This is a genomic window from Agrobacterium sp. CFBP2214 (assembly GCF_030209895.1).
GTDB classification, from domain to species: Bacteria; Pseudomonadota; Alphaproteobacteria; order Rhizobiales; family Rhizobiaceae; genus Agrobacterium; species Agrobacterium radiobacter.
Window position 1 is genome coordinate 902428 of record NZ_JARVRC010000001.1, and the last position, 113258, is coordinate 1015685.

The following is a 113258-nucleotide window of genomic DNA, read 5'->3' on the forward strand; positions in this document are numbered from 1 at the left end:
AAATGCAGCGGAATGGGCGTGGCCGATTCAGCAACCGTCACCGGAACGCCGTGGTTCTTCATCAGAAGCCCCAGCTGCTCTTTCAGGTAATGGCGGAAAAGCTCCGGCCGGGTGATCGTCGTCGTATAGACGCCGGGGGCGGTGACATGGCCGTAGGAGAGACGCGAATCGACATGGCCGAAGGTGGCGGTCTCCAGGCTGACCTGCGGATAGCAGGCGCGGTAACGGCCGGTGATCGGCGCGCCCTTGGCAAGGTCGGTGAAGGAGTTGATGAGGAACGCCGTATTGCGTTCGTAAAGCGCGGTCAAAGCCGCCACAGCTTCTTTCGGGTCCGTGAATGTCTGCGGCGCGAAAGGCTCGGGGCTGATGAAGGTGAAGGGCGGAATCGTTCGTTTTGCTATTGTCATGGCCCATTATAAGAGGCCAAATTCGACAGGCAAGCGACAGAAATACGAAGAAACTGAAAAGAAACGGAAAAAGCGGCTGGAGCAATATCGGGGGCGGCGGAAACTCAGCCGAGCGCGCCGCGCTGAAGGCTCATCAGGAGCACGAAACCGGCGCCCTTGGAGGCGGGGCGGGGATCGGCCTTGTAAACCGCAAGTCCGGCCACCGGACCAAGAAAGATCGAGGCCATCAGCACCAGTCTCAGTGCGGAAAACAGGCCGTTGGAAAAACTAGTCGTCATCGGCCGGTCCTCAAAGTACGACGGGGCAATTGGCGGCGGGCGACGGGCTGTGCTGGCAGGCAATTGCCGCGCCTGCATTCACCCGCTGGAAACTGCGGTTCGGATTAACGACGAGCGAGGCGAAGGACATGGCGAAGATCGCCATGAGAAACGCGAAGATTGCCAGTCGGCTGATCAGCTTTGCCATGTCCATTCCCCTTTATTGGAGTTGATGGACAGAGTTTTGCCACACTCGGACTGAACGGACCCTGAGACCCCGGTTCATATGGTGTTCAGGGATGTTAACGGGTGGTGACATGGTGGATCGGCGTGGCAATGGCGCTGGGCATCTCGCGGACCACCCGCTTTTCGATCAGGACAGAGGGGCCTCCGCGCGTGCCGCAAGATCGGTCAGCAGGGTCTCGAATGCCTGAGGCTGGGTCACATCGACAACCGGTACATGGTGTTCCTGCGCGGATGCCAGCATGTCGGTGTTTTCCCGCAGCGAACGCTCGATGAAAGCGTCCATGATCCGCCGCCTGTCGGCTGTCGCATCTTCATATTGCGCGTGAGAACGCATTCTCTCGAGAAGAAAATCATTGCCGGCATGGAGAAAGACACCGGCGACGGTGCTGCCGAGCAGGGGCGATATCAATTCCGGCCGCAGGGCCGCGCCCTCGAAGATTGCGGGAGCGCCGGTGCCCGACCTGCTGTCGATCATCACGCGGATCAATGGCCAGATATTCTGATGATGTATCTTCAGAAACCAGTGGATCGTTTCCGCCGAGAGCTGTGAGTAATATTCCTCCACCGGAGTCGGAATGCCCGGCCATGGCCTTCCCGGATGGCGGGCGAGACTGTCGGTCGATATTGCCTCGCAGCGTAGTCTTTCGCTCAGCAGGCCGGCAAGGGTGCTTTTGCCGACATGGGAGGTGCCCGCGATCAGGATTGTCGAAAGGGTGGGGCGCATGCGTTGCTCTCGTAGGGATATATGGCTTCCATGCGGCGTCTGTCCGCAATTTCGGGCGCGATCCTTGGGCAGCGCACCGCGCCGTCAGGCGCGGGACCGCGGGCGGGAGGACAGAAAGCCCACCCGCCGCCTTGTCGATTACAACCGTGTCCAGGTCTGTGATTTGCACAGAACCTTCAGCACGCAGCCCTTCATGCTCAGCGAGTTGCCGGAAACGGTGCCGGAGCCGCTATAGGTCTTGTCATTGGCGGGATCGGTGATTTCGCCGGAATAGCTGTTTCCCTTGCCGGCAAGCTTGCCGATCTGTTTTCCGGCGTGTTTGCCGGTCTTCAGCGTTACGCAGAAGGCGCCGCCGCAGGGGCCGATAACGGCGGTTTCGCCGCTGGCCGTCTTCCAATTGCCTTCGATCGCCTCGCCGGCAAAGGCAAGGTTGCCGCTCAGCATGAGGGCGGCGGCAATCGTCATCATACGCTTCATGAAATTCCTCCCGAAATTCGCGCAGGCTTTCCTGGGCCGGACAGGCCCGAAGAGGCGATGCGCAGATCAAACCCATTTGGCATGCGAATGCACCATTTCTGGCCCAAAGCCGCCCTGCGGCGCAACGATTGCTCCTCACACCGCAATATCCTTTGCCCGTTTCATCCTCATGACGGGCAGCGCGGATAGTATTTGACGTTCACGTAAAAGGAAACAGAAATTTGTGGCCGCGGCGCGGCATTTGCAGCAGCGGGAGGAGCGAAAAAGGGAGAATTCGAAAACCGCTGTTTTGATCGTGGTGAAGGAAGAGTTTAAATCCATTTCTAAAGTTTTCGTAAAATTCGCCGCAAAGTCCTTAATTTCCGCGGCTCGTGATATTTAACAAAAACCCAATTTTACCAATCGTTTGCAGTTTGTTTGCGGCCCATTAATCATGCCTTTTAAGCGACCGTTGAAAGCCCCGTGGCATAGTGAACTCATCAAAAGCGCAGGGAAAACCTGCCGGACGAAAGGACAAAAAAGCCGCAAAAGACGGCGGGTCCGGACGGTAGCCTCGACAAGAAGGCGAATGGTGAAACAGGTAGAAAGACAGGGATTAAAACAATGGCACGCTTTGACATCAGCGATATCGAAATGGCTGCCGGTGGCGAAACCCGCGCCGACACTCTTTGCAATCTCGGCCTGGTCTATGCGACCGGCCGGGGCTGCAAGGTGGACCTGATCGCAGCGCATAAATGGCTCAACATCGCCGCGATCCGCGGATCGGAAAGAGCCGCTTCGCTCCGCGCTGATCTCGCCCGCAACATGACGAAATCGGAACTCGCCGAAGCACTGCGCGCCGCCCGCGACTGGATGACGATGCACTGATTGACCCAAGCCATTATTGAGATTTCCGGTCCGGTTCCCTCCAGTCCCGACGACCGGTCAAAACGAAAGTAAACCCGAAGGGGAACGCGGCGAGGGCTTTGAAAAGGGCTTTTGCGCTGACACATCAAACCGCGACCGGCAGGAACAAGGCCGGCGCGGTTTTCTTATGTCTGGTGAGCTCTCGTTGCCGGAAAATGATTCCTGGGCAGGGGTTTGCGGGAGGATGTTGAATCGATGCGCGCAATGTGCGGACTTTCCAGCCCTCATTCCTGTGACGAGCACAGGAATGAGGGTGGGTTGGGAACTTACCCGATCGCCTTGAGAACCTTCGGCAGCGCCTGTTCGAAAAGATCAAGCTTGTCATCCGGCCCCACGCTCACGCGGATGCAGCGGTTGAGAGGCGCAACACCCGGCATGCGGATGAACACACCATGCTCCATCAACCCATCGACGATGGCGCGGGCGTAAGCACCATCGCGGTGGCAATCGATGGTGACGAAATTGGTGGCGGAGGGGAGCGGTGAAAGGCCGTTCTCGCGGGCGATTACCGAAATCCGCTCGCGGGCTGCGGAGATTTTGCCAACGACTTCATGCAGATAGGCCTGGTCCTTCAGGGCCGCCAAGGCGCCGGCGACCGAAATGCGCGCCATGCCGAAATGGTTGCGGATCTTGTCGAAGGCTTCGACGTTGCCGAGCGTGCCGATGGCGTAACCCACGCGCGCGCCGGCGAGTCCATAGGCTTTCGAGAAGGTGCGCATGCGCAGGATGTTCGGCTGGCCGATCAGCGCATCGATGGCCGGAACGGCGCTCGCGGGCGCGGTCTCGCAATAGGCTTCGTCCAGAATGAGCAGGCAGGTTTCCGGCAATGCGCGGGCAAAGGCAACCACCTCGCTCGCTTCCCACCAGCTTCCCATCGGATTATCAGGGTTGGCGAAATAGACCAGCGGCGCATTTTCCCTGTTAACGAGGTCGAGAAGACCGTCGAGGTCTTCGTGATCGTCGACATAGGGCGTGGTGACGAGTCTCCCGCCAAAACCGTTTACATGGTAATTGAAAGTGGGATAGCCGCCAAACGAGGTGACGACGGGCGTGCCCGGCTCGACGATCAGCCTGGCGATCTCGCCCAGCAAGCCATCAACCCCGCTGCCGATGGCAATATTGCCGCGTGCAACGCCGTGGTGAATGGCAAGCGCTTCCTTCAACTCGAAATTTTCCGGATCGCTATACATCCAGGTTTCCGCTGCCGCATCGCGCATGGCCAGCAGCACGGAAGGGGCGGGACCGAAGCCGCTTTCGTTTGCGCCGATTCGCGCCTCCACCTTCAAACCGCGGTTCCGCTCGATGGCCTCGGGGCCGACGAAGGGAACGGTGGAGGGAAGCGAGACGGCAAGTGGTGTAAGGCGTGAAAAAGCGGACATTGGCTGAAAGTTCCGGTACCTGTGTTTAAAACCCGGCTCACAATAGGTGCAAAAAAACCGGACGCAAGGCGCGGCCGGTTGCGGCATGGCTGTTTTGGAACAGAATTTTTCGTCGCGAAGAAGGGATGGAAAAACCATCGGCCTGTCGTGACAAGGTCAGACGCTGGTCTCGAAGCTCAGGCGCCGCACATGGTGCAGGAATTCCGCATCGATCAGCATGTTGAAGCCGATCGTGGCCTTTTCTTCCTCGCGGCGGATCAGCGTGCAGCCGATCTCGTCGCGGATGCCCAGAATTTCCAGATAGAAATTGGCCGGCATTTCCAGATCGGGGCTGACATCCAGCTCGGCGCCGTAGAGGGAAATGGTCCGCACCAGGCAGCGCATGGTGTCCTTGGCGCTGAGATGATGCCCGATGAAGGTGATCTTGCCGGGCCGGTCGATCTGAAATTTCTCGTACATCTCGTCCTGTGGGACGTTCTGACTGATATCCATATGTAAAGCCATGACAACCTCCCGGATTGCCTCTTTCGTGCCGATTTTAACGCCGCTTCCTTGCCAGGGCATGAAGGAAATGCGCGCAATTATCTCTAGTCTGTGTCGATCTCGACCAATCTTCCGTCGGGGAAGCCGATGTTTCCACTATGGAAATGCGTTCGGTCCCATCAGGTTGCAGTCGTGCCGCAGCCTGTGCTGATAATGCGTCATGCTTGCACCGGGCTGGCGTTGCTGCGCGGTTGACTGGGGCCGTACTTGGCGTTACGCCTGATCCGGTAATATGGCTTCGCGAGGGTCGGCAGGATCGGCGCTTCGTGGTTGTTCTGGGAGTGAACTGTGACGGGAAGGCTGGTAATCGTCGGGGCGGGGCAGGCCGCTTTCGCGCTGGCGTCGAAGCTTCGGGCGCTGAAGGATGAGCGCCCCATCACCATCATCGGTTCCGAGGATGCCTATCCTTACCAGCGTCCGCCGCTATCCAAAAAATACCTTCTCGGTGAGATGAGTTTCGACCGGCTGATGTTCCGCCCGGAGGAATGGTACGCCGAAAACAATGTCGATATTCGGCTTTCCACCTGGGTGGAGGAGATAGACCGAGCTGAAAAAACCGTGCGCATGCAGGATGGCAGCACGCTTTCTTATGACAGGCTGGTCCTGGCAACCGGCGCCGCACCCCGCCTGCTGCCCGCCAGCATCGGCGGTGATCTCGAAGGCGTCCTGACCGTTCGCGACAAGCGCGACGCCAACCGGCTGATGGAGGAGATGAAGCCCGGCCGCAGGCTGCTGGTGATCGGCGGCGGTTATATCGGCCTTGAAGCAGCCGCTGTCGCCCGCAAGCTCGGCCTTGAGGTGACGCTTATCGAGATGGCCGACCGCATTCTGCAGCGCGTGGCGGCGAAAGAAACCGCCGATATCATGCGCGGCATCCATCAGGCCCATGGCGTTTCCATCCGCGAAAAGACCGGCCTCGTGCGCCTTGTCGGCATGGAAGGCCGGGTGGCCGCTGCCGAACTCTCCGACGGCTCTATGCTTGATGTCGATTTCGTCATCGTCGGCATCGGCGTGACGCCGAATGACCGCCTTGCCCGCGAATCGGGCCTCGATGTCGGCAATGGCATCGTGGTGGACGACCATACCCGCACATCCGACAGCGCCATTCATGCGGTGGGCGATTGCGCGCTGCTGCCGTGGCGAGGCCAGCATGTGCGTCTCGAATCGGTACAGAATGCGGTCGATCAGGCGGAGGCGACCGCTGCCGTGCTCACCGGGGCTGAAACCGCCTATGATCCGAAACCGTGGTTCTGGTCGGATCAATATGACGCCAAGCTACAGATTGCCGGCTTCAACCTGGGTTACGACGAGACGGTGCTCCGGCCCGGTGCGCGCGAAGGCAGCTGGTCCGTCTGGTATTTCCGCGATGGACGATTCGTCGCCGTCGATGCCGTCAATGACGCCAAGGCCTATGTTGCCGGCAAGAAACTGCTCGATACCGGCGCGGAGCCGGATCGCGCCATCCTGGCGGACTTCTCCGCCGATCTGAAATTACTGCTTTCCTGAGGATATCATGCCTGCTCCCGAAAACCGTTTCAAAACCGCCATCCATGCCGGCAAGCCGCAGATCGGCCTCTGGCTCGATATGGGCGAGGCCATCACGGCGGAAATCGCCGGTACGGCGGGGTTCGACTGGCTGGTGATCGACGGCGAGCATGGGCCGAACGATCTGCGCAGCATCATCGACCAGCTGCGTGCCCTTGCCACATCGTCCGCGGAACCCGTCGTGCGCGTGCCGGTCGGCGAAAGCTGGATGATCAAGCAGCTTCTGGATGCGGGTGCGCGCACGCTTCTCGTGCCGATGGTTGATTCGGCCGCCCAGGCCACGGATCTGGTCAGCGCCATGCATTATCCGCCACGCGGCATTCGCGGCATGGGCGCGGCCGTTGCCCGCGCTTCCGCCTTCAACACGATAACCGACTATGCCGACAGCGCCTCCGATAGCGTCTGCCTGCTGGTGCAGGCCGAAACGCGCGCGGCGATCAACGATCTCGATAATATTCTCGCGGTTGAGGGCGTGGACGGCGTCTTCATCGGCCCGGCGGATCTGGCCGCGGATATGGGTTATCTCGGCCGCATAGACGAGCCGGAAGTGCAGGCGGTGATTGAGGCGACCATCGTCAAGATCGTCAAGGCGGGCAAGGCTGCCGGCATCCTCACCTTTAACGAAACCTATAATCGCCGTTATCTCGAACTCGGCGCGTCCTTCGTCGCCGTCGGGGCGGATGTCACGGAATTCGCCAACACCCTGCGTGCGCTGTCGGCCCGTTACAAGGGCGGAGCAGCGCCTGCGCCATCGCGGTCGGGATATTAACTCAGTCGTCGTTGCTGGCGTTCAGCTTTTCCGGCGGAATACCTTCTTCGCCGGAGGCGAGATAACCGCTATTGATAAGGGCGGCGCGAATGATGCGCTGGATGGCCTCATCCCTGTCTATGCCGTGATCCCTCGCAAAATCCGACAAAGCCATTTCAAGATCGTCGCTGAACCGCATATCCGCCCCCATTCATTACATTTCAAACCCATACGAAAAGGCAAGGCAGGGTTGACCCGCCTTGCCTGAATTTTAATTCCATGCAGCGATCAGCGCCAGCGATAAAGGCTGCTGTTCGACGAGTTGTGCTGTGTGCTTGTGCCGACGGCATAACCGATGGCAAAACCGAGTGCGCCAACGATCGTCAGCAGGGAGGTTGCCGTACCGGGATTTTCCTTGACGGCTTCCACGACATTCTGGCCCTGGGCGCGTACATTATGCGCGGCCTTGCGGACGCGTCCGCGCGCCTCATCCAGAAACTCGGATGCATCCTCGCTCACCCCTTCCGCGCGGGCGGATACGGATTTGGAGAGGGATGCGATCTGCGAACGCAACTCCGCAATCTGGTTTTCGATCGTGTCTTCGACAACATTCAGTTTGGTCTGAGCCATTAGAACACCTCTTTTGTTACCGAAGGCAGAACGTACGGTCGGTCAAGAAGTTCCCGAATTGCCCGCAAAGTTTCGCGGGGGCGATGTTCAGCCAACAGGTTTTTGTGCTTCTTGGCGAAAAAGCCTTGCAATCATTTTTTTTACGCAATAATCAGGCCGCACCGGAGAGGTGGCCGAGTGGTCGAAGGCGCTCCCCTGCTAAGGGAGTATACGTCAAAAGCGTATCGTGGGTTCGAATCCCATCCTCTCCGCCACTTCGGCACAGACCGGAAACTTCAGCCCTACATATCCCTCAACTCCAAATCATAGCCGACCCGCGCTTCGTGCGTCGGTGCGCGACAGCCATGTCGACCTCGCACCATGAAGCCGCAGACGTCCGCGCTCTTCAGGTTTCGATTATGGAAGAAACGAGCGAATCAAGAGACTTGGCGGTGTCGACTTCAATTATCGTGCCGGCAGTATCGTAACCAGCGCTGAGCAAGCGCGTCGAATCGTTGCGCGAGGAATCGGTGGCAAACGGCATGGTTTTCTATCCTTTCTCCATGAGCGCCGTGGCGGCATGTCAGGTTAAGGGGTATGAGGAAGCAAAAGTTTCCATCATTCTTGCCCGGCAAGGCAAGGCTTCGCCGAAAAGGCCGGTAGTTTAGAAAGACCTTGTTAACCTCGCCAACTAACGGATTTTCAAGCAATTTCTTAACGCATGGTAAAGCTGCTTGCCAGCCGGGTGCGCACTGTGTGTTGTTTCCGCAACAAACCGAAATGAAGCATATACGTAAATGCTATTTATCGGATGTTGGCGATTGCAAGCGGCGAAACCTTTTGTATTTTCACCACCAGAAGCGAGGCGGTGGATCGTTTGGCTTCTAAGAACACGGGAATGGGGCAGGGAATGCTGTCCTTCAGCGAAAGTACCCAGACCCACTTAAAAACTTTGACTGGAGGTCAACCATGAACATCAAGAGCCTTCTCATCGGCTCCGCTGCGGCTCTCGCAGCAGTATCCGGCGCTCACGCTGCCGACGCTATCGTCGCTGCTGAGCCTGAGCCCCTGGAATACGTTCGCGTTTGCGACGCTTTCGGCACCGGCTTCTTCTACATCCCCGGCACCGAAACCTGCCTGAAGTTCGGCGGTTACGTCCGTTTCCAGACCAACTTTGGCCGTGACCGTTCTGGCACGTCTGACTGGGATTCGTTCACGCGCGCCCAGTTCGAAGTTGACACCCGCACCGACACCGAGCTCGGCGCTCTGCGTGGCTTCATCGGCTTCCGCGGTAACGCTGACACCGGCGCCGCTGACGACTCGGGCGTTTTCGTTGACCAGGCTTTCATCGAACTCGGCGGCCTGAAGGTCGGTAAGTTCTACAGCTGGTGGGACGATGGCCTCTCTGGCGAAACCGACGAACTGTCCACGAACGCTCTGTTCAACTCGGTACGTTACACCTACGACACCGGTTCTTTCTGGGCTGGCGTTTCGGCTGACGAACTCGAAGGCATCGACGTTCAGGGCTTCAACGAATCCGACAACAACGTTGGTATCGCTCTCGGCGTTGGCGCCAAGCTCGGCGCTGCTTCCCTGCAGCTTATCGGCGGCTACGACATCGACCGCGAAAACGGCGCTGTTCGCCTGATCGCAACGGCTGACGTTGGTCCGGGTACGCTCGGCCTGGCCGGTGTTTGGGCTTCTGGTGCGAACGCTTACTACTCTGAATCCGAATGGGCTGTTGCTGCCGAGTACGCCATCAAGGCTACCGACAAGCTGACGATCACCCCCGGCGCTCAGTACTACGGCTCCTACGGCCTCGTTTCCTGGGATGACTTCTCTGACGACGACGCTTGGACCGCTGGCGTAACGCTCGACTACAAGATCACGCAGGGCCTCTCCACGAAGATCGCTGTTAACTACTTCGACATCGACAACGGTGATGACGGCGTACAGGGCTTCGTTCGCCTTCAGCGTACGTTCTAATCTGATCTGACTTTGTCAGTGACGGAAGCCTCGGCAGCAATGCCGGGGCTTTTTTGCGTTATGGCGATCTTAGAGTGTGGATGATCAATTGATGATATCGTTTCGACCACACTTATGCGCGTTGCCGAATAGGGTTCATCGTGATCCAGATTCGCCGAATCACCTTGTGCTCGTCACAGATAGCAACGCCAGATCAATCGGAATTGCGGGCGGCCAGATTGCAAGATGAACGATTCTGCGACGTGGCAGATCAACTTTTGGACAATTTCCTGCGTCCCGATTATGGCCAGGCTCTCTAATGGCATTTCACTTGCTTTTGGATGAATGTTGGGTTCATCAGCTAAGCATCTGAAATAAATTGGAAATTTACTATTCGGTAATGAATCTGGTGGGGTAGGTTAGAATTGTAGCTATTTCGCAACAATGAAAAACTAAGGACACCTTACTGTCTTCCTTTCGTCATGATTACGATTGCCGATCCGTCCGGTTTTGGCTCTAATCAGCTTCATAAGCGGCACGCATTTCTGAGTGCTTTCCCACCCGCTGCTTAGAAGATTAAGCGTTTGACTGGAGGTCAACCATGAACATCAAGAGCCTTCTCATCGGCTCCGCTGCAGCTCTCGCAGCAGTATCCGGCGCACAGGCCGCTGACGCTATCGTCGCTGCCGAGCCCGAGCCCCTGGAATACGTTCGCGTCTGCGACGCTTTCGGCACCGGCTTCTTCTACATCCCCGGCACCGAGACCTGCCTGAAGTTTGGCGGTTACATCCGTTTCCAGACCAATTTCGGCCGTAACCAGTCTGGCACGTCCGACTGGGATTCGTTCACCCGCGCTCAGTTCGAAGTTGACACCCGCACCGACACCGAGCTCGGCGCTCTGCGTGGCTTCATCGGCTTCCGCGGCAATGCTGACAACGGTTCTGCTTCTTCTTCGAGCGTTTTCGTTGACCAGGCCTTCATCGAACTCGGCGGCCTGAAGGTCGGTAAGTTCTACAGCTGGTGGGATGACGATCTGAACGGTGAAACCGACATTCTGTCGACCAACACCCTGTTCAACTCGATCAAGTACACCTATGACGCTGGTTCTTTCCAGGCTGCGCTCTCGGTTGACGAACTGGAAGGCCAGTACGGCCAGTTCCAGTACGGCGCTGACAACAACGTCGGTATCGGCGGCATGATCGGCGGCAAGTTCGGCGCTGTTACGGCTAACCTGATCGCCAGCTACGACTTCGACGCAGAAAACGTTGCTATCCGCGGCATGCTGTTCGCAGATATCGGTCCGGGCACCTTCGGTCTTGCTGGTGTATGGGCTTCTGGCGACAACGCTTACTACGCAAAGTCTGAATGGGCTGTTGCCGTTGAGTACGCGATCAAGGCAACCGATCGCCTGACGCTTACCCCCGGCTTCGAATACCTCGGTACGCTGGACGTCAACCCTGCTGACGGCGACTTCGTTGGCGACCGTGACGCTTGGACTGCTGGTCTGACGGTTGACTACAAGATCACCGAGGGTCTGGCCACCAAGATCACCGCCAACTACTACGACGAAGATGGTCGTGACGACGAAGTCACCGGCTTCGTTCGCCTTCAGCGCACGTTCTAATCTGATCTGACATTGTCAGTGATGGAAACCCCGGCAGAAATGCCGGGGTTTTTCGTTTGATGGCTTCCGGCGCTGAGAGGCGTTATTCAAACACGGAAAACAAAAAAGCACCGGGCGAACCGATGCTTGAATGTTTTAGAACGATCAGCGATTGGCGGAAGAATGCTGCCTTATCCCGCACGCCCATGGCGCAGATCATCGACAATATCGGCCTGTTGCCCCAGCCGCGTCTTATAAACCTGATAATTCTCCATCACCCGCTGCACGTAATTGCGCGTTTCGGGGAAGGGGATGCGTTCGATCCAGTCGACCACCTCGTCGATCGGCTTGCCGCGCGGATCGCCATATCGGGAGATCCATTCCGGCACGCGTTTCGGTCCGGCATTATAGGCGATGAAGGTGAGGATGTAGGATCCACCGAAGCTGTCGATCTGTTCACCGAGATAATGCGCGCCGAGCGTGGCGTTGTAGCCCGCATCGCTGGTCAGCATCGCCTGCGTGTAGGGCAGGCCGTGGCGGCCGGCCACGCCCTTGGCGGTTCCGGGCAGCAGCTGCAGCAGGCCGCGGGCATTGGCGGCGGAGACGGCGGCGGGATTGAAAGCGCTTTCCTGCCGGGCAATCGCATAGGCGAGCGCCTTGCCGGAGCCGGCAATATTGGCGCTGGCGGGAATGACGCCGAGCGGATAGGCGAGCGCCGCCGCATCGATGCCCCGGCTGAAGGCCGTCTTGCCGATCTGCAGCGAAACCTGATGATTGCCGTTGCCCTCCGCCCTTGCCGCCAGAATGGCAAGCTCGCCGGGACTGTCGAGCTGTTCCGCAAGCGACCGGTAAAGGCTGTCGGCGCGCCAGCCGTAACCGGCGGCTTCCAGCCGGTCGATGGCGCGCACGGCTTCGCGGCCGGCGAAACGTTCCCGGTCGCTGGTTCTGGGGCTCGGATAGGTGACGTTTAATGTTTTTGCGCCGATTCGCGCTGCGGCGAGCTGGCCGTAAAACGTGCCGGGATGAGCGGCTGCCTTGGTGAAGAAGTCGCGGGCATCGCCCGGCCCGCCGGCTTCCGCCGCCCGACCTAGCCAATAATAGGCGCGCGACGCCGAGAGCGGCCGGTTGGAGGTCTGAAGCAGCGTGTTGAAGTGACGCGAAGCCGTCGCCGGGTCGCGCAGCGCCCTCAGCGCGTACCAGCCGGCATGGAATTCCGCATCGGCGGTATCGACCGCCGAGGTGGCAGAATGATTGGCGACAATGCGATAGGCCTCGGCGAAATCACCGAGATCGGCGACACCGCGGGCGATGATGCGGCGCTCATTCCACCATTCGCCGGGATTAACAAGCTTGGCCGCTTCCTTCGGCGCCTGTCGCAGAAGGGCCGCTGCTTCGGGATATTCCTGCTGGTTGCGCAGGTTTTCCACCCGCGCGAAGAGATAAGCAGGGTCGCTGCGCCAGGAGGCGTCGACCTTGCCGAGGAGCGCGCTTGCGGTTGCGGATCGCTGCAGCACGGCTGCCCAGGCGTTGTAAAGCGACTGCGCCTTGCCGAGATCACCAAAACGCTTCGCCTGGCTGATGCGGCTGCGATACATCAGATAATCCATGCGCGCCTTGTGGTCGGCGGGCGTCAGATAGGCGGGGAACTCGGCAAGCACACGGTCTTCCATGTCCTTGTCCATGCCTTCGCTGACCCAGAGCTGGCGAATGAGACTTTGGGATTCGGCAGCTTTACCGGAGGAGGCGAGCGCCTTGGCGAACACCACGGTGCCTTCGGCGGTTTCCGGACGGCTATTGCCGAAGGCGGCAAGCACCTGGGGTGCGGGCGGATCTTCGCGGTAAAGCGCTTTTTCGGAATTGGCGCGCAGCGTCGCCGCACCCGGCCAACCGGAGAGCTCGCGCTGGGCAGCGGCAATTTCGGCGGAAGCGACGTCCTTCTGGCCGGAAACGGCAATAGCCCAGGTGAGGATATGGCGGTCAAGGCTGCCGGTCGGCATGGTGTTGCGCAGCGCAATCGCGCGGGCCGCATCACGGCTCGAAAGCGCGTCGAGACCTGCCTTCAACTGGCTTGTGTCATCGGGGCGGTTGAGGCGCGGTATGGCGCCGGTGATCTCGGGCGAGGCCGGCATGAAGGCCGGAACAGCAGGTGCATTCGGCTTGACATAGGGAAGCGGCGCCGCACCTTCCGGCAGCGGCCCGGCCAGTGCGTTCCAAACGGTTGCGGCAAGGCCCGCCGCCATCAATCCCCAGACTGTCTTTTTCATGCCGCTCTTCATCGTGTAACGGATTTGTCGACTTTCTTGTAATATCGCTTCATTGCAGCGGGATTGCCGAAAACGGTCTGATGTCCCGCACCGGAATCTTGGGATTTCAGCCTTAATGAAATCTTAATAACCGCCCCGCAATTCAATCAACCTTTATTCACCGGCCCGCGAGCGGCGTCTCTTTTCGGTGCCGGCCTTTTGTGCTTGCCGATCACGGTCCGGAGACTGTCACACTTCCGACAATTTCGGACAAAATACGCTGCCTTAGCGCTTGTCGGCGCCAAGGGCTGGCTCTAATGTGTGCCGGTTTTAACCATCGAATGCGGCCGAAGCATGAACCGGCTCGGCGCCAGGAGCTTTGCATGTTCAAGGGATCAATTCCCGCCCTCATTACCCCGTTCACGGACAATGGCGCCGTGGACGAACAGGCGTTTGCCGCCCATGTGGAATGGCAGATCGCTGAAGGCAGCAACGGACTTGTGCCCGTGGGCACAACGGGGGAATCTCCAACCCTCTCCCACGACGAGCACAAACGTGTCGTCGAGCTGTGCATCGAGGTAGCGGCGAAACGGGTTCCGGTCATTGCGGGCGCTGGCTCCAACAATACCGATGAGGCGATCGAGCTTGCGCTGCACGCGCAGGAAGCCGGTGCGGATGCGCTGCTGGTGGTGACGCCCTATTACAACAAACCGACCCAGAAGGGCCTGTTCGCCCATTTTTCCGCCGTGGCAGAAGCGGTGAAGCTGCCGATCGTCATCTACAATATCCCGCCGCGCTCGGTGGTGGATATGTCGCCGGAAACCATGGGCGCCTTGGTCAAGGCGCATAAGAACATCGTCGGTGTGAAGGATGCGACGGGCAAGATCGATCGCGTTTCCGAACAGCGTATTTCCTGCGGCAAGGATTTTATCCAGCTTTCGGGTGAGGATGGTACGGCGCTCGGTTTCAACGCCCATGGCGGCGTCGGCTGCATTTCTGTCTCCGCCAATGTCGCGCCGCGCCTCTGTTCGGAATTCCAGGCGGCGATGCTCGCGGGTGATTACGCCAAGGCGCTGGAATATCAGGATCGCCTGATGCCGCTGCACAAGGCCATCTTCATGGAGCCCGGCGTCTGCGGCACCAAATATGCGCTGTCGAAGACCCGCGGCGGCAATCGCCGGGTCCGTTCGCCCTTGATGAGCACGCTGGAACCGGCAACGGAAGCGGCCATCGATGCGGCGCTGAAGCATGCCGGCCTGATGAACTGAGACACGCCTGAAAACCTAAAAGGCGCGCCATGGACCGCTTCGAAACAGAAGCCGTTCGGCGCGCCTTTTCTTTTTGCGACGACAACATTAAATAGAGGTTCGAAAACCGCTCTCGGCGGTAAGCCGAAGGCGCAATAAGAAAAACAAGGGATTGAAATATCATGGCCCCCAAAGGCAGCCAGCGCGTGGTGAACAAGATCGTTGCGGAAAACCGCAAGGCCCGTTTCAACTACGAAATCATCGATACCTATGAAGCAGGGCTCGTGCTGACCGGCACCGAGGTCAAGTCGCTGCGCGAAGGCAAGGCGAATATCGCCGAATCCTACGCGTCGGACGAGGGCGATGAAATCTGGCTCATCAATTCCCACCTGCCGGAATATCTGCAGGCCAACCGCTTCAACCACGAGCCGCGCCGCCGTCGCAAGCTGCTTTTGAGCAAGCGCGAGATCAACCGCCTGCGCGCCGGTATCAACCGCGAAGGCATGACGCTGGTACCCTTGAAGGTCTATTTCAACGAAAAAGGCCGCGCGAAGCTGGAACTGGCGCTCGCCAAGGGCAAGAAGCTGCACGACAAGCGCGAGACCGAGAAGGAACGCGACTGGAACCGGCAGAAGTCGCGCTTGCTGAAGGGTGGCAACGCCTGAGCGGCAATAAATTTTGCCGGGCAGGGGCTTGCTGCCTTTCACCGCTTGTTCCTCCGTCATGCCGGACTTGATCCGGCATCCAGTCACGGCGCGTCTGCGCCGTGGAAAGAGTTCTTTCAGCCCAAGGACTTGGACTGGCTGGATCCCGGCTTAAGGCCGGTATGACGGGAGTGTGTTGCGCGCGCCGGGCCCCGTTACGCCGCCTTGTAAGTCCGCTCCACATGAGCTTTCGTTGCCGAGACGCTGAACCGGCTGACGAGCGCCGCCAGATTGGCGCTGACATCGCTCAGATTGTGCGTGGCCGCATTGGTTTCTTCCACCATGGCCGCATTCTTCTGGGTCAGATTATCCATGCTGTTGATAGCGGCGCTGATTTCCTGAATGCCGACGGATTGCTCCTGCGCCGCCTTGGTCAGCGAGGCAATGTGTTCCTGAATATGATCCACCTTGTTGCCGATCGTATTCAAGGATTCGCCTGTCTTGTTGACCAGCGAGACGCCTTGCATCACATCCGCGGAGGATTTGGAGATCAGGGTCTTGATTTCCTTTGCGGCGTTGGCTGAACGCTGCGCCAGTTCGCGCACTTCCTGAGCAACGACGGCGAAACCCTTGCCCGCTTCGCCGGCGCGCGCGGCTTCCACGCCGGCATTCAGCGCCAGAAGATTGGTCTGGAACGAAATCTCGTCAATGACAGAGATGATCTGGGTGATCTTCTGCGATGAGTCCTCGATGGCCCCCATCGCCTTCACCGCTTCCGTCACCACATCGCGCGAGCGCGCGGCTTCAACGGCCGAGCTTTCGACGATGGCCTTGGCCTCTTCGGAACGCTGCGCCGACAATTTGGAAATGGTGGTGATTTCCTCAACAGCGGCGGCGGTTTCCTCAAGGGCCGCGGCCTGCTGCTCCGTCCGGCGGGCCATGTCGTCGGTCGCTGACGTCAGTTCGCGCGTATTGCCGGAAATCTTGTTCGCTTCCTCGACGATCTGCGCAAATGCGCCGGAGAGATTGCCGACGGCGGCGTTGAAATTGGCGATCAGCCCCTGGAATTGCAGCGCGGTCTTTTCACCGATGCTGGAGGTGAGGTCGCCATTGGCCAGCCTGTCGAGGGCGCTGTTGAGCAGTGCGAGAACATGCTCCTGCTCCTTCTTCATCTGCGCCTGTTCGGCCTCCACCTTGTGCCGCTCGGCGGCAAGCACGTCGAGATAGACGGAGATCGAATAATCCATGTCGAGAAGCGCGGCCTTGATGGTGGCGGACAAGGCGTCCTTCACCTTCCTGGCCTTCTTTTCCATGAAGAGGCCCTTCAACTCGGACTCGACCAGAGCCTTTACGATGCCATCGAGCATCAGCGCATAACCGCCGATGTACCATCGCGGCTCCAGCCCGAGCCTTGCATGGGTGCGGCCGATGGCGGTCACGGCATCGGTATAATCCGCGTTGAATGTGCCCGAGGCGATCCTTGCCCAGTGTTTGAGCTGCATGGCCTTGGCGTGCTGTACATGCGCGTCGTTCGCGAAGAACTTCGCGGTCTCCGGCACCGAGCGGACCTTCGCATAAAAACGATCGAGAGAGGCGTCGAGAGAGCCGGTGATGACGCCCTTCATGTCTGAAAGATTTTGCCGCTCACCGTGGCCGAGCCCCAGAAAATTCAGTCTTTCATCGAGTTGTCGGTCGGTTTTTTCTTGGCCATGCATGTCTAGTCATCCTGATCTGGCGCCCAATTCACGTCTCTGGCGCCGTTGCGTGATTTAGACACGTCTAAAATTAACCAAGATATAATTTCGACTGGCTGAATTTGATGTTTGTTAATTCTAAAAGGAATTTTGTCCTGCTGGAGACGCTTGAAACAAAAACGCGCCCGTCTTTTGGACGGACGCGTTTTTGCAATATCAGCGGTACAAAAACCGAATCAGACGGTCTCTGGACCTTCGGCGTGACGAACGGGGCGCTCGTTCGGGTCGCGCCCGATTTCGGCCTTCAGCGTCATCAGATCGATGAAGTGATCGGCCTGGCGGCGCAGATCGTCGGCGATCATGGCGGGCTGGGTGGCCATGGTGGAAACCACGGAAACCTTGCGGCCCTTGCGCTGCAGCGCATCCACCAGCGTGGTGAAATCGCCGTCGCCGGAAAACAGCACCAGGTGATCGACGGTCTCGGACTGCTCCATGGCGTCGACTGCCAGTTCGATGTCCATATTGCCCTTGATCTTGCGGCGGCCGAGTGCGTCGGTGAATTCCTTGGCGGGCTTGGTGACGACCTTGTAGCCGTTATAATCCAGCCAGTCGATCAGCGGGCGGATCGAGGAATATTCCTGATCTTCGATAAGAGCGGTGTAATAATAGGCGCGCAGCAGATAGCCACGCTTCTGAAACGCCTTCAGAAGCTTGCGATAGTCAATATCGAACCCCAGGCTTTTCGATGCTGCATAAAGATTGGCTCCGTCTATGAAGAGCGCAATTTTCTCCCGTGGATCGAACATTCCATCCCATTCCTTTTTTTTGGAAAGGCCATTATCTGGCTTTTATTTCCGGTCGCTAACGCAAAAAATCATGTCGTATCAACGAATTTTGCGCATCGCCGTTGCGTTTTAAGTAAGCTACCTTCCCCCGTATTCCAAGACAATTCTTCTAGACATTTTGTTCATCAGACGCCAAACATGGCGGATAAGTTGCCAAAAGACGCCAAATACAGGAAAAACTTGAATTCCGCGGCCAATGGCTGTATCGGAAGCTGGAAAGCTTCGTCACGAGAAATCTTGAGTGTTTTTCGCAAGGCGCGAGGCGCAGATTCAATAGGTTAGGGCACAGCCGGTGCATCGCTAATATCGCACCGCGCTCTGATCCACGACATTACGACCCACAAAGGACAGGCAATGGCCCGCGTCACAGTAGAAGATTGCATTGATAAAGTAGACAACCGTTTCGAGCTGGTGCTTCTCGCTAGCCACCGTGCGCGCCAGATTTCGCAGGGCTCTTCCATCACGGTTGACCGCGATAACGACAAGAACCCTGTCGTTGCGCTGCGCGAAATCGCTGATGAGACGCTGTCTCCCGACGATCTCAAGGAAGACCTCATCCATTCGCTGCAGAAGCATGTGGAAGTGGACGAGCCCGAGCCCGATCCGGTCACGCTCGCCGCCTCCGCTATTGCTGATGGCGAAGACGACGACCAGCCGGAAACCGTCACTTTCGACCAGATGTCGGAAGAAGAACTGCTGGCCGGTATCGAAGGCCTTGTGCCGCCGGAAAAAAATGACGATTATTGATCTGACTTTATGACGCCTTTGGCAGGCGGTGGTTACCGTCTGTCAATAGTTGCCGTCATAATCTGATCCCTATTGATGCAGCATTGTGCGCCGACCCCAAGGTTGGCGCGCTTTCTTTTTGTGGAATATCGCATGATGCGGCAATACGAACTCGTTGAGCGAGTTCAAAAATACAAACCGGATGCGAATGAGGCCCTGCTGAACAAGGCCTATGTTTACGCCATGCAGAAACACGGCCAGCAGAAGCGGGCCAATGGCGACCCCTATATCTCGCATCCGCTGGAAGTTGCCGCGATCCTCACAGAAATGCATCTCGACGAATCGACCATCGCGGTGGCGCTGCTGCACGATACGATCGAGGACACCACCGCCACCCGCGCGGAAATCGACGAGCTATTCGGCGAAGATATCGGCCGGCTTGTGGAAGGCCTCACCAAGCTCAAGAAGCTCGACCTCGTTACCCGCAAGGCGAAACAGGCCGAAAACCTTCGCAAGCTGCTGCTCGCCATTTCCGACGACGTGCGCGTTCTCTTGGTCAAGCTCGCCGACCGCCTGCACAATATGCGCACCATGGAATACATGCCGGCCGACAAGCGCAGCCGCATTTCCGAAGAGACCATGGAAATCTATGCGCCGCTCGCCGGCCGCATGGGCATGCAGGACATGCGCGACGAGCTGGAGGACCTGTCCTTCCGTTATCTCAACCCGGAAGCCTATGAGACGGTGACCAACCGCCTGCAGGAACTGGAAACGCGCAATGAAGGCCTGATCAAGAAGATCGAGGACGAATTGCGCGAGCTTCTCGTGGCGAACGGCCTGATCGGGGCCAACGTAAAAGGGCGGCAGAAAAAGCCCCATTCGGTTTTCCGCAAGATGCAGGCGAAGTCGCTTTCCTTCGAGCAGCTTTCGGATGTTTACGGTTTCCGCATTCTGGTTGACGATATTCCCGCCTGCTACCGGGCGCTGGGCATCGTGCACACCCGCTGGCGCGTGGTGCCGGGTCGCTTCAAGGATTACATCTCCACGCCGAAGCAGAACGACTATCGCTCCATTCACACCACCATCGTCGGACCCTCGCGCCAGCGTATCGAGCTGCAGATCCGCACCAAGCGCATGCACGAGATCGCCGAATTTGGCATTGCCGCGCATGCGCTCTATAAGGACGGGGAAAACGGGGAGGGCGACCTGCTCTCCCGGGAAAGCAACGCCTATTCCTGGCTGCGTCACACCATCGAATCGCTGGCCGAGGGCGACAGCCCGGAAGAATTCCTCGAACATACCAAACTGGAACTGTTCCAGGATCAGGTGTTCTGCTTCACGCCCAAGGGCAAGCTGATTGCGTTGCCGCGCGGTGCGACCCCCATCGATTTCGCCTATGCGGTGCACACCAATATCGGCGACACGACGGTTGGCGCCAAGATCAACGGGCGGATCATGCCGCTCGTGACCCGGCTCAACAATGGCGACGAAGTGGAGATCATCCGCTCGGGCGTGCAGGTGCCGCCTGCCGCATGGGAAGAGGTGGTGGTGACGGGCAAGGCCCGCTCGGCCATTCGTCGCGCCACCCGCATGGCGATCCGCAAGCAATATTCCGGCCTCGGCTATCGCATTCTGGAACGCACCTTCGAGCGCGCCGGCAAGGCCTTCTCGCGTGAAGCACTGAAGCCCGTTCTTCATCGTCTGGCGCAGAAGGATGTGGAAGACGCGATCGCCGCCGTCGGGCGCGGTGAGGTCTCCTCGCTCGATGTGCTGCGTGCGGTCTATCCGGATTATCAGGACGAGCGCGTCACGGTGAAGATGACCGGTGACGATGGTTGGTTCAACATGCGCAGCGCTTCCGGCATGGTCTTCAAGATCCCCGGCAAGTCGCGCTCCGCTCTGGAGGACGATGGCGCGGCCGAAATGCTGGATGGGCCGGACCCGCTGCCCATCCGCGGCCTTTCCGGCAATGTCGACGTGCATTTCGGTGCCGCCGGCGCGGTTCCTGGTGACCGCATCGTCGGCATCATGGAAAAAGGCAAGGGCATTACCATATATCCCATTCAGGCGCCGGCGCTGCAGCGTTTCGACGATGAGCCGGAGCGCTGGATCGATGTCCGCTGGGATCTCGATGAGGCGAACAAGTCGCGCTTCATGGCGCGGGTGATGATCAATGCGCTGAACGAGCCGGGCACGCTCGCCTCCGTGGCGCAATCGATCGCCACGCTTGATGTCAATATCCGAGGGCTCAACATGGTCCGCATCGGCACGGATTTTTCCGAGCTGGCGCTGGATGTCGAAGTCTGGGATCTCAGGCAGTTGAACCAGCTTCTGTCGCAGCTCAAGGATCTCGACTGCGTCTCGACCGTGACGCGTGCCTTCGATTGAGGCATTTTTGATCCTTTGAAGATACCGGAAGGCCGTTGTTATGCACTCAACGCATGGCAGCGGCCTTTTCCTGTCTCTGGTCGTGAAGGTGGTTTGCGACTATTTTCTCCTCAGAAATTGAAGAGAAGGAAACGCGGCGTGCCGGTGGATAAACACCGATGAGAAACGCCAGTTCCAAACCGAAAGGACCGAAAATCATGTTTACTCCGCTTCGCAAGATCGCCCGCGCCGTCCGTGGCAAGACCACCCAGGAACGCGAATTTGAATATCTCAGCGGTTCGGTATCGAATGTCGATCTCGAATTCCGCCAGCGCGAAATCGACCGCGGCCTGTTCCGCCGGTAATGCGCTCAGCGCATGGCAGCCAATCGCCATGCGTATGGGATAAGCAGGTGCAGCCGTTATCGGCCAGCGCGTTGCTCCATGTCGCAAAACTATGTGAATGCGCGCTTCAAGCGGGCGTCCACCGCTGTCCGGTCTAAATGATAGGACACGCTGCCTTTGCAATGAAGTTGACGGCGAGAGGGTGCGTATTTCCTCGACGTCATCCTTGGGCTTGTCCCAAGGATCTAATCACGTTGAATTAAATCAATCGGTTGCAGATCCTCGGGACAAGCCCGAGGATGACGTCGGAGTATCCGGCAAGGTTCGTATTCATCTGGTGACGCCGCGCAGACGCGCGTCGGCTGGTTCCGGCTTAGGGCCGGAATGACGGAAGCGGAGAATACGCCTGCAAAAGAAATCCTCCCGTCGTCTATGATGCTCTTGGCTCCGCCGGGGTGATGAAATAGACTGCCCCCATGCCGTTTCGCCGCCGTGAACCCGTTGGTTTTTCAGAGAAGATTCGTGACCTGTTCTGGCCGCGAACGGGTTTTTCCCGTTCGCTGCGCTATATGAAGCTGCGCCTGCTCAGGCTTTCCGCCTCTCCGCATTCCGTTGCCGCCGGTGTCGCCATCGGTGTGGGCGTGGCGTGGACGCCGTTTCTCGGCGTTCACATCATCATCGCCATGGCGCTTGGTTTCCTCTTGCGCGTCAATCTCGTGGCGGCAGCACTAGGCACCACCTTCGCCAATCCGCTGACATTTCCGTTCATCTGGGCATCCACCTGGGAGCTGGGACACTTCATTCTCGGCCGGCAGAAGACGGAAAGTGCCGCGCATGTGGATTTCGTGGCGCTGTTCAGCCATCTTGAATTCCGGCAGATATGGACGCCGGTGCTGGAGCCCATGACCATCGGCGCGCTTCTTCCGGCCGGCATCAGCGCAATCATCGCCTATATCGCCGTTTATGGCCTCATCAGCGGTTTCCAGCGCCGCAAGATGGAAAATCTCGCGCATCGCGCCGCCAACAAGAATGCTTCTCTGGAGATGCTGAAATGATCATTGGATTGGGTAGCGACCTGATCGACATCCGCCGCGTTGAAAAGTCGATCGAACGTTTCGGCGAGCGCTTCACCCATCGCTGTTTCACCGATATCGAGCGCGCCAAATCCGATGGCCGCAAGAACCGCGCCGCTTCCTATGCCAAACGTTTCGCCGCCAAGGAAGCCTGTTCCAAGGCGCTGGGAACCGGCCTTGCGAACGGCGTCTTCTGGAAGGATATGGGTGTCGTCAATCTGCCGGGCGGCAAGCCGACCATGGTGCTGACCAATGGGGCAGGGGAGAGGCTGGCGGCCATGCTGCCCGCCGGCCACCGCGCCAATATTCACCTGACGATCACGGACGATTTTCCTTATGCTCAGGCATTTGTGATCATAGAAGCGCTTCCCGTGATCGATTGAGGCCCCGGCCTTGCCGCATTGGCGCTCTATTTGCGGGCGTGTGACAGAAGCGCTTCCCTTCGGGCTGGAAAGGTTCTAGAGAAGTCGCAGAAATATGAAAGCCTTGCTGGCAGTGTGAAACCGCTCCACCGCCGCAGGCTCTACAAACAACGGCCCGGAAGCCTTCGCGAAGCCGAAGAAGCCGGGAAACAATCAGGCAGGTCTTTAAGTGTCGGAAAAAGCTGAAAAGAAGCAGAACGCCCTCTGGGAGAACGTCAAGGTCATCATTCAGGCGCTGCTGCTGGCCATGGTCATCCGCACCGTGCTTTTTCAGCCCTTCACGATCCCATCGGGCTCGATGATGCCGACGCTTCTGGTTGGCGACTATCTTTTCGTCAATAAGTTCTCCTACGGCTATTCGAAATATTCGCTGCCTTTTTCGCCGAACCTGTTTTCGGGCCGCATTCTCGAATTCAGCAAGCCGAAGCGCGGCGACGTCGTGGTCTTCCGCCTGCCGCCCAATCCTGAAGTCGATTATATCAAGCGTCTCGTCGGCCTGCCGGGTGATCGCATCCAGGTGACGAACGGCGTGCTGTTCATCAACGGTCAGCCGATTCCGAAGCAGCCCGACGGCACCTTCACGTCAGATTATCGCGCCGATCCGGGCGCCAATGTGCCTGTTTTCCGCGAAACGCTTGATAATGGCGTCACCTACGACACGCTGGACCAGTCGCCCGATTCGCGCGGCGACAACACCCGTGAATTCGTGGTGCCTGAAGGCCATTATTTCATGATGGGCGACAACAGAGACAATTCGCTCGACAGCCGCTTCGATGTCGGTTTCGTGCCTGAAGAAAACCTGATCGGCCGCGCCAGCGTCATCTTCTTCTCGCTGGGCAACGACACGCCGTTCAGCCGCATTTGGGAATGGCCGGCCAACATGCGTTGGGACCGCCTGTTCAAGGTTGTGGGATGAGTAAGACCAAGCCGCTTTCCGCGGACGAAATTTCCCGTCTGGAAGCGTTGATCGGATATGAATTCAAGGAAAAGGCCCGGCTCGACCGGGCCTTGACCCATGCCAGCGCCCGCTCCGCCGCGGCAGGCAATTACGAGCGGCTGGAATTTCTAGGGGACCGCGTTCTCGGCCTCTGCGTGGCGGAATTGCTGTTCTCCATTTTCCGTAACGCCACCGAAGGTGAACTCTCCGTCCGTCTCAACCAGCTCGTCAGCGCCGAATCCTGCGCCGCGATCGGCGACGAGATGGGGCTGCACAATTTCATCCGTACCGGATCCGACGTGAAGAAGCTGACCGGCAAGGCGATGTTGAATGTGCGTGCCGATGTGGTCGAAAGCCTGATCGCCACCATCTATCTGGATGGCGGGCTGGAAGCATCGCGCAAGTTCATTCTGAAATATTGGCAGGGCCGCGCAACGAGCGTGGATGCCGGACGGCGAGACGCCAAGACCGAATTGCAGGAATGGGCGCATGCCAGATTTGCGACCACGCCCTCTTACAGGATTGACGATCGCTCCGGACCGGATCACGATCCCCGCTTTACGGTGACTGTCGAAATTCCCGGCGTAAAGCCGGAAACCGGTGTCGAGCGCTCCAAGCGCGCGGCCGAGCAGGTGGCGGCAACCAGATTGCTGGAACGCGAAGGCGTCTGGCAGAAGGGCTCCACCCAGAACTGAGCGCCCGCCATAGGGTGCTAAATCGAGCGCATGGCGGACCGATAAGGCCGCATGTTGAATACCTCTGACCTTGATGGATATCATGACCGATCACGAAAACCCCGCCATTGAAGGCGAAGACAACAACCTTCCGACCCGTTCCGGTTTCGTGGCCCTTATCGGCCCGACCAATGCCGGCAAGTCGACGCTGGTCAACAGGCTGGTGGGCGCCAAGGTCTCGATCGTCAGCCACAAGGTTCAGACGACGCGCGCCGTGATGCGCGGCATCGCCATTCACAAGAATGCGCAGATCGTTTTCATGGACACGCCCGGCATCTTCAAGCCGCGCCGTCGGCTCGACCGCGCCATGGTCACCTCCGCCTGGGGCGGCGCGAAGGATGCCGATCTCATCCTGCTGCTGATCGACAGCGAACGTGGTCTTAAAGGCGACGCCGAGGCCATTCTCGAAGGCCTGAAGGATGTTCCGCAGAAGAAGATCCTCTGCCTCAACAAGATCGACCAGGTGAAGCGCGAAGACCTGCTTAAGCTTGCCGCCGCCGCCAATGAGACGGTGGCCTTCGACCGCACCTTCATGATTTCGGCCACCAACGGTTCGGGTTGCGAAGACCTGATGGATTATCTGGTGGAGGCTCTGCCGGAAGGTCCGTGGTATTATCCGGAAGACCAGATTTCCGATCTGCCGATGCGCCAGCTCGCTGCCGAAATCACCCGCGAGAAGCTGTTCCTGCGCCTGCATCAGGAGCTTCCCTATGCCTCGCATGTCGAGACGGAAAAGTGGGAAGAACGCAAGGACGGCTCGGTACGCATCGAGCAGGTGATCTATGTCGAGCGCGACAGCCAGAAGAAGATTGCGCTCGGCAAGAACGGCGACGCGATCAAGGCCATTTCCACCGCCTCGCGCAAGGAGCTGTCGGAAATCCTCGAACAGCCGGTGCATCTCTTCCTGTTCGTCAAGGTGCGCGAGAACTGGGGTGATGACCCCGAGCGTTTCCGCGAAATGGGACTGGAATTCCCCCGAAACTGAAGCACATCCGCTTCACCCCCTCATTCCTGTGGCAAGCACAGGAATGAGGGCGCTGGGGGATGGAACGACGTACAAATAGCGAACTGAATATCTTCACCCACCATCGGGAACCGAATACGTTCGGGCGGGTTGTTCCAAAACAATTGGGCGCAACCTTTTTTCGATGACGGATATTCATGTCGCCAAAAAAACCGAACGGAATTTCCACCACCCCGTGCCAGCAATGTCCCCTGCGCGACCTGCCGCATTTCCGCGACTTTTCCTCCTCCGAGCTAGATTTCGTCTCGCGTTTCAAGACGGGGGAACTTGCGGTGGAAGGCGGCTCCGTCATCCTGATGGAAGGCTCGCATAGCGCCCATCTTTACACCGTTTTGCAGGGCTGGGCTTTCCGTTACAAGACGCTGGAAGACGGCAGGCGGCAGATACTGAACTATGTCATGCCCGGCGATCTCGTCGGCCTGCAGGGCACGGTGATGGGGGAAATGCAGCATTCGGTGGAGGCGCTGTCGCCGGTCACCCTATGCGTCTTCGAGCGCTCGCGCCTCAATAATCTCTTCACCGACCATCCGACGCTTGCCTATGACCTGACCTGGATCGCTGCGAGTGAGGAACGCATGCTCGACAGCCATCTCCTCAGCATCGGCCGGCGCACGGCGCTGGAGCGCGCCGCCTATCTGATTGTTTTCCTCTACAGCAAGGCAAAGGCGGTCCATCTCATACAGGGGGAAACGCCGATCCCGGTCACCCAGCAGCATGTGGCGGATACACTTGGCCTGTCCATTGTCCACACCAACAAGACCTTGAGAAAGCTGGTCGATCGCGGTCTCATTCGCTGGACCGACAAGGGTTGTCTGGTGCTTGATGATGCCGGGTTGAGCCATGTGGCCAGCTGGGAAAGCGAAGAGAAGCGGCAAAGACCCTTCATCTGATCTTCTTTCGACATGTCTTTTTTAAATGACGGTGGAGCCGTAATTTGCGACTCCTGTCGTGATATCTCACTGGAGAATCATGTCGGAAACCGCAGCTTCGAGCCTTGCGGCCATCTTTTTAGGAAGAAGAAAACATATGGTGCCACAACGGGTTATCATCGTTGAGGATGAATATCTGGTGGCGCTTGATGTCGAAGCGGTTCTCCAGTCCATGGGGGTGGAAACCGTCGTCATCGCCACGACGCTGGCGCAGGCGAGACAGGCCGTTGAAGAGGACGGCGCCGATTGTGTGCTTCTCGATGTCAGCCTTACCGACGGCAAGAGCTATGATTTTGCGCGCGGGCTGCGCGATGGGGGAATTCCCTTCGGTTTCGTCAGCGGCTATGGCGATACGACGGGCTTTCCGGATGATCTCATGCATGCGCCATTGCTGGGCAAGCCCTTCGGGGAAAACGAAATTATCGATTTCGTCCTCAACCTCGTCGGCACGGTCGACAATGCCGTAAAAGAATAACGTTTCGCCGCCAGATCGGGTATGATCGGCCTTGAATCGAAATTCGGACGCGTTTCATGCAGTGGCAGGAAGAGGCAATCATTCTCGGCGTAAAACGCCATGGCGAGACGAGTGTCATCGCCGAGGTGATGACCCCTTCGCGTGGCCGCCATCTGGGGCTGGTCCGTTCCGGCCGTTCCCGCAGCATGCAGCCGGTGCTACAGGCCGGAAACCGGGTGGATGTCATCTGGCGCGCGCGCCTTCACGATCATCTCGGCGAGTTTCGCATCGAGCCGCTGCAATTGCGCGCCGCACAACTGATGGAGACGGCGACCGCGGTTTATGGCGTACAGGCCATGGGTGCTCTTCTCAGGCTTCTGCCGGAGCGTGATCCGCACCCGCATCTCTATCAGGCGCTCGATATCATTCTCGACAATCTCCACGACCCCGTCGATGCCGGGGAATTGTTCGTGCGCTTTGAACTGGCAGTGCTGAACGATCTCGGTTTCGGGCTTGATCTTACCGAATGCGCGGCGACGGGGCTGCGCACCGACCTCATCTATGTATCGCCGAAAACGGGCAGGGCGGTTTGCCGCACGGCAGGCGCGCCCTATGCGGAGCGCATGCTGTCGCTTCCGGCTTTCTTGAGCGAAGGCCAGTCGAAGGCCGCCGATCCTGACAGCCTTGCGGCGGCTTTCCGCCTCACCGCCCATTTCCTCAACCGGCATGTCTACGATCCGCGTGGGCTCAACGAAAACGCCGCCCGCGACGGTTTCGTGCAGGCGGCGCTGAAGGCGCTGGAAGGCCGGGCGACTGAGGGGAAGGCGATGCCGCCCGCGCTCGATAAGGCTGTCTGACTAGGCCATTGCAGGCCTCGGGGCCGGTCGCTCCTGAATGGGCCAATGCACGACGGCCGCAAAAATCCCCATGCCGACGCCCAGCCACCAGACGAGATCATAGGAACCGAGCCGGTCGTAAAGGAAGCCGCCGAGCCAGACGCCGAGGAACGAGCCGATCTGGTGCGACAGGAACACGACGCCGCCGAGCATGCCGAGATGGCGTGTGCCGAACATGATCGCCACCAGCGCATTGGTCGGCGGCACGGTGGAAAGCCAGAGGATGCCCATGACGGCGGCGAAGATGATGACCGAAAGCGGCGATTGCGGCAGAAGCAGGAAAGCTGTGACAGCGACAGAGCGGGCGATATAGATATAGGCGAGCAGATAGGGTTTCGAATAACGCTGGGCAATGACACCGGCGGCAAGCGACCCGATGATGTTGAAGAAGCCGATCAGCGCCATGGCGATGACGGCGTAGCGCGGTTCGATGCCGATATCGCCGAGATAGGCCGGGAAATGCGCGGTGATAAAGGCCACCTGAAAACCGCAGACAAAAAAGCCGGTGGTCAAAAGCAGGTAGCTTTTATGGCCGAGCGCCTCCTTCAGCGCTTCGCCTGCCGTCTGTTGGAACTGCGCCTGCGACTGGCTGCCGGAAGAGGAATTGCCGCGCATGAAGAAGGCGAGCAGCGGCACGAGCATCATCATCGCGGCAAGCCAGACGAGGCTGTCCGACCAGCCATAGGTGGAAATCAGCCCCTGACTGATCGGCGCAAACAGGAACATGCCGGCCGAACCCGCCGCCGTGCCGATACCGAAGGCGAGCGAACGCTGCTGCGGCGTGACATGGCGCGCAAAGGCCGAAAGGATGACGCTGAAGGAACCGGCGGCAATGCCGAGCCCGACAAGCACGCCGCCGCCAAAATGCAGCCAGAAGGGCGAGGTGCCGAAGGACATGCAGATGAGGCCGGCGGCATAAAGAAAGCCGGAGAGAACGAGCACGCGGCCCGTGCCGAATTTATCGGCGATGGCGCCGAAGAAGGGCTGGCCGAGACCCCAGAAGAGGTTCTGCAGCGCCATGGCGAGACCGAAGGTGGAACGGTCCCAGCCGGTATCGGCAAGCATCGGCAGCTGGAAGAAGCCCATGGCCGAACGCGGCCCGAAGGTCATGACGGCAATCAGTGACCCGGCGGCGATAATCAGCCAGGGCATTGTCTGGCGTGTGGCTTGCAACATGAATATTCCCCCATCGCGGCGCTTCGTCCCAAAAAAGAGGGACATGGCTTGCCGCGGATTCCGCTATGATGGGATGAATATTATCTTTTGTCAGCCAGTCCCACTAGCGACTTTTCTTGACGGCCACTATTCATGCGATTGATGGAATACGGCCGGAGAGAAGACGATGAAACAGAATATCTACGACGATCCCGGGTTTTTTGAGCGCTACAGCGCCATGCCGCGCTCCGTGGAGGGTCTGCGCCAGGCCGGCGAGTGGCATGAGCTGCGTGCCATGCTTCCGCCCCTGAAAGACAGGAGCCTTCTTGATCTCGGTTGTGGTTTCGGCTGGCATTGCCGTTTTGCCGCAGAGCAGGGCGCGCGCCATGTCGTTGGCGTTGATCTCTCGGAAAACATGCTGCACCGCGCCGCCGAGATAAATGGCGGGCCCGGTATCGAATACCGCCGCGCCGCCATCGAAGACATCGATTTTCCGCAGGAGAGTTTCGATGTGGTGCTGAGTTCTCTCGCCCTGCATTACGTCCGCGATCTCGACGTGGCATTCGCGAAGATTTTCACCGTGCTGAAATCCGGCGGCGATTTCATCTTTTCCATCGAACACCCCGTTTTCACGGCGCTGGAAAAACAGGACTGGTTTTATGGCGAGGATGGCGAAATCCTGCACTGGCCGCTCGATAATTATCAAAGTCAGGGCGTGCGCCACTCCAACTGGATGGCGGACGATGTGGTCAAATATCACCGCACGGTGTCAGGCCTTCTCAATGGTCTCCTGGCTGCCGGATTTGTTTTGACGCGGCTGGCGGAGCCGAGGCCTGATCCGGCCTTGATGGCCGAGCGGCCTGAACTGAAGCACGAAGATCGCCGCCCGATTTTCCTGATCGTCGGGGCGCACAAACCGTGATGCGGTGACGCTCCGTCCTTTCCTCATCCTGTGACAGGCGCAGGAATGATGGAGAGAGGGCGCGCCAGCCTATGAAAACTTTGCGCTGTGGGCTGTGGGTTGGGTTTGACCCGAACCAGCAACTTACCGCCGTTTGATCGTCCAGCCTTCCGGCCGTTCCTCGACCACCTTTGCCACATCGCCGACGGACAGCTTGCCCTGGCTGCGCGGCGTCACATTCCAGCCGAAGAGCGGGCCGGGCACGCGCCGGTCGCCGGACATGCGGATGCGGCCCATGGCTTTCATGGGGGAGGGCACATCACGCGAGCCGGTGGTCTGATCCTGCGTGGTCATGATGCAGCGGGCGCAGGGCTTGACGAGATCGAAGCGAATGCCGCCAATCTCGATGGCCGCCCAGCGGTCCTCAGCCCATGGCTCATCCGTGTCAAGCACGATATTGGGCCGGAACCGCTCCATGCCAACAGCGTCTTCGCCATTGGCGCGCATATTGTCGTTCAGCGCGGCAAGCGAGGCCGTGGTGGTGACGAGGATCTGGTAGCCGTCCGCAAAGGTGACGGGCGTTTCGTTGCCCGTCCATTCGAGGCTCGCAATACGTTTCGAGGTATCATCAAAAAAGGCGAGCTTTACCTCGCGCCCCAGCCATGCCGAGAGCGTGCCATTGGTCTCGTCATCGGCGATATTGGCGCTGACGATCGATTTCCACACCGCCACATCCATGCGCTGCCCGGATGGCCGTGCGAAAATCTCATCTTCCCTGTCGCGCGCCAGCACCATGCCGCCATCCTCATGCCGGGCCAGCACCGTGGCGATGGCAGGCAATTCGCGCTGGGTGATGAAATGGCCCGAGGGATCGGTGAGCATGGCGCGGCGGTCACCCGGCAGGCCTTCGGCCGAAACGGCGCTTTCGGAGAGGGGAATGCCGCGCGCGCTCTTCAGCGGATAGATGTTGAGTTCGGTCACACGCATCTCGGGTCTCCTTAGATCTCGTCGAGAAACAGGTCCAGCACCTGTTTCAGCCGCTCGTGGCGGGCTTTGGCCATCTGCCGGCCTGTCTCGGTGCGAAAACCGTCGGCCAGCTTGAACAGCTTGGTTTCGAAATGGTCGATGGCAAAGGCGCGGTCGTCAAGCGGCCGGTCCTTCGCCAGCGGGTCGACTGGATCGTAAAGTGCCGAGCCCATGCGCCCGGCAATATAAAAGCAGCGCGCCGCCCCCACCATGCCGATGGCGTCCAGCCGGTCGGCATCCTGAAGGATTTTTGCCTCCAGCGTCTGCGGTTCGATATTGGCGGAAAAGCTGTGTGTGGTGATGGCATGGGCGGCGGCGTCAACATCCGCCTGTTTCCAGCCGAGCCCCATCAGAATGCCGGATGCCTTTTCCGCCGCAAGCCGCGAGGCCTGCGCGCGCAGCGGTGAGTTCTTCTCCACCGCCACACAATCATGCAACAGCACGCTGGCGGCCAGCACGGTGCCATCGCCGCCTTCGCCCACATGGATGCGCATGGCGTTGCGGAAGACGCGGTGAATATGGGCAAGATCATGCGAGCCGTCACCCGCATCGGCGGCGTGCGGTATCAGCTCCTGCGCAAGCGCGGCATAGGGCGCGAAAGCCTCGGCCGCGATCATGCCTGCGGCTTCCGGGTGAGGATTTTCTGGTAGAACAGGCCGATGCCGATGAGCACCGCGCCGAGCCCGATGAAGGACAGCGCCCTCAGCACGCCTTCGAGATTGCTCATGTCGATCAGGAACGCCTTGGCAACCGAGATCAGCACGAAGGCGGCCGATGCCAGACGCAGGCTGCGGGCATTAAAGCGCGAGCCAAGCACGAGCAGCAACACGCCGATCAGCAGCCAGACCACCGAATAGCTGTAGGTCTCGCCCTGCAGGAAACCCTTCCAGTCGGCAATATTTTCGCCCTGCCAGAAGCGGCGGACCGAAAGTGTGGCCCAGGCAAAACCGAGCGCTGCGCCCGCCACCGCCAGCATGCTGACATAGGGCGGGGGACGTTTTCCCCGCGCGTAATAGGCAAGGCCGCCATAGGCGAGCGCCGGCAGGAGGTAACCGATCAGCAGCAGGTTGAGGAACGGGATGCGGCCGGTATTTTCGCCGGTGAAATAGGGGTTGAGCGTGAAGAAATGCATCGTCAGCACGTTGATGACCGCAATCACGCCGGCAATCATCGAGCCGTAGCGGAAGATGGGGCTGGGGCTCTTCAGATCGAGCGTCATCAACACGCCCGAGAAGCCAATGGTCAGCAGCGTATAGATCGACTGTTCGCCAAGCGTCGGCACACTGTCATCCAGCGTGCCGCCATTCATTGCGTGGCGGATGAGGATGGCGACGGCGAGAAGCCCCATGACGCTGGCAATCGCCTGCAGGAAGTTCTTCGCCCTGACCCCCGGCCAGTCGCGCAGCAGCCATGCCGAGACGACGGCCAGCAGTGCGGGAATGCCGTAACCCGGAAGAAGCGCGTTGAAGACCGGCGTGAGCCCAAGATTTTGCGGCCCGACAATGGTGGGTTCCCAGGCGATGCGGCCGAGAACGGCAACGCTTGCCACGGCCATCACCCAGGGCAGAACCTCCCAGTTGCGGTAACGGCTTGCCAGCACATAGATGAAACCGATGACCGAAAGCAGAACGGTTGTCACCAGCCCTTCCGTCAGCGTGTGCAGGCTGAGCGCGAAGGCGGCGAATGATCCGAGCACGAGAATGTTGAGCGGCTTGCGATAGGCCTCATTGTTCTGCCGGTGCAGCCATTCGGCACCTGCAATCAACACGAAGCCGAGGCCGAGGCCATAGGCGGCGTGCAGCCAGTCGCGGCCGAGATTGCCGTATTCGACAAAGCTTGCGGTGGCGAGCCAGACCGGGAATAGCGCGGCGATACCAGCCCAGAGCTGGGCGAAATCCGCGTCGTCAGCACCCTTGCGTTTCAGGAAGGAGAAGGCGGACAGCACGAAGACGGCCCCGAGGCCGAGCGCCATGGCGATTTCCGCCGCATAGCCAACCGATACGGGCGGAAGCGACACGGCAGTGTCATTGATAACGCCGATGAGGTCGAGACCCTGACGTGACATCAGCGATACCGCAGCCTGCGCGCCAAGTGCTGCGATAATAGCGGGCCATACCGCATAGTGGCGGGCGGCGCCAAGGGCTGCAAGGGCGGCGATGAGCGCTGAAACGATCAGGGCCGGTTGAGTATCGACTCCGCCATCGGCAAAAAGGAAGCCGATTGCCGGCAGGATCACGGCCATCGAGACGGTGAGATTGAGGGCGAGTGACGGGCGTAGCAGAAGCCGCATGGCGCGGACGGCGCGTCGCTCGGGCGCTGCGGTTTCGGCAGTTTGGGCGGGCGGCGTGTCGAATGCCTTGCCGGGCCAGAGGAATATTGTTCCCGCCAGCATGACGAGCAGGGCAAGTGTTGGTGGTTCGGCGCTGATCGTTTCGGAAAAGCCGATATAGCCGAGCGCCCAGAGGCCAAGCCCGGCACTGGCGAGAGAGGGAACCACGGTCCAGCCCTGCCTGCGCGCCGCTGCCGCCGTTGCCAGCCAGGAGACGGTGAGGAAGACGAAGAGCGCCCAGATATTCGGCGTTTCGGTGGAAATCAGCGCGGGTGTCAGCATCGAACCGAGAAGGCCGAGACCGGCCAGCGCCTGCCCGTGCAGCAGCGAAAGCCCGATGGTGGCGAAAGCGACGAGGCCAAGCAGGCCAAAAGCCGCGCCGGGACCGATATAGTCGTAAATGCCATAGGCTGCATAAACCACGCCGAACAGCGTCAATGCGCCCGCCGCCGTCAGCACGCCCGGTATCATGGCGTTGGAATAGGTGGTGGCGATGCCCGGCACCGCCTTGCGGCGGATCGCTTCGCCGGCAAGCCCGAGAACAAGACCGAAAATGGCGGCGAGCGAAAGCCGCACGGCCGGGCTGAGCAGGCCCGATTCGATCGAATATTTAACGAGGAAAATGCCGCCGAGCGCCAGCGCCAGTCCACCGGCCCAGACCGCCCAGCGCGCGCCGAGCAGACTTTCGAAGCTCTCCTTCGTTGCCGGGGTGGATACGGCCTCGGCGGCAGGCGCAGGTTGGGCCTCCTCGCGCGCCAGCTCTTCCGATGCTGCCATGGCGGCGGCGTCTTCGGGCTCGGATGCGTATTCAGCCTGGAAGGCTGTGTCTTCCGCGGGGGGCGTGCTTGGCTCTTCCGCCTCGAAATCCGGTTTTACCGTGGATTCCGTGCTTTCCGTTTGCACTGCCGCAGCCGACGTCACGCCCGCAGCCATCAGCCGCTTGAGGCTGTGCACCTCCCGTTCGAGCGACTTGATTCGGCTTGAATTGCGGATGCTCGCGACCAGCGTGTAGATGAAGGCCGCGACGAGGGCGAGGATAAACAGCGGGATTTCCAAACGGACTCTCCAATTACGAAGCTGTTTTTAAAGCCCTTTTGGTGAATTTATGCAAGGCCCGGTTGATGAATGGTGTGGGTGGCGCGGGGGTAAGCATATGCCATTTGTTTCTTCTCCCCGACGGGGAGAAGAAATGGGTGGCCTCCGCTCGATCCGATGTACCGCTCGAATCAGGAGGCACCCGCCAGCCACCGCCGCGCCGCTTCGATATCGGTAAGCCCAAGCTCGTGCCCGTCCTCAACCGTTTCCATCTCGGCCTTTGCACCGCTCGCCGTGAGCTTTCCCTGCAGCTCGCTCGCCTTGTCGAGATATTTGTCGCGTTGTCCCGCCACGAGCAGGAAATTGTGGCCGGAAAGATCGGTTTGCGGCCATGTTTCGAGAACCGGCATCGGGCGATAGAGCAGGGCGTCGCCTGCAAGTTCGGGATAGAGCGCGGCAAAGGCAGCGTAGAAGTTCGCGCCATTGGAATGGCCGATAAACCGCAGTTTCGAGCGATCAAGACCATAGGCGCGGATTGCTCCCTCCACGAAGGCGGCAAAGGCTTCTGTTTCCGTGACAATATCCTGCTGGTCAAAGCTGAAATCGGGGAAACGGCGGAACCAGCGGGCGATTTCTTCTTCCGTGCTACGGCCGCGCACGCCCAGAAGGGTGGCGCCCGGTGCTGCCCGGTGCGCCAGCGGCATCAGGCTCGTTTCACTGCCGCCGGAACCGTGCAGCAGGATGATGGTGCTGCCATCAGCTTCCTCGGGCGTGTAGAAACGGTGCACGAAGGGCAGGTCGCGATAGATGATGCGTTCTTCGCCCGGCATCGAGAATTGCGGCAGGGCGACACGCACATCCGCCTCGTCCTTCATGAAGAGCGGTGGGATGAACAGTTTTTCGCCGAGCGAGTTCAGCGGTTCGTCCACCATCATGCCCGGCCCATCGGTCGCCATTTCGATCAGCACGCCGCCCGGTTCGCGGACGTAGAGCGAGTGGAAATATTTCCGGTCATGGGCGTTGGTGGTGCTGGAATTCAGCGATTTCAACCCGGTTAGAACCGTGTTCAGCTCATCCATATCCTTTGCGCGGAAGGCGATATGATCAACGGTGCCAGTGCCCGGCGCGCTGGACCAGAAGCCGGTGGCGTCGCGCACGTCGATAATGTCGCCGCTGTCGGAAATGAGCCGGCGGATCGCGCCCGCCTGGCTTTCCTGCCGGTAGCCGAAATGTTTCTCCAGAAACGCTACGGTTTCTTCCGGCACTTCACTCAGCACCGTCGCGCCATAGATTCGGCGAATGGCGTCTTCTGCGGAAATATCGTCGGTCACATGTGGCGTGGCATCGGCAAAGGCGCGGGTGCCGACCAGCTTGACGATCAGGCCGTCAGGATCTTTCAGCCGGATAACCGGAGCGCCGAATTCGTCAGTCGGGCCTTCCGCGCGGATGCCGAATCTCAGCGCCCGCGTCAGCCAGAAGCCGATCGCAGCGGGATCGATCGCCACGGAAATTTCCAGCGTCTGGCCGTACCCGACACGGCCCTGGCCGCCATCTTCCCAGACGAGAAATGTCAGAAGCGAGCCGGGTGAGGCGATGTCGTCGCCATAAAGCAGGTGAAGCTGCATGGCGTCTTCGAAGCCGGCCGTGCGCTTGGCCAGCCTCAAGCCCAGAAAGCCGGCGTAAAAATCCACATTCGCCTGCACCTTCCGGGTGATCATGGTGATGTGGTGTATGCCCAGTGCAGAATTCATCTTGCCGTCCCGCCGTTTCGCCTGCTGTTCCTGGCCCTATTTGTCGCACGCTGCCCCTGATCCGCAACCCCGGCAAATGAGAACGCTGTGTTCTCTGGGTGAACGATACTGCTTTCGCTTCGTTGCATTCGCGATGGGCAGATTGCCGGCTTTTTGCCTGTCTTGTGATTGTTTGTGCATATAAAATAAGCATACAAAATAACGGCTATTTTGTATGCAATTTTATCTTGCCTTGAGGGTTGGAATTGGGTCTTATGCAACCAATCCAACAAAACCATCAGGGGGAACAGATGATTTTAACGCGCAGGTTGTTGAGCCGGGCTCTGGCCATTACCGCCATCGGTGTAACCGCCGGCTTTTCGTTGCCGGCTGTGGAGGCGCGGGCCGAAACACCGGTGAAATTCACGCTCGACTGGAAGTTCGAAGGCCCCGCCGCGGGTTTCCTGCTGGCGCTCGACAAGGGTTACTTCAAGGCTGAGGGCCTGGATGTCACCATCGACAGCGGCAATGGTTCGGTGGAAGCCATTCCGCGCGTGGCGACGGGCGCCTATCAGATGGGTTTCGGCGATATCAATTCGGTGATGAAGTTCCTCGACGAAGATCCGAGCCAGAAGATCAAGGCCGTATATATGGTCTATGAGCGCCCGACTTTCGCCGTGGTCGGCCGCAAGTCGCTGGGTGTCACCGGTGATCCGAAGTCGCTGGAAGGCAAGAAGCTCGGCGCGCCGCCGCCGGATGGCGCTTTCGCGCAATGGCCGGCCTTCAAGCAGGTGGCGGGTCTCGACGACAGCAAGATCAAGATCGAATCGATCGGTTTTCCGGTGCGTGAACCGATGCTCGCTAAGGGCGATGTCGACGCCGTTTTCGGCTTTGCCTTTTCGGTGATCCTCAACCTCAAGAAACAGGGCATCGCCGATGACGATATCTCGACCATCCTGATGGCCGAGCACGGCTTGAATCTTTATGGCAATGCGGTGCTGGTAAACACTGATTTCGCAGAGAAAAACCCGGAAGCAGTAAAGGGCTTTCTGAAAGCATTGGCCAAGGGCTTCGCCGATTCCGTCAAGAACCCCGAAGAGGGCGTGGCGGCGGTGCTCAAGCGCAACGAGACGCTCGACAGCGCCATCGAGCTTGAACGCCTCAACATGGCCAACAGCATGAATATCAAGACGCCCTATGTGGTGGAAAACGGCATGGGCGGCGTCGATCCTGCCCGGCTTGCGGCCTCCGTCGAAACGCTGAAAGTCTCCCTCGGCCTGAAGGGCAACATCAAGGCGGAGCAGGTGTTCGACGCGACCTACCTGCCGGCCAAGGAAGAGCGCATGCTTCCGTAATGGGCGGAGTGAGCGGGTGCGGCATGCTTCTTCTCCCCGCCGGGGAGAAGGTCGCGGCAGCGGGATGAGGGGGCAAGCTCTCGGTCTATCGCTGGCGCTGCCCCCTCATCCGACCCTTCGGGCCACCTTCTCCCCGGCGGGGAGAAGAAACAAGCTGCAACGCTGCGGGGTTCAACCGCCCGATCAGCAACTTAAAACGGGAACAGCAATGTCACATCTCGTGGAAATAGACAGTGTCGACATGCGTTACGGCGGCTCCGCCGGCACGCTGGCCGTATCCGGTTTGAACCTGACGGTCGACAAGGGTGAATTCGCCGCCGTGGTCGGTCCCTCCGGCTGCGGCAAGTCGACCCTGATGAAGCTGGTGACCGGGCTGCATATTCCGCAGAAGGGCAATGTCATCGTTGCCGGGCGGCAGGTCACGGAGCCGGTTTCAATTGTCGGCATGGCGTTTCAGAACCCGACGATGCTGCCCTGGCGCACGACGCTTGAAAATATCCTGCTGCCGCTGGAAATCGTCGAGAGACATCGCCGACGCCTGCGCGCCCATAAGGCGGAATATGTCGCGAAAGCCGAGCGGCTGCTGGAAATCGTCGGCCTGAAGGGTTTCGGTTCGAAGTATCCGTGGCAGCTTTCCGGCGGCATGCAGCAGCGCGCCAATCTTTGCCGGGCCTTGATCCACGAACCGGAACTACTGATGCTGGACGAGCCTTTCGGCGCGCTCGATGCCTTCACCCGCGAGGAATTGTGGTGCGTCATCCGCGACCTGCACGCCGCACAGCGTGTCACCATCATCCTTGTGACCCATGATCTGCGCGAGGCGACATTTCTGGCCGACAAGATTTTCGTGATGAGCGCAAGGCCGGGCCGCGTGCTCGCGGAACACCGCGTGCCGTTTGCCCGCCCGCGCCAGCTCGATATCATGTATGACAGGGGTTTCAACGACATGGTGCAGGAACTGCATGGCGAGATCGCCCAGGCGAGGGTGGCGGCATGAGCGCGATTGTGGAAAGCACCGTTGCGGCCGAGTCGCGCAAGCCGCTGATCGCCCGCGTCAACTGGGTGAAAGCCGCTCCATGGCTTTATACGCTGGCGCTTTTCGTGTTGTGGGAACTGCTCGTCCATGCGCTGAAAATGCCGCCCACCATTCTGCCGTCACCGGTAAGGGTTGGACAGGCCATCATGCAATATTGGTCGCCGATCTGGAAGAATTCTCTGCAGACGCTTTATACGACGACACTGGGTTTTGCCATTGCTGTGGCCGCCGGTCTTGCCATAGGTCTGTTCATCGGCTGGTCGAAAACCATCTATGCCGGGCTTTATCCGCTGATGATCGGCTTCAACGCCATCCCGAAAGTGGCGCTTGTGCCGATCCTCGTCATCTGGTTCGGCATCGGCACGGTCCCCGCCGTGTTGACCGCATTCCTGATTTCCTTCTTTCCCATCGTCGTGAATGTCGCGACCGGGCTTGCCACCATAGAGCCGGAAACGGAAGATGTGCTGCGGGCGCTTGGCGCAAAGAAAATGGACATCATGCTGAAGGTCGGTATTCCGCGCTCCATGCCCTATTTCTTTGGCTCGCTGAAAATCGCCATCACGCTCGCTTTTGTCGGTTCGGTCGTGTCGGAAACCGTCGCTTCCAATTACGGCCTCGGCAACATGATGAGTTCGGCCCAGAGCCAATTCAATGTGCCGCTCGTCTTTGCCGGCCTGCTGATGCTCGCGGTGGAAGGCATCGTCATGTATGCGATCATGGCCTGGCTTGAAAAGCGCATGACCGGCTGGGCGCATCGTTCGACCATGGGGCAGTGAGCTTTTCTTCTCCCCGCCGGGGAGAAGATGCCCCGGAGGAGTAGATGAGGGGCACCGCCAGCGATAAGCCGAGAGCTTGCCCCTTCATTCCGCTGCCGCGACCTTCCCCCCTTGGGGAGAAGGTGACAAGCGGCAACCGCTCGCGTCATTCACGCATGCTGCGGAAGACCGCTAACTTACGGTCTCAATGCGCCGCCATTTCTTTCACGATATCGCCGCCGTCCATCAGGAAGGGATAATAGGTCGGCCAATTGGTCACTTCGTCCAGCAGCGCCTTGCGGTCAGCTCCCCAGTAGAGATGGTAATGGCCCGCCTTGACAGGGGCGATGGAGTGATCGCTGAACTGGATGAATTGCGGTGCGGCCTCATCGCCGCCGGTTTTCTTGAAGATGTAGCGGACACCGCGATTGCCCTTCTTGTAGGTCAGGATTTCATGGCCGTCGCTGGCATAGGTGCCTTCAGCGGGCTTGCCGTCCTTATAAAACGCCACGCTGTCACTCTTGATGACGATGCGGTTTACATCGGTCTTGTAACCGATGTCGTAATAGGCGCGGTATTCGGCGGCGGTCTTGTCGCCATGGGCTGCTTTTTCGGCCATGACGGGGTCCAACGAGCCGTTCAGCAGGTAAGGATAGACCGACTGCCAGTCGCCTTCCCAGTCGGAAAGCGCGCGTGGTTTCACCTGCGCATCCTCGAAATAACCCTTGTAGATCTGCTTTTCAGCCTCGGTCATCTGGTGGCCGTGATCGTGTCCATGGTCGTGGCTATGGGCTGCGGATTTGTCGCCGCCGGCAGCCATTGCCGTGGTCGCCGCCAGCAGCATTGAACCAAGTGCGACAGCGCCGGTGACGCGGGTAAGTATCTTCTGCATTGTTTCGGCCCTCTCATATCCATAAAAGTAAGTTACGTAATAACATTACGTAACGACCTATAGAGGCCACGTCAGCGGGATGCAAGTGTGTGCTTCAGCGTGGCGCAACGAAAAAGCGCGATGGCTGCTGCAGCCACCGCGCTTGAAGAGAGGGGGAGGCGCGAGGCCTCAGGCAGGCTGCGCGTTCACTTCCGCCTTGCGCTCGTCGAAGGCGAGCTTCATGGCCTTCGTCACGTCGCGGGTTGTCGCGAAATAACTGTCGCTGCGCACCCAGTAGCGCAATTTGACGGTGGCGCTGTCGGCGCTGACCGAATCGACGAAGGTGACGGGGGCGGGGTCCAGCAAAACCCGGCTCTCCGAGCGCACGACTTTCATCAGCATATTCTGCGCGGCCGTGAGATCCTCGTCAGTCTTGACCGTCAGGCTCAGTTCGTGACGGCGCGAGGGAAAACGGCTGTAATTGGTGATCGGCACGTTCCAGAGGGTGGAGTTGGGCGCGAGACGATAGAGCCCATCGCTGGTCTTGAGTTCGGTGGCAAAGAGCCCGATCTCGATCACCGTGCCGCTGACCGTGCCGGTCTCGATATATTCACCGACCCGGAAGGGGCGCAGCACCAGAAGCATGATGCCGGCGGCAATATTCTGCAGCGTGCCCTGCAGCGCCAGACCAATGGCCAGACCGGCGGCGCCAAGGGCGGCGAGAATGGAGGCCGTCTGCACGCCGAACTGGCCAAGCACCATGACCAGCACGAGAATGAGAACCACATAGCGGATGGCGCCCGCGAAGAAGCCGGCAAGCGTCGCATCGAAGCCGCGAATGCGCGACAGGCCCTGAAAGGCCCAGCGTTGCAGGAAGGTGGCGGCCAGCCAGCCGATGATCAGCAGCAGAAGCGCACCAACGACCGAGAAGGAATATTGCACCGCAAGCGCGCTCGCCTGCTGCAACGCCGCCTGCGATGCGACGATGATATCCGTTGCCTGTTGTTCCATGAATTATCCTGTGATTTTTATTGCTGTTCAGGGTTGGTAACGACTGGACGCCGTGAGGGTTCCGCTAAAACGGCCTCAGGCGCCAAGCGGCAGTACGAAGGGCACGTTACCATCCGTATCCGCGCCCCTGCCGATTTTTTCGATCGCCGCCACCAGCCTGCCGTCGCGTCCGAGCAGACGGTCGCCGATGGCAATGATGCGGGCATTCGGCGTGGAATAGGGTGAGACGGCGCGCAGGCGCAGCGCAAGCTCCATTTCATCCTGGTCAGGATAAAGGCTGAGCGCTGCGATGACGGCGGCGGCGGGCGAGCGCGAAACACCCATCCAGCAATGGACGAGCAGCGGCGCGGACTGGTCCCATTCGCGGGCGAAATCGATCAGCCTCAACACATGCGCATCATCAGGCGCGATGAGATCAGCGGTGCCCTTGAATGTGATGTCGTTCATGGCAAGCGTCAGATGCCGGTCTGCGGCAATGACGGCGGGGCGGTGAAAGGCCTGCTCTTTGGCGATCAGTGTCACCATTTCACGGGCCTTGTGCTTCACGGCCATCTCCGCGATCCGCGACAGCGGCGATACGACAATGGCCGTCATGTCGCGCTCCCCGTCTTGACCGCGCGCAGCGCCTCGATCGCTTCGAAACGTTCGATGAACAGCTTTTGCGCTTCGGTGGAGGGCAGGGGCGTCATGTCGAACATATCGCGGGTAATGCCGCGCGGCAGGCCGAAGAATTTCTGCGCCTCGGCGGTGGAAAAACCGGCAAGCTCCGTCGCCTCGAAAAAGGCGGCGACCGTGTCGGCCTTCTTGATGCGGTCCTTCAAGTCGCGCGATGCATGTGGTGGCAGGCCGAAACGCAGATGCACGGCGGCCTCCAGCCGTTTTTCCACGGTCTTGTAACCACCGCCGACCACGGATTTGAACGGCGAGATCATATCGCCGATGACATATTCCGGCGCGTCATGCAGAAGCGCCATCTGCATGTCATCAGGCGTCGCACCCGTGCACATGCGGCAGAAGATGGTTTCGACGATGAGGCAATGCTGGGCGACGGAAAAGGCGTGGTCGCCGCGCGTCTGGCCGTTCCAGCGGGCGACACGGGCAAGGCCGTGGGCGATATCGGCAATTTCCACATCGAGCGGCGAAGGGTCGAGCAGATCGAGCCGCCGGCCGGACAGCATGCGTTGCCAGGCACGCGGGCTTTTTGCGGGCGTCACTCTTAATCCTCCGCCCGAGCCGCGGGATCGGCCGCCGGGAAGGAAAGGCCGCTCCAGGCCGGCAGGGCCACGGTCACGGGGACAGTCCCGGCAAGAAGCGGCGTGCCCGAAGCAAGCGCGTCGGCAATGCGGTCGATCCGCACGATGGCAAGCGCCCTGTTGCCGCAAACGGTTCCAAGCGTGCCGACCGGTTTTCCGTCGGCGGTAATCTCCGCCCCGCTGGCGGGCAACGCGCCTCCGGCCGAAACGGTGACGACGCGGCGTCTTGCCGTACCGCGGTGCTTCATGCGCGAGACGACTTCCTGACCGACGAAGCAGCCCTTCCTGAAGGAAACGCCGTCATTCACATCCATCAGAACATCATGGGGAAAAGCATCCTGCAGCGCATAATCCCGGCCGGATTCGGCAATGCCATGGTCAACGCGCAGCGCATCATAGGCCGCAACATCGCCCGAGGCCGATGCGCCCGGTAGCCTGAAGAGATCGATTCCGGCCTTGGCGAAACGGCCGTCCCTGACGCCTGCCACCGGTGCAGTCTCGGTCCAGAAAACGCTCACACCTTCGACCGTCCCGACTTTGAGGTCGACCGGTGCGCGCAGCTTGTACATGGTCAGGCGGCGCAGCAATGCGTCCTGTTCGGCGGCGCCCGTTTCGATCAGATAGTCCCCGCCATCGCGCCAGATCAGGAAATCGAACAGGATCTTGCCCTGCGGCGTCAGAAGTGCCGCGGCCCGGGCCTCGCCTGCCGGCAGATTTTCGATATTTGCGGTGATGAGGTTGTTCAGAAACTCCTCGGCGCCGGTGCCGGAAACCCGGATCAGGCGGCGGTCGGCAAGAAAGGCGGAAGGCATGGTGTCACCGTTCGGTTCGTCGAGACTATGCGGATAGCAGGCAAGATGCAGATGCATTTGCCGGAATGCTCATTCCGCACAGTTAGGATTTTTGCCCGAGAACGGCAAGCACTGCGATGCGATCAATCGCCGGCGGTGAAGAACTTCCACTTGCCGTCAGGCGAAATGCCGACGCGATAGAAGCTGTAATTGCCAAATTCCTGCATGTCCGCCAGATCGCCCGCCGTGATGATTCGCAGAAGCTCCACCTTTTCCGGTGCAGTCAGCGTATTCAGCGGTTTTCCGGCAAAATAGGGGAAAACATAGGCTTCGTCAGGGGTGCCGGCATCGATATGGGCATACCCGGTCGACAGGAGATCGATGATGATCGCCAGCACTTCCAGCCCGTCCGGATCGCCGGAATAGCTTTTCAGCGCTGCAATCGGGTCTTCGCTGTCATTGCCGTCGATGCGGAACTGGTTCTGCCCGGCGGCGATGAAGGGTCGCAGCTTTTCGATATCGCCTGACGCGGCGGCATCGATGATCTGCTGGCGCAGCTTGCGCACGGGTTCCGGCGCCTTGGAAATGTCGTGCTCGATTACAACAGACATTTCCGGGGTGTTATCGGGCTTGGCGGATTGCTGGTTTGCCTGGCCAGCGGAACGGTCCACCAAAGGGTCGGGCAGGGGAATGCCTTCCGAATCGCCTTCGATCTCGTCCGGCTCAGCAGGCTGGGCCTGCTGCGGCTGCTCGCTCTCGGCCTTTGGCTCGCTTTCGGTGTTCTGCGCCGGCTTCAGCTCGGAAAGGGCAAAGGCGCGGCTCGGCACGCCAATCGGACCGGCGGTCAGGGCAAGCAGAATGGACAGCAGGGCGGAAGAGCGCAAAAGGCCCTTGCTCAGGCAAGACATGATAGACCCCGGCTTTACTGTATTACCCGCTGCGGCGAAAATTCGCCCTGAAGCATGCGCTGGCGCAGCGATTCCAGCATTGCTTCAGCGCCGGCCTCGCCATGGATACGGATGGTTTCGCGCATGGCCAGAGCGATGGCGGCATCGGCGATGATCTCCGGCTCGATGCCGTCGGCCATGCCGTCAGCCCATGCCTCGTTCTGGTGTTCCAGAGCGACCTGCATCTTTTCATGCACGATCATATCGTCGATTTCGTTACGGCTTGTCTGCATTTTTCATCCTCGACAGGGCGGGCAAGTCCTTACCACCCTGTTAACAACACTAGCAGCCTTTTATCAAAACGGCACGGGCTGCGGCGAAAAGAGGTTAACAATCCTCTAATTTCCGAACCTGGACGCGATTTCCTGCGCGAGTGTTGCCCCTTCGTTACGGTAGTTCTCTTCTGCCATGATGGCGGCGCGTGTGCAACTGGTGTGGATGGCCGCAAAGGAGCGGTATCCACGGTTGAATGCAGCCGTCATGCGCTGACGTCGTTCAGGTTCGTTGGCCGTGTCCGCAGCCAGAAGATCGCTCATCGACCTGCGCCAGTCCTCCGGTCCGGAAGAGGGGCACAGGGTTCTCAGATATTGCACCGCGCCCAGTATTTCCGACAGCCGTGCCAGCTTGTCGTCATAAGGAGCGGGCTTGGGCGGTGTCACTTCCGCTGGACGTGCCTCGGAAGCCGGTTTTGAAGGCTGCGCATAAGCGATGCCTTCCTGCCCTGATATGGCAAGCATGGTCAGAAAAAGAGACAGGAAGATGGTTGGCCGTATCAAAATTCTATTCTGCCCCACACATACTCGTGAACTGTTGGCTCGTGACCATCCGGCGGGCGGATCGGTCCTAGATAATAGCGATTCTGGCTGACTGGCAATCATGCAAGCAGGCGCTCGGCGCATTCGACCACACTTTCGGGCGCAGGCAGAAGGCGGATTTCCGCCAATGTGTACCACCCGGCATCTGCTGCATCGTCGCCCACAGTCACGACGGGGTCGGCATCCGTCTCCACGGTGAAGACGGAGAGGAAATAATGGCTCGTCAGCTCGCCTTCAGCGTCGCGGGAGGGAAGATCATAGGTCGCGAAAAGCTGCGGCCTTCGCGCCACGATACCGGTTTCCTCGTGCAATTCGCGCAGCGCCGTCTCGGCTGCCGTTTCGCCGTCTTCGCCGCGCCCGCCCGGAAAGGCGAACATGTCCTTCGAGGGCGGGTTGATACGGCGCACGAGAAGCAGTCGGTCTCCGTTCCTGACGATGGCGGAGGAGGCAGCGCGGGGCTTGATACGAAGGGTCATGAATGGTTTCGCTTGTTTCGGCCGTCTGCGGCCTGTCTATAGTGTCGTGGTCCGGAAAATCGATTCCGGTTTCCGAAGTGAGCGTTATAGTCCGGAACTGTCGCGATTGTGCATGCTAAAGACGGTGGAATGAAGGTCTATCTTATCTATGTCCTGGCGGCTCTTGCCGAAATCGCCGGCTGTTTTTCCTTCTGGGCCTGGCTGAAACTCGGCAAGACCGGGTGGATATTGCTGCCGGGCATGCTGGCGCTGGCCGCTTTCGCCTGGCTTCTGACGCTGGTTCCGACGGAGGCGGCGGGCAGGGCTTATGCCGCCTATGGCGGGATTTATATCGCTGCTTCGCTTTTCTGGCTCTGGGGCGTGGAAGGGCATGCGCCGGACAAATGGGATATTGCCGGCGGCGCTGTCTGCCTTGCCGGCACCGCCATCATCCTGTTCGGACCAAGGGGTTGAGGAAAAAGCATGTGTGGACGTTTCGTGCTGAAGGCGACACCCGAGGAGATCGCCGACTATCTCGATCTGATCGGCCTTGAGGATTTTCCCGCCCGTTTCAACATCGCACCGACGCAGCCCATATTGATCGTGATGGAGGGGGAGCGGCAGGAGCGCGGCAGCAACCTGCCCAATCGCCGCGCCGTGCTGGTCCGCTGGGGTTTCATGCCGGGCTGGGTAAAGGACCCGAAGGATTTTCCGCTGCTCATCAACGCCCGTTCGGAAACCGCCATCGGCAAGGCCTCCTTCCGCGCCGCCATGCGCCATCGCCGCGTGCTGGTGCCCGCAACCGGCTTTTACGAATGGCGACGCCCGCCGAAGGAGGAGGGCGGCAAACCGCAACCCTATTTCATTCGCCCGAAAAGTGGCGGCATCGTCGCTTTCGCCGGCCTCATGGAAACCTGGTCTTCCGCCGACGGTTCGGAGGTCGATACCGGTGCGATCCTCACCACCGCCGCCAATGCCGCGATCGGCCGTATTCACGACCGCATGCCTGTTGTCATTGCGCCCGAGGATTTCAGCCGCTGGCTGGATTGCAAGACCCAGGAACCGCGCGAGATCGTCGACCTGATGCGGCCGGTTCAGGATGATTTCTTCGAGATGATCCCGGTATCGGACAAGGTCAACAAGGTCGCCAATGTCGGTGCCGATCTCATCGAGCCGGTGCCGGAAAGCGCGCCGCTGGCGAAGATCAAACCGGCGAAGGATGACGGGCAGATGTCGCTGTTTTGAGATGCTTTCCGAGGAAGTTGAGGTCAGCCGTCGTTACGCGGCACGCGCTCGGTCCCACACAAGACTATCTTGTTCAGAAAAGCTCAGCTGTTCCGGCCGATCTTCTGCAGGCCTTCCTGGATCATGATGTCGGAATAGACGCGGTTGCGGCCATTTGCCTTGGCGAGATAGAGCAGCTGGTCCGCCGCATTCAGCTGGTTGTCGAAGGGTTCACCCTTTTCGATCTCCACGACGCCGAGCGAAATCGTCAGGGCGAGGCTGCTGCCGCTCAGCTGCCGGCCGTTCTTTTCCACCTGTCCACGTAGCTCTTCGCAGAACTGATAGGCGGCTCGCGCATCCAGCCCACGTAGGAACACGGCAAACTCCTCGCCACCGAGGCGGGCGGGAATATGGCGTTGTTCATCGCACATGTCATGCAGCAGTTCGGCCAGCTTTTTCAACGCCCTGTCGCCGGCATCGTGCCCCAGCGTGTCATTGATCTTCTTGAAATGGTCGATGTCGAGAATGGCGACGGCGCCGCTCTCGTCATTGCCGTTGATGACATCCATCAGCGCCCGCGTGCGCTCGAAGAAGGAGCGGCGATTGGGCAGACCGGTGAGGTGGTCTCGTTCGGCCAGCTCGCGCAGGCGTTTAAGCTGCTTCAGCGTCTCGATATTGTTATCGATGCGGCACTGCAATTCTTCCGGCACGAAAGGGCGGTAGACGAAATCCGAGGCGCCCGCCTTCAGGAAGCTTGCCGAAAGCAACCGGTCGGTGGAGGACGATATGCCGATCACCCGCAAATCTTCGGATGAGCGGCTGTCGCGGATGCGGCGCGTCAGCTCATAACCGTCCATGTCGGGCATATGGTAGTCGGTGATGACAAGCTGGATCGTCGGGTCCTGCGACAGTATTTCCAGCGCCTGCTTGCCCGAATGGGCCTCGCTGACCCTGAAATTCTGCCGCTCGAGAATTTCCACGAGACCGGAGCGGGCTGTGCGAACATCATCGACCACCAGGACGGAAAAAAGCTTGTTGCTCAAAATCCGCTGGACCGTTCTGACCACCGCATCGACGGTGCGATGGCCGTCCTTGACAATATAGTCGATGATCTTCTTCTCGGCGTAGCGCTTGCGCGCCTCGTCATCCACCGTGGCGGTGAAAACGATCGCCGGCACCTTACGCTCGGATAAAAGTGCGAGAATCTCGCCCTTCGGTGCATCGGGCAGATTGAGACCCGTCAGCGCCAGCGTGAAACTATGGGCTTGCATGAGGGCATCGGCCGCGGCCATGCTGTCGCAATGAACAACCTCGGCTTCCGTTTCTTCCGAAAGCCGCGTCTTCAGCAGCATGGAAAGAGCAACGGAATCTTCAATCAGAAGGATTTTATCCTGCATGGCCGTCCCAAGCCCCCCTGGCCTGTCTTCACAATCTTCCCCCAACGCCGAATATTCGTCATCCGCATTTCTGCGAATTCGAAAATTGGCTTATTCATTGTTGTGGAAAAAAATGCGGAATAGAAAAGTTCTTTTGTATTCACTAATCTATACGTCGCTGTTCGTATAGCCTTCTTGTGGAAGGCGAGATTTTTACTACATTTTCGTTTCAGCTTCGTTACAGAAGGCTGCCAATTTTGCAAATGATTGACGATCCGCAGTTTCGCGGAACGCCATATACAAAAACGGCGCCCGGAAAAGGCGCCGCATGCTTGTTGATCTTCCGTCCGCAACTCTCCGTTTTCCGGGTAGTCCGCAAAAACCGGGAAAATCAAAAAAGCGAATATTTTCAGGCGGTTTTGGCAGCGGGCTTACGCTTCAGCATCAGGGCTGCGGCCGCAACGGCCTTCAGTCCGAGCGGGCGGTAGTGGCTGTTGAGGTCGGGCTTCGCCTGCGGCTGTGCCTTCGTCTCGTTCGTCATTTCTCTCTCTCCACAATTCACGCCAATCGCCGTTGCGATGCGTGTGAGCCACTTCTTTCGCGGCTAATCTTGACGGATTCGAGGCGAAAAAAACGAAGCCGGCTTTTCAGGCTGCGACATTTTGCGTCACACCCTGCGCCGGCTTGTAGCGAGAAAAAATAAACCTGCGGTTTTAAATGCCGCGATCGAGGCCGTTGCCGCCGTTCGCGTCGTCATGCGCGTCTTCCTCGATTGTCAGCGTGCCGTAGCGGCGGTGCCAGAGGCGGGCGCTGATGGGAATGAAGACGAGATAGGCGGCGACGGTCAGAACCAGAACTTCCCAGGTGAAGCTCATCAGCATCGCCACATAGAGCACGACGACGAGGATCATCGGCAGCACCAGATCGCGGCGGATGCGGCTGGTGCCCGATTTTCCCGACCAGACCGGCAGGCGGCTGATGAGGAGATAACCGATCAGGACCGTATAGGCGGCAGCGACATAGGCGAAAGGCTTATCCGGCTCGACGCCGAGGAAGCCGAGATAGACAGGCAGAAGCACCAGCATGGCGCCCATCGGGGCCGGCACGCCCACGAAAAATTCATTCTGCCATGGCGCCTTTACCGGCCGCTCGATCATGACGTTGAAACGCGCCAGACGCAGGCCGGCGGCGATGACATAGATGAGTGCGGCGATCCAGCCGATGGAACGCGCCTGATCTAGAAGGTAGGCATAGACCACGAGGGCAGGGGCGACACCGAAATTGACGATATCGGCCAGAGAATCCATCTGCTCGCCGAATTTCGACGTCGCTTTCATCATGCGGGCGATACGCCCGTCTATGCCGTCGAGAAAGGCTGCCAGCAGCACCATGCCGACGGCCAGCTCGAAGCGGCCCTCAATGGCGAGACGCACGCCGCTCAGGCCCGCACAGATGGCCAGAACGGTGATGAGATTGGGAACGACGAGGCGGAAGGGAATTTCCCTCAGCCGCGGTCCACGGCCGCTGTCGCTGCGGCCCTCGGGTTTGCCGTTCTGTTGCGGCTCGGCGATCGGCGTTTCCATGCGCATGCCCTTCCTGTTTCCGTCAGCCGCGGCGGCTGACGACCGGACCCTTGGCCGAGCCGAATTCGGCAAGCACGGTTTCACCGGCAATCGCCGTCTGGCCGACCGATACACGCGGCTCGAAACCTGCGGGAAGGAAGATATCGAGACGCGAACCGAAACGGATAAGACCGAAACGCTCACCGGCATCAACCGGTTCATTCGGCTTTACCCAGCAGACGATGCGGCGTGCAACCATGCCGGCGATCTGCACCACGCCGACCTTGCCATGCGCGGTTTCGATGACGAGGCCGTTGCGCTCGTTGTCTTCCGAGGCCTTGTCCACTTCCGCATTGAGGAAGAGGCCGGGACGGTAGGCGACATTGACGATGCGGCCGCGTACCGGCGCGCGATTCACATGGCAGTTGAACACGTTCATGAACACCGAGATGCGCACCAGCGGCTCCTTGCCGAGTTCCAGCTCCAGCGGCGGAACGACGCTCTGCACGGCGGAAACCTTGCCGTCGGCCGGGCTGATGATGAGGTCGTCATCCTGCGGCGTGACGCGCTCGGGGTCGCGGAAGAAATAGGCGCACCAGGCCGTCAGGACGAGGCCGACCCAGAACAGCGGTTCGGCGATCCAGCCGAGCACCAGCGATGCGACGAAGAAGGCCGCCACGAAGACATAACCTTCCTTGTGGATCGGTACGATGGTGTTGCGAATGGTGTCGAACAGATTCATGAGATTCCTTGCTCCGGTTTTCGTCTGCCGCGTCTATATGTGGTCGTGATACGACACGCTCCACACGGCAATGCGACAAATTTTGCCTAGCTGGTTACAGCCAAACGCCCCGCGCGGCAATGGCGGGGTTCGTCCGTTGGCCCAGTTACCCCGGGTATAGCCATCAATGGGCGGGTTCGCCGCGGTCGATGACACCCAGATCGTCGGTTTCGCGAACATGGCGCAGCATTTCCTCCGCCCGGATCGCCTCGCGCTGGCGGCTCCACATCGAGGCATAGAGACCGTTCTGCGTCATCAGCGAGCTGTGGGTGCCGCGTTCGGCAATCAGCCCTTCCTTCAGCACGATGATCTCATCCGCGCCGATGACGGTTGAAAGCCGGTGGGCGATAACCAACGTCGTGCGGTTCTTCGAGACGATATCGAGCGCGCTCTGGATTTCCTGTTCGGTGTGGGTGTCGAGCGCCGAGGTAGCCTCGTCGAGAATGAGGATCGGCGGGGCTTTAAGGATCGTGCGGGCAATCGCCACGCGCTGCTTTTCACCGCCGGAAAGCTTCAGGCCCCGTTCGCCGACCATTGTCGCGTAGCCCTCCGGCAGCTTGCCGATGAAGGCGCTGATCTGCGCCGCATCCGCCGCCGCCCTCAGTTCCTCGTCGGTTGCCGAGGGGCGACCGTAGCGGATGTTATAGGCAAGCGTGTCGTTGAAGAGCACGGTATCCTGCGGCACCATGCCGATCACCGAGCGCAGGCTCTTCTGCGTCACGTCGCGAATGTCCTGTCCGTCGACGGTGACGGAGCCCTCCTGAATATCGTAGAAGCGATAGAGCAGCCGCGAGATCGTCGATTTTCCCGCACCTGAAGGCCCGACGATCGCCACCGTCTTGCCCGCCGGCACGTCGAAGGAAACGCCCTTCAGGATCGGTCTTTCGGGGTCATAGGCGAAGTGCACATCGCGGAAGGAGATGGCACCTGGGCCGGCCGCGAGCGGTTCTGCATCCGGCCTGTCGGTCACTTCGGCTTCCACCTCCAGAAGGTCGAACATCTGCTCGATATCGGTCAGGCCCTGTCGGATTTCGCGATAGACGAAACCGATGAAGTTGAGCGGCACCGAAAGCTGCAGCAGAAGCGCGTTGACGAAGACGAAATCGCCGATGGTCTGTTCGCCGCGCTGCACCGCAAGCGCAGACATCACCATCATAACGGTCGAGCCGATGCCGAAGATCACGCCCTGACCGAAGTTCAGCCAGCCGAGCGACGTCCAGATCGAGATCGCCGACTTCTCATAGCGCTCCATGGCGACATCGAAACGTCGCGCCTCCATCTCCTCATTGCCGAAATATTTGACCGTCTCGAAATTCAGGAGCGAGTCGATCGCCTTGGTGTTGGCGTCGGTGTCGCTGTCATTCATGGCGCGGCGAATGCCGATACGCCAGTTGCTGGCCCGCACGGTGAACCAGATATAGGCCCAGACGGTGATGACCGTGACCAGCACATAGGAAAAACCGTAGGAAGCCCAGAAGATGATCGCCGTCAGCAGGAATTCGATGAAGGTCGGCGCTGTGTTGAGGATGGTGAAACGGACAATGGTTTCAATGCCCTTGGTGCCACGCTCGATAACCCGCGAAAGCCCGCCGGTCTTGCGCTCCAGATGGAAACGCAAAGAAAGCCGGTGCATGTGCACGAAGGTTCTGTAGGCGAGCTGGCGCACCGCATGCTGGCCGACGCTCGCAAAGAGGGAATCGCGCAGCTGGTTGAGCCCGACCTGGATCAGCCGCGTCAGATTGTAGGCGATAACAAGTGCGACGGCGCCGAGCAGGAAGGCCGGGACCAGTCCTGCCATATCGAGCTTGCCATTCAGCGCATCCGTTGCCCATTTGAAGAAATAGGGAACGGCGATCAGCACCAGCTTGGCGACGATGAGGAATACGGTCGCCCAGACCACCCGCATCTTCAGGTCCCACCGACCCTCCGGCCACATATAGGGCCAGAGATTGATCAGCGTCTGGGTCGGATTGCTGGAATCCGCCGAAATTGTTTTTTTGGTCGTGGCCATCATTCTCTCCGGTCACTGCCGGAAGCCGACAGCAGGACGGCGGCTCTGGTCAAGCCGCCGCGCGTGTCACAGATAGGGTCGTCACGGGTTCACCGCAACGCTTCAAATGCTCAGGAACCGCTCTTCAGCCGCTTGCGGTGAAGTTCCTCCGCATTCGGCAGGGCTTCCTTTGGCACGCCGAAAATCTGGCCGGGCTCGATCAGGTCGGGGTTTTTGATCTGGTCCTCGTTGGCGAGATAGATGGTCGTATAACGCACGCCCTGTCCGTACGCGCGGCGCGAAATCTGCCACAGCGTATCGCCGCGGCGAATGATGACGCTGTTCTGGCTTTCGGCCAGCGGCGCCTGCTCGAAGGTCTGCGGGCCAGCAGGGGCCTGCGGTGCCGGTGCGGGCGGCGCGGTGATGTGCAGTTCGGAGAGCCGGCTTGCGAGCGAAGCGATGCCCTTGCCGATTGCCGCCACGTCGTTCGGCCATGCCTCGACCGATGTCAGCAGCTGGCGCGCCTTGGCGGTGATATCGCCCGCAAAGGCGGTGAAGGCAGGCTCGGTCGCGGCCGCTGTACGGAATTCCGAAAGCGATTTCAGGCCGATGACGACGGCGGAGCGGCCGGCAATGGCCTGGTCGAGCGCCGGCGTCGCCTGATCCCTGTAGAGATTGGAGAGAATGCCGAAGGCCTTGGCGACATCGGCGCGCAGCTTTTCGAAAGCGGCGCGGTCGCTTGCCGTGCTCTGGTTTTCAGCCGGTGCCGCGGTCGTGGTCGCCGAAGATGAGGTGGATGGCGCCTGCATGGCGACGGTTGCCTGATCGGTCTGCGGCCGCTCGAAGGGAACGCGCACGCGCACTTTCGCGGTGCCGTCGGCATTCAGTTCCTCGACGGTGACGATATGGCTGCCGACGGCAAGATCGACATCGCCTTCGATGACAAAATGACCGGAGGCTTCCGTCGTGGTCTTGCCGATTTCCGTGTCGTCGACAAGCGCGCGCACCGTCGAACCCGCGGGCGCGGAACCCGCGACGAAAATCTTCGATCCTTCGAACTCGACGGCAGTGACCTGAACGCTCGACGTTAGCGGAGCCGCGGCGGACGGAGCTGTAGTACCGGCGAGCGGCGCGGCGGCGGTGTTGGCGCTGGTCTCAGATGTGGCCGCAGGCTGTTGCGATGGTGCGGCCTGCGGCTGAAGCGCCGGAGGTGCTGCCTCCGGCATGGCCAGCACGCGGCTCGCCTTGCCAGGCTTGGCAACCATGGCCAGAAGCTCGCCCGCCTTGCCATCAGGCACGGAAACGGTCGCCACTTCCTCGGACTGCGTCGCCTTGCCGTTGGCGTCGGTTGAACGCAGCACGAGCTCGTGATCGCCCGGGGGAAGGGGATTGTCGAAAACGGCAGCGAAATCGCCGGTGCCGTCAATGGTCGTCTGGGCGACCACCTTGCCGTTGCTGAGGATTTCGAGCTTTGCGCCGGGCTGCGCCTTGCCGGCGATCACGGCCGAACCATCGGGCTCGACGCGCAGCACGTCGAAAGTCGGCGCGCCGGAAGAAGACTGTGCCGCATCGGCGGGTGCCGCGGCCGGCTTTGCCGGTTCGGGCGCACCATCGTCGGTGCCGGCGAAGACGCCCGCCAGACGACGCACCTGTGCTGCCGCCGCCGCAGCATTGTCAGGCAGACCGCGCAGGAACGCCGTGGTGCGTTCGGCCGCAGTGCGGGCCGTGGTGATGAGCCGCGACGTCGTTTCATCCAGCGACTCGGGAATTTCGATATTCGTCAGTTCCTTGAGCGAGGTCTCGACCTTCTTGCGTGCCGCTGCGAAGTCGGCGTCGGAGGGAACCTTGCTATCGGCGAAAAGAGTGGTCAGATCCTTGATCGACTGGGTTGCGGAAGCCGCCAGACGTCCCACCTTATCGGCGATGTTGGCCGTCTCCTCGGCCGCATCGGAGAGGATGTCGCCCGCCTTGTCACTGCCCATTTCAACGCTGTTCTTCACGGCGTTGCCGGCCTCATTGATGGCGTCGCCGATCGGTTTGCCGTCATTGGAAATCCGCGGCAGGACGAAAAAGATCATGAGCAGGGACGCAATGCCCAGCACGATCAGCGCCAGCAAACCGGCTTTATTGTTTTTCATCCTGGAATCTCCGGGTATTTCAAGCTTTTCACACGAGTTGAGATTGCTAGCGTCTTACCTTGCGCCAGACAAGCGGCGAGTGGCCAAAAGGCCATATTTGCAAGGGATTTCCCAAATTTTCTTGACGTGCCGCATCGCACATAGTTCCTTCCCTTCATGACGGACAAAAATACACCGATTCGATCCATCTGCGTTTATTGCGGCTCCCAGCCCGGACGTGATCCGGCCCATATGGAAGCAGGCCGCGCGCTTGGGAAATCCATTGCCGAAAACGGCATTCGCCTCGTTTATGGCGGCGGCACCAAGGGCATCATGGGCGCGGTTGCCAGCGGCGTTCTTTCCAATGGCGGCGAAGTAACCGGCATCATACCGGAATTTCTGGTCGATATGGAGGCAACGCGCCATTCTCTCGGACAATTGAACGAGCTTGTCATCACCAAGGACATGCATGAGCGCAAACATATGATGTTTGAGCGCTCGGATGCCTTCGTGACGCTGCCGGGCGGTGTCGGCACCCTGGAAGAGATCGTCGAGATCATGACCTGGGCGCAGCTTGGCCGTCACGCCAAGCCGATGGTTTTCGCCAATATCAACGGTTTCTGGAACCCGATGCTGGAGCTGGTGCAGCATATGCGCGACCAGGGCTTCATCCACCGCGCCCACCTTCTCAACCCGCTCGTTATCGACGAGGTGAAGGATATCGTGCCCGCTATCATCGACCGGGCGCTGGCGCAGCAGAACCCGGAAGGCGATCCCTCGGTGATTTCCCGCCTCTAGGCGTGACGATTGTTAACGGCCCCTTGGGGGTTCGTTACAATTTTAAATGTATATTAATACAGATTTAACGGCGGCATCGGTCCGCCCGCTCTTTCCATGGCCCCGCGAATGATCTTGTGCCAGCCTCAATAGGGCGTTGGTTGTCGCGGAATTCGTTTTCGCCGCCATGAGGGTGGGTGTCATCAGGAAATGATTGCTTTTGTGGTGCGGCTCAAAAGCCGGGCGCATTTCATTATCAGGAGAAGTCCCGGAGAGGGCAGTGAGGCGATCCTCGGCTCCGCCGCCCGTCGCAGGGGCGATGCGCGCATGAGGCTCGGCATCCTGATTGCCGCCTTTGTCGTCATCTATGGTGTCGTCGCCGCGCGTCTCGTCCAATATGGCCTTGCCGAACCGGTGGCGACCGCATGGATCAACACCGGCGTCAATGCCGTCGCTTCCCGGCCGGATATTGTCGATCGCAATGGCATGCTTTTGGCGACAGATCTCAATATGGTCTCGCTTTATGCGGATCCGCGCAGGATCGTCGATCCAGACGAGGTGGTGGAAAAACTCGCAACCGTCATTCCCAACATCGACTGGCGTGAAACGCACCGCAGATTGCGTTCGGATACCGGCTTCCAATGGCTGCGACGTCAGCTGACGCCCCGGCAGCAGGCGGATATTCTCAATCTCGGCATACCGGGCATTGGTTTCCGGCCGGAAAAGCGACGGTTTTATCCGGGTGGCCCCACCGCTTCGCATATTATCGGCCACGTCAATGTCGACAATCAGGGGCTTGCCGGCATGGAGCGTTACCTCGACCAGCAGGGGTTGGCCGATCTGCGCGCCGTCGGTCTTGCCAGCGGCGCGCCGCTGGAGCCGGTGCGGCTCTCCATCGATCTCAGGGTACAGAACATCGTCCGCGAAGTGGTCGTGAAGGCGAAAAGCGCGTATCAGGCCGAAGCGGCGGGTTCGGTGATCCTCGATGTGGAGACGGGCGAAGTACTGGCCATGGCCTCCGTGCCGGATTACGATCCGAACGAACCTTCCCGCACCCTTGCCGATGGCAGCATCGACAGGGAGTATGAAAAGGGCTGGTTCAACCGGATGAGCAACGCCACCTTCGAAATGGGCTCCACTTTCAAGAGTTTCACCCTCGCCATGGGGCTGGATGCGGGGGCGATCACACTCAATTCGGTGGTCGATGCGTCGCGGCCGATCCGCATGGGCGGCTTCACCATCAAGGATTTCAAGGGCCGGAACCGGCCGCTCTCCATTCCGGAGGTGTTTCAATATTCATCGAATATTGGCACAGCGGCGGTGGCCGACAAGGTCGGTGTCGAAGGCCATCAGCAGTTCCTGACGAAACTCGGGCTCCTTACCAGAATGGACACGGAAATGCCCGGTGTGGCCACCCCCACCCAGCCGAGAAACTGGAAGAAGATCAATTCCGTCACCATCTCCTTCGGCCATGGCGTCGCCACCACCCCGTTGCAGACGGCGGTGGCTGCTGCCGCGCTGATCAATGGCGGAAGCCTGATTTCGCCGACCTTCCTGCCGCGTTCGAAAGAGGCTGCGGTATCGCTGGCGAGCACCGTCATCAAAGACAAGACCAGTGCGGATATGCGTTACCTGTTCAACTGGAACGGCATCAAGGGCTCTGGCCGTGGCGCGCAGGTGGAGGGATTTCACGTGGGCGGCAAGACCGGAACCGCCGACAAGGTGATCAATGGGCGTTACGCCAAGGATATCAATTTCAACGCCTTCGTGGCCGGTTTTCCCATGCACAAGCCGAAATATGTCGTGCTGACGATGATCGATGCTCCGAGGACCGGCGTGAATGGTGGGCGCACGGCGGCCTCGACAGCAGCCCCCATGACCCGCGAAATCATCGCCCAGACGGCAGGCCTTCTCGGCGTCAAGCCGCGTTTCGGGTATGATGCGAACCCGCAGCTGCTGGTGGATTATTGACCCCACCTCTCATTCCTGTGATGAGCACAGGAATGAGGGAAGCAGCCCGGATTACCGCTTGAGCCGCAGCAGGCTTGAGCCTGTATAGATCGCCAGCGCGACCCAGATCATCGCAAAGGCCGCCATCCGCACCATGTCGAAGGGTTCCTTGAAGACGAAGATGGCGATGAGGAAGATCATCGTCGGTGCGATATATTGCATGATGCCGATGGTCGACAGCCGCAGCAGTTTTGCGCCATTGCCATAGAGGATGAGCGGCACGGCGGTGATGACGCCGCTGGCTGCCAGAAGCCAGGTGTCGGCCGCATTGCCACCCATGAAATGCGCCTGTCCGCTGAACCCCAGCCAGGCCATGACCAGCACGGCAGGGATGGACAGCAGCATGACTTCAAGCAGGAAGCCCTGCGTTGCGCCGATGGGCAGCGTCTTGCGGAAGAAGGCGTAAAAACCCCAGGACACGGTGAGCGCAATGGAAACCCACGGCAGGCTGCCCGCATGCCAGGTGAGGATCGCGACTGCGAGCGCCACCAGAACGATGGCGGCGATCTGCGCCGGATAGAGTTTTTCCTTCAGAAGCACTGCCCCGAGGAAGATGCTGAACAGCGGATTGATGAAATAACCCAAAGCCGCATCGAGCGCGCGACCCGCACCGATCGCCCAGATATAGACACCCCAGTTGATGCTGATCAGAGCGGCCGTAAGGCTCGCCATGGCAAGCATTTTCGGGTTTTTCAGCGCCGCCCTGATTTCCGTCGTCCGCCCGATCGCTATGAGTACGGCAGCGGCGATCGGCACCGACCAGACGACGCGGTGAACGATGACCTCGATCGGCGAAATATGCGCAACCGCCTTCATGTAGAAGGGAAGGAACCCCCACAGCAGATATGCGGAAAGCGCGAAAGCAAAACCGCGCGCGCTATCGCCGCCCTCTTGGGCCGGGAGCGTTTTATCGAGTGCCATGGGAGTACCGCCAATTATTAGGGATGGCCCTTCATACCGGATCGGCGTGGTGCGAGCCAATTCATTTCCGTGAAGCGTCCATGAGAAAAACTGCATGAATAAAAGGCGGTTTGCCCTTGAAACGGGCTGCTGTCATAACCTGCCGGATGATAGCCGCTGGAAAGCCCGCGTGAATCATTCTCTCATCCGGCCGGTCCAAGGCTCTGAAAGGACTGGCTATTTCCCGGCAAAACGGTCGGTTGCGCGGATCAGCTGGTCAAGGATGCCGGGCTCGCTCATCGAGTGTCCGGCCGCCTCGATGATATGGAAATCCGCCTTCGGCCAGGCCTTGGCAAGCTGCCAGGCATATTTCAGCGGGCAGGGCATGTCGTAACGGCCATGCACGATGACACCCGGAATATCCCTGAGCTTGCCGGCATTGCGCAGCAATTGCTCTTCCTCCAGCCAGCAGCCGTTGACGAAGAAGTGGTTCTCGATGCGTGCGAAAGCGATGGCATATTTGTCCTCGCCGAAATCCTCGACACGTTCCGGATCGGTGACCAGCGAGATGGTCGCGCCTTCCCACTGGCTCCATGCCCTGGCGCATTCCAGCTTCTTGGTTTCGTCCGCGCCGGTGAGATAACGATTATAGGCCTGCATCATCGCGCCGCGTTCCGCTTCAGGGATTGGTGCGATGAAGTTTTCCCAGCGATCAGGGTACATTTCGGAAACACCGAACTGGTAATACCAGTCCAGCTCCGGCTTGGTGACGGTGTAGATTCCGCGCAGAACCAGTTCGCTGACGCGGTCGGCATGGGTTTCGGCGTAAGCGAGCGCCAGCGTCGAGCCCCAGGAACCGCCGAAAACCAGCCATTTTTCAAAGCCGCACAGTGCGCGCAGTTTTTCCATGTCGGCGACCAGATGCCAGGTGGTGTTGGCTTCCAGTTCCGCATGCGGCGTGGAACGGCCGCAGCCGCGCTGATCGAACAGGATGACGTCGTAAAGTGCCGGATCAAAAACCCGGCGATGCGTCGGGTTCACCCCGCCGCCCGGGCCGCCATGCAGGAAAACCGCCGGCTTTGCACCGCGTGTGCCCACCCTTTCCCAATAGATCGTGTGGCCGTCGCCGACATCAAGCATGCCGGTCTCGAAAGGTTCGATCTCGGGGTAAAAGCCGCGCAATTCTTCGGTCATGTCTTAGTTTCCTTCGGGTGGCCATTTGGCCGTGTCGTGATCCGGATGCTGATAGGAGGTGATCTCCGCCTCGTCGACGCCCTGTTCCACTGCCGGCTTGCCGAAGAGCTGTTCGATCCACGGCATGCGCTTGTGGAAATTGACCTGCACCTGCGGTTCGATGCGCTCCGGCTCGTCAAAAGCGCCAATGGCGATCTCCACGCCGCCGGGATAATGATAGGTCAGCGGCGTGCCGCACTTGTTGCAGAAACCGCGATGGATTTTTGCCGAGGAGCGGAAGAGGGATGGCTGGCCGCGCGTCCAGGTCAGGTGCGCCTGATCGGCACTGACCAGCGCGCCGAAGAAATTGCCGAAATGTTTCTGGCACATGCGGCAATGGCAGATGGAAGCGCGGCCGAGCTTGCCCGCATGGAAACGCACGGCGCCGCACTGACAGCCGCCAGAAAATCCCGCTTCGCTCATTATTTGTTCTCCGGTGGCCAGTTTTCTGTGTCGTGGTCGGGGTGCTGATAGGAAACGAGATCGGCGAGATAGTCCACCTGCGTCAGGTCGTCCTCGGTGGCAACGGCAGGCAGCGTGTGAAGGCTGTCGACGAAATCGATCTTGCGTTCCACGCCCCACTGAATGGTCGGTGGCAGCGCGGCAGGATCATCGAAGGCCCCGGCCGCCACCGCCACACCGTCAGGCGCTTCATAGGTGAGCGGCGTACCGCATTCGGGGCAGAAACCGCGCTTGACGACACTGGAGGACTGGAAGCGTTTCGGCTCTCCCCGGGTCCATTCAAATTCCACGCCCCGCACCGAAACCAGCGGCGCGTAATAGGCACCAAAGGCCTTCTGGCACATGCGGCAATGGCATATGGAACTGTCTTTCAGCTCCCCGCTGGCGCGAAAACGGATCGCGCCGCACTGGCATCCGCCGGTATATGTCGTCATGGCCGGTCCTCCTTCACCGTTCGGATAATGTGGAGACAGACATTGTCGATGTCCTTCAGAATATCCTCGTTCCAGAAACGGAGGACTGTCCAGCCGTCTTCCTGAAGCCGCGCAGTTCTTGCCTGATCGTAGCGTAGCGCCGCCTCGGATGTGTGTTGAGAACCGTCGACCTCGACGATGAGTCGATGATCCGAACAGGCGAAATCAACGATAAAGCCGGCAATCGGCATTTGTCTGCGAAAACTTAGTCGTTCAAGGCGATGAGCGCGAATGGCGTTCCAGAGCTTCAGCTCGGCATCCGTCATGACTTTACGCATCTGCTTCGCATATTTGCGATGCATCGGATCTACGTCTGCATGCGGCATGATTTGGCTCGCTGTTTAGTGCCTCAACTTAGATTGGTTGAGGTAACTCAAAACCGCAAGCGGATTGTGGTGACCGTCGGGCCCCCCCCCCTCTGCCCTGCCGGGCATCTCCCCCACAGGTGGGGAGATCAGCTGGGAGCGAACCCCCGCTCCCTACTAAGGGTTAGAGATGGGCGAGCGACAACCGCGATTGATCTCCCCCCTTGTGGGGGAGATGCCCGGCAGGGCAGAGGGGGGTAAGGCCGCTAGCCGCAACGCTAAATTACCGCTTCAACTCCCACGTCGTCGTCCGTTCCCCGGTCTCCTTGTCCTTGCCATCCTTCAGCTGAATGCCCTTCTCGGAAAGCTCGTCACGCAAACGATCGGCCTCCGCAAAGTTCTTCGCCTTCAGCATTTCCAGACGCAGCTCAACCAGCGCATCGACGGCGGAAACGATGGCCTCGTCCATTTCCGTCTTCTTCGGCAGGACACCGAGCAGGGCAGCACTCGCCGCAAAGGCGGGCAGCCTGGATGGATCGGTATTGGCGGCATGCGCCAGCGCATGCAGGGCCTGAACGGCGGCAACCGTGTTGAGATCGTCGGCGAGCGCCTCGAGCACGGTTTCGTCCGGGGCGGCATCTGAGGCTTCCGCCGCCGGCCACTTGGCGAGCAGGCGTTCAGCCTCTTCCAGACGCTTCACCGAAAAATCGATCGGCTCGCGATAATGCGTCATCAGCATGGCAAGGCGCAGAACCTCGCCCGGCCATTGCCGACCGCCGAATTTGTCCGTGTGCAGCAATTCGTAGATCGTCACGAAGTTACCCTCGGACTTCGACATCTTGCGGCCTTCCACCTGCACGAAGCCGTTATGCATCCACACATTGGCCATGACATGCGTGCCGTTGGCGCAGCGCGATTGCGCGATTTCGTTCTCATGATGCGGGAAGATGAGGTCGAGCCCGCCGCCGTGAATATCGAAAACTTCACCGAGATAGCGACCGGCCATGGCCGAGCATTCGATGTGCCAGCCCGGACGACCGCGACCCCAGGGGCTTTCCCAGCCCGGTTCATTATCCGAGGACAGTTTCCACAGCACGAAATCGCCGGGGGTCTTCTTGTGGGCTTCCACCGCCACGCGCGCGCCCGCCTGCTGTTCGTCCAGCGGCCGCTTGGAAAGCTGGCCGTAATCCGCCATCGACCGGGTATCGAACAGCACCTCGCCGCCTGCCGTATAGGCATGGCCGCGGGCGATCAGCTTCTCGATGAGGTCGATCATCTCGCGGATATAGTCGGTGGCGCGCGGCTCGACGGTCGGCGGAAGGCAACCGAGCGTGGCCACATCCTCATGGAACTGATCGGCGGTCTTTTTCGTCACCGCATGAATGGCGTCGTTCAGCGGCAGATGCGGATAATCCCTCAACGCCCGCGCGTTGATCTTGTCATCGAGATCGGTGATGTTGCGGGCATAGGTCACATGGTCTTCGCCAAAGACGTGGCGCAGCAGCCGGTAGAGAACATCGAACACGATGACCGGGCGGGCATTGCCGATATGGGCAAAATCATAGACCGTCGGACCGCAGACATACATGCGCACATTGTCAGCGTCGATCGGCGCAAATTCCGCTTTTTCGCGTGTGAGTGTATTGTGAAATTTCAGGCGCAAGGACATGCGGCAGTTCCCTAGAGGCAGAATATTATCCTGGCCGGAACGTTTATCTTTCTTGACCTTGCGGGAGACGAAAACGATCTGGCCGGTGGCGAACCAGCAAAAAAAATCTCAGCAGCAGGTGCAGATCATCGTTCTCATATCTTGCTTTATGGCGCGGCGGTGCGGCCCGGTCAAGAGCAACCGTGGTGGCCGTATCGCCGCTCCGGGCGGAAAATATTCACTCCGGCTGGCGGTAGTCCACGAATTTTCCCTCGCGCACGAGGAAGAGTTTGCCTGTTTCGGTCAGATCGGGCGAGGCGAGCGGAAGAATGGCCGCGGCCACCTCTGATGGGTGCGGCACGGTTGTCGGATCTTCGCCGGGCATGGCCTGAGCGCGCATGGCGGTGCGGGTGGCGCCGGGATTGATGCTGTTGACGCGAAGCGCGCTCTTCTGCGTCTCGGCAGCCCAGGTGCGGGCCAGTGCTTCGACTGCCGCCTTGGAGGTGGAATAGACACCCCAGAAGGGGCGACAGCTATGGGCGGCGCCCGAAGACAGGATAAGTGCGCGGCCGGCATCCGACTTCAGAAGCAGCGGCTCGACCGAGCGGATCAGCCGCCAGGTGGCGGTAACGTTGATGTTCATGACCCTTTCGAAGACTTTCGCTTCGATATGGCCAACCGGCGAGATGACGCCGAGAACACCGGCATTGGCGACGAGAATATCAAGTTTGCCCCAGCGCTCGAAGATATTGGCGCCCAGCGCATCGATGGCTTTCATGTCGGAGAGATCGAAGGGAACGAGCGTCGCCGTACCGCCGACGGTCTTGATGGCGTCGTCCAGCTCCTCAAGGCCGCCCACCGTGCGGGCGCAGGCGATGACATGCGCGCCGGCCTTGGCAAGTTCCAGCGCCGTGAAATAGCCGATGCCGCGCGAAGCGCCGGTAACGAGAGCGATGCGGCCCTTGAGATCGATAGTCATGGTCTCCCCCGAAATGATTGCGCTTCCTTCTACGAAGCGCCGCTGGCCTTTCGCAAGCGATCATATCGTCGCATGCACTTGCCTGAACAAAAGGCAAGAAAAAAGCGGCCCCGGAAGCCGGTGGCCGCTTGTTGATCTGGAAAATCAGCCGTTGCTGGCCAGCATGGAAATCTTGCTGCCCATTGCCTCGCCGTTCTGGTCGAGAAGGCGGGTCGGATAGTCGCCGGTAAAATAATGGTCCGTGAACTGCGGACGCGCCGGGTTGCGGTTTTCGCCGCCAACGGCGCGGTAAAGACCATCGATCGACAGGAAGGCGAGCGAATCGGCGCCAATGAACTTCGCCATCGCTTCGACATCGGCATATTGGTTGGCCAGCAGCTTGTCGGCGTCAGGCGTGTCTATACCGTAGAAATCCGGATGGAAGATCATCGGGCTGGCGACACGGATATGCACTTCCTTGGCGCCCGCTTCGCGGATCATCTGCACGATCTTGACCGAGGTCGTGCCGCGCACGATCGAATCGTCCACCAGCACCACGCGCTTGCCTTCGATCATCGCCCGGTTGGCGGAATGCTTGAGCTTGACGCCGAAAGCGCGGATCTGCTGCGTCGGCTCGATGAAGGTACGGCCGACATAATGGTTGCGGATGATGCCGTATTCGAAGGGAATACCGCTTTCCTGCGCAAAACCGAGTGCTGCCGGCGTGCCGCCATCGGGAACCGGGACCACGACATCGGCTTCCAGCGGGGCTTCCTTGGCAAGGTTCATGCCCATGTTCTTGCGTGTCGTATAGACGTTGCGACCGCCGACGACGGAATCGGGACGGGCGAAATAGACATATTCGAACAGGCAGAGCCGTTCCGGCTGCGGCTTCGAGGGCTTGCGGGCATCGATGGTGATCGAACCATCCGGCTGGATTTCGCAGATGATGACTTCGCCGTTTTCAACGTCGCGCACGAATTTCGCGCCGATGATATCGAGAGCACAGGTTTCCGAGCAGAAGATCGGCTTACCATCAAGCTCGCCCATGACCAGCGGGCGGATACCGATCGGGTCGCGCGCGGCAATCAGCTTGGTGCGCGTCATGGCCAGCATCGAATAGCCGCCTTCCATCTGCCTGATAGCGTCGATGAAGCGATCGGCGGTGGAAGAGTGGCGCGAGCGGGCGATGAGGTGGAGGACGACTTCGGTATCCGACGTCGACTGACAGATGGCGCCGGTGGCGATGATCTGGCGGCGCAGCGTCAGGCCGTTGGTGAAATTGCCGTTATGGGCAATGGAAATACCGCCTTCTTCCAGCTCGGCAAACAGCGGCTGCACGTTGCGCATCGCCACTTCGCCTGTCGTGGAATAACGGGTGTGGCCAATCGCGATGGAGCCGGGCAGGCGGGCAAGGGTTGCCGGATCGGTATAATGATCGCCGACGAGGCCCATATGGCGTTCCTGATGGAAGCGCTTGCCATCGAAGGAGACGATGCCGGCTGCTTCCTGGCCGCGATGCTGAAGCGCATGCAGTCCGAGAGCGGTCAGCGCCGAGGCATCGGCATGGCCGAGAATGCCGAACACGCCGCATTCTTCATGCAGCGTGTCGCCGTCGATCTCTTCCTTGAAAGTGGCCCCATGGAATGTGGAATGCGAAAGCGGCTCAATCATCCGGCTTGCCCTTGCTCTCTAACGAGAAAAAAGAAAGACCTCTCCGGTGAGTATTTCCCCCGGTCGGTCCGTCTGTGTCGTGCTTGATATTTAGCACAAATAGCGCGCCTTGCATGCATTGCAAGGCGCGACACTGTGTCAATTATTCGTTGCCGGCGGATTTGTGGCCGGCACATCTTCCGCAGGCGCCTGCGTGGTCGTCGGTTCCTGTGGCTTTCCGAGGATGCGGGCGCGGATCTGCGGCTCGATATCGTCAGGCAGAACCGCCTCCAGCTTGCCCACCAGCCCGTCGAGGAAAGGCTTGGACTTCGCCTGCGTCACCCATTCCGGCTGCGTCTTCACATCCACCAGCCAGTTCCAGAAGGCGACCGCGACGACCAAAAGCAGAATGCCGCGCGCCGCGCCGAACAGGAAACCAAGCGTGCGATCCAGCGCGCCGATGCGGCTGTCGATGATGAAATCGGCAATGCGCGAGGTGATGAAGGAAATCACGATCAGCGAAACGAGGAAGACCACGCCAGCCGAACCGGCAATGGCGATCTTGTCGTCATCGGTATAGTTGCGCGCATAGGGCAGCAGGACCGGATAAAGATAATAGGCGGCGGCGACCGAACCGGCCCAGCTCGCGATCGACAGAATCTCGCGGGAAAAACCGCGTACCATCGCAAGAATGGCGGAGAAAAGAACAACGGCGATGACGATGCCGTCGAAAATTGTAATGGGCATATACCAACTCCGGAGGTGCGACGCCTTGTCAGACGCTGCCTTGCCAATTTTGCGATCCTCTTACACCACTGTTTCCCTTGGCGAAAGGATCAATATTCGTCGTCCTCAACCTGTTTGAACCGGTTGCCGGAGCCGGCGATGCGGGCCACGAGGTCCGGAAGGCTTTCGATTTCCGTCCAGCGCCCCTTGCCGCCTTTCGGCAATTCAGCCGAAGCAGAAGGCAGAAGTGCGGCGGAAAAGCCGAGTTTTTCAGCTTCTTTCAATCGCTGGCCCGTATGCGAGACCGGCCGCACCGCGCCCGACAGGCTGATTTCGCCGAAATAGACGCAATCGGCGGGCAGGGCAAGACCGGCAAGCGAGGAAACCAGCGCAGAGGCAATCGCCATATCCGCGGCGGGCTCGGAAATGCGGTAACCGCCGGCGACATTCAGATAGACGTCGTGCTGGCCGAGCTTCACGCCGCAATGGGCCTCCAGCACGGCAAGGATCATGGCGAGCCGCGAACTGTCCCAGCCGACCACGGCGCGGCGCGGCGTGCCGAGCGAGGTGGCGGCGACGAGCGCCTGTACTTCGACCAGGATAGGGCGTGTGCCTTCCATGCCGGCGAAGACGGCTGCGCCCGGCGATTTTTCGTTGCGCTCGCCGAGGAACAGTTCGGAAGGGTTGGAAACCTCGCGCAATCCCTTGTCCGACATTTCGAACACGCCGATCTCATCCGTCGGCCCGAAGCGGTTCTTGACGGTGCGCAGAATGCGGTAATGGTGGCCGCGGTCGCCTTCGAAATAAAGCACGGCATCAACCATATGTTCGACCACGCGCGGGCCGGCAATCTGGCCTTCCTTGGTGACATGGCCGACAAGCACCATGGTCGCGCCCGTCTGCTTGGCAAACCGGATCATCGCCTGCACGCCGGTGCGCACCTGCGTCACCGTGCCGGGGGCGGAATCAGCCGTGTCGCTCCAGAGCGTCTGGATGGAATCGATGATGATGAGATCGGGACGTTTGCCCTCGGAAACCGTCGCCAGAATATCCTCGACATTGGTTTCGGCGGCCAGCAGCACATCGGTCTCGGCCGCACCCAGACGCTGGGCGCGCAGGCGCACCTGCGCCACAGCTTCTTCGCCCGAGACATAGACGATGCGATGCCCGCGCCGCGAAAGGGCGGCCGCCGCCTGCATGAGCAGCGTCGATTTGCCGATGCCGGGATCACCGCCTATCAACACCGCAGAACCGCGCACGAAACCGCCACCGGTCGCACGGTCGAGTTCGCTGATGCCGGTCGGGATACGCGGTGCCTCCTCGATTTCACCGGAAAGCGAGGTGAGCGTGACGGGGCGGCCCTTCTTCGGCGTCTTGCCTGGCCCGGAACCGATGCCGCCCATCGGATCTTCCTCGACGATGGTATTCCACTCGCCGCAGCCTTCGCATTTTCCCGCCCAGCGGGTGTGAACCGTGCCGCAGTTCTGGCACACGAATTGGGTCTTGGCTTTGGCCATGTGATGTCAATTTTCTTCTTCTACGTCTTCAGCGCCAATGTGTTGATGGCCATGGACGATGCGTAATGTGCGCAGCTCGTTTTCTTTTACACGAAAATAGATGCAGCGATTTTTATGATTGACGGCGCGAAGGCCGCTACTGATCCAGTCACGGGAACCCCTGTGAGACCTAGCCGCGCCGTGTCCCGGATTTTCCGTTCGATGGCCGATACGAGCTGTTCGCCGGCGGCCGGATTTCTATCCTCCAGATATTTATAGATGTAGATAAGATCACGAATGGCGCGCGATGACAGCGAATAGGCGCGGGCCTTTGTCACTTTTCGTTTCTGGCGCGTTCGATGATGCAGGCGGTCAGATCATCATCCGTCGAAAAGGTCACGTAATCACCCCGTTCGAACTCTGCGTCAGCTTCGTGAATCATCTTCCGGAGCTCCGCGAGTCTTCCCTCGCCACTGCTCAGCAATTGCGGGCTCGCATGAATGACAGCATCCGCATCGCTATAGATGCCCGCCGCCACCTGCTCTTCGATGAACTTCTCGTCCTGCTCGCTCAAATGGATTTCGGGCATTTCGATCTCCTTTTGTTCTCTTGTAGCACAGGTCACTTCCGCTTTCCAAGAGCCAAGGTGCGGCCTAGTCGTCGGCCATCAGATATTGCCGCTCATAACGCAGGCCAAGCCCCGTCAGCATTTCGTAACCGATGGTGCCGGCCGCCCGTGCGGTCTCATCAACAGGCACATTGGGGCCGAAAAGCTCGATATAGTCGCCGGCACGGATGGCATTGGCCGGGGCATCCGTCACGTCGAAAATGGTGAGGTCCATGGTCACACGGCCAGCCACCGGCACCTTGTGGCCATTGACGATGCCGTATGCGCCGCCATGGCCCATTTCGCGCAGCGGAATGCCGGAGCCGGAAAGCGAACGCTGGTATCCATCCGCATAACCGACAGATGCGATGGCAAGGCGGCTTGCCCGTTTCAGCAGGAAGGTGCCGCCATAACTCACGGTCTGGCCTTCGCCCGCTTCACGGATCTGGATGATCCGCGCTTCGGCCGTGGCGACGGGACGCATCGGGTTTGCCATGTCATTGACCGCTTCGCCGCCATAAAGGGCGATGCCGGGGCGGGTGAGGTCGAAATGATAGTCGGGGCCGAGAAATATCCCGGCGGAAGCCGAGAGACTTGATTCGATGCCTTCGAAAGCAGCGCTAACCTTCCGGAATGATTCGAGCTGGACCCTGTTCATCGGCGAGGAGGGCGTGTCGGCGCAGGCGAGGTGCGACAGCACCAGAACCGGGTCGAAACTCGCCGGCCGCGTCACGTCGTCGGCCAGAAACAAGGCGTCGTCGAGCGGCAGCCCCAGACGGTTGAAGCCGGTATCCACATGCAGCGCGCAGGGGTGGTCACCACGCTCGGCAACCGTCGCCATCCAGAAGGAAAGCTGCTCCTCGGAGGCCAGAACCGGTACCAGGTCATTGTCGAAAACCTGGCGTTCCTGGCCTTGCCATATGCCTGATAGCACGAAGATACGCGCTTCCGGGGCATAGGAACGCAGGGTCGCACCCTCGGCCACAGTCGCCACGAAGAAATCGCGCGCGCCGGCATGGTAAAGCGTCGCGCCGCAATCCTCGATGCCGAGACCATAGGCATCGGCCTTGACGACAGCCGCCGTCCGCGCCTTGCCGGAACGCTTTTTCATGTCCCGCCAATTATCGGCGAGAGCGCCGAGATCGACGGTCAGCCTCAGCGGCGCGTGCTCGAAAGCATCGGTTTCGTTTTCGGGGAAGCTATCTTCGAAGTCGTCTGTCATGCCATGCGTCCGGTTGATCTTGAACCGGTTGGGACCCTAGCACTTTTGTTCAAGACGGTAAGGACGGAATGCTCTAAACTTCGCTCATGCACAATGTTTCGCAGGAACAGGCCCTTGATTTCATGCCCGTTGCCACGACGGAAACCACGCGTTTCTGGCGTGACCGGCGTTTTGGCGGCATGGAGTGCCTGAGCGCGACTTTTCTCACCCACGAATATTCGCCGCACGCGCATGACACGTTTTCCATAGGCGCGATCGAAAGCGGCTCGCAGATTTCCACCATCCAGGGCACCACCGAACAGACGGGGCCGGGGCATCTTTATCTCATCAATCCGGATGAGATTCACGATGGTGCACCGGGCGGCGGTGGTTATCGTTACCGGATGATCTATCCCGATACGGAACTGCTGCGCGACATCATCGAGGATGTCACGGGCAGGGTTTTCCACGGCACACCATCCTTCCCCAGATTTCTGCCGCGCGATCCGCAGATGGCGGCCGCCTTTCAGATGGCGCACCGGCGGCTGGAGGGGAAATCCGGTGCTCTTGAGGCGGATGAGGGCATGTTCTCGGTTCTGGCGGCTTTGTTCGGCAAGCACGGCAGCGCCATCATTCTGCCGGTCGAAACCCGAGAGAAAACGGCGGTTTACACCGCCCGCGATTATCTCTCTGACAATTACGAGACCGATATCGGCCTTGAGGAACTTGCCTCCATCGCCGGTCTCAGCCGCGCCCACCTCATCCGCGCTTTCAGGAAAGAGTTTCACATCACCCCGCATGCCTATCTGACGGATGTGCGCATCCGCAGGGCGCGCCGCCTTTTGCGCGCCGGTGAGATGCCGGCCGAGGTTGCGGCTTTGTGCGGTTTTGCCGATCAGGCGCATTTCACTCGGCATTTCAAGGCCCGCACCGGCGTCACGCCGGGGCAGTTCCGGGTCGCCTGAGTTTAAAGCATTTCCAGGAAAGTGGCCCCCGGTTTTCCGTTCGGAAATGCGACAAAACAAAAAGCGGAGTTTCAGCAGAAAACCGCATAACATCACTTTCGTTCAAGACCGCAGGATGTCGCAAGCGTAATCCCTCTCTTTCGAAAGGGAGAATGCGATGTCCATATCGGGAAGAAGCGGCGAGTTTGGCGCGGGATTGAGGGCGGCTGCCCCATTGCTGGTCGCCATGGTGCCGATCGGCGTGGTGTTCGGTGCGGTTGCCATCGGCAAGGGCCTGTCGCCGCTCGAAGCCTCGCTGATGTCGCTGCTGGTCTTTGCCGGCGGCTCGCAATTCGTTGCGATGGATTTATGGACCCATCCGGCAAGCTGGAGCGCACTTGGTTTTGCGGCGCTGCTGGTCAATCTGCGCCATGTGCTGATGAGCGCTTCCATCGCCGGTAAGCTGGATGATTTCAGGGGCTGGCGGAAATATGCGGCCATGCTGGTGCTGACGGATGAATCCTGGGCGCTGTCGGAGTTCCGCGTCATTGCCGGTCGATTGACGGCAGCCTTCTTCACCGGGGCCGCCCTGTCGATCTATCTCGTCTGGAACCTTGCCACGCTCGCCGGTGCGCTGCTGGGTTCGGTTGTGGGAGACATGTCGGTCATCGGTCTGGATTTCGCCTTTCCGGCCGTTTTCATCGTGCTGCTCATGGGCTTCTGGAGGGGCAGGGAAACCGGCTTCGTGCTTGTGGCAAGTGCCTCCGCGGCCTATCTCACCCATGCGCTTGTTCCCGGCGCCTGGTATATCGCCGCAGGCGCCCTGGCTGGACTTGCCGTTGCCGCCTTCGGCCACGAGGAACCGGCGGAGCAGCCGGCATGACGCTCGATCCGAATACGCTGCTGACAATCCTTGCCATGATGGCGGCAACCGTCGCCACGCGTCTTGGCGGCCTGCTGCTGGTCAGTCATTTTACCCTGACACCGCGTCTGAAAAAGGCGCTCGGCGTGGTCCCTCCCGCCGTCCTGATGGCCGTGGTCACCCCGACGGCGCTTGCGAGCGGGCCGGCGGAAGCCATCGCCTGCGCAATAACCGCCGTCGCGGCGCTGCGCCTCAGCCTCCTGCCGGCCGCCGCGCTTGGTGTTGCGGCCGTGGCGCTGCTGCGCGGAATCGGATTGTGAGAAAATTCCACCAAGGCTCTGAAAAGACTCGGGCCTTGTTTCCGGAACGTGGGACATAGCCGAGACGGTAAACATACCCTCTCGGCTATTATGTCCGGATCAATGCTCTTCGTACTGGCTGAAGCTCGGATCGGCGAGGTCCGTAAATCGCGTGAACTCGGACTGGAAGGCGAGCTTCACCGTGCCGGTCGGTCCGTGACGCTGCTTGGCGATGATGACGTCGGCCGTGCCTTTCACCTTGTCGAACAGGGCTTCCCACTCAGTATATTTGGGATCGGAAATATCGCGCGGCTCCATGTTCTTGACGTAATATTCCTCGCGGAACACGAACAGCACCACGTCGGCGTCCTGCTCGATGGAGCCGGATTCACGAAGGTCGGAAAGCTGCGGGCGCTTGTCTTCGCGGCTTTCCACCGCACGGGAGAGCTGTGACAGCGCGATGATCGGAACGTTGAGTTCCTTGCCCAGCGCCTTGAGGCCTGTGGTGATCTGGGTGATTTCCTGCACGCGGTTTTCGCCGCTCTTGCCGGAGCCGGTCATCAGCTGAACGTAGTCCACCACCAGAACATCAAGGCCGCGCTGGCGCTTCAGGCGGCGGGCGCGGGCGGAAAGCTGGGCAATCGAGATACCACCGGTCTGGTCGATATAAAGCGGCACTTTCTGCATCATCTGGGAGCAGGCGACGAGCTTTTCGAAGTCGGCCTCGGTAATGTCACCGCGACGGATTTTCGAGGAGGACACTTCGGTCTGCTCGGAAATGATACGCGTCGCCAGCTGTTCGGACGACATTTCGAGCGAGTAGAAGCCGACGACGCCACCGTTCTTGGCCTTGTACGACCCGTCCGGCTGCACTTCCTGCTCGTAAGATGCGGCAATGTTGTAGGCGATGTTTGTCGCAAGCGAGGTCTTGCCCATACCCGGACGACCGGCAAGCACGATAAGGTCGGAACGCTGCAGGCCGCCCATGCGGGCATCGAGCGAGTGAATGCCGGTGGAGATGCCCGAGAGGTTACCGTCGCGCTCGAAGGCCGCGCCCGCCATGTCGATCGCCAGTGCCACGGCATCGTTGAACGACTGGAAGCCGCCGTCGTAACGGCCGGTTTCCGCCAGTTCGAACAGACGGCGTTCGGTGTCTTCGATCTGCGCCTGCGGCGGCATGTCGAGCGGCGCGTCATAGGCGATGTTGACGACATCCTCGCCGATCTGGATAAGCGCGCGGCGCAGCGCCAGATCATAGATCGCCCGGCCGTAATCTTCCGCGTTGATGATCGATACGGCTTCCGCTGCCAGACGTGCGAGGTACTGCGCCACCGTCAGATCGCCGATCTTGTCGTCGGCGGGTAGGAAGGTCTTGATCGTCACCGGATTGGCGGTCTTGCCCATACGGATGATATCGCCCGCCACCTCGAAGATCTTTCGGTGCAGCGGCTCGTAAAGATGCACGGGCTTCAGGAAGTCCGACACGCGGTAATAGGCGTCGTTATTGACGAGGATGGCGCCGAGCAGCGCCTGTTCAGCCTCGATGTTGTTCGGCGCCTCGCGGTAATGCGGTTCCGCCGGCTGCGCGGGGGTGATCTTTCTCACAGCGTCGTTCATGGTTTGCGCGATCTCCCTTTGCCTTTGTCCTTAAACCTCGGGTTTGGCTTTCTGGGGCATGGCAGTCAATGATATTGTTGCAACACTCTATGGCAGGCTGACGTCCGCTCTACGAAGCTTGATCACATCTTCAGTTGTCCCCAGCAATCCACAGGCGGGTGGGGGACAAGGCGCCGGGTTCTTCCGGCAAGGTGATTCGCTGCCATGAGTTTATCGCATGGCAGACCCGTCGTGAAAGAAACTTGAAAATCGTCAGTCTTACGAATAAATAGGCAGAAAATAAGTAGTGTGCTAATTATAAGGCTTGCTGACATGTCCCGCGAGACCGACAAGGAACAGCTTCTCGATGAAGTCTCCGCTTTCACCCGGAAACTGCGCGCGTTTTTCGACGCGCGGGTGGGGGAGAGCGGGCTGACGCTTGCGCGGGCGCGAGCGCTTTTTGCGCTCTCGCGGCGTGGACCGCTGACGCAGACCGAGCTTGCCGAGGAAATGGAAATCGAGACGCCGACGCTGGTGCGGGTGCTTGATGGCATGGAGAAGCAGAACCTCATCGAGCGCCGCTCCGATGAAACCGACCGCCGCGCCAAACGCATCCACATGACGGTGGAGGGCGAAAAAACCTCCGAGACGGTGCAGGCAATGGCAAAGTCGCTGCGCTCCGAGATTGCCGCCGACATTTCCTCGCAGGAACTGGCGACGGCGCTTGATGTCATGCGCCGGCTTTCGGCCAATCTGCAAAATCTCGCGGCCGGGAGGGTGCAATCATGAGCAACCTCGTACCGCAAACCGCTGACAAGGCCGCTTCCCAGGATGCCGAAGGAACTGCCAAACCAGCCGACCTTCCGGAAGCGGCAGTGACGCCGATGAGCGCTTCGGGCGCGGGCGAAACCGTGCCGGAACCTGCCGCTGCCGCCGCACCGCAGCCGGTTGAGCGGCCGCTCTGGCTGCGGCTGTGCTTCATTTTTGCGGGCCTGTCGTTCTTCATCACACAAGGCCTGGGCATGAACCTCGTCATGGCCAATATCTACCAGCTGCAGGGCGAGTTTTCCGCCACGGTGGCTGAGGTCGCGTGGCTTTCCGCGGCCTATATGGCGCCTTACGCCACGTTTTCCATCGCGCTGTTCAAGGTCCGGGCGCAATATGGCCTGCGGCCCTTCGCCGAAGTCTCGATTATCGTGTTTGTCGTGGCTTCCTGTCTCAACCTGTTCGTGACCGACCTGCATTCGGCAATCGTCATCCGTTTTGTTAGTGGCATGGCCGCCGCGCCGATCTCGTCGCTCGGCTTTCTCTATATTCTGGAAGCCTTTCCACCTGCGCGGAAATTCTCGCTTGGTTTCAGCATAGCGCTGACGGGCACGTTGCTGTCGGCGCCGCTCGCCCGCATCGTCTCGCCATCCCTGTTGGAAATCGACGGATGGAACGCGCTCTATTCCATGGAAGTGGGATTCGCGCTGATCGCTTTCGCCATGATCTATGTGCTGAAGGTTACCCCGCCGCCGCGCGCGAAAGTCATCGAGCGCATGGATATTCTGAGCTATCTCTTGTTTGCAGGCGGTCTCGGCTGTCTGGCGGTCATGCTCACCCTCGGCCGGTTCTACTGGTGGTTCGAAACATGGTGGCTGGGCGCCCTTCTGGCGACGTCGATCGCACTTCTGACGCTGATGGCCTTCATCGAATTGCCACGCAAGAATCCGCTGCTCGACCTGCGCTGGATTTTCTCGAAAACCAACCTGCACATTATTGCGGTCCTGCTTGTCTACCGTGCGGTTTCCTCTGAGCAATCCTCAACGGCGGTCAGCTTTTACCAGCAGCTCGGCCTGCTGAACGACCAGACGACGACACTTTATGCGCTTGTGCTTTTGGCGACCGTTCTCGGCGGTGCGGCCTGTGCCTGGCTGATGCTGACGAAATACGTCGATACCGCCCATGTGATTGCGCTGGCGCTGATCGCCGCCGGTTCATTCATGGATAGCCAGTCCAACAATCTGACGCGGCCGGGTGAGATGTATCTCAGCCAGATGATGATCGCCTTTGGCGCGGCCATGTTCCTGCCACCCGTCATGGCCAAGGGTTTCGCCGCCGCGCTGGCCCGGGGTGCACCCTATCTGGTGAACTTCATCACCATCTTCCTGTTCACGCAGATCACGGGTTCGATGCTGATGACGGGCCTGCTTGGCAGTTTCGTAACGCTGCGGGAGAAGTTCCACTCCAATATTCTGGTGGAAAATATCCTGCTTACCAATCCCATGGTCGCCCAGCGTGTCTCACAGCTTTCCGGCGCTTACAGCCATGTCATCACCGATCCGGCATTGCTGAAGGCAGAGGGGCTATCACTGCTTGGCCAGCAGGTCAGCAGGGAAGCCTATGTGCTTGCTTATAATGACACGTTCCTGCTGATTTCAGTCGTTTCCGCGCTGGCGTTGGCCGCGCTTTTGATCCACCTTGCATGGCTGCGCATCCGTCCTTTCCTTTTCCGGGAAGACATCGATGCCGCACCGGCACCACAGTCTTGAACATTCCAAGAGTGACAAAATGCTGAAGAAGTTTTTTACCCCCGTTTCCATTCTCGTGCTGCTCGGCGGTCTCGCCGGCGTGGCGCTGGTGCTTTACGCTTGGCGGCTGCCGCCGTTCCTTTCCACCGTCGAAATGACCGACAACGCCTTCGTACGGGGTTATGTCACGACGATGAGCCCGCAGGTGAGCGGTTATGTCGTGGACGTGCCGGTGAAGGATTATCAGGAAGTCAGCCAGGGCGCGCTGCTCGCGAAGATCGATGACCGTATCTACCGCCAGAAGCAGGCGCAGGCGGAAGCAACGCTCGATACCCACAAGGCCGCACTCGACAATTCCCGACAGCAGGAAAATGCCGCCAACGCCAACATCCGCTCGAGTGAAGCGGCGGTCGACAGTGCCGAGGCGTCGCTGAAACAGGCGCAGCTCGCCTCCGACCGGCAGGATAATCTCATCAAGAGCGGCGCCGGCACCTCCAGCCTGCAAGAAGAAGCCCATGCCGGGCTTGAAAAGGCGAGGGCGTCGCTCTCCCAGGCCAAGGCGGCGCTTGAGGTCTCGCGGCAGGATCTGCAGACCATCATCGTCAACCGCAGCTCGCTGCAGGCGGCCGTCGCCAATGCCGAAGCCGCCGTCGAGCTCGCCCGGATCGATCTCGCCAATACCGAAATCCACGCTCCCGTGGATGGCAGGCTCGGCGAGGTCGGCGTGCGCACTGGTCAATATGTCACCGCCGGAACACAATTGATGGCCGTCGTGCCACACGATGTCTGGGTCATCGCCAATTTCAAGGAAACCCAGCTCGCCGGCATGCAGGTGGGCCAGCCGGTGACGATCTCCGTGGATGCGTTGCATCGACGCAAGCTGACCGGCCATGTGGAACGGTTTTCGCCCGCGACGGGTTCGGAATTCGCCGTCATCAAGCCTGACAATGCGACGGGTAATTTCGTGAAGATCGCCCAGCGCCTCGGCGTACGGATCGCGATCGATGCGGATCAGCCGCTTGCGGCGGAGCTTTCGCCAGGCATGTCGGTGGTGGTGCATGTGGATAAGAGCAAGGCGCCTGAGGGGGCGGAGACGGCGGCGAAGTAGTTTGGCGTGGAGGCTGCGGATAGCGGGCCCCCCTCTGTCCTGCCGGACATCTCCCGCTCAAGGGGGGAGATCAGCAAGAAGCTCCGCCGTTGCTTCATTCTCAAACGTTGAGATGGCCGTGACCTCGCCGCGGGTCGATCTCCCCCCTTGAGGGGGAGATGCCCGGCAGGGCAGGGGGGGGGTATCTCTCCACACATTCCATGCAAACAAAAAACCCCGGATGTCGCCATCCGGGGTTTTCCTTTGACCTTTAAGCCAAATCTTATTCGTCGTCGCCGTCGCGATCAGCTTCCGGATCGAAGAAGTCTTCCGGACGCAGTGCGTCTTCGTCAACGCCGTAGATGGCGTCAGCGGAGGTGAGGCTTTCGCCCTTGGCCTGACGCTCTGCTTCTTCAGCCGAACGGGCAACGTTCAGCTCAACCTGCAGCTCGACTTCGGCATGCAGGTGCAGGGTGACGTTGTGCAGGCCGATGGTCTTGATCGGCGTGTTCAGTTCAACCTGGTTGCGGCCGATGTTGAAGCCTTCGGCAGCCAGGATTTCAACGACGTCACGAGCAGCGACAGAGCCGTAGAGCTGGCCGGTTTCGCCAGCCGAACGGACGACGATGAAGGACTTGCCTTCGAGTGCTTCGGCAACCTTCTGGGCTTCCGACTTGCGCTCGAGGTTACGGGCTTCGAGCGTTGCGCGCTCGGTTTCGAAACGTGCCTTGTTGGTGGCGTTGGCGCGCAGCGCCTTGCCCTGCGGCAGCAGGAAGTTACGGGCGTAGCCGTCGCGAACCTTTACGGTTTCGCCCATCTGGCCGAGCTTGTTGATGCGTTCGAGAAGAATGACGTCCATCTTCTTGATCCTTTCTATGGTTTGGTTTCGTTCGAATTGTCGGTTTTCCGCGCCGGTGTAAGAGAGATCGTGCTGCGCACGTCGCTCAGGCCGAACACGAGAATGATGAACAGCGGAAAGACAAAGACCGCCGAGAGATATGCGAGAATGAGAACCGGCAGCCGCCAGTCCTTGCCGCGGGCGCGCTTGTGCAACGAGGCGTAACCCGCCATCAGGAAGCCCGCGCCGAAGGTGCCGCAGATGACTGCGCCGACCATGGCCGCGACGCCGCCCAGGAAGATGGCGACGATGCCGGCGAGGAAGATGAAGATGGCGTTGCGGTGCATGCGCAGCGCAGAGGCGATGTCCTCGCGCGGGCGCAGACCCTTGCCGAAGGTGCCGACCACTCGCGTCGCGAAATAATAGGCGGCAAACAGCAGGATGACCCAGAGACCGCCCTGAACGATCGGCAGCAGAAGTACAAACAGGGACTTCGTCCGCGCCAGTGCCTCGACATTGGGTTCGAACAACGGTTCGCTGTTCTGAACCGAGGTCATAATCATGTCGATCATACGCGTGACGAGATCGGGACCATAGCCGATCATCCAGCCGAGAATGACGACGGCGACGGAAACCAGAATGCACAGATGCAGGACGATGCCGGAAAGCGGATACCAGGCAAGCAGATCATCCGGGCCGCCGAGTTCGGAGGCCGGGCGCGCCAGATTGGCGAGGTGCGAAAGCCAGCCCGCCGGGATCAGCGTGAAGATCGCAATGGTCAGCGCAAAAAGCGGCGACATGACTAGCGCGCCGATGAGGGCGGTGGTGATGATCGCGATAATGGCGGCGCGGTTGCCCCAGCCCATGCCGGCGATGAAGATCGGCATGGCGGAACCGGCATAAAGCAGGAAGGACAGGGACGACTGTGCCGTTGCGCCAAGCGTCAGAAACGCGGCGCATATGCCGGCGAGAACGCCGGAGATCAGCACTGTCTGGTTCAACTTCTGCACTTCGCTGTCCTGCTGAAACTTAAGCAGTTAGAGGATCGCTCCTGAGAGCCTCATCCCCAACATGGGTTTTTCAGAGTATCGATCCGCGCCCAACGCGGAAGGATTATAACTTTCGACCCGCTGATCAAGAGTCAGCTGCTCGAGAAAAGCGAGGCCGCGATAAACCGCAGCCTCGCTTTAATTCATTACGCTACAACGTAGGGCAGCAGGCCGAGGAAGCGGGCGCGCTTGATCGCCTGGGCGAGTTCGCGCTGCTTCTTCTGGGAAACGGCCGTGATGCGGGAAGGAACGATCTTGCCGCGCTCGGAAATGTAGCGCTGCAGGAGACGTACGTCCTTGTAGTCGATCTTCGGAGCGTTGGCGCCGGAGAAGGGGCACGTCTTGCGACGGCGGTGGAACGGGCGGCGTGCCTGGGAAGAGGATGCGTCAGCCATAGGTCAATTCTCCTTATGCACGGTCTTCGCGCGGACGGCGCGGACGGTCTTCGCGGTCGCCGAAGCCACCTTCGCGCGGTGCGCGGGGACCACGATCTTCACGCAGGCCACGGTCCGGACGGTCGCCGTCACGGCGCGGACGGTCGTCGCGATCGCGCTTCTGCATCATCGCAGACGGGCCTTCTTCGTGGGCTTCGACGGCGATGGTCATGTAGCGAAGAACGTCTTCGTTGATGCGCATCTGGCGCTCGACTTCATGGATGGCGGCCGCCGGAGCGTCGATGTCCATGAGAGCGTAGTGAGCCTTGCGGTTCTTCTTGATGCGGTAGGTGAGGGACTTCAGACCCCAGTTCTCGACGCGTCCGACTTTACCGCCGAACGATTCGATAACGCCCTTGTACTGCTCGACAAGTGCGTCGACCTGCTGGGCAGAAATATCCTGCCGGGCAAGGAAGATGTGTTCGTAAAGAGCCATTTAAGCTTTGCCTTTCTTGCGTTTCGTCCTTCACCCGGCAACGGCGCTAAGCCTCAACGACTGCTCCTGACAAGGCGTGAAGGCCTTAAAGCAAGAAAAGCGTTGTTCGAGACGGTCGAGAGCGGAGACACGGGAGGCCGGAAAAACCTTATGGTTCCTGCTGTTCCGTTACCGGAACCAGCCCTCCGTTCAGCCACCAGCCAATTGGACCGGGTGTTGTGAACAGCGCGCTTATACGGATTTTTCCGCAGAAAACAACCCCGCACCGCAAAATCAGGCTATTCCTCTGGCTTTCTTCCATTTTCGCAGCCGTCCGCGGGCGTTAACGTAGGGCAAGGACGTGTTGAACTGGATCATACGGCCAAGTGACCATTTGCCGTACCAGCCGGGGGCGTAAAGCTGATGCGGATCATATGCGTTGATGGCGTCGATGATCCGTCTTTTCACACTGTCCAGTCGCTCCTGCCGTTCGGCGAAAGACAGGGAGACGTAGTCGCCGTAGAATTTCTGCGCCAAGGCTCCCAGCGCATTCCACTTATAGCCTGTTTCGGGAAAATCCGGTTCACGACCTTCGGCGCGAAGCGATATCCACTTCAGCACCAGCTCTCCCCAGCCAATCAGATAGGCGACGAGGTCGTTGACGCTCATCAGCGTACCGGCTGCATGGCCGTCCATGTCCCTCGTCCCGGCAAGGTCCACCGGGACTGTTTCCAATTCGCGCATCAGCTTTTCAAAACTGCTTTCGATTGCAGTTCGCAGTTCCGTTGCGCTTTCGGGGACGGCCATGGCAACCAGCTACCTTAGATCGCCATCGGATATTGCCGATGGATCGCGGCAATACCCGTCAGCACCTCTTCCGACAGCGTCACATCCGCCGCCGCGATATCCACCTTCAACTGCTCCATCGTCGTTGCGCCGATGATGGCCGAGGCCATGAAGGGGCGTGTCAGGCAGAAGGCGATGGCGAGTTGGGCCGGATCGATCCCATGCTCGGCGGCAAGCTTTAGATAGGCCTTGACCGGCGCTTCCTGCAGCGGCTGCAACCGGCCGCCGAGATCCTTGTTGATGGAGGCGCGTGATCCCGCCGGGCGCGCGCCGTTCTGGTATTTGCCGGTCAGCAGACCCGCCGCAAGCGGCGAATAGGCGAGCAGGCCGACATCTTCGTGATGGGCGACTTCCGCCATGTCGAGATCGAAGCTGCGGTACAGCAGGTTATATTCGTTCTGAATGGTGGCGACGCGCGGCAGGCCGTTCGCTTCCGCGATATCGATATATTTCTGCGTGCCCCAGGCGCTTTCGTTGGAGAGGCCAATGGCGCGGATCTTGCCGGCCTTCACCAGTTCTCCGAGCGTCTCCAGCTTTTCGGTGATTTCGGCAAGCGTACGCTGCTTGTCCTGAGCGGAGGCGTCGAAGCCCCAGGCGCCACGGAAATGGTAGGTGCCGCGATTCGGCCAGTGAACCTGGTAGAGGTCGATGTAGTCGGTCTTCAGCCGCTTGAGGCTGGTATCCACCGCCTCGCGGATGGCGGCGGCGTCGATATCGCGGCCGCCGCGAATATAATCGCGCCCGGAGCCGGCGACCTTGGTGGCGAGCACGACCTGATCGCGCCTGCCGGTCTTTTCGAACCAGCTGCCGATATACTCCTCGGTCCGGCCCTGTGTTTCGGCGGAAACGGGGGTGGTCGGATAAAGCTCGGCCGTATCGAAGAAATTGACGCCGTTTTCGATGGCGTAGTCCATCTGCTGATGGGCTTCTGCTTCGGTGTTCTGCGTGCCCCACGTCATGGTGCCGAGGCAGATTTCGGACACGGAGATGCCCGTGCGTCCCAGTAGATTCTGTTTCATGGAGAGGTCCCGGTGCTTTGACGAGTTTTGGAAGGTGGGGTGAAAGTAATGGGGATTTGCCGCAGTGCAAGAAAAAATATGATGAAAAGAAAGGGGAAAACAGGTCGGCAAAACCCCTGACAAAGGCCTGCCATAGGGCTTCAAGCCTTGACTTCGCTGGCGGGAATGTGAATGGAAGTCCGAAAGAATAAAGGCAAGGCCAGACAAGAAGGACGACATCCCATGGGTATTGCATTCACATTTCCCGGTCAGGGAAGCCAGGCCGTCGGCATGGGCAAGGAGCTGGCGGATACCTATCCGGAAGCGCGCGCCGTGTTTCAGGAGGTCGACGAGGCGCTCGACCAGAAGCTTTCCGATATCATGTGGAACGGCCCGGAAGAGACGCTGACGCTGACGGCCAATGCCCAGCCGGCGCTGATGGCCGTGTCCATGGCGGTCATGCGGGTTCTCGAAGCGCGCGGCTTCAAGCTGTCCGATACGGTTTCTTATGTAGCCGGCCATTCGCTCGGCGAATATTCGGCGCTCTGTGCCGCCGGCACCTTCTCGGTTGCCGATACCGCCCGTCTTCTGCGTATCCGCGGCAATGCCATGCAGGCCGCCGTGCCGGTCGGCGAGGGCGCGATGGCTGCGATCATCGGGCTGGAGCATGATGCGGTGTCCGCAATCTGCGAGGAAGCCGGCATCCTCGGTGTCTGCCAAATCGCTAATGACAATGGCGGTGGCCAGCTGGTTATTTCCGGCGGCAAGGCTGCCGTTGAAAAGGCGGCGGCGATCGCTTCCGAAAAGGGCGCCAAGCGCGCCATCATGCTGCCGGTCTCGGCACCCTTCCACTCCGCACTGATGGCGCCGGCGGCGGAAGCCATGCGCGAGGCGCTGGCCAAGGTCGAAAAACACAACCCGGTCGTGCCCGTTGTCGCCAATGTGCGCGCCACACCCGTTTCCGATGCCAATGAGATCGCCGCTTTGCTGGTCGAGCAGGTAACGGGCCAGGTGCGCTGGCGCGAGACGGTTGAGTGGTTCGCCGCCAACAATGTGACGCAGCTTTACGAGATCGGTTCCGGCAAGGTGCTGACGGGCCTTGCCCGCCGCATCGACAAGACGGTGAACGGCGTTGCCGTCAACGGCGCTGCCGATATCGACCAGCTTCTCGCCACTCTTATCGGCTGAGACGGGCTTCGCCCCGTAACGGCCTTTTGTTTTACGATAATTCCCGATGCAATTCCGTTAAAAGGCTTTGCGGAGTTGCTCTAAAGAAGGAACGGAACATGTTAGATCTGACAGGCCGCAAGGCTCTCGTAACCGGCGCGACCGGCGGCATCGGCGAAGAAATCGCCCGCCTTCTCCACAGCCAGGGCGCAACCGTCGGCCTGCACGGCACCCGCGTTGAAAAGCTTGAAGCGCTGGCGGCGGAACTTGGCGACCGCGTCAAGATTTTCCCGGCTAACCTTGCCGACCGAGCCGAGGTAAAGGCGCTCGGCGAAAAGGCCGAAGCCGAGCTGGAGGGCGTGGATATCCTCGTCAACAATGCCGGCATCACCAAGGACGGCCTCTTCGTGCGCATGAGCGACGAGGACTGGGATAACGTCATCGAAGTGAACCTGACGGCGATGTTCCGCCTGACGCGCGAGCTGACACATCCGATGATGCGCCGCCGTTTCGGCCGCATCATCAACATCACCTCCATCGTCGGCGTCACCGGCAATCCTGGTCAAGCCAACTACTGCGCCTCCAAGGCCGGCATGATCGGTTTTTCGAAGTCGCTGGCGCAGGAAATCGCCACCCGCAACGTCACCGTCAACTGCGTGGCGCCCGGCTTCATCGAAAGCGCCATGACCGGCAAGCTGAACGACAAGCAGAAAGACGCCATCATGGGCGCCATTCCGATGAAGCGCATGGGAACCGGTGCGGAAGTCGCGTCGGCCGTTCTTTACCTGGCTTCCAATGAGGCAGGTTACATGACTGGCCAGACCCTGCACGTCAATGGCGGCATGGCGATGATCTGACGGCGCATGAGGCCGTCATGAAAAGGATTGCGGCGCTGTTTAAGCACCTTCTTGGGTAGCTGGCGCCGCAAGGCCCCGCCGACTGGTTTTCGGCGAAATAGCCTGTCATACGCTGTGCTTAGCGCGTTTTCAGGCTTTTCGACCGATTGAAACCATGTTAAGCGGGCCAAGACTGTGAACAGTCGTCCCGGAGAGACAGGAAGCCGTTGCGATTTTGCGTGACGATGTCTAGCTTGGACCGGGTTGAACGGGTTTGCCAGCAGTGCCGGATTTGAACGGCGCATGAGGGCTTCTAACAGGGCAGGGTGCCGTAAGGCATTCCCTTCAAAATAAAGGTCGAGGAAACCGACATGAGCGATATCGCAGAACGCGTAAAGAAAATTGTAATTGATCATCTTGGCGTTGACGCCGACAAGGTTGTTGAAGGCGCTAGCTTCATTGACGATCTGGGCGCTGATTCGCTCGATACCGTTGAACTGGTCATGGCTTTCGAAGAAGAATTCGGCGTCGAAATTCCCGACGACGCAGCTGACTCGATCCTGACTGTCGGCGACGCCGTAAAGTTCATCGAGAAGGCCCAGGCCTGATCGACCTTCATGGGGGAGGTGCAATATCCTCCCGTCCTTGGCCCGGCTCGTCCGGGCCAATGTTTTATAGGCAGGACGGTACATGCCCCAGGCGGCGCGTGTTCCGGGTGATGCATGAGGTCACGGGCCGGAAACGGCGCCCGCAGCCATCATGCTGACATTTGAAATACTGCAACATCGAATGAACATCCCTGATGTCCGGCGTTGCATGAAGACCGATGATTTGGATAAGGGCGGAGCGTTGGCGATGAGGCGTGTCGTTATCACCGGTACCGGCATGGTATCTCCTCTTGGATGTGGGACGGAAGTGACCTGGGAACGGCTTTTGGCCGGCCATAACGGCGCCCGTCTCGTGACTGAATTCGAAGTCGAAGACCTTCCGGCAAAGATCGCCTGCCGTATTCCCGTAGGCGATGGTTCCAACGGCACCTTCAATGCCGATGACTGGATGGAACCCAAGGAACAGCGCAAGATCGATCCTTTCATCCTGTACGGCATGGCTGCCGCCGACATGGCGCTTGCCGACGCGGACTGGCACCCGGAAACGGACGAGGACCAGATCGCCACCGGCGTTATGATCGGCTCTGGCATCGGCGGCCTGGAAGGTATTGTCGAGGCGGGCTATACCCTGCGCGACAAGGGCCCGCGGCGCATTTCTCCCTTCTTCATTCCCGGCCGTCTGATCAACCTCGTATCCGGCCAGGTTTCCATCCGCCACAAGCTGCGCGGACCGAACCATGCGGTGGTGACGGCCTGCTCGACCGGTGCGCACGCCATTGGCGATGCCGCCCGTCTGATCGCACTCGGCGATGCCGACGTCATGGTCGCCGGTGGCGCTGAATCGCCGGTCTGCCGCATCGCGCTTGCCGGCTTCGCCGCCTGCAAGGCGCTTTCAACCCAGCATAATGACGATCCGCAGAAGGCCTCGCGCCCCTATGACCGTGACCGCGACGGTTTCGTCATGGGTGAAGGTGCAGGCATCGTCGTTCTGGAAGAGCTGGAACACGCCAAGGCGCGCGGTGCGAAGATTTACGCCGAAGTCGTTGGTTACGGCCTTTCCGGTGATGCCTATCACATCACCGCTCCGTCCGAGGATGGTGAAGGCGCCTATCGCTGCATGTCGATGGCGCTGAAGCGCGCCGGCCTGACGCCTGATGATATCGATTACATCAACGCCCATGGTACTTCCACCATGGCGGATACGATCGAGCTTGGTGCGGTCGAGCGGCTCGTCGGCGAATCGGCCGCGAAGATTTCGATGTCTTCCACCAAGTCGGCCACCGGCCATCTTCTTGGTGCGGCGGGCGCTATCGAGGCGATCTTCGCCACGCTTGCGATCCGCGACAACATCGTTCCGCCGACGCTGAACCTCGACAATCCCGATGTGGAGACGAAGATCGACCTGGTGCCGCACAAGGCGCGCAAGCGGCAGGTCAACGTGGCGCTTTCGAACTCCTTCGGTTTCGGCGGTACCAACGCCTCCCTCGTGCTGCGTCGTTACGAAGCATAATCCCCGGCGGCGGCTCTGCCGCCGCGCTGGCGCTCTCCCACCGGGTGCTGACAAAGGCCGTTCTTTCCTTTGAAGAACGCATTGCGGCTTGCGAAAGTCATTCCGGTTTTCGCGCCGATATTGTAGTCGTTTATGAAGCGTTTGCCGGTTCGGGGTGATTTCCGGTCGCAGGCTGCTTCCTCCATCGGCTTTGTCCGAAACGATGTTCGTGAAGCGGAAAGATATGCTTCACGATATCTCCATGTGGTGCAGGAAGACATTCCGAACCTGTTTTTGCCGCATTACCTGCGCAAAAAGCGCTGACAACGCCGAACTGAAAAGGACCGACGGTGAGCGACACGAACCAGAACAGCCAGGGACCATACGGACAGAACGGCGCGGGCGAAGGCAATCGCGGCCCGATCATTCCGAAATCCCCGACGGAAGCCTTGCGGCCGGAAAAAGTACCGGCGCCGCCCAAGCGCTCCCGCAAGGCCCATGGCCAGCTTGTAATCTTTCTGAATTTTCTGATGACGCTTGCAGTCGCGGTCTGCGTGCTGGCCATTGCCGCTTTCTATTACATGATCAATGCGTTCCAGGAGCCCGGTCCGCTTCAGACGAACACCCATTTCACGGTGCGCAATGGTGCCGGCATCATCGAGATCGCCAATAATCTCGAGCGCAACGACGTCGTCTCCAACGCCCGCGTCTTCCGCCTGATGACCGGCAGCTACCTGCAGAAGGACCAGACGCTGAAGGCTGGCGAATACGAGATCAAGGCCGGCGCCTCGATGAAGGACATCATGATGTTGCTGGAGTCCGGCAAGTCGATCCTTTATTCCGTGTCGCTGCCGGAAGGCCTGACCGTGAAGCAGATGTTCGCGCGCCTTGGAGCAGACGAAGTGCTGGACGGCGAATTGCCCTCGGCCCTGCCGCCGGAAGGCAGCCTGCGCCCCGATACCTATCGCTTTACCCGCGGCACCAAGCGCGAAGAAATCATCAACCAGATGAGTGCGGCGCAGGACAAGCTGATCGACATGATCTGGGAGCGGCGCGATCCTGACCTGCCGATCAAGACCATCGAGGAATTTGTCACGCTTGCCTCGATCGTCGAGAAGGAAACCGGCAAGGATGACGAGCGCGCCCATGTTGCTTCCGTTTTCTACAACCGTCTGAAGAAGGGCATGCGCCTGCAATCCGACCCGACGATCATCTACGGTCTGTTCGGTGGCGATGGCAAACCGTCCGATCGCCCGATTTACCAGTCTGACCTGCAGAAGCAGACGCCGTTCAACACCTATGTCATCAAGGGCCTGCCGCCGTCTCCTATCGCCAATCCGGGCCGGGCGGCGCTTGAGGCCGTTGCCAATCCCTGGCGCACGGATGACCTTTATTTCGTTGCCGATGGCACCGGCGGCCACGTCTTTGCCAAGACGCTGGAAGAGCACAACGCCAATGTGCGCCGCTGGCGCAAGATCGAGGCTGAGAAGGCTGCTTCCGGCGCCAATCCCGATGTTGTCGTGGATGGTCAGCCGGGTGGGGCCGAGGCGGAAAAACCCGCCAACAACTGATAATCTCGACCGGGCCCTGTGATCCACAGGGCCCGGTTTTGTACGGCATGACGGGGGGCTTCCAGATATGACATTGCAATCGATGACCGGCTTTGCGCGCAGCGAAGGAACCTCCGGCCGTTACCGCTGGGCGTGGGAATTGCGGTCCGTGAACGGCAAGGGGCTCGATGTACGCCTGCGTCTGCCGACCGGTCTTGAAGCGCTGGAAACCGCCTTGCGGGAAATCGCGGGCGAGCATCTTTCCCGCGGCAATATTCAGGCTGGGCTTACGCTCGCCATTGCGGAAAACCGGCTTGAGGCCGTGATCAACCGCGATGCGCTCGCTGCGGTTCTGGCACTTAAGAAGGAGCTTGGTGATGTCGTTGAAGACAAGCCGCTGAGCTTCGATACGTTGCTTACACTGCGGGGTCTCGTCGATTTTCGCGAGGCGGAAGACGATGCTGAAGCGCAGGCCACACGTAATAGCGATGTGCTGGCCGGTTTTGCGGTTGCCGTCGAGAAGCTGAAGGACATGCGCGAGCGGGAAGGGGCGTCGCTGTTCGCCATCCTGTCCGGCCATATCAACCGCATAGAGCAGCTTGTGGACATCATCGAGAATGATCCGTCCCGTCAGCCGGAACAGATCGCGGCAAGACTTGCCCAGCAGATATCGCTTATCGGCGATGGCCTGCACGGGCTCGACCGCGACCGCCTGCATGCCGAGGCGGCGCTGATTGCCACCAAGGCGGATTTGCGCGAAGAGATCGACCGGTTGCACGCCCATGTTCAGGCTTCCCGGGAACTGCTGACCAATGGCGGCCCTGTGGGCCGCAAGCTCGATTTTCTTGCACAGGAATTTAACCGCGAGTCGAATACAATCTGTTCCAAATCGAATGCGAGTGCGGTAACCGCAGCAGGCATAGAGCTGAAAGTGGTGATCGACCAGTTTCGCGAACAGGTCCAAAATCTGGAGTAGACCCCATGGTCCCGGTGAATAATTCTCCCGTCACGATTGCCCGCCGAGGGCTGATGCTGGTGATTTCTTCGCCATCAGGCGCGGGCAAATCCACGATTGCCCGCAACCTGCTCGACAAGGACAAGAATATCGGCCTGTCCGTCAGCGTTACGACGCGCCCGCGCCGCCAGAGCGAGATTGACGGTATCCACTACCATTTCATTTCCAAGCGCGATTTCGAGCGTCTGCGGGACAGCGATGCGCTGCTGGAATGGGCGGAAGTTCACGGCAATTTCTACGGCACGCCGCGCGGGCCGGTGGAAGATGCCATGGCCGCCGGTCGCGATATGCTGTTCGATATCGACTGGCAGGGCGCCGAGCAGCTGCAGGACAAGATGAAAGCCGACGTCGTTTCGATCTTCATCCTGCCGCCGACCATGACCGAACTTCAATCGCGCCTGCATCGCCGCGCCGAAGACACCGAAGAGGTCATCAAGACCCGGCTCCTCAATTCCCGTGCCGAAATCGAGCACTGGCGCGATTATGACTATGTCATCCTCAATGACGACCTGCAGGCCGCCTTCGAGGCTGTCGAAGCAATCGTGAAGGCCGAACGCGTCCGCCGTGACCGCCGCCACGGCATGTTCGATTTCGTGCGGGCGCTGCTTGAGGAAGAACCGAAGCTTTAAGCGCTTCCGGTAAGCTAACTCATCCGCCGGGATGGGAAGAACCCATCGCCCGGGCAGTATGGGATAATTTGTTAGGCCTGTTCCAGTTAGCTGCGCCCAAAAGCAAGATCGAAGCCCGTCAGGTTTCTGATTGCAGCACCGATCACACCAAAAACCGCGTTCAGAACTGTCTGGACGGTGTCGTAAACGAGGAACTCAGAATAAAGCAGCACGCTGCTGAGGGCCAGTTCCTGTGTGTGCATGGCCATATCCGCGTGCTCTCTGGAAATCGTACCGCTCTTGAGGCCTGCCTGCGTTAGCCATGCCTTTTGCGCAATCGACTTAATATGAACGGCAATTTCATTTTTGACTTCATTGAAGTGCGAAATGAGAACCGCTGAAACCTGCTGCAGAATGCCCTTATAGAGTTCCGACGCATCTTTCGGTTCAAATTTATCCAGATCTAGTGACTTTGCCATGTGAACCTCACTTCAACCGGGCTTCAAACAACTTCGGAACGCTACAGGCTTCCTTCGTGGCGAATGTGGACGCGGTCTCAACGTTAAAGGGTGCTTTTCGATGAGCAGCCAACTGTGTCATCAGCGCTTCCTGGCAGATCAGCAGTGCTTTGTGAATAATCTGGGCGGGTCTACCGGAAACGTGGTTTCGAAGGTAAGTTGCGCGGCCTTCGGCAATATAAATTGCCGAACGTACATTTGATACTGCGTCGACGTATATGCCTTCGACCTTGGAGAACGGTGTTTTATCTTCGTAAACAGCAGATACTGCGGCATCAATCTTATCGATATCGTTGTTTAGCGCCTCAATGTGCTTCATCAGCGCTTCATCGAAAGTAGGTGTCACGCTAACACATGAGGAAAGCGTGAATAGCGAGATGGCCAAAACATAACTTATCTTCACGCGATCCCCCTGATATTTGAAACTGTGAAGTGGAAAATGTACAATAGGAATGGATATATAATTTACAGTTGTGTGTTTGGAGTCAAGCACCGGTTGTGATCGGGCTTGGTGATTGTGGTCTGGATCATGTCATTCAAGGTGAAAAGCGGAAAATTTCCCAAATAGGCAGCGCTTTTCATAAGGTTTCTTCCGAATCAGCCACGTTAGCAGAGGTGGCCGTGCCACCGGTTTCCCGTGGCGCGTGATCGTCGAAAATTCATCATCGGAAATTTATAGGTTGCGCCACAGATCAAGTTCTGTCGCGGACCTGAAGGGAACCCGTGTCGTCAAGCTTTCGTGTCTGGTCCAGCCTTAGAGGCAGTTCGCCAACGTCACGAATTCATCCACCGACAGCGTTTCCGCTCGTCGTGTGGGATCGATGCCCGCTTTTTCCAGCAGGGTTTCACCGCCAAGGCTTTTCACGCTCTGACGCAGCATCTTGCGGCGCTGGCCGAAGGCGGCTTCCGTGACCTTTTCAAGCTTGGCAACATCGCAGGGCAATGGCTTGTCCTTCGGCAGCAGGTGCACGACGGTGGAGGTCACTTTTGGCGGCGGGCTGAAGGCCTGTGGCGGGACGTCGAAGGCCATTTCCGCGACCGTGCGCCAGCCGGCGAGAACGCCCAGACGCCCATAATGATTGTCGCCTTCTTCAGCCACGATGCGCTGGCCGACTTCCTTCTGGAACATCAGTGTCATGGAAAGCCAGAAGGGTGGCCATTGTTTCGGCAAAAGCCAGTTGACCAGCAATTGCGTGCCGACATTGTAGGGCAGGTTGGCGATGATGCGCACCGGTTCGCCGACGGGAACCAGAGCCTCGAAATCGGTCTGGAGGGCGTCGCCCTCGATGACCTCGAGCCGTCCGGGATAATGCGCCTCGATTTCCGCCAGCGCCGGCAGGCAGCGGCTGTCGCGTTCGACGGCGATGACCTTTTTCGCCCCGAGCGAGAGAATGGCGCGGGTGAGGCCGCCGGGACCGGGACCGACCTCGATCACCGTTACGCCGTCGAGCGGCCCTGCCGTTCTGGCAATCTTCTGGGTGAGGTTGAGGTCGAACAGGAAGTTCTGACCGAGCGATTTTTTCGCGTCGAGCCCGTGGCGCTGGATGACATCGCGCAGTGGTGGCAGTCCGTCGATGGCCGCCATTAAGCGCCAACCCGGCTGCGGGTGGAAATTTCCGCCGCCATCTTCAGTGCCGCGACAAGGCTCGCTTCATTGGCAATGCCCTGGCCTGCAATGCCGAAGGCAGTGCCATGGTCCGGCGAGGTGCGGATGAAGGGTAGCCCAAGCGTGACATTGACGGAATCGTCAAAGCCGAGCGCCTTGGCGGGGATCAGCGCCTGATCATGATACATGCACACCGCCACGTCATACCGCTTGCGGGCAGCATCGTGGAACATGGTGTCGGCGGGCAGGGGGCCGAAGGCATCGATCCCGTCCTTCCGCAACCGCATGGTCGCCGGGTGAACGATATCGCGATCCTCGGTGCCGAGTGCGCCATCTTCACCCGCATGTGGGTTGAGGCCGGCAACCGCCAGACGCGGCGCCTCGATGCCGAATTTTTGCCGGAGATCGGCATCGATGATCCGGCAGGTCGTGACGATCAGTTCTTCCGTCAGGGCTGCCGGCACGTCTTTCACGGGGATGTGGATCGTCACCGGGACGACACGGACCTTGGGCCCGGCAATCATCATGACAGGCGTCACCTGTTCGCCGGTCTGGCGCAAGGCGAGATCGGCCAGAAACTCCGTATGACCGGGGAAGCCGAAGCCCGCCTCGTAAAGCACCGATTTCGCGATCGGATTGGTGACAACGGCCGCAGCCTTGCCCCCGACCGTCAGGGAAACGGCGGTCTCGATGGCCTTGATCGTGGCATGGGCCGCGCCGACATGCGGCTGGCCGGCCTGCACGTCGAAGCCGACAGGAAGCGGGAGGATGGGGAAAGCGCGTTCGAACAGGCCGACGGCATTCTCCGCATCGCAGGTCTCGATATTGACCGGAATGCCGATCAGCGCTGCACGGCTCGCCACCACATCGGGGTCGCCGATGAAGATGAAGGGCGGCACGCCGCTCTCCCGGCGCTTTGCCCAGGCGGTGATGGCGATGTCGGGGCCGATACCGGCTGGATCTCCCTGTGTCAGGGCAAGCGGCAGGGATGCATATGTCACGGAAAGACCCGGCTCTTGTATCAATATCAGGTGTTGACGATCTGCGCCTTCTTGCGCAGCTCATCCATATATTTCTTTTCGTTCGGGTTTTCGCCGTCCTTGGCCTTCATCAGGTCTTCGGACTTGAACACCATTTCCGCCGCATAGTCGTCGGAAACCTGACGCTGCTTGCAGATGGCCAGATATTCGACGCCCTTTTCGGTCACGCGCGTTCCGGTGGTGCCGCCTTCTTTGGTCTTTTCCACCAAAGCTTTCCAGTCTTCCGGAAGTTCGGGGGCCAGAATGCGGCCGAGGTCCTTGATCGCCACGTCGCGCATGGTCGCGGCGAAGCTCATGGCCTGGTCGCAGCCGGGGTAACGCTTGCGCGAGGCTTCAGCCTCAGCCTTGCGCTTGCCGGTAATGGCATTACGCTTCGATTCCGGGATGACGAAGATGACCTGCTGCAGGAAATATTCCGTGGTGACGGGCTTGTCGCCGCGTTCCTTCAGGCGGGTCACGAGATCCTGCGTCGACATCTTGCCGCGGGCGCCATAACGGGCGTTGACAAGACGTGGCCAGCTCATCTGAATGGCGATGAAGGACTTGAAATGGTCGGCGCCGACACCCGCCTGCGACAGCACCTTCGTCAGTTGCTGCGGGGTCATCTTGTTGTTGCCGGCAAAGCGTGCGAAGGCCGCATCGACATCGTCGGTGCTGACCGACATTTTCACGCGGCCGATTTCCTCGCGCTTCAGCGCCTCATCGACAAGCTGCTCACGCGCTTTTTCATTGAGATTACCGGACTGGCGCTGCAGCTTCAGGAAGGCGACGCGCTTGGCGATATCGTCATTGGTGATGGGTGTCTTGTTGACGACAATCTTGACGGTGCTGTCGGCGAAGGCCTGGCCGGCATAGGGCACAATGGCCATGGGAACGGCGAATATCGCAAAGGCAAAAGCAGCGCCACGCAAAGCCGTCTTTCCGAAATTCATCATATCCTTCTCCCTTTCGTCGGGCAGGGTCCTGTTGCCCTGTCCCGCCAATCTGTTTTGTCTGATGAGGGGATCATCGAACTCTCCCGCTCTTCAGGCCTGCACCTGTGCATCCACACCGCAAATTTGCCACGTATATATCATCGCGATCCGCAAGACGGCAATGTGTCGGTTTGTTGAAAGAAAACCCGATAGGTTCCATGCGCGGCCGACATTGGCGTGTTGTTGCGGCGAAACCGTGGCTTTACTGGCCAAATGGTAAAAAGGCAGGCCACGATGCTGCGTAACCTGCCTCTAAACTCAGTAGTTGTTTGGCTTCCAGCCGATATCCATGTCGTTCCAGTCATCGTTTGCTGAACCGATGCTGATATCGCCGAGCGTCCGGAAGGCCAGACGGGCATTGATCGACCAGTCATTGGCGGCCTGGCGGCTGGAATTGATATTGCCTTCGTCGGAATAGCTGACCGTCAAGATCGTGCATTCATCCTGATAGGCAATGCCGATACGGCGCTCGGCAGCAAATTTTCCGTTCAGATCGTAGTTGATCGAGCCAAACAGCGACCAGTTGTCGTCCATACGCAGTGTGCCGGAGGCCTGAATGATATCGCGGTCTTCGTTATAGCCATATTTCGGCTGCGCCTTGACCTGCGTATAGCTGAGCTTGCCGGTGAGGCGGCGATCCGAATAGCTGATGCCGGTTTCCGACCGGTTGATGTCGAGATCGTCCTTGTCGAGACGCAGGCTCGACGACAGCGAAAGACCGATCGGCGCATCGAAAGCAGCCATGGCGACGTAATCCGAACGGTCGGATTCGAGGCCGGAATTGGCGCCTGCATTGACGAGATCGTAGGAGGCGAAAGAGTTGTCGCCCGCCAGATGGAAGGACTGGCCGGCAATGGCGCGAACGCCGTAGCCGTTGTCGAAGGTACCGTTATAGCGGAAGCCGATATTGGCGCGCGTGCCGCCTTCGATGCGGTCGAAGCCGGAGAATTTGTCGCGTTCGAACAGATTGGTCGCGTCGAATACGAATGCCTGTGCGTCCTCGTTCGGAAGGCGGCCGGCATATTGTTCGTTCGGGCGCACGAAAATCTGCGCAATGGGTTCAATCACATGGCTGCTGTTGAGTGCCGTGAACAGCCAGGGATAACGCACTTCCAGGCCGCCGGTGACCATGCCGCGGAAAGCCGCACCGTCATTCATCATGCCCTCATAGGCATAGGAGGTGCCGCCCGAGGTGAAGGCCGCGGGAGACATATCCGTCCAGAGCGCGTCACCGCGTGCAGCGAGGATCGGCGTGATCTGCAGGCCGCTGTCCATCGTGAAGGTGCGTTTCCACTCGGCTTCGGTGGAAAGGCGCGTATAGTCGCCTTCAAGCCCGCTGAAGCGCGGATAACCGCCAAGCGCGTAGGCATCCTGCTTCAAGCGCGTGATGCTCGTCAGGTTGGTGGTCAGCGAAAGCTCGCCGCCATAGATCGGATCCGGCACGAAATAACGATAGTCGACAACCGGATGGACGATGGCCTGCTTGCGTTCCTTGGATTCGGTATTGTCCGTGTCCTGAACGTTGAAATAATAACCACGGGCTTCGAAGCTGTTACGCTCGCTCGCGCCGGTCAGGTAGATCTGGTTGGTCTGAACGTCGTTTTTATAACCCTTCAGCCCATAGGTGCGCGAAAAGTTATTGTCGGTCTGCACCATGGCATCCCAGCCGAACGCCCAGCGCGGGTTGATCGAGAAATCACCCTTGCTTGCGATCATGCCACGATTGTCGTTGAGCGCATCGCTGGTGCCGGCCGTGAAGGTATCGGACTTCTGCTGGCTGATGCCGGCGATCGTGACCGTATGCATGCCGGTTTCGAAGCGCTGGCGCAGTTCCGCCTGCAGCAGCAGACCCTGCGTCGTGTAATAGGTCGGCGTGACGGTCACGTCCGAGGTGTCGGACAGAACGTGGAAATAGGGGACGCCGATGCCGAAACCGAGATTGTCGGTAATGCTCATCTGCGGGAACAGGAAGCCCGATTTGCGCTTCACTGTATTGTCCGGAACCGTGAGGAACGGCAGATAGGCGATCGAATGGCCGAAAAGCTGCAGACGGGCCTTTTCCAGCCGGATCGTATGGGTCTTGCCGTCCTGAACGACGCGTTCCGCCTTGACCTGCCACAGAGGCGCCTTTTCGGGCCGCTCGGCGCAGGGCAGACACGCGGTGTAGACGCCGTTGTTGAGGACCATCAGGTCGCCTTCGAGACGCTCGGCACTTTCACCCGCGATACGGGTATTGTCCGTGGTCTCGACGCGCAGGGCATTAACGAAGCCCTGACCGAAATCGTCGGTGACGTCCATCTCGTCGGCATAGATCTTGTTGCCGCCCGGCTCGATCAGCTCGATGTTGCCATGGGCAATCACGCGGCCGGTCTGCTGGTTATATTCCACTTGCTGGGCCACCATGCGGTAGCCCGAATATTTCATGCGAACGACGCCCTTCGCGATGACGCGCTGGGAATCGCGATTATAGGTCAGTTCATTTGCTGTAAGCAGGAGTTTCGAATCGTCTTGGCTTGCCGACGCAAGCAAACCATCCTGGCCGAAAGCGACCGGGCTGGATGCCAAATACGCGCACACAGCGGCACCTGTCAGAAGGGCCGTCCAAAGCCGCCTGATATTCCCGCGGTCATATACCGCCACTTAGCCGTCCTCCTGATGAAGCAGAATGGTTGCCCCCAAAGCCAACGCCACGACGACTGGAACCCAGACCGCGACGGTGGGAGGGACAACACCACCACTCCCGAATGCCCTTACGAGCACGGTTACTACATAAAGCACGAAGCCGGAAACGATTCCACCCAGAATCACGGAGCGCGACTGGGCGAAGCGGCTGAACTTTAATGAAACGGTCGCGGCGATCAAGGTCATCGCAACCAGAAGCAGGGGCGTCGATAGCAGGAAATGATACTGCGTCTCAAGCGCCTTTGAAGATAGTCCAAAGGACTTTGCAACTTCGATCTTGTGAGAAAGGTCAAAGAAAGCAACGGTTTCCGTCTGCGTCATGCGCTCCTGGACAAATTCCCGTCTCAGATTGGTACTGATCCGCGTGCTCTCTTGCCGAACTGGCACATGTCCTGCACGTGTTTCCGAAACGCCGTTAAGAAGCCAGTAACCATCTTCCAATTTAGCCGACTTCGCATCCTGCCGCGAGACGATGTTTCCGTCCTTGTCGAGGTGGATCAGAACCACATCGAGAAGCATCGTTCCGTTGTCCTCGAAGCTCTTGGCGCCGATGATCGTATCCTGGCCACCACTTGTCTGGCGCATCCACGGAATGATCTCCTGCTGACGGCCGCCGCCTGCCTCATTGCGCAGACCGGCTTCCATCGCCAGCGACTTGTTCTGGCCCCATGCCGCGATGGGGTTCAGAATGATGACGGACAGGATGCCGATGAAAACCGCGCCGAGCACGAAGGGAAGGATGAATTGCCAGGCGGAAATGCCGGCAGCGCGCGTCACCACCAGCTCGTAGCGCCGGTTGAGCGAGATCAGCGTCGTCATGCCGACGAAGAGGGCGATGAAGGGAATGGTCTGCTGCAGGATCAGCGGCAGGCGAAGCGCCGTCAGGCCAAGGGCGGCCGGAACGGAATAGCCGGGCAGGCCGGACATGCGTCGTGCCGTCTCGCTGAAATCGGCAAGGTAAATGATCGAGGATACGCCGAGCACGAACCAGATGGCGGTGATCAGATATCGTTTCAGGAAATACCGGGAGAGCGTGTTGAAAATCATGCGTTGCCGCTCCCAGAGCTTTTCGCCATCCGGCTGGAGAAGAGACGGCGCAGACGACCCATCGCATCGGCGATGACTTTCGGCATTTTCGGCTTGCGGCCGGTCAGCAGAATGAAGGCGGCAGCGGCACCGCTAAGGCCCGGCACGGCATAGACCAGCGGAATGAAGGCCGCGCTCTGCTTGATCTGATTGGTGACATAAAAACCAAGCCACCGCAGTATGAAGGCCGTCACCAGTGCGGCGACCATCGGATGCATGCGGGCCTCGCGGTGCGAACGGGCGTCAGCGGCGATGACCAGTGAAATCAGCGCGAAGGAGAAGGCAAACATCCAGTCCGACAGGCGCTTGTGCAACTCGCTGCGGAAATTCTCCGGCGAGCGCTTGTAGCTTGCATTGTTCTCGTCAGGCGAGAGAAGGAAACCGAGGCTGGCGTCTCCGGGAGAAAGCGACGGCTCCGAATCCTGCTTTTCCGACATGGTCGAAAGATCGAAGGCATAGGACAGGAACTTGACGATCGAGACCTTGCCGTCGGGCGTCTTCTGCTGCACTTCGCCGTCGCGCATGGTCAGCGAGGTGCCGCTTTCGTCGATCATGCCTTCCTTGGCATAATAGATGAGGTCGAAATTCGGATCGCGGCGGTCGGCGACGAACAGGCCCTTGAGAATACGGCCCTGCCGCTGCGCAATCTGCACATAGAGACCATCCTGAATGGTGCGGAAGGTCTTTTCCTCGATCACCGAAGACAGAAGGTCGGCATAGGCGGCGGCCACCATCTGCCGGGCGGAGCTGCGGGCCGGCGGCTCGATGAAATTGGTGATGGTGAAGGAAAGGGCGCTCAGAACGGCGGCCAGAATGAGAACCGGGCGATACATCACCGAACGCGGCGATCCAGCCGCATCGATAATGGCAAGCTCGGAATCATTGTTCATCGTCGTGAAGATCTGGGTGATGCCGATGACAAGCGCGAAAGGCAGCACGACGGGAATGAGCGTCGGCAGGATCATCGTCGCGAGCGCCATGAAGGAACCCATCGACTGGCCCGTATCGGTCACGAGATTGATTCTCTGGAGAACCTGGATGGTCCAGATGATGGCCAGCACCGGCAGCAGCGCGACCAGAAACATCTGCGTTGTCCGCCGCAGGATATAGTTCTCAAGAAGCTTCATACGGCCCTGTTCGACATTGTTTTTCGTGCGATCGCTCGCCGAATTTCCGCTTATCTAATCGTATCGTTTGCAATTGGCTATTCCGGCATGCTCACAAATATGTTTTGCGCGACGATTTTTCCGTCGCCTGTGTCTTTTTGTGGAACAAGCTGTCGGTTTCATGACGTGATTTCGCATTCCACAAAAATGCCTTTCCTTTAACGACTGTAGGCCTTTAAAGAATGCGGGGTTGCGCCCCCGGCCGAAAAGGCCATGATCATGCGCATCGTGCAAGTCGTCCAAGAAGAGCAGGAAAACATGTCCGCTAAATTCGATATTTCTTTCGCCAATTCCGCCTCGCTGGAAAATGCCCTGGCCGTTGTGCTGCAAGCCTCGGGTGAGGCGCAGGCCGTCGCCGGTGCTTCCGAGGCCGACCCGGGCGGCGTGATCGAGAGGGCGGCGAAGATCTCGGGCTTTTCCGCAAAATCCATGACGACGCTCGACGTGATCGCGCCGCAGGGTTCCACCGCCGACCGGCTGCTCGTCATCGGCCTGGGCAAGCCGTCGAAGCTGATCGCCCATGACTGGCTGCGCGCCGGCGGCACCGCCGCCGCCAATTTCAAGAAGGCGGACAAGGTCGTCATCTATCTCGATGCGCCGGGCGTAGAGGCAGGCGGGCAGGCGGCTGCGGATTTCGCGCTTGGCGTTCTGCTGCGCGCTTACAGCTTCGATGCTTACAAGACCAAGAAAAAGTCCGATGACGAAAAGACGCCGAAGAAGGTCAGTATCGTCATCGTCACGGCTGCGCATCAGGAAGCGGAAAAGGCCTTTGCCGTGTCCGAGGCGGTTGCGGGCGGCGTTACTCTGGCGCGTGATCTCGTCAACCTGCCGCCGAACGCTCTCGGCCCGGTCGAATTCGCCGAAAAGGCGGAGGAACTGCGCAAACTCGGCGTCGAGGTGGAAGTCCTCGGCGAGAAAGAGCTGAAGAAGCTTGGCATGAATGCGCTTCTTGGCGTGGCGCAGGGTTCGGCGCGCCCGCCGCGGCTTGCGGTGATGCAGTGGAACGGCGGCAACAAGAAGGACGAGCCGATTGCCTTTGTCGGCAAGGGCGTCGTTTTCGATACCGGCGGCATTTCGCTAAAGCCCGGCCTCAATATGGAGGATATGAAGGGCGACATGGGCGGCGCGGCAGCCGTCACCGGTCTGATGCATGTGCTCGCGGCCCGCAAGGCCAAGGCAAATGTGATCGGTGTCATCGGTCTTGTCGAGAACATGCCAGACGGCAACGCCCAGCGCCCCGGCGATATCGTGACCTCCATGTCCGGCCAGACCATCGAGATCATCAATACCGATGCCGAAGGCCGGTTGGTTCTGGCCGATGCGCTCTGGTACACCAAGGATCGCTTCAACCCGAAATTCATGGTGAACCTCGCCACGCTGACGGGCGCCATCACGGTTGCGCTCGGCAATCTGCAGGCCGGCCTTTTCTCCAATGATGACGAGCTTTCAGCGCGTCTTGCGCAGGCGGGCGACGTGACAGCCGAAAAACTGTGGCGCATGCCGCTCGGCAAGGATTACGACAAGATCATCGATTCCAAATTCGCCGACATGAAGAACAGCTCGGGCCGTCTGGCGGGTTCCGTCACCGCAGCGCAGTTCCTCAAGCGTTTTGTGGGTGAAACATCCTGGGCGCATCTCGATATCGCCGGCACCGCAATGGGTTCGCCACTGACCGAGATCAATCAGTCCTGGGGCTCGGGCTACGGCGTCAGGCTGCTGAACGAACTCGTTCGCGCCCATTACGAAGATTGAAACGAGTGGGGCGGCACGTCTGCGGATGACTGAAATTCTGTTCTACCATCTGACGGAATCGAAGCTGGAGGACGCGTTGCCGCCTTTGCTCGAGAAATCGCTGGAGCGCGGCTGGAAGGTCGCGATCCAGACGGCGGGCGAGGAGCGTCGTGATTTCCTCGACACACATCTGTGGACCTTTCGTGACGACAGCTTCCTGCCGCACGCCACCGATACTTCGCCCGCACCGCAAAGCCAGCCGATTCTCCTGACGGCGTCGGACGAGAACGCCAACGCGGCGAGTGTCCGCTTTGTCGTTGATGGCGCAGAGCCGCCAGCGGTGGAGGCCTATGAGCGTATCGTGTTCATGTTCGACGGATACGATGCCTACCAGCTTGAAATGGCGCGAAATCACTGGAAAAGGCTGAAAACAGAGGGACATTCCCTGACTTACTGGCAGCAGTCGCCTGAAGGCCGCTGGCAGAAGAAGGCCTGATCGCACAGCAGGTTTTGTAGTCCCACGATTGGTTCCATACGCAAACAGACCGGCAAAATTTCGCATGTGGCGTCAATTGCCGGTTTTTGCATTATGCGCCGAAAGGAAAGCCGCGAAACAGACGCGGCTTTCATGGTGTGGTCTTTTCATCCGGTCAAAGGCGGGTGCCGCGGACGAAACAGCAGAGGGACATGAGCATGGGGCAGGCAATTTCACGACCGGACGGGGAAATGGAGCGTCTGGTCGCGGTGCGGTCGATCATGTCCTTCAAGAATGCCGACATGCCGGAACTGAAAGTGCTGTCGCAATTGGGGCAGGGCGTTTTCGGCGTGCCACGGGCGGCCGTCCACATCGTTGACGAGGATTGGCTTCATATCGCGGAACAGGCGGGTATGGAGCTTTCAGAATGCTCGCGTGACCTGTCGATCTGCAGCCGCGTCATCACCAAGAGGGATGTGGTGACCATCTCCGATCTGACCGAGCATCCGGATTTCCGTTTCATGCCCTATGTAAAGGGCGGTCCCGGGTTGCGTTCCTATGCCGGTGCGCCGATCGAGCTGGAGCCCGGCCTCGTCATTGGCGCCTTCTGCCTGGTCGATACGGTGCCGCGGAAATTCTCTCGTACGGAAATCGACAGCTTAAGACGTTTTGCGTTGCTGGCCGCCGCGCTTCTGCGGCTCCAGAAAGCCAATTTCACCATGAGTCTTGCCGAACGCGAGCTGCGCGACGCCGCGATGACCGACCCGCTGACCGGTTTTTATAATCGCAAGGCTCTGGAGGCGATCGTCGATAGCCAGCTCGGCGCGGCCCTCGGTGCAAACGAGGCCTTCGGTGTCCTCTATCTCGATCTTGATGGTTTCAAGACCATCAACGATACGTTCGGCCACCCGGCGGGAGACCGAGTTCTGACCGAAGCTGCGGGGCGCATTCGCAAAACGGTCCGCAGCGAGGATATCGTGGTGCGTATGGGCGGCGACGAATTCGCGATTTTCATGCCCCGGCCGAGCGCCTCCGAGGTGCTGAACGGATTGGCGGACCAGTTGCTTGCCGCCTTCCGCAAACCTTTTGATGTCGATGGGAACGAGGTGGGTGCCCGCCTCAGCATAGGCGGCGCGCTGGCCCCACAGGCCGGAGCAGACCGCGCGACGCTGCTGCAGAGCGTCGACGAAGCGCTGTATCAGGCCAAAAAATCAGGGCGCGACCGTTTCGTCAGCCGCGCCCTCTAAGGCATTGTCCTTCGGGAAGCGTTTCCGCTTCTCAGTCGTAGAAGGAATCCACGAATTTGTGGCGGCCGAGCAGGAAGGCGTCGGCCACGTGGGTCAGTGGCGCGAGATCGACGTCGGAGCGGCCTGCCTTGATGATCTCGGAGAAACGCTCGTAAAGGGCCGGATATTCCCGCTCAGGCTCGGACAGTTTTTCTTCGCCGTTGATCGAGAGCTTCGCGCCCCCCTCCGAAAGCACCATCCGTCCCGCTGCCGTCTCGGCGACGATATCCCAGCTCTGCTTGCCGGTCTGGCGCCAGTCGAATTCCGCATGGACGGGCGTTTGCGTCACGTCGGAAAAATGCAGGTCGGCGGCGATCGGCGCGTCACGGTTTTCCGGGAATTCAAGCGTCGCCTTGGTCAGGAACAGCGCGTGCGGCAGGATATGCGTGATGATCGAAAGCGCGTTGATGCCGGGATCGAACACGCCGAGACCGCCCGCCTGCCAGATCCAGGCCTGGTTCGGGTGCCAGTGGCGCACATCCTCTTTCCAGATGACATGAACGCTGTCGATCTTCGTCGAGGCCAGAAACGCCTTCGCAGCCTCGACCGCCGGCGCATAACGCGAATGCCAGCTTGCAAACAGCGACAGGCCCTTTGAATCCGCAAGCCGCACGAGATCCTGCACTTCCGAAAGAGTGGCGCCGGGCGGCTTTTCGAGGAAGACGTGCTTGCCGGCATTCAGTGCCGCATAGGCGGCCTCGTAACGATATTGCGGCGGCATGCACAGCGATACCGCATCGATAGCAGGCACAGCCTCCAGCATGGCCTCGATGGTGCCATAGGAAGCGACGCCGTCCACCGTGCCATGACGGCTCGCGGTGCAGATCAATTCAAAATCCGGATTACCTGCGATGGCCGGAAGATGCTGGTCACGAACGATTTTGCCGACGCCGACGATGGCAAGCTTGGTGGCTGACATGAAGTGGAACCCGTGTGAGTGCTGCATGGGATAAAGTGTGATTTTTACAAGTTTTTAGCAGAAACGCTCGAAGGAGCAAGGTGATCGTTTCCGCCCGGCGCGTCTTTTTTCAAGTTGTAACTTCATAACAATTTTTCGGTATGGGCATTCTTTTGTTGTGTAATATTTGAGATTAAAAAACATTATTTTTGAGTTTTTAGTGTTATTTTTTTTATCAGTCAGCGGTTTTAATGTTGATTTTTTCAGGTATATTCCATGGATGTTAGCGGTAATTTTATATTTCACTTGAATAGATTTTCTGAATAGCAGGTGTGTGTTGGTTTTACTTAGAGATGACCGTTTGTCTGGCTTCGTTCAGAAAGTCAACGAAAACAGCCGGCAATTCAATACATATGGATTGATTTTCGGCGTCACCCTCTACAATCTCTACGTGCTTGTGGACATAAGTCTGGTGCCGGAGATCATCTGGCTGGATCTTACAGTCCGCCTGTTTATCATCACGCCGCTTCTGTTTCTTTATTTTCCCGCGCGCTATTATGCGATCAGTGTGCGGCCGGATGCGGTGGTGCATGAGGTGCTTCACGGGCTGGGCTGCATGATGGTCGTCGCCTCGATCATGTTCATCTATGCCAATGCGCAGACGTCATCGGCCAGCGAATATTACATGGGGATCGTCACCGTCGTCCTCTATATGAATACGATACATCGCAAACCGTTTCCGCTTGCGGTCATGGGCACGGTCGGCTGCATGGCGGTTTTCATCATCGGCATGGAATATGTCACCGTGACGAGCGAGGTGGCCAAGCTCCCCGCGATCATGTGTTCCGTCGGAATCAGCGCCGTCTCACTGTTTGCGGCCTATCGTATCGAGCAGGTGGAAAGACGGGACTATCTGGCGTCGCTGCGCGAGAAGACGTTGCTGCAGCGGATTCAAAACGCAAATCACGAGCTTCAGCAGCTTTCCAATACCGACCAGCTCACCGGCATCCGCAATCGCCGCAGCTTTGACGAGGCGGCGAACGAGGCTTCGGGCGGCAACGGCAGGCCGCGGGCGCTCATCCTTCTCGATGTCGATTATTTCAAGAACTACAATGACTCAGAAGGCCATGTGGCCGGCGATGATTGCCTGCGCAGGATCGCCGGCAGGCTGCGCAGCGCCCTGCGCAGGGACGATGGCGACAGAAGTTTCGTCGCGCGTTATGGTGGCGAGGAATTTGTGGTTCTGCTCGACAATTGCGTTGTTTCCGCTGCACTCGCCATCGGTGAAAGACTGAGATTGGCTGTGATCGACGAGGCCATACCCCATCTCAACCGCCCCGACGGGCGGGAAATCGTCACCGTCAGCCTCGGCATTGCGGTTTCCGGCGACGGCAGGGAGATCATATACGAGATGGTCAACCGGGCCGACATGGCGCTTTACGAGGCGAAGCGCCAGGGCCGCGACCGGCTGGTGCTGGCCTCGGGGCATATGGGAACGATTGTCGGGCCAGCGGAACTTTACGGCGTCGAAGCCGCAATGTCGGCATAGGGCACTGAAGGCTAGGCGATGTGTTATAAGTTGTGTCCTGCGCGAAGCGGGATCTGTGAAGGCCATGTGCCGGAAATCCGGCCCCAGAACACATAATAACCGGGGAATGCAGATGATGGAATTGATCGCCTCACAAGCGGCAGCATCCGCTGCCGAACTTCCATTCCTCCTGCTTCAGTCGGCCGCCGTCGTTGGCATGGTGTCCGTGTTGATCCTCCTGCGGCGAAATATCGCCCTCGAGGACCCCCGCTATAAAATCTATTATGGCATCGTGTTCGGAATGACGGGCTTTCTGCTGACGCTGCTGGTTTCCGAATTCATCAAGCTGCCTTCCAAACCTTATATCCGCTCCGACCTGCTGTTTCTCGCCGGGGTGCTCGGCTCCTGGCAGGGCGGACTGATCAGCCTCTTCCTCGTGGCGGCCGGGCGTTTTGTGTTCGGTGGTCCCGTGCTATTTTTTGCGGCCCTGCAGGACATGGTCGTCATTTCGGCCTGCGGCATCATCATGTATGGCTGGATGCGCAAGCGCCGTCTCGCCGACCTTGGAATTCGGGATATCCTCACCGTCTTTGCGGTCAGGTTCATTGCCGTGCTGCTTGCCATCGCGGCCTCATTCGCGCTTGGTCTGGTCGATCAGGCGCTGTTTTTGAGTGCAGTCGGCCGCCGAACCCTCGGCGCGGTCGCCGTCGGTCTGCCGATGATCGTCTGCCTGTTCATCCTTCTGCGCAGCGAGGCGCGGGCGCGGGACGAGGCAAAGAAGCGCGACGTTGCGGCGCGGACCGATTCATTGACCGGCCTGCCCAACAGGCGCGCCCTCAAAGACCACATAGAAACAACGATGCGGCAGGAGCCGGCCGTTCCGCATGCTCTCATTCTCATCGAAATTATCAATATTGCCGATGTCGCCGCCTGCGAGGGCGAGGACTGGAGCGATCTTTTCTGGCCCAGGCTGGCGCGGGAAATCTGCGATACCGAAGACGGTCTGCTATGCAGGTCCAGCACGCCCTGCAGCTTCATGTTCGGCGATACGACACTTGCGGTCGTCATGCAGGGGGTTTCGCTGGAGAAGTCGGAAAGTGCGAAACTCATGATGCATCTGCATGATGGGTTGAGCACGTTTTGCCGCTCGGCGGAGGCGGGGCCGGTTCCGCATCTCAAAATCGGTGCGGCAAATCTGGACCAGCTTTCCCGGCAAAATGTCGCCTCCTTCCTCAGGCACCTCAGTCTGGCGCTGAAGGGAAGCGATCATCCGGTGCAGATTTTCCCTTTCTCCTTTGCCGAGAAAGCGACACGGGACGAGGCGGTGCGGCAGATGCTGGTCAATTGGGTTAAATCCGGCAGACCGCCCATTTGTTATCAGCCGAAATTCGAAATGCGTGATCGCCGCATGATCGGCGCTGAAGCGCTGCTGCGCGCGGTCGATGCACACGGACAGGCGCTTTCGCCTTATTATGTACTGGAGATCGCCGAACGCCATCGGCTGCTGGTGGAATTCGAATGGTCGACGATCGAAGCCGTCGTGCGCGACCTTCGTGACCTGCACGGCCTTGACGCGGATTTTCATCTGGCCGTGAATATTTCCGCGTCGTCTTTTGCGACTGCGCGTTTCGGAGACCGGGTAGTGACGCTTCTACGCGAAATGGCAGTGCCGACGCATCGCCTCTCGATCGAAGTGACGGAGATGAGCAGGATACCGACCACTGATGTCGTGCAGCAGAATTTCGATGCGCTGGTCGCCGCAGGCGTCCGGCTGGCGCTCGATGATTTCGGCACCGGTTATGCCGCGCTTACTTTGCTGGCGCGGTTCCCTTTCGAAGAGGTCAAGATCGATCACTGGATGACGTCGAGGCTCGACCAATCGCGGTTCAGGCAGGCCATCGCACTCGCTTTCGAGAGCGCCGAGCGCTACGGCGCAAAGCTGGTAACGGAAGGCATCGAAACGGAGGAGCAGAGCCGGCTTCTCATGCAGATGGGCATACGCTTCGGACAGGGTTATCTTTACTCCCCCGCCGTGCCGCTCGCCCGGCTGCAGCCTCGCAGGGCGTGCGCCTAACGCGTGGAGACCGATCGGGGCCCTTGCTGCGGCCAATGGCCATCAAAGGGAATTCGGCGACTGCTGCATTGAATGTTTTCCCGGTCTGTGCTGAGAAACTCCTTTGATGAACGAATGTCATGATCCTTTTTAAAGGTCATGCGGGCGAGCCGATGCTTGAAAACAATGACGCATGGAACGACATGCCCGGAAAGCCGGCTCAGCACTTGCCGAATGAATCGGCCAAGGGCGAGGGTGGCGCCGGCCGCCCGCTTCGCGCGGCCGCCCATGCCGTATCAGGGGACCGGCCTACGGCGGACAATCCGCAGCCGCTTTCAGGATGGCCTTTTCTCAGGTTGTTTCTGGTCTGGGCACTGTTCATGGCGGCCGTTATTTCCGCTTTGGCGGCTTATCAATATGTCAGCCTGCTCGGCGAGCTGGGGCGAGAGAGCGACGCGTTGCAGGCAGAGGCATCCCGCCGGGCCGATCAGCATGATGCCCATGTAACGGCGCTTTCGGCGGTGGCGCAGGCGGAGCAGGGGGCGGATTACGGCCTGCTGCTCGATGTCGCCGCGCCCATTCTGCAATTTTACCCGCGCATCGATGAGGTTCAGCTGGTTTCCCTCAACGAGGCGGGGCCTGTCATAGGCACCCGATCGCTGGAAAACGAGCTGGCAGCGGCGATCCGCAAGGCGGCATCGGTCTTTACCGGCCGGCCCGCCCTGGTGGCGAGCGATCTCAGGCCCGGCCATTACATGATCGTCAAACGCAGCCCCAATAACGAGACGGCCTCGAAAGCGCTGGTGCTTGCCGTCGATGCCGCGCGGCTTCTGGCGTCCGATGCTCCGTTCTGGTCGGCGAAACAGGCGGTGATCCGCCTCAAAATGCCTGACGGTACAGTCTTGTTCGGCCCGCCCTGGATGCCGGAAGCGCCGCAATATGTCCGGCAACTGAGCAGCGCCACCCAGCCGCTTATGCTCGAAGTCGCGCTCTTGATCACCTGGCGTGATCTCTTGCCCGGCCGCGCCCTGTTGGCGGGCATGGCCGGCGCCAGCATCGTTTTCCTGCTCGCTACTGTCATGGCAAGACAGAGGACGCGCATGCGCGCCGCCGAAAGACGGGCCGAACTGAGCGGCATGGAGGCGAGGCTCACCCATGCTTCGCGGGTCAATGCACTCGGAGAAATGGCAAGCGGTCTTGCCCATGAGCTGACCCAGCCTCTGACGGCGATATTGGCGCAGGCGCAGGCCGGGCGGCGGCTGCTTGCCCGTCAGGATGTCACGGCCCTTTCCGGTGCTCTCGACGATATGATCGATCAGGCGCGATGCGCCGCCAATATGCTCAACCGGTTTCGCAACTGGTCGCTGCCGCACCGCAAGCCGGTGGCGGCGCATGATCTGCGCGCGGCTCTGCGCAATGTCGATGCGCTGCTTGCCGGCGAAGCGGTCCGGCATGAGGCCAGCATCGACATCGCCATGCCCGATGCTCCGCTTTTGGTGCGGGTCGATCCCGTCGAAATAGAACAGGTCATGTTCAATCTGCTGCGCAACGCGCTTGATGCGCTCACTGGCATTGAAGGCAGGCGCGCCATCACCGCCAGATTGAGCCGGAGCGGTGATTTCGCCGTTCTCGAGGTTGCCGATAACGGCCCCGGCGTCGCACCGGGCCTGCGCGACCGGCTGTTTACACCTTTCGCCACCACGAAAACGAACGGCATGGGTCTGGGACTTGCCCTCAGCCAGCGGCTGGTGGAGCGCGCCGGCGGTGAAATCCTTTATGTCGCGAGTGAGAATGGCGCGCTTTTCCGCGTTGTCCTCCCGGTTGCAGCGGAGGCACAGACCCCATGACGCTGCCCGTCTATCTCGTCGATGACGATGACGCCGTGCGCAAGGCGCTGATATTGCTCCTGTCCACCGTCGGCATCAAGGCGAAGGGCTTTGCCGATCCGGTGGTATTTCTCGGCCAGCTATCCGGGCTCGAACCGGGCTGCCTCATCTTCGATATCCGCATGCCTGCTATCACCGGATTGAAGCTGCAGGAGAAGCTGACGGAAGAGGGGATCGACTGGCCTGTCATCATCATTTCCGGTCACGGCAATATCGAAGCCTGCCGCCGGGCCTTTCACAACGGCGCGGTGGATTTTCTCTCCAAGCCCGTGGATGAGCAGGATCTCATCGACGCGATCCAGAAGGCGCATCGGATATTGACCCGCACGCTCGATGCAAAGGCACTGCAGGCGGAGAATATGGCGCTTTTATCGCTGCTGACCGCGCGGGAGCGGGACATACTCGAACGCATCGCACTTGGGTTTACCACACGCCAGATCGCCGACGGGCTTGGCCTGTCGCCGCGCACGGTGGACAGCCATCGTGCCGCCATCGGCCTCAAGCTCGGCACCACCTCGCAGGCGGAAATGACAAGGCTCTGGCTGGAAGCCGGTGCGGATCGGTAGAACTACCGAGCAGCCGGCAAGTCTTACGGATTCGCGGCCGAGCGCCATCCGCTTAAGCTGCAGTCCTCATCAAGCAAGAGGACTTTCCATGATCCGCACCCTTCTCATCGCCTCCGCCATGATCGCTCCTTCGGCCGCATTGGCGCAGACGCTGCCGACCGCACCCTATCTGCCGCTCGAAATGGCGGAAAAGGCAGCCAAGGCAGCGCTTCAGGCTTGCTCCGCCAAGGGCAGCGCCGTCACCGTTGCCATCGTCGCCCGCGATGGCGCCACCAAGATTGTGCTGAAGGCGGATGGCTCCGGTCCACACACGGTCTCCAGCGCAACCGGCAAGGCCTTTGCCGCCGCATCGCTCGGCCGTGATATTGGCGAGATCGCGGAATTCATCGCCTCGAAGCCTGCCAATGATGGCCTTCGCAACATGGATGAGCGCATGGTCATCCAGGCCGGCGGCCTGCCGATCAAGATCGGCGACGCCCTGGTCGGCGGCATCGGTGTCGGCGGCGCGCCATCGGGCGCGATCGATGCCGAATGCGCGCGTGAAGGTCTCAATACGATCGGCGCGAAGTAAACTGCGTCAATGCGATACGGCGGCTTCGCAAGAGGCCGCCGGCTCTGCGCTGTCGCACATCAACCCGCCATCGCATCCTCGTATTCACTGGAAAGCATCAGCCATTGCTCCTCCGCATCCGAAAGCCTGGAAGCGGCTTCGCCACGCTCTTTGACTTTCTGCGCGGCCTTGGCAGGGGCTTTTTCGTATAGCGCCGGGTCAGCCAGTTCGGTGTCGAGCGACTGAATCAGTTTCTCAAGCTTTGCCGTCAGGGACTCGATTTCGTTAATCTTTTTCTTGAGCGGCGCAAGCTGGGCGCGCTTTTCTGCGTTGGCCTTGCGCTGATCCGCCTTCGACGCCTGATCGGCAGCGGCCTCGGTCTTGTCTTCCTTCTTCCTGCCGGAGGAAACGACGAGATCGCGATATTCCTCCATGTCTCCTTCGAAGGTCTTGACCGTGCCGTCGGCGACCAGCCACAGCCGGTCCACCGTCGCCTCGATGAGGTGGCGGTCGTGCGAAATGAGGATGACTGCACCGCTATAATCATTCAGCGCCTCGATCAGCGCGCGGCGGCTGTCGATGTCGAGGTGGTTGGTCGGTTCGTCGAGGATCAGCAGGTTCGGCGCATGGAAGGCCGCAAGCCCCATCAGCAGGCGAGCTTTCTCACCACCGGACAGATCTTTCGCCGCCGTCGCCATCTTTTCCGTCGCAAGTCCCATCTGGGCCACGCGGGAGCGCACCTGCGCTTCGGGCGCCAGCGGCATCAACTTGCGCACATGTTCGACCGGGGTTTCATCCGGCACGAGGTCATCGAGCTGGTGCTGCGCGAAGAAGCCGATCTTCATGCCGGGCGCGACACGAAGATCGCCCGCCTGCGGCGCAAGACGGCCGGAGATGAATTTCGCAAAGGTCGATTTACCGTTGCCGTTCGAGCCGAGCAGCGCGATGCGATCGTCATTGTCGATCCGCAGATTGAGCTGCTTCAGGATGGATTTTCCCGGCTCGTAACCCACAGCACCACCATTGATGGCGACGATGGGCGAGGCCGGCTGCTTTTCCGGCTCGGGGAAGGTGATCGGCTGGACGTGATCCTCGATCACGGCGGCGACGGTGCCCATGCGCTCCAGCGCCTTGATGCGGCTCTGCGCCTGCCGTGCCTTAGTGGCCTTGGCGCGGAAACGGTCGATGAAGCTTTGCAAGTGTTTGCGTGCGGCGTCGTTCTTTACCTTCGCCTTCATCTGCAATTCGTCGGCCTCGGCCTTCTGCCGCTCGAACTGATCGTAACCGCCGCGATAGAAGGTCAGCTTCTTCTGGTCCAGATGCACGATGGAATTGACGGCATTGTTCAGGAGATCGCGGTCATGGCTGATGATGATGACGGTATGCGGATAACGCCTGATGTAATCTTCCAGCCAGAGCGTGCCTTCAAGATCGAGATAGTTGGTCGGCTCGTCGAGCAGCAGAAGGTCAGGTTCGGCGAACAGCACAGAGGCAAGCGCCACGCGCATGCGCCAACCGCCGGAGAAGGAGGAGGCGGGGCGAAGCTGCGCCTCGTGATTGAAACCGAGACCGGCAAGAATGCTGGAGGCGCGCGCTTCCGCCGAATGGGCGTCGATGTCGACAAGCCGCATCTGGATTTCCGCGATACGATGCGGATCGGTTGCGGTTTCCGCCTCGGCCAGAAGTGCGCAGCGTTCCTTGTCGGCGGAAAGCACGATGGAAATCAGCGATTCCTCCGTTCCCGGCGCTTCCTGCGCGACCTGGCCGATGCGCGCCATCTTCGGGATCGTCACCGACCCGCTTTCCGCGGAGAAATCGCCGGTGATGACCCGAAACAGGGTGGATTTGCCGGCGCCGTTGCGGCCAACAAGGCCCGCCTTCACGCCGGCGGGAAGCGTCACGCTGGCGTGGTCAAGAAGCAGACGCCCGGCGATGCGGGCGGAGAGATCGGTAATCGTAATCATGGCGCCGTTTTGGCCGAACTGTCTGGCCAAGGCAAGAGCGCCCGCGCCACACAATGGGAGAATGCTGTCTCAAGAGCCGAGTTGCGCCAGATAGCTGCTGCGGCTGTGCTGCGACACCTCCCGCGAATAACCGACGACGCAGTTGCGCGCGCCGCATCGGGCCGAGAGCAGGGCGAGTTCCGCATGACCGAAAAATTCGGCCGGCGTGGCGGTGCCATCCACTTCCGCGACGCCGATCGAAACCGTCAGATGGTCGCCATCGCCGCCAGTGGTTGCGAAGCGCAATGCCTCCACGCTCTGCCGCAGCCGCTCGGCAATGGCCTCGGCCGTGTTTTGCGGCACGCCGGCAAACAGAAAGGCAAATTCATCGCCACCGATACGGGCGACGAAATCGTCCTTCTTGATGGTCTTACGAAACAGGGCGGCGAGACGTCGCAACGCCTTGTTGCCTGCAGACGAGCCATATTTGCCGTTGATTTCACGGAAATGGTCGATATCCAGCAGCACCAGCGAAGTGGCTGAGGCAGCCCGGTCCTTCGCGAAAAGAGCGCCGAGCTTTTCAAGAAAGGCGGCACGGTTTGGCAATGCCGTCAGCGCATCGCGCAGCGAGGCGGCCTGAAGCTCTGCGCGGTTCCTTTCAACCTCGCGAATTTTCACCAGCCCCATGGCGATGAAATGCCGAAGGCTCGTCTGTTCCTCGCGAATATCACCCAGCAACTCGACGAAACGCTCCATTGCGGGCGGCTCGCCATCCTCGTCCTGCTCAAGGCTGCTGATGAAGGTTTCAGTGCGGTGAAGGCTCGCATCCAGCCGCGCGGAAATCTGCGTCAGTGTATCGAAAGCCTCGCTTGCCATCTGCTCCGCCTCGATCCGCGAAAAACCGGGCAGATTGTGCCGCTGGCCGATGAGATCGATTTCATGCTGCTGCGGCGCGTTGCCGAGCGCGAGAATATCGCGGCCCATGGCCGGATTGTGTCCAGACAATATTTCATAGATCAATTCGTAGTTGCGCGGCAAAGGCGCAATGTTCATCTTGGCGATGAACTGCGTGATTTTGGTAACGACAAGTGCACTTCTCGCATGTTCGCGTTTTTTATCACCCGCCGATGTCGTCACTGACAGCCCCAATACCAATGGATTATTATGAATAGACCGGCGATAACCGATTGTTGAACGGCGCTATTCTTACAAGCAACGGTTTAAAATAGAATAAACCCAGAAGGGAATTTTGCCGTCACGAAGCATGAATCCGCATTGGCGCGCCTTGATCGATAATATGACAAATCCTGATTTGATTTCGGGTGGCGACCGTTTTTATATCGCTTCATCGATGTTGCAGAAGAGGGGCAGCCCATGACGACTTCCAGAACGCTCTATTCGCTATGCGGAAGCGACACTTCCCGGCCATTTTCTCCCCATTGCTGGAAAACTGTGCTTTCGCTGGCGCATAAGGGTCTGGATTTCGAGGAGCGGCCTTTACCCTTCACGGTGATCCCCACGGTAGAGGATGGTTTTTCGAAGACCGTGCCCATCCTGCGCGATGGTGACGAACTGGTGAGCGACAGTTTCGAAATTGCGCTTTATCTTGACGAGACTTACCCGGAGCGCCCGTCGCTGTTTAACGGCGAGGGTGGCAAGGCCATGGCCCGTTTCGTCGAAAGCTGGTCGCAGACGGTGCTTCACCCCGCCATCGTCCGCATTGCCGTGCTCGATATCCACAATATGCTGGATGAGCCGGATCGCCATTATTTCCGCGATAGCCGCACGAAAGCGCTCGGCCGTCCGCTCGAGGACGTGGTGGCGAACCGCGAGGCGGAGATCGCAGCATTTCCGGCATTGCTCGCACCGATCCGGCGCATGCTGAGCTTCCAGCCTTTCATCGGCGGTACGTCGCCGCTCTTTGCGGATTACATCGTGTTCGGCGCGCTGCAATGGGCGCGGATCACCACTGGGCTGGATCTGTTTGCCGATAACGATCCGGTGCGGGACTGGTTCGAAGGCTGCCTCGATCTCTATGATGCGAGAGGCCGCAGTGTGACAGCGGCGTGAAATGTCTGCGCCGACAGTCGCAATCTCGTTGATCCCCCTTGTTTTCGGGCCTTTGGGCGGGTAAAGACCGCCCACTTTCTCTGAAGGAAAAGGAAACGGACACATGGCGATTGAACGCACATTTTCGATGATCAAGCCGGACGCAACCAAGCGTAACCTCACGGGCGCGATCACCAAGGTATTTGAAGACAACGGTCTGCGCATCGTCGCCTCCAAGCGCGTCTGGATGAGCAAGCGCGAAGCCGAAGGCTTCTACGCCGTTCACAAAGAGCGTCCCTTCTTCGGCGAACTCGTTGAAGGCATGACCTCCGGCCCGACCATCGTTCAGGTTCTGGAAGGCGAAAACGCCATCCTCAAGAACCGCGAAATCATGGGCGCGACCAACCCGGCCCAGGCCGCTGAAGGCACCATCCGCAAGAGCTTCGCGCTTTCCATCGGCGAAAACTCCGTTCACGGTTCCGATGCTCCGGAAACCGCTGCACAGGAAATCGCCTACTGGTTCGCCGAAACCGAAATCGTCGGCTGATTCAAAATCTCAACGGCTTGAATCGCTGTTGCAGGCGATTGCGTGAAGCTGCTGAAAAGACTCGAGGAAACGGAGCCGAAAGGCTCCGTTTTTTTGTTTTGATAGGGGTAAAGGGTTAGGCTGCAGCCATTTCCACCTTCCTCATCCCTGTGACGAGCACAGGAATGAGGAATGGGACGCCTTCACGTCATTCATTCCGTCAGTCCCTACGACGCCGGACAATCCTGAACCGGCCGCATATCCGTCGTGCCATCCGGTTTGAACACCTCAGGATTGGGCGTATAAAGCGGGCCAACCACCAGCGGCTTGGCGGGCAGAAGTGACTGGTCGGTGTCGGAACGGATCGTTGTTTCGATGGTCTGGAGAATGTCGCCTTCCGGCCCTTTGATACGGATGGTGACCTTATAGGGCAGGTCCTGCTTCACGCATTCCACCGGTGGGCTCTGAACCGTGATCTTTTCGTCTTTCGGAAAAATCTTCTCGCGGCTGGTGAGGTCTGGACCACCGCGCGGGTTCTCGAACGTCGCCTCAATGGTACTGCCGTCACGAATGGGGGCGATGCGCTGAA

Annotated in this window: 115 protein-coding genes and 1 tRNA gene (2 of these 116 only partly in view); 50 read left to right on the forward strand and 66 right to left on the reverse strand. The window is 59.7% G+C overall.

The features are described 5' to 3' along the window. The 5 genes from amn to QRN60_RS04480 form a co-directional block, all read right to left on the reverse strand. Positions 1 to 407, reverse strand: the 5' end (the start) of a protein-coding gene (gene amn, locus QRN60_RS04460) for an AMP nucleosidase (protein ID WP_003509981.1). 1099 nt of this gene lie to the left of the window's left edge; the window shows 407 of its 1506 coding nt (coding positions 1-407); its start codon is at positions 405 to 407; its stop codon lies beyond the left edge, outside the window. A 104-nt stretch (positions 408 to 511) separates the two neighbouring features. Next, positions 512 to 685, reverse strand: coding sequence for a hypothetical protein (locus QRN60_RS04465; RefSeq protein ID WP_003509979.1), 174 nt, complete (start codon positions 683 to 685; stop codon positions 512 to 514). Between the two features lie 10 nt (positions 686 to 695). Further along, entirely contained in the window at positions 696 to 878 is a 183-nt protein-coding gene (locus tag QRN60_RS04470; protein WP_020809511.1) for a hypothetical protein, read from the reverse strand. 159 nt (positions 879 to 1037) lie between these two features. Next, positions 1038 to 1634, reverse strand: coding sequence for a P-loop NTPase family protein (locus QRN60_RS04475; RefSeq protein ID WP_129564530.1), 597 nt, complete (start codon positions 1632 to 1634; stop codon positions 1038 to 1040). Between the two features lie 138 nt (positions 1635 to 1772). After that, a complete protein-coding gene (locus QRN60_RS04480) occupies positions 1773 to 2111 on the reverse strand; it encodes a DUF2147 domain-containing protein (protein ID WP_003509976.1) in 339 nt (112 codons plus the stop codon). A 603-nt stretch (positions 2112 to 2714) separates the two neighbouring features. Here QRN60_RS04480 and QRN60_RS04485 point away from each other — a divergent pair. Beyond that, on the forward strand, positions 2715 to 2978 hold the full coding sequence (locus QRN60_RS04485) for an SEL1-like repeat protein (protein ID WP_003509974.1): 264 nt from the start codon (positions 2715 to 2717) through the stop codon (positions 2976 to 2978). A gap of 305 nt (positions 2979 to 3283) precedes the next feature. Here QRN60_RS04485 and QRN60_RS04490 read toward each other — a convergent pair whose 3' ends face one another. Then, complete coding sequence (locus tag QRN60_RS04490) at positions 3284 to 4396, reverse strand: pyridoxal phosphate-dependent aminotransferase (protein ID WP_060723988.1); 1113 nt, start codon at positions 4394 to 4396, stop codon at positions 3284 to 3286. Positions 4397 to 4552: 156 nt separating this feature from the next. Further along, positions 4553 to 4900, reverse strand: coding sequence for a hypothetical protein (locus tag QRN60_RS04495; RefSeq protein WP_020809747.1), 348 nt, complete (start codon positions 4898 to 4900; stop codon positions 4553 to 4555). A gap of 327 nt (positions 4901 to 5227) precedes the next feature. Here QRN60_RS04495 and QRN60_RS04500 point away from each other — a divergent pair, with 327 nt between their 5' ends. Further along, the gene (locus QRN60_RS04500) at positions 5228 to 6445 is read left to right on the forward strand and encodes an NAD(P)/FAD-dependent oxidoreductase (protein ID WP_065694919.1); all 1218 of its coding nucleotides are present in this window, start codon (positions 5228 to 5230) and stop codon (positions 6443 to 6445) included. A 7-nt stretch (positions 6446 to 6452) separates the two neighbouring features. Further along, positions 6453 to 7253: an aldolase/citrate lyase family protein gene (locus QRN60_RS04505; protein WP_129564529.1), complete on the forward strand. Its 801-nt coding sequence runs from the start codon at positions 6453 to 6455 to the stop codon at positions 7251 to 7253. Between the two features lies 1 nt (position 7254). On the opposite strand, the gene QRN60_RS04510 is transcribed toward QRN60_RS04505, so the two are convergent. Both QRN60_RS04510 and QRN60_RS04515 read right to left on the reverse strand, forming a co-directional pair. Beyond that, complete coding sequence (locus QRN60_RS04510) at positions 7255 to 7431, reverse strand: hypothetical protein (RefSeq protein WP_165000574.1); 177 nt, start codon at positions 7429 to 7431, stop codon at positions 7255 to 7257. Between the two features lie 89 nt (positions 7432 to 7520). Further along, the gene (locus tag QRN60_RS04515; RefSeq protein WP_129564528.1) at positions 7521 to 7862 is read right to left on the reverse strand and encodes a hypothetical protein; all 342 of its coding nucleotides are present in this window, start codon (positions 7860 to 7862) and stop codon (positions 7521 to 7523) included. 163 nt (positions 7863 to 8025) lie between these two features. Here QRN60_RS04515 and QRN60_RS04520 point away from each other — a divergent pair. Next, positions 8026 to 8116, forward strand: a tRNA-Ser gene (locus tag QRN60_RS04520). A gap of 131 nt (positions 8117 to 8247) precedes the next feature. Here the strand turns inward: QRN60_RS04520 and QRN60_RS04525 are convergent. Further along, positions 8248 to 8385 carry a hypothetical protein gene (locus QRN60_RS04525; protein WP_162696050.1) on the reverse strand — a complete coding sequence of 46 codons (138 nt, stop codon included), beginning with the start codon at positions 8383 to 8385 and terminating at the stop codon, positions 8248 to 8250. Between the two features lie 425 nt (positions 8386 to 8810). Between QRN60_RS04525 and QRN60_RS04530 the strand changes: the two genes are divergently transcribed. Continuing rightward, on the forward strand, positions 8811 to 9827 hold the full coding sequence (locus QRN60_RS04530; RefSeq protein ID WP_060723991.1) for a porin: 1017 nt from the start codon (positions 8811 to 8813) through the stop codon (positions 9825 to 9827). A 580-nt stretch (positions 9828 to 10407) separates the two neighbouring features. Continuing rightward, positions 10408 to 11430 carry a porin gene (locus tag QRN60_RS04535; protein WP_111797561.1) on the forward strand — a complete coding sequence of 341 codons (1023 nt, stop codon included), beginning with the start codon at positions 10408 to 10410 and terminating at the stop codon, positions 11428 to 11430. Positions 11431 to 11600: 170 nt separating this feature from the next. Here the strand turns inward: QRN60_RS04535 and QRN60_RS04540 are convergent, their stop codons facing one another. Then, complete coding sequence (locus QRN60_RS04540; protein ID WP_165000573.1) at positions 11601 to 13673, reverse strand: lytic transglycosylase domain-containing protein; 2073 nt, start codon at positions 13671 to 13673, stop codon at positions 11601 to 11603. Positions 13674 to 14035: 362 nt separating this feature from the next. Between QRN60_RS04540 and dapA the strand changes: the two genes are divergently transcribed. Further along, positions 14036 to 14920, forward strand: coding sequence for a 4-hydroxy-tetrahydrodipicolinate synthase (gene dapA / locus QRN60_RS04545; protein ID WP_003509960.1), 885 nt, complete (start codon positions 14036 to 14038; stop codon positions 14918 to 14920). 161 nt (positions 14921 to 15081) lie between these two features. Continuing rightward, the gene (gene smpB / locus QRN60_RS04550; RefSeq protein WP_003509959.1) at positions 15082 to 15564 is read left to right on the forward strand and encodes an SsrA-binding protein SmpB; all 483 of its coding nucleotides are present in this window, start codon (positions 15082 to 15084) and stop codon (positions 15562 to 15564) included. A 194-nt stretch (positions 15565 to 15758) separates the two neighbouring features. Here the strand turns inward: smpB and QRN60_RS04555 are convergent, their stop codons facing one another. Further along, positions 15759 to 17258, reverse strand: coding sequence for a methyl-accepting chemotaxis protein (locus QRN60_RS04555; protein ID WP_003509958.1), 1500 nt, complete (start codon positions 17256 to 17258; stop codon positions 15759 to 15761). 215 nt (positions 17259 to 17473) lie between these two features. After that, on the reverse strand, positions 17474 to 18043 hold the full coding sequence (locus QRN60_RS04560; protein WP_003509957.1) for a LabA-like NYN domain-containing protein: 570 nt from the start codon (positions 18041 to 18043) through the stop codon (positions 17474 to 17476). A gap of 393 nt (positions 18044 to 18436) precedes the next feature. Between QRN60_RS04560 and rpoZ the strand changes: the two genes are divergently transcribed. After that, positions 18437 to 18829, forward strand: a complete 393-nt coding sequence (rpoZ, locus tag QRN60_RS04565; protein WP_020009554.1) for a DNA-directed RNA polymerase subunit omega — start codon at positions 18437 to 18439, stop codon at positions 18827 to 18829. A 132-nt stretch (positions 18830 to 18961) separates the two neighbouring features. Further along, positions 18962 to 21196 (forward strand): RelA/SpoT family protein, encoded by a 2235-nt coding sequence (locus tag QRN60_RS04570; protein ID WP_003509955.1) that lies wholly within the window; start codon positions 18962 to 18964, stop codon positions 21194 to 21196. Positions 21197 to 21242: 46 nt separating this feature from the next. Here QRN60_RS04570 and QRN60_RS04575 read toward each other — a convergent pair whose 3' ends face one another. Then, positions 21243 to 21395: a hypothetical protein gene (locus QRN60_RS04575; RefSeq protein ID WP_020009552.1), complete on the reverse strand. Its 153-nt coding sequence runs from the start codon at positions 21393 to 21395 to the stop codon at positions 21243 to 21245. Between QRN60_RS04575 and QRN60_RS04580 the strand changes: the two genes are divergently transcribed. From QRN60_RS04580 to recO, 9 genes are all read left to right on the forward strand, one after another. Then, entirely contained in the window at positions 21394 to 21540 is a 147-nt protein-coding gene (locus QRN60_RS04580) for a hypothetical protein (RefSeq protein WP_003496944.1), read from the forward strand. The genes QRN60_RS04575 and QRN60_RS04580 overlap by 2 nt on opposite strands. A gap of 455 nt (positions 21541 to 21995) precedes the next feature. Continuing rightward, a complete protein-coding gene (locus QRN60_RS04585; RefSeq protein WP_099085525.1) occupies positions 21996 to 22574 on the forward strand; it encodes a DUF2062 domain-containing protein in 579 nt (192 codons plus the stop codon). Next, complete coding sequence (gene acpS, locus QRN60_RS04590) at positions 22571 to 22975, forward strand: holo-ACP synthase (RefSeq protein WP_003509952.1); 405 nt, start codon at positions 22571 to 22573, stop codon at positions 22973 to 22975. The genes QRN60_RS04585 and acpS overlap by 4 nt, the downstream gene beginning before the upstream one ends. Before the next feature lie 208 nt (positions 22976 to 23183). Continuing rightward, positions 23184 to 23930 (forward strand): signal peptidase I, encoded by a 747-nt coding sequence (gene lepB, locus QRN60_RS04595; RefSeq protein WP_060723996.1) that lies wholly within the window; start codon positions 23184 to 23186, stop codon positions 23928 to 23930. Then, positions 23927 to 24646 carry a ribonuclease III gene (rnc, locus tag QRN60_RS04600; protein ID WP_003509950.1) on the forward strand — a complete coding sequence of 240 codons (720 nt, stop codon included), beginning with the start codon at positions 23927 to 23929 and terminating at the stop codon, positions 24644 to 24646. Before lepB ends, rnc begins: the two co-directional genes overlap by 4 nt. A gap of 73 nt (positions 24647 to 24719) precedes the next feature. After that, positions 24720 to 25670, forward strand: a complete 951-nt coding sequence (era, locus tag QRN60_RS04605) for a GTPase Era (protein WP_161974047.1) — start codon at positions 24720 to 24722, stop codon at positions 25668 to 25670. 176 nt (positions 25671 to 25846) lie between these two features. Then, positions 25847 to 26599: a Crp/Fnr family transcriptional regulator gene (locus QRN60_RS04610; protein ID WP_020813373.1), complete on the forward strand. Its 753-nt coding sequence runs from the start codon at positions 25847 to 25849 to the stop codon at positions 26597 to 26599. Positions 26600 to 26735: 136 nt separating this feature from the next. Continuing rightward, positions 26736 to 27113 carry a response regulator gene (locus tag QRN60_RS04615; RefSeq protein ID WP_031234546.1) on the forward strand — a complete coding sequence of 126 codons (378 nt, stop codon included), beginning with the start codon at positions 26736 to 26738 and terminating at the stop codon, positions 27111 to 27113. A gap of 56 nt (positions 27114 to 27169) precedes the next feature. Further along, positions 27170 to 27949 carry a DNA repair protein RecO gene (gene recO / locus QRN60_RS04620; RefSeq protein ID WP_003501952.1) on the forward strand — a complete coding sequence of 260 codons (780 nt, stop codon included), beginning with the start codon at positions 27170 to 27172 and terminating at the stop codon, positions 27947 to 27949. Here recO and QRN60_RS04625 read toward each other — a convergent pair whose 3' ends face one another. Further along, positions 27950 to 29164, reverse strand: a complete 1215-nt coding sequence (locus QRN60_RS04625) for an MFS transporter (RefSeq protein WP_165000572.1) — start codon at positions 29162 to 29164, stop codon at positions 27950 to 27952. It lies immediately after the preceding gene. Between the two features lie 166 nt (positions 29165 to 29330). Here QRN60_RS04625 and QRN60_RS04630 point away from each other — a divergent pair, with 166 nt between their 5' ends. After that, a complete protein-coding gene (locus tag QRN60_RS04630) occupies positions 29331 to 30065 on the forward strand; it encodes a class I SAM-dependent methyltransferase (protein ID WP_111793949.1) in 735 nt (244 codons plus the stop codon). 123 nt (positions 30066 to 30188) lie between these two features. Here the strand turns inward: QRN60_RS04630 and QRN60_RS04635 are convergent, their stop codons facing one another. The 4 genes from QRN60_RS04635 to QRN60_RS04650 form a co-directional block, all read right to left on the reverse strand. Further along, on the reverse strand, positions 30189 to 31031 hold the full coding sequence (locus QRN60_RS04635; protein WP_111793948.1) for an MOSC domain-containing protein: 843 nt from the start codon (positions 31029 to 31031) through the stop codon (positions 30189 to 30191). A gap of 11 nt (positions 31032 to 31042) precedes the next feature. Next, entirely contained in the window at positions 31043 to 31687 is a 645-nt protein-coding gene (locus QRN60_RS04640) for an HD domain-containing protein (RefSeq protein WP_111793947.1), read from the reverse strand. Then, positions 31684 to 34455 carry a DUF2339 domain-containing protein gene (locus QRN60_RS04645; protein WP_165001873.1) on the reverse strand — a complete coding sequence of 924 codons (2772 nt, stop codon included), beginning with the start codon at positions 34453 to 34455 and terminating at the stop codon, positions 31684 to 31686. The genes QRN60_RS04640 and QRN60_RS04645 overlap by 4 nt, the downstream gene beginning before the upstream one ends. 170 nt (positions 34456 to 34625) lie before the next feature. Next, positions 34626 to 36185 carry a VOC family protein gene (locus tag QRN60_RS04650; protein ID WP_129564526.1) on the reverse strand — a complete coding sequence of 520 codons (1560 nt, stop codon included), beginning with the start codon at positions 36183 to 36185 and terminating at the stop codon, positions 34626 to 34628. A 290-nt stretch (positions 36186 to 36475) separates the two neighbouring features. Here QRN60_RS04650 and QRN60_RS04655 point away from each other — a divergent pair, with 290 nt between their 5' ends. The 3 genes from QRN60_RS04655 (at position 36476) to QRN60_RS04665 (ending at position 39331) form a co-directional block, all read left to right on the forward strand. Next, a complete protein-coding gene (locus tag QRN60_RS04655; RefSeq protein ID WP_060726121.1) occupies positions 36476 to 37519 on the forward strand; it encodes an ABC transporter substrate-binding protein in 1044 nt (347 codons plus the stop codon). 208 nt (positions 37520 to 37727) lie between these two features. After that, positions 37728 to 38516, forward strand: a complete 789-nt coding sequence (locus QRN60_RS04660) for an ABC transporter ATP-binding protein (protein ID WP_003501967.1) — start codon at positions 37728 to 37730, stop codon at positions 38514 to 38516. Next, positions 38513 to 39331: an ABC transporter permease gene (locus tag QRN60_RS04665; protein ID WP_112590376.1), complete on the forward strand. Its 819-nt coding sequence runs from the start codon at positions 38513 to 38515 to the stop codon at positions 39329 to 39331. The genes QRN60_RS04660 and QRN60_RS04665 overlap by 4 nt, the downstream gene beginning before the upstream one ends. 184 nt (positions 39332 to 39515) lie before the next feature. Here the strand turns inward: QRN60_RS04665 and QRN60_RS04670 are convergent, their stop codons facing one another. The 9 genes from QRN60_RS04670 to QRN60_RS04710 all read right to left on the reverse strand — a co-directional run bounded on the left by QRN60_RS04670 (position 39516) and on the right by QRN60_RS04710 (position 45474). After that, positions 39516 to 40202, reverse strand: a complete 687-nt coding sequence (locus QRN60_RS04670) for a metal-binding protein ZinT (RefSeq protein WP_113082636.1) — start codon at positions 40200 to 40202, stop codon at positions 39516 to 39518. Positions 40203 to 40370: 168 nt separating this feature from the next. Then, positions 40371 to 41192 carry a mechanosensitive ion channel family protein gene (locus QRN60_RS04675; RefSeq protein WP_003501978.1) on the reverse strand — a complete coding sequence of 274 codons (822 nt, stop codon included), beginning with the start codon at positions 41190 to 41192 and terminating at the stop codon, positions 40371 to 40373. A 75-nt stretch (positions 41193 to 41267) separates the two neighbouring features. Beyond that, complete coding sequence (locus QRN60_RS04680) at positions 41268 to 41786, reverse strand: tyrosine phosphatase family protein (protein ID WP_113076223.1); 519 nt, start codon at positions 41784 to 41786, stop codon at positions 41268 to 41270. Next, complete coding sequence (locus tag QRN60_RS04685; RefSeq protein ID WP_162690384.1) at positions 41783 to 42406, reverse strand: YfbR-like 5'-deoxynucleotidase; 624 nt, start codon at positions 42404 to 42406, stop codon at positions 41783 to 41785. The genes QRN60_RS04680 and QRN60_RS04685 overlap by 4 nt, the downstream gene beginning before the upstream one ends. Positions 42407 to 42408: 2 nt before the next feature. Beyond that, complete coding sequence (gene ygfZ, locus QRN60_RS04690; protein WP_077998481.1) at positions 42409 to 43257, reverse strand: CAF17-like 4Fe-4S cluster assembly/insertion protein YgfZ; 849 nt, start codon at positions 43255 to 43257, stop codon at positions 42409 to 42411. A 122-nt stretch (positions 43258 to 43379) separates the two neighbouring features. Then, positions 43380 to 44144, reverse strand: a complete 765-nt coding sequence (locus QRN60_RS04695) for a hypothetical protein (protein WP_003501985.1) — start codon at positions 44142 to 44144, stop codon at positions 43380 to 43382. A 14-nt stretch (positions 44145 to 44158) separates the two neighbouring features. Beyond that, the gene (locus QRN60_RS04700) at positions 44159 to 44416 is read right to left on the reverse strand and encodes a hypothetical protein (RefSeq protein WP_003501987.1); all 258 of its coding nucleotides are present in this window, start codon (positions 44414 to 44416) and stop codon (positions 44159 to 44161) included. 105 nt (positions 44417 to 44521) lie between these two features. Then, positions 44522 to 44959: a TIGR02301 family protein gene (locus QRN60_RS04705; RefSeq protein ID WP_003501989.1), complete on the reverse strand. Its 438-nt coding sequence runs from the start codon at positions 44957 to 44959 to the stop codon at positions 44522 to 44524. A 98-nt stretch (positions 44960 to 45057) separates the two neighbouring features. After that, a complete protein-coding gene (locus tag QRN60_RS04710; protein WP_020811564.1) occupies positions 45058 to 45474 on the reverse strand; it encodes an NUDIX hydrolase in 417 nt (138 codons plus the stop codon). A 129-nt stretch (positions 45475 to 45603) separates the two neighbouring features. Between QRN60_RS04710 and QRN60_RS04715 the strand changes: the two genes are divergently transcribed. Both QRN60_RS04715 and QRN60_RS04720 read left to right on the forward strand, forming a co-directional pair. After that, entirely contained in the window at positions 45604 to 45927 is a 324-nt protein-coding gene (locus QRN60_RS04715; RefSeq protein WP_031234137.1) for a YnfA family protein, read from the forward strand. 9 nt (positions 45928 to 45936) lie between these two features. Further along, on the forward strand, positions 45937 to 46698 hold the full coding sequence (locus QRN60_RS04720) for an SOS response-associated peptidase (RefSeq protein ID WP_065694921.1): 762 nt from the start codon (positions 45937 to 45939) through the stop codon (positions 46696 to 46698). Between the two features lie 83 nt (positions 46699 to 46781). On the opposite strand, the gene QRN60_RS04725 is transcribed toward QRN60_RS04720, so the two are convergent. The 6 genes from QRN60_RS04725 to QRN60_RS04750 form a co-directional block, all read right to left on the reverse strand. Next, complete coding sequence (locus tag QRN60_RS04725) at positions 46782 to 48074, reverse strand: GGDEF domain-containing response regulator (protein ID WP_003501996.1); 1293 nt, start codon at positions 48072 to 48074, stop codon at positions 46782 to 46784. A 388-nt stretch (positions 48075 to 48462) separates the two neighbouring features. Beyond that, complete coding sequence (locus QRN60_RS04730; protein WP_003496883.1) at positions 48463 to 48594, reverse strand: hypothetical protein; 132 nt, start codon at positions 48592 to 48594, stop codon at positions 48463 to 48465. A 172-nt stretch (positions 48595 to 48766) separates the two neighbouring features. Beyond that, positions 48767 to 49636, reverse strand: a complete 870-nt coding sequence (gene pssA, locus QRN60_RS04735; RefSeq protein ID WP_020009523.1) for a CDP-diacylglycerol--serine O-phosphatidyltransferase — start codon at positions 49634 to 49636, stop codon at positions 48767 to 48769. Positions 49637 to 49658: 22 nt separating this feature from the next. After that, positions 49659 to 50357: a phosphatidylserine decarboxylase gene (locus QRN60_RS04740; RefSeq protein WP_060724011.1), complete on the reverse strand. Its 699-nt coding sequence runs from the start codon at positions 50355 to 50357 to the stop codon at positions 49659 to 49661. A gap of 163 nt (positions 50358 to 50520) precedes the next feature. Next, on the reverse strand, positions 50521 to 52407 hold the full coding sequence (locus QRN60_RS04745; protein WP_060726127.1) for an ABCB family ABC transporter ATP-binding protein/permease: 1887 nt from the start codon (positions 52405 to 52407) through the stop codon (positions 50521 to 50523). A 110-nt stretch (positions 52408 to 52517) separates the two neighbouring features. After that, positions 52518 to 54524, reverse strand: coding sequence for a LysM peptidoglycan-binding domain-containing protein (locus QRN60_RS04750; RefSeq protein ID WP_129564524.1), 2007 nt, complete (start codon positions 54522 to 54524; stop codon positions 52518 to 52520). Between the two features lie 156 nt (positions 54525 to 54680). Between QRN60_RS04750 and QRN60_RS04755 the strand changes: the two genes are divergently transcribed. Together QRN60_RS04755 and QRN60_RS04760 are read left to right on the forward strand one after the other, a co-directional pair. After that, positions 54681 to 55301 (forward strand): LOG family protein, encoded by a 621-nt coding sequence (locus tag QRN60_RS04755; RefSeq protein WP_003502006.1) that lies wholly within the window; start codon positions 54681 to 54683, stop codon positions 55299 to 55301. A gap of 189 nt (positions 55302 to 55490) precedes the next feature. Continuing rightward, positions 55491 to 57251: a peptidoglycan D,D-transpeptidase FtsI family protein gene (locus QRN60_RS04760; RefSeq protein WP_035212350.1), complete on the forward strand. Its 1761-nt coding sequence runs from the start codon at positions 55491 to 55493 to the stop codon at positions 57249 to 57251. 51 nt (positions 57252 to 57302) lie between these two features. Here QRN60_RS04760 and rarD read toward each other — a convergent pair whose 3' ends face one another. The 13 genes from rarD to alr all read right to left on the reverse strand — a co-directional run bounded on the left by rarD (position 57303) and on the right by alr (position 68973). After that, a complete protein-coding gene (gene rarD, locus QRN60_RS04765; protein ID WP_003502010.1) occupies positions 57303 to 58211 on the reverse strand; it encodes an EamA family transporter RarD in 909 nt (302 codons plus the stop codon). A 216-nt stretch (positions 58212 to 58427) separates the two neighbouring features. Continuing rightward, a complete protein-coding gene (pip, locus tag QRN60_RS04770; RefSeq protein ID WP_107675333.1) occupies positions 58428 to 59384 on the reverse strand; it encodes a prolyl aminopeptidase in 957 nt (318 codons plus the stop codon). 3 nt (positions 59385 to 59387) lie between these two features. Next, positions 59388 to 59846, reverse strand: coding sequence for a GFA family protein (locus QRN60_RS04775; protein WP_003502014.1), 459 nt, complete (start codon positions 59844 to 59846; stop codon positions 59388 to 59390). Further along, positions 59846 to 60319, reverse strand: coding sequence for a GFA family protein (locus QRN60_RS04780; protein WP_107675335.1), 474 nt, complete (start codon positions 60317 to 60319; stop codon positions 59846 to 59848). The genes QRN60_RS04775 and QRN60_RS04780 overlap by 1 nt, the downstream gene beginning before the upstream one ends. Continuing rightward, positions 60316 to 60684 (reverse strand): endonuclease domain-containing protein, encoded by a 369-nt coding sequence (locus QRN60_RS04785; RefSeq protein WP_111792730.1) that lies wholly within the window; start codon positions 60682 to 60684, stop codon positions 60316 to 60318. The genes QRN60_RS04780 and QRN60_RS04785 overlap by 4 nt, the downstream gene beginning before the upstream one ends. A 262-nt stretch (positions 60685 to 60946) precedes the next feature. Then, complete coding sequence (gene cysS, locus QRN60_RS04795) at positions 60947 to 62332, reverse strand: cysteine--tRNA ligase (RefSeq protein WP_111834272.1); 1386 nt, start codon at positions 62330 to 62332, stop codon at positions 60947 to 60949. A 217-nt stretch (positions 62333 to 62549) separates the two neighbouring features. Then, the gene (locus QRN60_RS04800; RefSeq protein ID WP_129564856.1) at positions 62550 to 63290 is read right to left on the reverse strand and encodes an SDR family NAD(P)-dependent oxidoreductase; all 741 of its coding nucleotides are present in this window, start codon (positions 63288 to 63290) and stop codon (positions 62550 to 62552) included. A 144-nt stretch (positions 63291 to 63434) separates the two neighbouring features. Further along, positions 63435 to 64943 (reverse strand): amidophosphoribosyltransferase, encoded by a 1509-nt coding sequence (gene purF, locus QRN60_RS04805; RefSeq protein WP_112277733.1) that lies wholly within the window; start codon positions 64941 to 64943, stop codon positions 63435 to 63437. Positions 64944 to 65081: 138 nt separating this feature from the next. Then, entirely contained in the window at positions 65082 to 65669 is a 588-nt protein-coding gene (locus tag QRN60_RS04810; protein WP_003502039.1) for a CvpA family protein, read from the reverse strand. Between the two features lie 89 nt (positions 65670 to 65758). Next, entirely contained in the window at positions 65759 to 67165 is a 1407-nt protein-coding gene (gene radA / locus QRN60_RS04815) for a DNA repair protein RadA (RefSeq protein ID WP_003502040.1), read from the reverse strand. Between the two features lie 86 nt (positions 67166 to 67251). After that, a complete protein-coding gene (locus tag QRN60_RS04820) occupies positions 67252 to 67482 on the reverse strand; it encodes a type II toxin-antitoxin system RelE/ParE family toxin (protein ID WP_003502042.1) in 231 nt (76 codons plus the stop codon). Next, complete coding sequence (locus tag QRN60_RS04825) at positions 67479 to 67733, reverse strand: type II toxin-antitoxin system ParD family antitoxin (RefSeq protein WP_080866049.1); 255 nt, start codon at positions 67731 to 67733, stop codon at positions 67479 to 67481. Before QRN60_RS04825 ends, QRN60_RS04820 begins: the two co-directional genes overlap by 4 nt. A gap of 64 nt (positions 67734 to 67797) precedes the next feature. Continuing rightward, on the reverse strand, positions 67798 to 68973 hold the full coding sequence (gene alr, locus QRN60_RS04830) for an alanine racemase (protein ID WP_112355760.1): 1176 nt from the start codon (positions 68971 to 68973) through the stop codon (positions 67798 to 67800). 86 nt (positions 68974 to 69059) lie between these two features. Here alr and QRN60_RS04835 point away from each other — a divergent pair, with 86 nt between their 5' ends. From QRN60_RS04835 to QRN60_RS04845, 3 genes are all read left to right on the forward strand, one after another. Next, on the forward strand, positions 69060 to 69917 hold the full coding sequence (locus QRN60_RS04835; RefSeq protein WP_060724023.1) for an AraC family transcriptional regulator: 858 nt from the start codon (positions 69060 to 69062) through the stop codon (positions 69915 to 69917). Positions 69918 to 70074: 157 nt separating this feature from the next. Continuing rightward, positions 70075 to 70779, forward strand: coding sequence for an AzlC family ABC transporter permease (locus tag QRN60_RS04840; RefSeq protein WP_111792252.1), 705 nt, complete (start codon positions 70075 to 70077; stop codon positions 70777 to 70779). Continuing rightward, positions 70776 to 71078: an AzlD family protein gene (locus QRN60_RS04845; RefSeq protein WP_129564854.1), complete on the forward strand. Its 303-nt coding sequence runs from the start codon at positions 70776 to 70778 to the stop codon at positions 71076 to 71078. Before QRN60_RS04840 ends, QRN60_RS04845 begins: the two co-directional genes overlap by 4 nt. A gap of 99 nt (positions 71079 to 71177) precedes the next feature. Here QRN60_RS04845 and QRN60_RS04850 read toward each other — a convergent pair whose 3' ends face one another. Continuing rightward, entirely contained in the window at positions 71178 to 72674 is a 1497-nt protein-coding gene (locus QRN60_RS04850; RefSeq protein WP_003502052.1) for a replicative DNA helicase, read from the reverse strand. A gap of 312 nt (positions 72675 to 72986) precedes the next feature. Between QRN60_RS04850 and QRN60_RS04855 the strand changes: the two genes are divergently transcribed. The 3 genes from QRN60_RS04855 to QRN60_RS04865 are packed head-to-tail and all read left to right on the forward strand — an operon-like array spanning position 72987 to position 76274. Further along, positions 72987 to 73442, forward strand: coding sequence for a MarR family winged helix-turn-helix transcriptional regulator (locus tag QRN60_RS04855; protein WP_003502054.1), 456 nt, complete (start codon positions 72987 to 72989; stop codon positions 73440 to 73442). Beyond that, positions 73439 to 75187, forward strand: coding sequence for an MFS transporter (locus tag QRN60_RS04860; protein ID WP_162690386.1), 1749 nt, complete (start codon positions 73439 to 73441; stop codon positions 75185 to 75187). Before QRN60_RS04855 ends, QRN60_RS04860 begins: the two co-directional genes overlap by 4 nt. Positions 75188 to 75206: 19 nt before the next feature. Continuing rightward, entirely contained in the window at positions 75207 to 76274 is a 1068-nt protein-coding gene (locus tag QRN60_RS04865; RefSeq protein ID WP_031234094.1) for an HlyD family secretion protein, read from the forward strand. Between the two features lie 262 nt (positions 76275 to 76536). Here the strand turns inward: QRN60_RS04865 and rplI are convergent, their stop codons facing one another. The 6 genes from rplI to QRN60_RS04895 form a co-directional block, all read right to left on the reverse strand. After that, a complete protein-coding gene (gene rplI, locus QRN60_RS04870) occupies positions 76537 to 77112 on the reverse strand; it encodes a 50S ribosomal protein L9 (protein WP_003502059.1) in 576 nt (191 codons plus the stop codon). Between the two features lie 14 nt (positions 77113 to 77126). Further along, positions 77127 to 78101, reverse strand: a complete 975-nt coding sequence (locus QRN60_RS04875; RefSeq protein WP_107675342.1) for a DUF2232 domain-containing protein — start codon at positions 78099 to 78101, stop codon at positions 77127 to 77129. Between the two features lie 185 nt (positions 78102 to 78286). After that, complete coding sequence (gene rpsR, locus QRN60_RS04880; protein WP_003502063.1) at positions 78287 to 78535, reverse strand: 30S ribosomal protein S18; 249 nt, start codon at positions 78533 to 78535, stop codon at positions 78287 to 78289. Positions 78536 to 78548: 13 nt separating this feature from the next. Then, positions 78549 to 79010: a 30S ribosomal protein S6 gene (gene rpsF, locus QRN60_RS04885; protein ID WP_129564853.1), complete on the reverse strand. Its 462-nt coding sequence runs from the start codon at positions 79008 to 79010 to the stop codon at positions 78549 to 78551. A gap of 273 nt (positions 79011 to 79283) precedes the next feature. Next, the gene (locus QRN60_RS04890; protein ID WP_129564852.1) at positions 79284 to 79796 is read right to left on the reverse strand and encodes a ClbS/DfsB family four-helix bundle protein; all 513 of its coding nucleotides are present in this window, start codon (positions 79794 to 79796) and stop codon (positions 79284 to 79286) included. A 14-nt stretch (positions 79797 to 79810) separates the two neighbouring features. Next, positions 79811 to 80854, reverse strand: a complete 1044-nt coding sequence (locus tag QRN60_RS04895) for an aldo/keto reductase (protein ID WP_129564851.1) — start codon at positions 80852 to 80854, stop codon at positions 79811 to 79813. A gap of 222 nt (positions 80855 to 81076) precedes the next feature. On the opposite strand from QRN60_RS04895, the gene fabD reads away from it, so the two are divergent. The 7 genes from fabD to gmk all read left to right on the forward strand — a co-directional run bounded on the left by fabD (position 81077) and on the right by gmk (position 88127). Then, positions 81077 to 82021: an ACP S-malonyltransferase gene (gene fabD / locus QRN60_RS04900; protein WP_003502070.1), complete on the forward strand. Its 945-nt coding sequence runs from the start codon at positions 81077 to 81079 to the stop codon at positions 82019 to 82021. A 98-nt stretch (positions 82022 to 82119) separates the two neighbouring features. Next, positions 82120 to 82857, forward strand: a complete 738-nt coding sequence (gene fabG / locus QRN60_RS04905; protein WP_003502072.1) for a 3-oxoacyl-[acyl-carrier-protein] reductase — start codon at positions 82120 to 82122, stop codon at positions 82855 to 82857. 350 nt (positions 82858 to 83207) lie between these two features. Next, on the forward strand, positions 83208 to 83444 hold the full coding sequence (locus QRN60_RS04910) for an acyl carrier protein (protein WP_003502080.1): 237 nt from the start codon (positions 83208 to 83210) through the stop codon (positions 83442 to 83444). Positions 83445 to 83691: 247 nt separating this feature from the next. After that, complete coding sequence (fabF, locus tag QRN60_RS04915; RefSeq protein WP_003502082.1) at positions 83692 to 84954, forward strand: beta-ketoacyl-ACP synthase II; 1263 nt, start codon at positions 83692 to 83694, stop codon at positions 84952 to 84954. 329 nt (positions 84955 to 85283) lie between these two features. Continuing rightward, a complete protein-coding gene (gene mltG, locus QRN60_RS04920) occupies positions 85284 to 86504 on the forward strand; it encodes an endolytic transglycosylase MltG (protein ID WP_003502086.1) in 1221 nt (406 codons plus the stop codon). 67 nt (positions 86505 to 86571) lie between these two features. Continuing rightward, complete coding sequence (locus tag QRN60_RS04925) at positions 86572 to 87459, forward strand: YicC/YloC family endoribonuclease (RefSeq protein WP_020810362.1); 888 nt, start codon at positions 86572 to 86574, stop codon at positions 87457 to 87459. A gap of 5 nt (positions 87460 to 87464) precedes the next feature. Continuing rightward, positions 87465 to 88127, forward strand: a complete 663-nt coding sequence (gene gmk / locus QRN60_RS04930) for a guanylate kinase (RefSeq protein ID WP_003502089.1) — start codon at positions 87465 to 87467, stop codon at positions 88125 to 88127. 86 nt (positions 88128 to 88213) lie between these two features. Here the strand turns inward: gmk and QRN60_RS04935 are convergent, their stop codons facing one another. From QRN60_RS04935 to QRN60_RS04970, 8 genes are all read right to left on the reverse strand, one after another. Continuing rightward, a complete protein-coding gene (locus QRN60_RS04935; RefSeq protein WP_111834278.1) occupies positions 88214 to 88585 on the reverse strand; it encodes a hypothetical protein in 372 nt (123 codons plus the stop codon). A 7-nt stretch (positions 88586 to 88592) separates the two neighbouring features. Continuing rightward, positions 88593 to 89027 carry a hypothetical protein gene (locus QRN60_RS04940; RefSeq protein ID WP_236761714.1) on the reverse strand — a complete coding sequence of 145 codons (435 nt, stop codon included), beginning with the start codon at positions 89025 to 89027 and terminating at the stop codon, positions 88593 to 88595. Between the two features lie 351 nt (positions 89028 to 89378). Further along, positions 89379 to 90209: a 16S rRNA (adenine(1518)-N(6)/adenine(1519)-N(6))-dimethyltransferase RsmA gene (gene rsmA, locus QRN60_RS04945; RefSeq protein ID WP_003502092.1), complete on the reverse strand. Its 831-nt coding sequence runs from the start codon at positions 90207 to 90209 to the stop codon at positions 89379 to 89381. Continuing rightward, complete coding sequence (gene pdxA / locus QRN60_RS04950; RefSeq protein WP_111781035.1) at positions 90209 to 91231, reverse strand: 4-hydroxythreonine-4-phosphate dehydrogenase PdxA; 1023 nt, start codon at positions 91229 to 91231, stop codon at positions 90209 to 90211. Before pdxA ends, rsmA begins: the two co-directional genes overlap by 1 nt. 26 nt (positions 91232 to 91257) lie before the next feature. Next, positions 91258 to 92205, reverse strand: coding sequence for a SurA N-terminal domain-containing protein (locus tag QRN60_RS04955; RefSeq protein WP_003502094.1), 948 nt, complete (start codon positions 92203 to 92205; stop codon positions 91258 to 91260). Between the two features lie 297 nt (positions 92206 to 92502). Next, complete coding sequence (locus tag QRN60_RS04960; protein WP_003502095.1) at positions 92503 to 94884, reverse strand: LPS-assembly protein LptD; 2382 nt, start codon at positions 94882 to 94884, stop codon at positions 92503 to 92505. Next, positions 94885 to 95973, reverse strand: a complete 1089-nt coding sequence (gene lptG, locus QRN60_RS04965) for an LPS export ABC transporter permease LptG (RefSeq protein WP_111792517.1) — start codon at positions 95971 to 95973, stop codon at positions 94885 to 94887. Then, a complete protein-coding gene (locus QRN60_RS04970; RefSeq protein WP_003502098.1) occupies positions 95970 to 97139 on the reverse strand; it encodes an LptF/LptG family permease in 1170 nt (389 codons plus the stop codon). Before QRN60_RS04970 ends, lptG begins: the two co-directional genes overlap by 4 nt. A gap of 297 nt (positions 97140 to 97436) precedes the next feature. Here QRN60_RS04970 and QRN60_RS04975 point away from each other — a divergent pair, with 297 nt between their 5' ends. The 3 genes from QRN60_RS04975 (at position 97437) to QRN60_RS04985 (ending at position 100631) form a co-directional block, all read left to right on the forward strand. After that, positions 97437 to 98930, forward strand: coding sequence for a leucyl aminopeptidase (locus QRN60_RS04975; protein ID WP_129564859.1), 1494 nt, complete (start codon positions 97437 to 97439; stop codon positions 98928 to 98930). Positions 98931 to 98955: 25 nt separating this feature from the next. After that, positions 98956 to 99405, forward strand: coding sequence for a DNA polymerase III subunit chi (locus QRN60_RS04980; RefSeq protein ID WP_003502102.1), 450 nt, complete (start codon positions 98956 to 98958; stop codon positions 99403 to 99405). Between the two features lie 197 nt (positions 99406 to 99602). Continuing rightward, positions 99603 to 100631: a sensor domain-containing diguanylate cyclase gene (locus QRN60_RS04985; RefSeq protein ID WP_129564850.1), complete on the forward strand. Its 1029-nt coding sequence runs from the start codon at positions 99603 to 99605 to the stop codon at positions 100629 to 100631. A 31-nt stretch (positions 100632 to 100662) separates the two neighbouring features. Here the strand turns inward: QRN60_RS04985 and QRN60_RS04990 are convergent, their stop codons facing one another. Then, positions 100663 to 101589, reverse strand: a complete 927-nt coding sequence (locus QRN60_RS04990) for a Gfo/Idh/MocA family protein (protein WP_003502104.1) — start codon at positions 101587 to 101589, stop codon at positions 100663 to 100665. A 340-nt stretch (positions 101590 to 101929) separates the two neighbouring features. On the opposite strand from QRN60_RS04990, the gene QRN60_RS04995 reads away from it, so the two are divergent. The 5 genes from QRN60_RS04995 to QRN60_RS05015 all read left to right on the forward strand — a co-directional run bounded on the left by QRN60_RS04995 (position 101930) and on the right by QRN60_RS05015 (position 108172). Beyond that, the gene (locus tag QRN60_RS04995) at positions 101930 to 103117 is read left to right on the forward strand and encodes a GGDEF domain-containing protein (protein ID WP_003502105.1); all 1188 of its coding nucleotides are present in this window, start codon (positions 101930 to 101932) and stop codon (positions 103115 to 103117) included. Between the two features lie 112 nt (positions 103118 to 103229). Then, a complete protein-coding gene (locus tag QRN60_RS05000) occupies positions 103230 to 105170 on the forward strand; it encodes an EAL domain-containing protein (RefSeq protein ID WP_129564849.1) in 1941 nt (646 codons plus the stop codon). 119 nt (positions 105171 to 105289) lie between these two features. Further along, the gene (locus QRN60_RS05005) at positions 105290 to 106996 is read left to right on the forward strand and encodes a sensor histidine kinase (protein WP_129565422.1); all 1707 of its coding nucleotides are present in this window, start codon (positions 105290 to 105292) and stop codon (positions 106994 to 106996) included. Further along, positions 106993 to 107601, forward strand: coding sequence for a response regulator transcription factor (locus tag QRN60_RS05010; protein WP_112355755.1), 609 nt, complete (start codon positions 106993 to 106995; stop codon positions 107599 to 107601). Before QRN60_RS05005 ends, QRN60_RS05010 begins: the two co-directional genes overlap by 4 nt. 88 nt (positions 107602 to 107689) lie before the next feature. Then, positions 107690 to 108172 carry a GlcG/HbpS family heme-binding protein gene (locus QRN60_RS05015; RefSeq protein WP_112355754.1) on the forward strand — a complete coding sequence of 161 codons (483 nt, stop codon included), beginning with the start codon at positions 107690 to 107692 and terminating at the stop codon, positions 108170 to 108172. A gap of 59 nt (positions 108173 to 108231) precedes the next feature. Here QRN60_RS05015 and QRN60_RS05020 read toward each other — a convergent pair whose 3' ends face one another. Both QRN60_RS05020 and QRN60_RS05025 read right to left on the reverse strand, forming a co-directional pair. After that, positions 108232 to 110115 carry an ABC-F family ATP-binding cassette domain-containing protein gene (locus QRN60_RS05020; protein WP_129564858.1) on the reverse strand — a complete coding sequence of 628 codons (1884 nt, stop codon included), beginning with the start codon at positions 110113 to 110115 and terminating at the stop codon, positions 108232 to 108234. A gap of 69 nt (positions 110116 to 110184) precedes the next feature. After that, a complete protein-coding gene (locus tag QRN60_RS05025) occupies positions 110185 to 111231 on the reverse strand; it encodes a GGDEF domain-containing protein (RefSeq protein WP_165000570.1) in 1047 nt (348 codons plus the stop codon). Positions 111232 to 111468: 237 nt separating this feature from the next. Between QRN60_RS05025 and QRN60_RS05030 the strand changes: the two genes are divergently transcribed. Together QRN60_RS05030 and ndk are read left to right on the forward strand one after the other, a co-directional pair. Continuing rightward, positions 111469 to 112164 carry a glutathione S-transferase family protein gene (locus tag QRN60_RS05030; protein ID WP_026363455.1) on the forward strand — a complete coding sequence of 232 codons (696 nt, stop codon included), beginning with the start codon at positions 111469 to 111471 and terminating at the stop codon, positions 112162 to 112164. A gap of 103 nt (positions 112165 to 112267) precedes the next feature. Then, a complete protein-coding gene (gene ndk, locus QRN60_RS05035) occupies positions 112268 to 112690 on the forward strand; it encodes a nucleoside-diphosphate kinase (RefSeq protein ID WP_003502118.1) in 423 nt (140 codons plus the stop codon). 206 nt (positions 112691 to 112896) lie between these two features. Here ndk and QRN60_RS05040 read toward each other — a convergent pair whose 3' ends face one another. Then, positions 112897 to 113258: the 3' portion of a hypothetical protein gene (locus QRN60_RS05040; protein ID WP_020813537.1), read on the reverse strand. 151 nt of this gene lie beyond the right edge of the window; the window shows 362 of its 513 coding nt (coding positions 152-513); its start codon lies off the right edge, out of view — the gene reads right to left on this strand; the stop codon is at positions 112897 to 112899.

Coding starts and splice junctions, on each gene's coding strand:
- QRN60_RS04465 (WP_003509979.1), bottom strand. CDS start 685: ATGACGACTAGTTTTTCCAACGGCCTGTTTTCCGCACTGAGACTGGTG.
- QRN60_RS04470 (WP_020809511.1), bottom strand. CDS start 878: ATGGACATGGCAAAGCTGATCAGCCGACTGGCAATCTTCGCGTTTCTC.
- QRN60_RS04475 (WP_129564530.1), bottom strand. CDS start 1,634: ATGCGCCCCACCCTTTCGACAATCCTGATCGCGGGCACCTCCCATGTC.
- QRN60_RS04480 (WP_003509976.1), bottom strand. CDS start 2,111: ATGAAGCGTATGATGACGATTGCCGCCGCCCTCATGCTGAGCGGCAAC.
- QRN60_RS04485 (WP_003509974.1), top strand. CDS start 2,715: ATGGCACGCTTTGACATCAGCGATATCGAAATGGCTGCCGGTGGCGAA.
- QRN60_RS04490 (WP_060723988.1), bottom strand. CDS start 4,396: ATGTCCGCTTTTTCACGCCTTACACCACTTGCCGTCTCGCTTCCCTCC.
- QRN60_RS04495 (WP_020809747.1), bottom strand. CDS start 4,900: ATGGCTTTACATATGGATATCAGTCAGAACGTCCCACAGGACGAGATG.
- QRN60_RS04505 (WP_129564529.1), top strand. CDS start 6,453: ATGCCTGCTCCCGAAAACCGTTTCAAAACCGCCATCCATGCCGGCAAG.
- QRN60_RS04510 (WP_165000574.1), bottom strand. CDS start 7,431: ATGCGGTTCAGCGACGATCTTGAAATGGCTTTGTCGGATTTTGCGAGG.
- QRN60_RS04515 (WP_129564528.1), bottom strand. CDS start 7,862: ATGGCTCAGACCAAACTGAATGTTGTCGAAGACACGATCGAAAACCAG.
- QRN60_RS04525 (WP_162696050.1), bottom strand. CDS start 8,385: ATGCCGTTTGCCACCGATTCCTCGCGCAACGATTCGACGCGCTTGCTC.
- QRN60_RS04530 (WP_060723991.1), top strand. CDS start 8,811: ATGAACATCAAGAGCCTTCTCATCGGCTCCGCTGCGGCTCTCGCAGCA.
- QRN60_RS04535 (WP_111797561.1), top strand. CDS start 10,408: ATGAACATCAAGAGCCTTCTCATCGGCTCCGCTGCAGCTCTCGCAGCA.
- QRN60_RS04540 (WP_165000573.1), bottom strand. CDS start 13,673: ATGAAAAAGACAGTCTGGGGATTGATGGCGGCGGGCCTTGCCGCAACC.
- dapA (WP_003509960.1), top strand. CDS start 14,036: ATGTTCAAGGGATCAATTCCCGCCCTCATTACCCCGTTCACGGACAAT.
- smpB (WP_003509959.1), top strand. CDS start 15,082: ATGGCCCCCAAAGGCAGCCAGCGCGTGGTGAACAAGATCGTTGCGGAA.
- QRN60_RS04555 (WP_003509958.1), bottom strand. CDS start 17,258: ATGCATGGCCAAGAAAAAACCGACCGACAACTCGATGAAAGACTGAAT.
- QRN60_RS04560 (WP_003509957.1), bottom strand. CDS start 18,043: ATGTTCGATCCACGGGAGAAAATTGCGCTCTTCATAGACGGAGCCAAT.
- rpoZ (WP_020009554.1), top strand. CDS start 18,437: ATGGCCCGCGTCACAGTAGAAGATTGCATTGATAAAGTAGACAACCGT.
- QRN60_RS04570 (WP_003509955.1), top strand. CDS start 18,962: ATGATGCGGCAATACGAACTCGTTGAGCGAGTTCAAAAATACAAACCG.
- QRN60_RS04580 (WP_003496944.1), top strand. CDS start 21,394: ATGTTTACTCCGCTTCGCAAGATCGCCCGCGCCGTCCGTGGCAAGACC.
- QRN60_RS04575 (WP_020009552.1), bottom strand. CDS start 21,395: ATGATTTTCGGTCCTTTCGGTTTGGAACTGGCGTTTCTCATCGGTGTT.
- QRN60_RS04585 (WP_099085525.1), top strand. CDS start 21,996: ATGCCGTTTCGCCGCCGTGAACCCGTTGGTTTTTCAGAGAAGATTCGT.
- acpS (WP_003509952.1), top strand. CDS start 22,571: ATGATCATTGGATTGGGTAGCGACCTGATCGACATCCGCCGCGTTGAA.
- rnc (WP_003509950.1), top strand. CDS start 23,927: ATGAGTAAGACCAAGCCGCTTTCCGCGGACGAAATTTCCCGTCTGGAA.
- era (WP_161974047.1), top strand. CDS start 24,720: ATGGATATCATGACCGATCACGAAAACCCCGCCATTGAAGGCGAAGAC.
- QRN60_RS04610 (WP_020813373.1), top strand. CDS start 25,847: ATGTCGCCAAAAAAACCGAACGGAATTTCCACCACCCCGTGCCAGCAA.
- QRN60_RS04615 (WP_031234546.1), top strand. CDS start 26,736: ATGGTGCCACAACGGGTTATCATCGTTGAGGATGAATATCTGGTGGCG.
- recO (WP_003501952.1), top strand. CDS start 27,170: ATGCAGTGGCAGGAAGAGGCAATCATTCTCGGCGTAAAACGCCATGGC.
- QRN60_RS04625 (WP_165000572.1), bottom strand. CDS start 29,164: ATGTTGCAAGCCACACGCCAGACAATGCCCTGGCTGATTATCGCCGCC.
- QRN60_RS04630 (WP_111793949.1), top strand. CDS start 29,331: ATGAAACAGAATATCTACGACGATCCCGGGTTTTTTGAGCGCTACAGC.
- QRN60_RS04635 (WP_111793948.1), bottom strand. CDS start 31,031: ATGCGTGTGACCGAACTCAACATCTATCCGCTGAAGAGCGCGCGCGGC.
- QRN60_RS04640 (WP_111793947.1), bottom strand. CDS start 31,687: ATGATCGCGGCCGAGGCTTTCGCGCCCTATGCCGCGCTTGCGCAGGAG.
- QRN60_RS04650 (WP_129564526.1), bottom strand. CDS start 36,185: ATGAATTCTGCACTGGGCATACACCACATCACCATGATCACCCGGAAG.
- QRN60_RS04655 (WP_060726121.1), top strand. CDS start 36,476: ATGATTTTAACGCGCAGGTTGTTGAGCCGGGCTCTGGCCATTACCGCC.
- QRN60_RS04660 (WP_003501967.1), top strand. CDS start 37,728: ATGTCACATCTCGTGGAAATAGACAGTGTCGACATGCGTTACGGCGGC.
- QRN60_RS04665 (WP_112590376.1), top strand. CDS start 38,513: ATGAGCGCGATTGTGGAAAGCACCGTTGCGGCCGAGTCGCGCAAGCCG.
- QRN60_RS04670 (WP_113082636.1), bottom strand. CDS start 40,202: ATGCAGAAGATACTTACCCGCGTCACCGGCGCTGTCGCACTTGGTTCA.
- QRN60_RS04675 (WP_003501978.1), bottom strand. CDS start 41,192: ATGGAACAACAGGCAACGGATATCATCGTCGCATCGCAGGCGGCGTTG.
- QRN60_RS04680 (WP_113076223.1), bottom strand. CDS start 41,786: ATGACGGCCATTGTCGTATCGCCGCTGTCGCGGATCGCGGAGATGGCC.
- ygfZ (WP_077998481.1), bottom strand. CDS start 43,257: ATGCCTTCCGCCTTTCTTGCCGACCGCCGCCTGATCCGGGTTTCCGGC.
- QRN60_RS04695 (WP_003501985.1), bottom strand. CDS start 44,144: ATGTCTTGCCTGAGCAAGGGCCTTTTGCGCTCTTCCGCCCTGCTGTCC.
- QRN60_RS04700 (WP_003501987.1), bottom strand. CDS start 44,416: ATGCAGACAAGCCGTAACGAAATCGACGATATGATCGTGCATGAAAAG.
- QRN60_RS04710 (WP_020811564.1), bottom strand. CDS start 45,474: ATGACCCTTCGTATCAAGCCCCGCGCTGCCTCCTCCGCCATCGTCAGG.
- QRN60_RS04715 (WP_031234137.1), top strand. CDS start 45,604: ATGAAGGTCTATCTTATCTATGTCCTGGCGGCTCTTGCCGAAATCGCC.
- QRN60_RS04720 (WP_065694921.1), top strand. CDS start 45,937: ATGTGTGGACGTTTCGTGCTGAAGGCGACACCCGAGGAGATCGCCGAC.
- QRN60_RS04725 (WP_003501996.1), bottom strand. CDS start 48,074: ATGCAGGATAAAATCCTTCTGATTGAAGATTCCGTTGCTCTTTCCATG.
- QRN60_RS04730 (WP_003496883.1), bottom strand. CDS start 48,594: ATGACGAACGAGACGAAGGCACAGCCGCAGGCGAAGCCCGACCTCAAC.
- pssA (WP_020009523.1), bottom strand. CDS start 49,636: ATGGAAACGCCGATCGCCGAGCCGCAACAGAACGGCAAACCCGAGGGC.
- QRN60_RS04740 (WP_060724011.1), bottom strand. CDS start 50,357: ATGAATCTGTTCGACACCATTCGCAACACCATCGTACCGATCCACAAG.
- QRN60_RS04745 (WP_060726127.1), bottom strand. CDS start 52,407: ATGGCCACGACCAAAAAAACAATTTCGGCGGATTCCAGCAATCCGACC.
- QRN60_RS04750 (WP_129564524.1), bottom strand. CDS start 54,524: ATGAAAAACAATAAAGCCGGTTTGCTGGCGCTGATCGTGCTGGGCATT.
- QRN60_RS04755 (WP_003502006.1), top strand. CDS start 54,681: ATGACGGACAAAAATACACCGATTCGATCCATCTGCGTTTATTGCGGC.
- QRN60_RS04760 (WP_035212350.1), top strand. CDS start 55,491: ATGATTGCTTTTGTGGTGCGGCTCAAAAGCCGGGCGCATTTCATTATC.
- rarD (WP_003502010.1), bottom strand. CDS start 58,211: ATGGCACTCGATAAAACGCTCCCGGCCCAAGAGGGCGGCGATAGCGCG.
- pip (WP_107675333.1), bottom strand. CDS start 59,384: ATGACCGAAGAATTGCGCGGCTTTTACCCCGAGATCGAACCTTTCGAG.
- QRN60_RS04775 (WP_003502014.1), bottom strand. CDS start 59,846: ATGAGCGAAGCGGGATTTTCTGGCGGCTGTCAGTGCGGCGCCGTGCGT.
- QRN60_RS04780 (WP_107675335.1), bottom strand. CDS start 60,319: ATGACGACATATACCGGCGGATGCCAGTGCGGCGCGATCCGTTTTCGC.
- QRN60_RS04785 (WP_111792730.1), bottom strand. CDS start 60,684: ATGCCGCATGCAGACGTAGATCCGATGCATCGCAAATATGCGAAGCAG.
- cysS (WP_111834272.1), bottom strand. CDS start 62,332: ATGTCCTTGCGCCTGAAATTTCACAATACACTCACACGCGAAAAAGCG.
- QRN60_RS04800 (WP_129564856.1), bottom strand. CDS start 63,290: ATGACTATCGATCTCAAGGGCCGCATCGCTCTCGTTACCGGCGCTTCG.
- purF (WP_112277733.1), bottom strand. CDS start 64,943: ATGATTGAGCCGCTTTCGCATTCCACATTCCATGGGGCCACTTTCAAG.
- QRN60_RS04810 (WP_003502039.1), bottom strand. CDS start 65,669: ATGCCCATTACAATTTTCGACGGCATCGTCATCGCCGTTGTTCTTTTC.
- radA (WP_003502040.1), bottom strand. CDS start 67,165: ATGGCCAAAGCCAAGACCCAATTCGTGTGCCAGAACTGCGGCACGGTT.
- QRN60_RS04825 (WP_080866049.1), bottom strand. CDS start 67,733: ATGCCCGAAATCCATTTGAGCGAGCAGGACGAGAAGTTCATCGAAGAG.
- alr (WP_112355760.1), bottom strand. CDS start 68,973: ATGACAGACGACTTCGAAGATAGCTTCCCCGAAAACGAAACCGATGCT.
- QRN60_RS04835 (WP_060724023.1), top strand. CDS start 69,060: ATGCACAATGTTTCGCAGGAACAGGCCCTTGATTTCATGCCCGTTGCC.
- QRN60_RS04840 (WP_111792252.1), top strand. CDS start 70,075: ATGTCCATATCGGGAAGAAGCGGCGAGTTTGGCGCGGGATTGAGGGCG.
- QRN60_RS04845 (WP_129564854.1), top strand. CDS start 70,776: ATGACGCTCGATCCGAATACGCTGCTGACAATCCTTGCCATGATGGCG.
- QRN60_RS04850 (WP_003502052.1), bottom strand. CDS start 72,674: ATGAACGACGCTGTGAGAAAGATCACCCCCGCGCAGCCGGCGGAACCG.
- QRN60_RS04855 (WP_003502054.1), top strand. CDS start 72,987: ATGTCCCGCGAGACCGACAAGGAACAGCTTCTCGATGAAGTCTCCGCT.
- QRN60_RS04860 (WP_162690386.1), top strand. CDS start 73,439: ATGAGCAACCTCGTACCGCAAACCGCTGACAAGGCCGCTTCCCAGGAT.
- QRN60_RS04865 (WP_031234094.1), top strand. CDS start 75,207: ATGCTGAAGAAGTTTTTTACCCCCGTTTCCATTCTCGTGCTGCTCGGC.
- rplI (WP_003502059.1), bottom strand. CDS start 77,112: ATGGACGTCATTCTTCTCGAACGCATCAACAAGCTCGGCCAGATGGGC.
- rpsR (WP_003502063.1), bottom strand. CDS start 78,535: ATGGCTGACGCATCCTCTTCCCAGGCACGCCGCCCGTTCCACCGCCGT.
- rpsF (WP_129564853.1), bottom strand. CDS start 79,010: ATGGCTCTTTACGAACACATCTTCCTTGCCCGGCAGGATATTTCTGCC.
- QRN60_RS04890 (WP_129564852.1), bottom strand. CDS start 79,796: ATGGCCGTCCCCGAAAGCGCAACGGAACTGCGAACTGCAATCGAAAGC.
- QRN60_RS04895 (WP_129564851.1), bottom strand. CDS start 80,854: ATGAAACAGAATCTACTGGGACGCACGGGCATCTCCGTGTCCGAAATC.
- fabD (WP_003502070.1), top strand. CDS start 81,077: ATGGGTATTGCATTCACATTTCCCGGTCAGGGAAGCCAGGCCGTCGGC.
- fabG (WP_003502072.1), top strand. CDS start 82,120: ATGTTAGATCTGACAGGCCGCAAGGCTCTCGTAACCGGCGCGACCGGC.
- QRN60_RS04910 (WP_003502080.1), top strand. CDS start 83,208: ATGAGCGATATCGCAGAACGCGTAAAGAAAATTGTAATTGATCATCTT.
- fabF (WP_003502082.1), top strand. CDS start 83,692: ATGAGGCGTGTCGTTATCACCGGTACCGGCATGGTATCTCCTCTTGGA.
- QRN60_RS04925 (WP_020810362.1), top strand. CDS start 86,572: ATGACATTGCAATCGATGACCGGCTTTGCGCGCAGCGAAGGAACCTCC.
- gmk (WP_003502089.1), top strand. CDS start 87,465: ATGGTCCCGGTGAATAATTCTCCCGTCACGATTGCCCGCCGAGGGCTG.
- QRN60_RS04935 (WP_111834278.1), bottom strand. CDS start 88,585: ATGGCAAAGTCACTAGATCTGGATAAATTTGAACCGAAAGATGCGTCG.
- rsmA (WP_003502092.1), bottom strand. CDS start 90,209: ATGGCGGCCATCGACGGACTGCCACCACTGCGCGATGTCATCCAGCGC.
- QRN60_RS04955 (WP_003502094.1), bottom strand. CDS start 92,205: ATGATGAATTTCGGAAAGACGGCTTTGCGTGGCGCTGCTTTTGCCTTT.
- lptG (WP_111792517.1), bottom strand. CDS start 95,973: ATGATTTTCAACACGCTCTCCCGGTATTTCCTGAAACGATATCTGATC.
- QRN60_RS04970 (WP_003502098.1), bottom strand. CDS start 97,139: ATGAAGCTTCTTGAGAACTATATCCTGCGGCGGACAACGCAGATGTTT.
- QRN60_RS04975 (WP_129564859.1), top strand. CDS start 97,437: ATGTCCGCTAAATTCGATATTTCTTTCGCCAATTCCGCCTCGCTGGAA.
- QRN60_RS04980 (WP_003502102.1), top strand. CDS start 98,956: ATGACTGAAATTCTGTTCTACCATCTGACGGAATCGAAGCTGGAGGAC.
- QRN60_RS04985 (WP_129564850.1), top strand. CDS start 99,603: ATGGGGCAGGCAATTTCACGACCGGACGGGGAAATGGAGCGTCTGGTC.
- QRN60_RS04990 (WP_003502104.1), bottom strand. CDS start 101,589: ATGTCAGCCACCAAGCTTGCCATCGTCGGCGTCGGCAAAATCGTTCGT.
- QRN60_RS05000 (WP_129564849.1), top strand. CDS start 103,230: ATGATGGAATTGATCGCCTCACAAGCGGCAGCATCCGCTGCCGAACTT.
- QRN60_RS05005 (WP_129565422.1), top strand. CDS start 105,290: ATGATCCTTTTTAAAGGTCATGCGGGCGAGCCGATGCTTGAAAACAAT.
- QRN60_RS05010 (WP_112355755.1), top strand. CDS start 106,993: ATGACGCTGCCCGTCTATCTCGTCGATGACGATGACGCCGTGCGCAAG.
- QRN60_RS05015 (WP_112355754.1), top strand. CDS start 107,690: ATGATCCGCACCCTTCTCATCGCCTCCGCCATGATCGCTCCTTCGGCC.
- QRN60_RS05020 (WP_129564858.1), bottom strand. CDS start 110,115: ATGATTACGATTACCGATCTCTCCGCCCGCATCGCCGGGCGTCTGCTT.
- QRN60_RS05030 (WP_026363455.1), top strand. CDS start 111,469: ATGACGACTTCCAGAACGCTCTATTCGCTATGCGGAAGCGACACTTCC.
- ndk (WP_003502118.1), top strand. CDS start 112,268: ATGGCGATTGAACGCACATTTTCGATGATCAAGCCGGACGCAACCAAG.